The sequence below is a fragment of the Nonomuraea rhodomycinica genome (assembly GCF_013363995.1).
Lineage (GTDB): Bacteria > Actinomycetota > Actinomycetes > Streptosporangiales > Streptosporangiaceae > Nonomuraea > Nonomuraea rhodomycinica.
Genome location: NZ_JABWGO010000007.1, coordinates 338,882 through 433,869, shown reverse-complemented (window position 1 = coordinate 433,869; position 94,988 = coordinate 338,882). Strand labels below are relative to the sequence as shown.

The window sequence follows — 94,988 nt, the reverse complement described above, 5'->3', positions numbered from 1 at the left end:
CTCCATTAAAGGTCTGATCTCTAACTTAAAAGGAATCCGTCACCGGCTTTCGCCGATATGACGGGGTCATGCATTGTTCATGCACTGGCTTTTAACACACTGTTGAGTTCTCAAGAAACGGACGCGTTCTCCCCGGTCCTGCGAGAGGCGCTTTTCGTTTCGTTTCGTTCGTTGTGTCTTTATTCTTTCAGCGACCGTATTCTCTGTCAAATTCGGCGCTTTCGGAATTCCGACCGCACCCCGTCTCCGGGGCAACCCCTCTAACTTACCAGCCCGCAGCCATGCTCCGAACCGACTCGCCAGAGGGAGGTTGTCGACGACCATCGACACAGCCCATGCCGAATCCACCTGAGTGGAGGAGGAGGGTTGTGCCGCACCGCGTCGGCTTCACAAGATTAGCAGCGCCCCTGAGTGCTCGAGCCGTCTTCGTCAAGCTTCCCGGCCACAGAAGGATTACGGCCGAACATAGACTCGCCCACGTGAGCAGCGAAACCCAAGCGACGACGCCTCCGGTGGCGAAGAAGGTTCCGACCGAGCGCATCCATCACGGCGACACCGTGATCGACGAGTACGCCTGGCTCGCCGACAAGGACGATCCGGACACGGTCGCCTATCTGGAGGCGGAGAACGCCTATCTCAAAGAGCACACCACCCATCTGGGCGATCTCCAGGAGCGGCTGTTCCAGGAGATCAAAGGCCGGGTCCAGGAGACCGACCTGTCGGTGCCGAGCCGCAAGGGCGGCTGGTGGTACTTCTCCCGCACCGAGGAGGGCAAGCAGTACGCCGTCTCGTGCCGCGTGCCGGCGACGGGCGAGACCCCGCCGGAGATCAAGCCCGGCGAGCGGCTCGACCAGGAGCAGGTCCTGCTCGACGGCAACGAGCTGGCGGGCGACAGCGAGTTCTTCTCCGTCGGCGTGAGCACGGTCTCGCCCGACGGCACGATGCTCGCCTACTCCACCGACTACAAGGGCGCCGAGCGCTTCACGCTCAGGTTCAAGAACCTCGTGACCGGCGAGGTGCTGGCCGACGAGATCGAGGACATCTTCTACGGCGGCTCGTGGTCGTCCGACGGTTCGACGTTCTTCTACACGCGCGTGGACGACGCGTGGCGGCCGTACCAGGTCTACCGCCACACGCTGGGCACGCGCGACGACGTGCTCGTCTACGAGGAGTCCGACGAGCGCTACTGGGTCGGCGTCTCGCTCACGCGCAGCGAGAAGTACATCGTGCTGGGCGCCGGCAGCAAGATCACCAGTGAGGTGCGCATCCTGGACGCCGCCGACCCCACCGGCGAGTTCCGGGTCGTGCGTCCCCGGACGGTCGGCGTGGAGTACGGCGTCGAGCACGCGGGCGACTTCTTCTACGTGCTGCACAACGAGAACGCCGTGAACTTCGAGCTGGCCACCGCCCCGCTGGACGACCCCGGCACGTGGACGCCGCTGATCGCGCACCGCGACGACACGCGGCTGCTGGAGATCGACGCGTTCGAGGGTCACGCCGTCGTCCACTTCCGGCGCGACGGCCTCACCGGCATCCGGGTGCTGCCCTACGGGGAGAGCGGGGACGGCTGGCGGGCGCGGGCCGAGGCCGCCGCCGGGGCCTCCGCGTACGAGATCGAGTTCCCCGAGCCGCTGTACGACGTGAGCCCCGCGGGCAATCCCGAGTTCACCACCGGACGGCTCCGGCTGGGCTACACGAGCATGGTCACCCCGTCGAGCGTCTACGACTACGACCTGACCTCCCGCGAGCTGATCCTGCTGAAGCGGCGCGCGGTGCTGGGCGGCTACGACCCGGACGACTACGAGCAGTTCCGTGAGTGGGCGACCGCGGAGGACGGCACGCGGGTGCCGATCTCCCTGGTCAAGCGGAAGGACACCGCCACGCCGGCGCCGACCGTCCTGTACGGCTACGGCAGCTACGAGACCTCCATCGACCCGGGCTTCTCGGTGCCCCGGCTGTCGCTGCTCGACCGCGGCTTCGTCTTCGCCGTGGCCCATGTGCGCGGCGGCGGCGAGCTGGGCCGGCGCTGGTACGAGGACGGCAAGCTCACCCGCAAGCGCAACACGTTCACCGACTTCGTGGCCGCGGCTCGGCATCTGAAGCAGGCGGGCTGGAGCGGGCGGGTCGTGGCCCGCGGCGGTTCGGCCGGCGGCCTGCTCATGGGCGCGGCGGCCAACCTGGCTCCGGAGGAGTTCGCGGGCGTGGTGGCCGAGGTGCCGTTCGTCGACGCGCTCAACACGATCCTCGACCCGTCGCTGCCGCTGACGGTCATCGAGTGGGACGAGTGGGGCGACCCGCTGCACAACGCCGACGTGTACGCGTACATGAAGAGCTACACGCCGTACGAGAACGTCGACGGCCGGGCGTACCCGCCGATCCTGGCCATCACCAGCCTGAACGACACGCGCGTGCTCTACCACGAGCCGGCGAAGTGGATCGCCCGGCTGCGGGCCACCGCGGCCGGCGGGCCGTTCCTGCTGAAGACCGAGATGGGCGCGGGTCACGGCGGCCGGAGCGGGCGCTACGACGCGTGGCGCGAGGAGGCGTTCACGCTGTCCTGGATCATCGAGCGCGGCACGGAGGAGCTGGGCGCGGAGGAGCGGGACGCCGAGGGGAGCGCCGCGTGACGTACATCGCTGACGCGGGCCGCTACGAGCGGCAGCCGTACAACCGCAGCGGCCGGAGCGGGCTGCGGCTGCCGGCCGTCTCGCTGGGCCTGTGGCACAACTTCGGCGACGACCGGCCGATCGCGACGTCGCGGGAGATCCTGCGTCGCGCGTTCGACCTGGGGGTGACGCACTTCGACCTGGCCAACAACTACGGCGTGCCGTACGGCTCGGCGGAGCGCACCTTCGGCCGGGTCATGCGCGAGGACTTCGCCCCGTACCGGGACGAGCTGATCATCTCCACGAAGGCGGGCTACGACATGTGGCCCGGCCCGTACGGCGAGTGGGGGTCGCGCAAGTACCTGCTGGCCAGCCTCGACCAGTCGCTGCGGCGGATGGGTCTGGAGTACGTCGACGTCTTCTACAGCCACCGTCCCGACCCGGACACGCCGCTGGAGGAGACGATGGGGGCGCTGGACCGGGCGGTGCGCTCGGGCAAGGCGTTGTACGCGGGAATCTCCAACTACTCCGCCGAGCAGACGGCCCAGGCCGCGCGGATCATGCGCGAGCTGGGGACGCCGCTGCTCATCCACCAGCCGTCGTACTCGATGATCAACCGGTGGATCGAGGGCGACCTGCTCGACACGCTGGAGGAGGCGGGCATGGGCTGCATCGTGTACTCGCCGCTGGCGCAGGGGCTGCTGACCGACCGCTACCTGCAGGGTGTGCCGGCCGGGTCGCGGGCGGCGACGAGCAGGTTCCTGAGCGCCGACGACATCGACACCAAGCTGGCGGGCGAGCTCGATGAGGTCGCGCGGGGCCGTGGTCAGACGCTGGCGCAGATGGCGCTGCTGTGGACGCTGCGCGACCCGCGGGTGACGAGCGTGCTCATCGGCGCGAGCAGCGTGCGCCAGCTGGAGGACAACGTGGCGTGCGTGGACGGCCCGGCCTTCACCGAGGACGAGCTGCGCGAGATCGACCGCATCACAGAGCCTCGTCGCGCTGGAGATGGGTGAACGCGGCCCAGCCGGGCAGCACCGGCAGCCAGAACGTGAGCAGCCGGTAGAGCAGCACGGCCGAGGTGGCCAGTGACGCGTCCAGGCCGGCGACGGTCAGGCCGAGCGTGAGCGAGGCCTCGACCGCGCCGAGCCCGCCCGGCGTGGGCGCGGCCGAGCCGATGGCGTTGGCGGTGAGGTAGACGACGGCGACGGTGGTGAAGCTGAGCGAGCCGCCGAACGCCGCCACGCACGCGTCGAGGCAGGCCACGAAGGCCAGAGTGATCATGAGGGTGCCGGAGCACGCCTCGATCATCTTGCTGGGCGACTGGAGCACGTCGAGCAGCCGGGGCAGCACGTTGGAGAACAGCCGCCGCATGCGCGCGGTGAGGAGCCGGCGCAGCTGCGGCACCCCGAGCAGCATCACGGCGAGCACGGCGACGGCGAGCATCGCCACGACCAGCCCGCGTGACGGGGTGAAGGACGTGGCGGTGCTCGACCCGGTGATGTAGGCGAACAGCAGCAGCAGCCCGATGTGGAAGATCAGCATGACGAGCTGCGAGGCGCCCACGCTGGCCACCGCCGACGCGGGTGGGATGCCGCGCTTCTGCAGGTAGCGGGTGTTGATGGCGATGCCGCCCACGGCGGCCGGCGCGACCAGCTTGACGAACGACGAGGCGAACTGCACGAGCACGGTGCGCCAGAGGGGCAGGCGCTCGGGCACGAACCCGCGCAGCATGAGCGCCGCGGCCACGAAGCTGACGAACGAGGCGACGAGCGCGACGCCGGACCACGCCCAGTTGGCCGTGGTGACGACCTGGACGAGGTTGACCCGGCTGAGCTGCGACAGCAGGAAGTAGGCGGCCAGGGCGCTGGCGATGATGGTGACGAGGGTGCGCGGCCGGAAGCGCTCCAGCCGGATCTCCTCGACCTTGCTCTGCGGCTTGAGGGCGACGATCTGCTCGCGCAGGTTGCCGAGCAGGGCCTTGTCCTTGGCCAGGGCCGCGCGGGTCTCGCGGGTGAGCGCGATGCGCTGGAGCAGCGGAAGTGCGGCGGCGAGCGCGTCGGGTCCCATGACGGCGGCGGCGGCGCGGACGGAGCGCTCGGGCCCCACGCGCAGCGCGAGGTAGGTCAGGAGCTGGGCGACGTCGAGCCGGAGCAGCAGGTCGCCGGCCGCGATCTCGCCGCTGCGCGCGTCGGTCAGCACGACCCGGCCGGCGGGGTCGAGGTGGATGCCGTCGCCGGTGAGCCGCCGGTGGGCGAGCCGCTGGATCTGGAGCAGCTCGATCTGCTCCCAGATCTGGGCGAGCACGTTGTCGTCGATCTCGGCGTCGGGCACCTCGTCGAGGGGCCGGGTGTCGAGGTGCTCGTAGGCGAGCAGCGCGGCCTCGGTGCCGATCTCGCTGGTGCCGAGGAGGCGGGGCGTGCTGGCGCCGGCCGCCTGGGCGGCGTAGGCCATGAGCGCCTCGCGTTCCAGCTCGGCGCGGAGCGAGCGGATCGCGCGGCGGCGGGTCTCGGAGTTGAGCCGGATGCGCCGCCACAGCCGGTACGGCAGGCCGGCGACCTGGCGGTCGCGGTCGAGCACGGTGACGTCGAGGCTGGTGCCGTCCTTGAGCCCGATGGCATAGCGGCGGCTGCCCTGGTGGTCGTCGTCGATGCGGCGGGCCGAGACGGGTGTGAAGGACAGCTTGCGCAGGGCGGTGACGACGGCGTTGCCGGGGGGCCGGGTGTTGGGGCTGCCGACGCCGTACAGGGTGCCGTAGCCGATGGCCATGCCGAGCAGGACGGTGATGATGCCGCCGACGAGCGTGATCTGGTAGCCGGTGAAGAAGGCGAGGGCGTACAGCCCGATGACGGTCCACATGAGGGCGCGCCAGGTGGGGCGGCGGGAGATGCGGACCGCGGTGGAGTAGGCGATGACCGAGGTGAGCAGCGTGTTGAGCGGCTCGATGTCGCGGTTGCCGGTCAGCAGCAGGCGCAGGTCGACGGGGCCGGCGGTGACGATCCAGCTGCCGAGCAGGAACGAGATGACCATGCCGAGGATGGCGGCGACCAGGCCCTCGGCGACGCGCAGGCCGTCGCGGTGGAAGACGCGCTCGACGGCGAAGGCGACGGGCACGACGAGCAGCGCTGCGCCGCCCAGGAACGTCGCGACCCGGCTGAGCAGCTCGGGCAGCCGGGTGGCGCCCTCGGTGACGTCCTTCTCCAGCCCGTTCAGGGTCTGCTTGGCGACCAGCGCGATCAGCAGCACGGCGACCATGACGGCCAGCGTGGCGCCGAAGCGCAGCAGGTCGGAGGGCCTGCGCAGGCGTTGTGGGAGGAGCGGCTCGACCACGTAGACGTCGTGGTCCGGGCGTGCCTCAGCCACGGCGGGATCCCCTTCCGCGAGGTCCCCCGTGTCGTCACGTTCCCTGATGTCGGCCACCGACAGCGATTCTGCACCTTCCCGGCCGGACCGTTCGATCTTTGGCCGTTAGTGTCCCCAATCGTCACCTCGGCTCTCGAACCGGGTGGTCTCCCTTCGATTTCTACCGCCGCGAGCACCGTGGCGCGTCACGGGGTACCCGCGGCGCTCTCGGAGGAAGAGATGCTGCCCGCATAAGCTGACCACATGTCGGGTGAATTGCGAGTTTTGGGGGCGTGTCCGCTGGACTGCCCGGACGGCTGCTCCTGGGTGGTCACCGTCGAGAACGGCGAGGCCGTGAAGCTGCGCGGCAACCCGGACCATCCTTACACCCGGGGCGCCCTGTGCGTGAAGGTGAACCGCTACCTGGAGCACACCCGGGCACAGGACCGCATCCTGTACCCGATGCGCCGCACCGGCCCCAAGGGGTCGGGGCGGTTCGAGCGGATCTCGTGGGACGAGGCCCTGGAGGAGATCTCGGCCCGGCTGCGCGGGATCGTCGAGGAGCACGGGGGCGAGGCGATCTGGCCGTACCAGGGCACCGGCTCGCTCGGCTATCTCCAGGGGTGCGAGGGCGCGGCCGGACGGCGGTTCTGGAACATGCTGGGCGCCTCCAAGCACTGGCTGAACATCTGCTCCGCCGCGGGCACCTCCGGACTGACCCTGTCCAACGGCACCGCGGGCGGCATGGACACCGAGGACTTCGCGCTGTCCCGGCTGATCCTGCTGTGGGGGACGAACCCGCTGACCAGCGGCCACCACCTGTGGAAGTTCGTGCAGGAGGCGCGGGCGAACGGCGCGTACGTGGTCGCGATCGACCCGATCCGCACGAGGACGGCCGACCAGGCGGACGAGCATCTGGCCATCCGGCCGGGCACGGATGCGGCGCTCGCGCTCGGGCTGCTCAACGTGGTGCTGGCCGAGGGCGCCCAGGACGAGGAGTTCCTGGCCGAGCACACGGAGGGCTGGGAGACGTTCCGCGAGGAGATCCTGGCCCACCCGGTCGAGCGGGTGGCCGAGATCACCGGCATCCCGGCCGAGGCCGTCCACAGCCTGGGGACGAGGCTCGCGCGCACGAGGCCGACCGCCATCCGCGCCACGATGGGCATCCAGCGCCACGAGGGCGGCGGCACGGCGGTGCGGACGATCAACGCGATCGCCGCCGTCACCGGCGACTGGCGCCACCCGGGCGGCGGCGTGGCCTACTCCACCAGCGGCCACGTGCACCTGAACATCGACCCGCGCGACGACCTGCTCGCCCGGCCGGTCCGCACCCGGACGATGACGCGCCTGGCCTCCGAGCTGGAGTCCGTCAAGTGCCTGTGGGTGTACGGGGCGAATCCGCTCGGCTCCACCTCCGACTCCGGGGCGATCAGGCGCGGGCTGGCCCGCGAGGACCTGTTCACGGTGGTCATGGAGCACTTCCCGACCGACACGGTGGACTACGCCGACATCGTGCTGCCCGCGACCATGCAGATCGAGCACGCCGACCTGCACGCCGGCTACGGGCACATGTACCTGCACTGGAACGAGCCCGCGGTGGAGCCGCCCGGCGAGTGCCTGTCCACGACGGAGACGTTCCGCCGCCTGGCCCGGCACATGGGGCTGACCGAGCCGTCGCTGTACGACTCGGACCTGGAGCTGGCCGAGCAGCTGCTGGCGAGCGACCACCCGTCGCTGGAGGGCGTCACGCTGGACCGGCTGCGCAAGGAGGGCTGGGTGCGGATGAACTATCCCAAGCCGTTCACGCCGTTCGCCGAGGGCTTCCCGACGAGGTCGGGCCGGATGCGTTTCCCGGCGCGGGGCAAGGCGTACGTGCCGTCGCTGTCGGCGAGGGAGGGCGGCCGCGGGCCGTACCCGCTGACCCTGATCACACCCGCGGCGCACACGTTCCTCAACACGACCTTCGCCAACAACCCGGAGCTGCGGCGCCGCGCCAAGGACCCGGTGGTGCTGGTCAACCCGGCCGACGCGGCCGCGCGGGGGCTGGAGAGCGGGCGGCTCGCGCGGGTGCACAACGGCGGCGGCGAGTTCCTGGCCGTGGTGGAGGTGAGCGACCGGGTGGCGCGGGGCGTGGTGGCCTCGCCGAAGGGGCACTGGCCCAAGCACGTGCCGGGCGGCGCCAACCCGAACGCGGTCGTCCGCGAGGCCGACGCCGACCTCGGCCGGGGCGCGGTCTACCACGACAACCTGGTCGAGGTCACCCCTTGCCCGCCGGACGGTGCCGGTTCATGAACGTGAGGACCCGGTCGAGCACCTGGGGGCCGTAGGAGGCGCGGAACATCGCGGAGGCGTGCGCGCTCTCGCCCTTGACGACGAGGAGCTCGTTGGCGGCGGCCTTCGTGGCGGCGTCGTGGGCGGCCTGGAGGTCCGCGGCGCCGCCGTAGCCGTCGTTCTCGGTGCCGATCTGGAGCAGCGGTACGGTGATCTTCGCGGCGTCGCCGGGGTCGATCGCGCCTGACAGGGCCACGATCCCGGCCGTCCGGCCGCCCAGGCGGGCCGCCGCGAGGGGCGCGGTGGTGGCGCCGATGGAGCCGCCGACGAAGAACAGCCGCTTGACGCCCTTCTCCTTGGCCAGCCGCTTGGCCATGGCCACGGCCACGTCCTCCGGCGGGATCCTGCTGTCCCTGGCGTACAGCAGGACGCGGTAGCCGGCCGCCACGAGACGGTCGGAGAGCGGGCGCCAGGTGCAGACGTTGCCGTTGCGCTCGTACGTGATCACCACGCCGGTCTCGCCCTTGCCCGTGACGACGCCGGGCAGGTCGTCGCCGTGGGTGAAGATCTTGCCGTCGTCCTCGGTGAAGCAGCCGCTGACGTTCGGGCCGGTGACCACAGGCGACGACGACGGCGACGGAGTCGGGGTGGGGCTCGGGGTCGGGGTGGGGGCGGCCGACGTCGCGGGCGGCGGGGCCGCGGTGCTCACCGTGCCCCCGCAGGCGGTCAGCACCACCAGGAGTCCCGCCAGGCCGATGGTCGCGCGCATGCCGTCCCCTCTCCTCAGACTATGTCAGAAGTGACATAGTCTGGCGGCAGAATATCCTTGGGGGCACGATGACCTCAACGCTTGGGTACGCGATTCTGGCCGTGCTGGCGCGCGGCGAACGCACCGGTTACGAGATCGCCGCCGCCATGCGCCGGCCGGTGTCGTACTTCTGGACGGCCCGGCACAGCCAGATCCACGCCGAGCTGCAGAAGCTGGCGACCGGCGGGCTCGTCGCGTTCGACGCCCGGCACGGGCCCGGCCCCCAGGACAAGAAGGTCTACCGGCTGACGGCCGAGGGCGGCGACGCGCTGCGGGTGTGGGTGACCGAGCCGCCGCGCGAGCGGCCCGAGCGCGACGAGCTGGTGCTCAAGACGTACGCGTCGTGGCTGGCCGACCCCGGGCTGGTCAGGCGGCTGTTCGCCGAGCAGCTCCGGGTGCACGAGGAGCGGCTGGCCGAGTACGAACGCGAGGAGGAGCTGTTCGAGGGGCCTCCCGACCCGGGAGACCCCCGATTCGGCAACTACGCGACGCTGCGGTGCGGGCTCGGCTACGAGCGGCACCGCGCCGAATGGTGCAGATGGATGGTGGCTCAGCTCAGCGCGAGCTTGTAGCCCTCGTGGGAGGCGGCGAAGCCGAGCGAGTCGTAGAAGCGGTGCGCGTCGGTGCGCGTCTTGTCGGAGGTGAGCTGCACCACCGCGCAGCCCCGGGCCCGCGCCCGGTCCACCGCCCACTGGATCATCTTGCGGCCCAGCCCCTGCCCCCTGCAGGAGGAGGCCACCCGGACCGCCTCGATCAGGCAGCGCTCGGCGCCCAGGCGCGACAGGCCGGCCAGGTAGGTGAGCTGCATGGTCCCGACGACCTTGCCGCCGACCTCGGCCACGATCAGCTCGTCGTAGGGGTTCGCGTCGATGCGGGCGAACGCCTTCAGGTAGCGCTCGTCGGCCGGGTCGCCCTCACGACGGGCGCCCAGCGGGTCGTCGGCCAGCATGGCCACGATCGCGGGCACGTCCTCGGCCCTGGCCGCGCGGAACAGCAGCGACAGCGCGTACTGCGACTCCCCCACGTCCGGCTTGGACGGCAGGCCCATGGTCCGGCCGGTGGGGGTGAATCCCTTGCGCCGGTAGAGGGCCAGGGCGGCCTCGTTGGAGTCCACGCACCACAGCCGCACCTCCTCGGCGCCCGCCGCGCGGGCCCCGGCGATCACCTCGTCCACAAGCAGCGAGCCGACCCGGCGGCCGCGGGCCTCCGGCGCCACCCACATCGCCAGCAGGTGGACCCCGCCCTCCTCCTCCCGGGCGCACACCAGCCCGAGATCGGCCGTGCCGTCGGTGGCCACCAGCCACCGCGACTCCGGCGCCGCCAGCCGCTCCGCCCACTGCTCGGGCGAGAAGTCCCGCTCCCTGGCGTACGTGGACGCGAACGCCTCCGGCGCGTCGAGCAGCGCCCTCAACCTGATCTCCCGCAGGCGGTCCACGTCGCCCACGCCCAGCTCCACAAGCACGATGTCCGACATACCGGGCATCATGCCAGTAACCGGCTTGACGGCTTTGCCGGTGTCACGATTGGGTGATCACATGATTGAGATCCATGCCGTGACCGTCGACGCCGCCGACCCGTACGAGCTGGCGAGCTGGTGGAGCAAGGTCACCGGGCTGCCGCTGGGCGACGACGACCAGCCGGGCGACGACGAGGTCATGCTCCGCACCAAGCAGGACCCCTTCCTGCTGTTCATCCGCGTCCCCGAGGGCAAGACCGTCAAGAACCGCGTCCACCTCGACGTCAACGCCGTGGAGGGCAGCCGCGACCAGGAGGTCGAGCGGCTGCTGGAGCTCGGTGCCACCCTCTTCGAGGACCACCGCAATCCGGACGGGACCGGCTGGGTGACCATGCACGACCCCGAGGGCAACGAGTTCTGCGTGTGCCGCAACCAGGCCGAGCGGGACGGGCTGCTGGGCTGAGGCCGCACGACGCCCAGGAACACGAGGCTCAGGAGGACGAGCGCGCGCGGCCCTTCATGGTCACGGTCAGGATGCCCGCGATCAGGTAGACCAGCGCGCCGTGCCAGATCGACTGGAAGGCCGAGCCGAACACGCCCTCGCCGTCGAGCACCAGCTGCACCGGGTAGTCCAGGACCGTGGCGATGCCGGCGGGCAGCAGCGCGAACTTCCACGGATGGTTCAGCGCCCACCGGCGGGCCTGCCGGGTCACCCGGTCGCCGTCGTCCGGCTTGGAGACCGCGCCGATCGCGGCGATCAGCGCGAACAGGTTGATGCCCAGGCCCAGCGCCCACACCAGGTCGCCGTCGCCGAGCAGGGCCCCCAGGCCGAAGCTCGCACCGGCCACCACACCGCCGCCGACAGCCGCGGCCTTCCAGGGCGCGCCGCGCAGCGCGGCGCCGGACAGCGAGACTTCGTCGCGTCGAGTGATTTCGTTCATAGGGCCAGAGTGCCCCGCCGGTCACCCTGGCCACATCGGGGTTCGTCCCTGATAAGTCCCCTACCGGGCGCCACGAGCGGGGTCACTCCCACCAGATCGTCACCCAGCGCTCGCGCGGCAGCGGCCACATGCCGAGGGAGAGCGCGGCCTCGGCGACCTCCTCCGCGCGGGACGGATCGAGGCAGATCCGGCGGCACGCGCCGGCCGCCAGCTCCTCCAGGCTGCTGAATCGTTCCAGCGGCGCCTCGCGCTCCTCGACGTTGACCCGGTACCCGAGGGCGGCGGCCAGCGCGACGCAGTCCTCGGCGATCGGGCGCACCGGCCGGTTGACGCCGTGGAAGTGCTCCCACAGCGGGGCCAGCCAGCTCATGGGGTGGCGGTGGGTGAGCTCGATCACCACCCGCCCGCTCGTGCGCTCGTCCAGGGCGCGCAGGAAGCCGGCCAGGTCGGGCACGTTGTAGACGACGTGCGCGGCCACCGTCACGTCCGCCACCGGCACCTGCTCGGCCGCGTCGGGCCAGCGGCCCTCGACCGTGGTGTGCGCGACGCCCAGCTTGTCGGCGCGCACCGCCAGCTCGGCCAGCATCGCGGCGGAGGTGTCGACCGCGTGCAGGTGGCCGATCCGCTCGTGCAGCGGCAGCGAGGCGGCGCCGGTGCCGGCGCCCACGTCGAGCAGCGTGCCGCCTTCGGGCAGGGCCTCCGCGAGCCGGGTCATCGTGGGCCCGTCGTCGGGCTCGGCCAGCGCCCTGTCGGTACGCGCGGCGAAGCGGACCGGCGAGTGGCCCCACGGGTCGACGGGGGCGTTCGCCAGGATCCGGGGCGGGATGGCCCACGACTCCAGGCGTTCTCGCCAGCGCGCGGCGAGTTCTTCGGCGTCCATGGAGATGAGCATGCCACGCATATCCGCTGTTACCCGCGGGTAGCATTGGGAGTAAGGTTACTAGCCAGTAGATAAAGACCTCGGGTCAAGGAGATCAGCACCCATGGGCCACTACAAGAGCAACCTGCGTGACCTGGAGTTCAACCTCTTCGAGGTGTTCGGGCGAGGCGAGATCCTCGGCACGGGCCCGTACGCGGACATGGACGAGGACGTCGCGCGCAGCATCCTCGACGAGGTCAACAGGCTGGCCACAGGGGTGCTCGCCGATTCGTTCGAGGAGGGCGACCGCAACCCGCCGGTCTTCGACCCCGAGACGCGCACCGTGACCGTCCCCGCGGGCTTCAAGAAGTCGTACCAGGCGCTGCTCGACGGCGGCTGGGCCAACCTGGACCTGCCCGAGGACCTCGGCGGCCCCGGGATCCCCCGCAGCCTCGCCTGGGCCACGGCCGAGATGGTCCTCGGCGCCAACCCCGCCCTCTACATGTACGCCGCGGGCCCCAACTTCGCCTACACCCTGTGGAAGCTCGGCACCCCCGACCAGAAGCGCTTCGCCCAGCTCGCCATCGAGCGCAACTGGGGCGCCACCATGGTCCTCACCGAGCCGGACGCGGGCTCCGACGTCGGCGCCGGCCGGGCCAGGGCCGTCCGCCAGCCCGACGGGAGCTGGCACATCGAGGGCGTCAAGCGCTTCATCACCAGCGCCGAGCACGACATGACCGAGAACATCTTCCACCTCGTGCTGGCCCGCCCCGAGGGCCACGGCCCCGGCACCAAGGGCCTGTCCATGTTCCTGGTGCCCAAGTACCACGTGAACCTCGCCAACGGCGAGCTCGGCGAGCGCAACGGCGTCTACGTCACCAACGTCGAGAAGAAGATGGGCCTGAAGGTCTCCACCACCTGCGAGCTGACCTTCGGCGACCGGCACCCAGCGGTCGGCTGGCTCGTGGGCGAGGTCCACGAGGGCATCAAGCAGATGTTCATGGTCATCGAGCACGCCCGCATGATGGTCGGCACCAAGGCCATCGCCACGCTCTCCACCGGCTACCTCAACGCCCTGGAGTACGCCAAGTCGCGGGCGCAGGGCGCCGACCTGACCCGGATGGCCGACAAGTCCGCGCCGCGCGTGACCATCACCCACCACCCCGACGTGCGCCGCGAGCTCATGCTGCAGAAGGCGTACGCCGAGGGCATGCGGGCGCTGGTGCTCTACACCGCGACGTTCCAGGACGCCATCCAGATGGACCCGGACGACCGGCACGCGCACGCCATGAACGACCTGCTGCTGCCCCTGGTCAAGGGCGTCGGATCCGAGCGGTCGTACGAGCTGCTGGCCCGTTCCCTGCAGACCCTGGGCGGCTCCGGCTACCTGCAGGACTACCCGATCGAGCAGTACATCCGCGACGCCAAGATCGACTCCCTGTACGAGGGCACCACCGCGATCCAGGGTCTCGACCTGTTCTTCCGCAAGATCCTGCGCAACCAGGGCGCCGCCGTCGGCGCGCTGCTCGCCGAGATCAACGCCTTCGCCGGCTCCGAGGCGGGCAACGGCCGGCTCAAGGAGGAGCGCGCGCTGCTCGCCGAGGCAGCCGCCGACGTCAAGGTCATGGGCGACACCATGGCCGGCTGGGCGCTCAGCTCGCTGGAGCAGCCGCAGGAGGTCTACAAGGTCGGCCTCAACACCACCCGGCTGCTGCTCGCGCTCGGCGACCTGGTGATCGGCTGGCTGCTGCTGCGCCAGGCCGAGGTGGCGCTGGCCCGCCTCGCGGACGGCGAGGACCCCTTCTACCAGGGCAAGGTGGCCGCCGCGTCGTTCTTCGCCAAGACCGTGCTGCCGCGCCTGGCGGCCGAGCGGCGCGTGCTCGCCGGCACCGGGCAGGAGCTCATGGAGCTGCCGGAGGAGGCCTTCTAGCGCCGCCCGGCCTCAGCACCTGGACGCCCGCTCCGGCCCCGGAGCGGGCGTCCTGGCGATCCGGCGGGGTGTCCCGGCGGTACGGTCGGGGCCATGAGCGCCACTCCCCACGACCACCCGCTCCCCCCGCCGCGCGTCGAAGAGGTCTCCGACGGCGTGTACGCCTACGTCCAGCCCGACGGGAGCTGGTGGATCAACAACACCGGGTTCCTGGCCGGGCGGCGCGGCGTCATCGGCATCGACTCGTGCTCGACCGAGCGCCGCACCCGGGCCTACCGGGAGGCCGTCGCCCGGGTGACCGACCGGCCGTTCACGACGCTGGTCAACACCCACCACCACGGCGACCACACCTTCGGCAACCACCTGTTCCCCGAGGCCACGATCGTCGCCCACGAGCGCACCCGCGAGCTGGTGCTGGCCGAGGGCATCCCCGCCTACCGGGCCGCGTGGTCGCCCGAGGTCGAGTGGGGCGAGCTGGAGGCCGTGGCGCCGTTCCTCACCTACACCGACGGCGTGACCCTCCACTCCGACGAGCTGCGCTGCGAGGTGCGCCACGTCGGCACCGCCGCGCACACCACCAACGACTCGTACGTGTGGATCCCGGAGCGCCGCCTGCTGTTCTCCGGCGACCTGCTCTTCAACGGCGGCACGCCGTTCGTGCTCATGGGCTCGGTGGACGGCGCGCTGGAGGCGCTGGACCGGCTGGAGGAGCTGGGGGCCGAGACGATCGTGCCCGGCCACGGCGACGTGTGCGGGCCCGAGGTGATCGGGCGGGTGCGCGGCTACCTGCGCTTCGTGCGCGAGAGCGCCGAGCGCGGCCGGGCGGCGGGGCTCACGCCGCTGGAGACGGCCCGCGAGACCGACCTCGGCGAGTGGGCGGCCCTGCTCGACCCCGAGCGGATCGTCGGCAACCTGCACCGCGCCTACGCCGAGCTGGACGGCCTGCCGAGGGGCGGCGACATCGACCTCGTCGCGGCCGTCGGCGACATGATCACCTTCAACGGGGGCCGTCCACTCTCGTGCCTCGCCTGAGGGTGTGATCGCCTTTACTCGGGTATGACCGTGGGCGTACTCGCCGTTCGCCTCCGGAGGTCGTCATGGGTGTCGGGGTCAGCATCTTCATCCTCACGCTCGGCGCCATCCTGAAGTTCGCCATCGAGCCGGACGTGTTCGGCGACGCCGTCCACATGGACGTGATCGGCCTCATCTTCATGATCGTCGGCGGTATCGGCATCGTGCTCAGCGTCGTGCTGGCGCCCCGGCGCGGCCACACCTCCGACGCCCGGCTGATGCACCGCGAGAACAACCCGCCGGAGATCTGACACTTTCTTCGGAAGGGTCCCCCGGGAACGGGCAATCACAGGTGCCCGTGTTCCCCGGCAAGGAGACCCTTGCATGACCGCATCGCTCGACGGAGCGGTGGCGGACCCCGAGCGGTTCGCGACCGTCTTCGACGCCCACTACGAGGAGATCCGCCGTTACATCGGACGCCGGCTCGACCTCGACGTGGCGGAGGACCTGGCGGCGGAGACCTTCCTCGTCGCCTTCCGCCGCCGGCACAGCTTCGACGCCTCCCGGGGCGGGGTCAGGCCCTGGCTGTACGGCATCGCCACCAGGCTCGTCGGCCGGCACCGGCGCGCCGAGGTACGGCGTTACCGGGCGCTGGCCCGCTCCGGGCCGCCGCAGGACGACGACGGCCACGACCAGCGGATCGTGGAGCGCGTCTCCGCCGGGGTGACCGTGCGGGGGCTCTCGGCCGCGCTGGCCGGCCTGTCGCGCGGCGAGCGCGACGTGGTGCTGCTCGTCGCGTACGGCGGGCTCACCTACGACGAGGTGGCCGCGGCGCTCGGCGTCGCCAACGGCACCGTCGCCTCCCGGCTCAGCCGGGCCCGTACCAAGCTGCGCGACTCCCTGGGGGTGGAGCTCTGATGAGGGAATTCCAGCTCGTGGACGACGTCATGCCGGACGTCCCGCCCGCCGACCACGCGCGGGTGCTGGCCGTACGGGCGGAGGTGCTGGGCGGGACCCGGCGGCGGCGCCGGACATCCGTCTGGCCGCGGGTGACGCTCGCGGCGGCGGCCGTCACGGGCGTGCTGGCGGCCGGGGCCGTGGTCGTACCCCGGCTGGGTGGTGACCGGACCGGGACGGTGTCCCCCTCGACCACGGCCACCGCCGTCGCGACGACGTCCTCTCCGACGGCGTCCTCGCCGGAGGAGGCCCTGGCGACGGCGGCGGACCGGCTGGCCGCGCAGCCGCCGGGCACGGGGGCGTGGTGGCGGCGCGAGGCGATCCGGACCCGGCGCGCCTGGACCAAGGCGGACCCCCCGTTCACCGTCGAGCACCGGCTCACGGAGGTCGTGTGGATCGACCGCCAGGGGCGGCGGCGGAGCGAGCAAGGGCGCGTCTCCTCCAGCCTGCCGACCGCCGCCGACAGGAGGGCGTGGAAGAAGGCAGGTTCGCCGAAGCTCTGCGGCGATCACGACGACTGCCAGATCGGCAAGGTCTTCTTCATGCCGATGAGGCTCAAGCAGGCGACGCTGCCCGAGGAGGCCGGGGCGCTCAAGGCCCTGTTGCTGAGGCAGCGTCCGAAAGACCGCGTGGACAAGGACGAGGAATGGCTGTGGGCCGCGGCCCGCTGGATCCTCCTGGACAGCGCGGCGACGCCCCGCGCGAGGGCGGCGGTCTACCGGATGCTGGCCGGCCTCCCCGGCGCGGACGTCGTCGGGCGGGCCCACGACACCGAGGGGCGTACCGGCATCGCGCTGGAGCACGGCAACGCGTTCATCCGGCAGCAGCTGGTCATCGACCCCACGAGCGGCGACCTGCTGGCCGTGCAGACCGTGGTGAGCGGCGATGTGCTCGACGCGTACGCGGTGCGGCGGCTCGGCTGGACGGACGAGCGGCCGCCCGAGGCTACAGACTGAGCTGGACGGCGGCGCGGCTCGCCAGGATGGGCTTGATGTGCTCCGCGATCACGGCCTGGTGCACGGCGTCGTCGCGGTAGATCACGTAGTCGTCGAGGTTGTCGAAGTCGGCGACCACCGCGAAGTCGTGGTTGCCCTGATTGATGCCCGCGTCGGGACCGAAGGTGTAGGCGCGGATCTGCGGGATGGCGGCCGGCAGCTTCTCCAGCGCGGCCGGCACCGCCGCCTTCTGCTCGTCGGTGGCGTCATCGGTCCAGGTGAACAGCACGACATGGCGAATCATGCGATCACCCTACCGAGGCGCGGCACGCCGGTCCGGCGTGGGGCGGACGACTCGCGGGGGCCGTCCGCCCCGAGCCTCACGCGTCAGTTCCAGGCGAGCATGCGCAGCGGGTCCTCCAGCATGGCGCCGACGTCGCGGAGGAACAGCGAGCCCAGCTCGCCGTCCACGATCCGGTGGTCGAACGACAGCGCCAGCGTGGTGACCTTGCGCACCGCCAGCTCGCCGTCCACCACCCAGGGCATGTCCCTGACCTGGCCGAAGGCGAGGATCGCGGCCTCGCCGGGGTTCAGGATGGGGGTGCCCGCGTCGACGCCGAACACGCCCACGTTCGTGATCGTGAACGTGCCGCCCGCCATGTCGGCGGGCTGGGCGCGGCCGGCCCTGGCCGTCTCGGCGAGCTCGGTGAGCCGCCTGGCCAGCTCGGGCAGGGACAGCTCGTGGGCGTCCTTGACGTTGGGCACCACGAGGCCGCGCGGGGTGGCGGCGGCGATGCCCAGGTTCACGTAGTGCTTGACCACGATCTCCTGGGCCTGCTCGTCCCAGGCCGAGTTGATCATCGGGTGGCGCCGGGCGGCGACGAGCACCGCCTTGGCCACGAGGAGCAGCGGCGAGACCTTGACCTCGGCGAAGTCGGGCAGCTCGCGCAGCCGGCGGACCGCCGCCATCGTCTCGGTGACGTCCACCTGGAGGAACTCGGTGACGTGCGGGGCGGTGAAGGCGCTGGCCACCATGGCCTGGGCCGTCATCTTCCGCACTCCCTTGACCGGGACGCGCTCCTCGCGCGGGCCGCGCTCGGCCGTCCAGGTCGTCGCGCGCTCCCCAGCCGGCGCGGCGGGCTGGGGGGAACGGGCGGCGGCGTGGACGTCGTCGCGGGTGATGGTGCCCTGCGGGCCCGAGCCGGTCAGCGTGGTCAGGTCGACGCCGAGGTCGCGGGCCAGCTTGCGGACCGGCGGCTTGGCGAGCACCGCCACCCGCCCGGGGACGGGGGCGGCCGGAGCCGGCGTGGCCGGAACGGGAGCGGGCGGCACGGCGGAGGGCCGGGCCGGCGCCGTCCGGGCGGCCGCCGCGTGCTGGGCACCGGGGGCGGCCGGGGAGGGCTTGCGGGGGCGGCGCTTGGTGGCGCCGGTCTTCACCCCGTAGCCCACCAGGACCGCCTGGCGCTCCTCCTTGGGCGCCGGGCTGCCGTGGACGCCCGGCTCGACCGCGCCCTCGGCGGGCGGCCGCGGCACCATGTCGTCGGCCAGCGCCTCGCCGCGGCCGGGGGCCTCGGCCGCGCCGGACGCGGCCTGCCCGGACGGGGCCTGCGCGGGCGCCTCGCCCTCCTCGGCCGTGTCGACGGCGATGATGGGCACGCCCACGTCGACTGTCTGGCCCGCCTCGGCCATCAGCCCGGCGACCACCCCGTCCCAGGGGATCGGCAGCTCGACGATCGACTTGGCCGTCTCGATCTCGACGACGATCTGGTTGACCTTGACCGCGTCGCCTTCCTTGACGTGCCAGCGGACGATCTCCGCCTCGGTCAGCCCTTCGCCGACGTCGGGGAGCTTGAACTCACGTCGCATGAAAACGAGTCCCCTCTCAGAAGCCGAAGGAGCGGTCGACGGCGTCGAGCACCCTGTCCAGGTCGGGCAGGTAGTGCTCCTCCAGCTTGGACGGGGGGTACGGGGTGGAGAACCCGCCGACGCGCAGCACCGGGGCCTCCAGGTGGTAGAAGCACTGCTCGGTGATCCGGGCCGCCAGCTCGGCGCCGAACCCGCTGTTGACCGGCGCCTCGTGCACCACCACGACGCGGCCGGTGCGGCGGACGGAGTCCATGACGAGCGGGGTGTCGAGCGGGTTGAGCGAGCGCAGGTCGATGACCTCCAGGGACCTGCCGTCGTCCTCGGCCGCCTTCGCGGCCTCCAGGCAGGTCTTGACCATCGGCCCGTACGCGACGAGCGTGGCGTCGGTGCCCGGCCGGACGACCTTGCCCTTGTCGAGGGGGGTCCACCAGCCGGTGTCGGCGGTGTCGATGTCGGCCTTCTCCCAGTAGCGGCGCTTGGGCTCGAAGAAGATGACCGGGTCGTCGCAGCGGATCGCCTGCTGGATCATCGTGTAGGCGTCGGCGGGGTTGGAGCAGGCGACGACGCGCAGGCCGGCGGTGTGGGTGAAGTACGCCTCGGGCGACTCGCTGTGGTGCTCGACCGCGCCGATGCCGCCGCCGCACGGGATGCGGACGACCACGGGCAGCTTGATCGCGCCGAGCGAGCGCATCGGCATCTTGGCGAGCTGGGTGATGATCTGGTCGGCCGCGGGGAAGACGAACCCGTCGAACTGGATCTCGCACACCGGCCGGTAGCCGCGCAGCGCGAGGCCGATGGCGGTGCCGATGATGCCCGACTCGGCGAGCGGGGTGTCGATGACCCGGTCCTCGCCGAAGTCCTTCTGCAGGCCGTCGGTGACGCGGAAGACGCCGCCGAGCTTGCCGACGTCCTCTCCCATGATGAGGACCTTGGGGTCGTCCTCCATCGCCTTGCGCATGCCCTCGTTGAGCGCCTTGGACAGGCTCAGGATCGTCATCGCTGCTCGAAGCCCTCCAGGTAGGCGGCGAACTGGGCGCGCTCCTCGTCGATCAGCGGGTGGGGCTCCGCGTAGACGTGGTCGAAGATGTCGAGCGGCCCGGGGTCGGGCATGGCCAGGCAGCGCCTGCGCAGGTCGGCTCCGAGCTGGTCGGCCTCGGCCTCGACGGAGTCGAAGAACGCCTGGTCGGCCAGCTCGTTCTTGAACAGGTACGACTTGACCCGCTCGATGGGGTCCTTGAGCTTCCACGCCTCCAGCTCGCTGGCGACCCGGTAGCGGGTGGGGTCGTCGGTCGTGGTGTGGGCGCCCATCCGGTACGTGTACGCCTCGATCAGGGTGGGGCCCTGGCCCTCGCGGGCGTTCTTGAGCGCCTGCCGGGTGACCGCGAGGCACGCGAAGACGTCGTTGCCGTCGACGCGGATGCCGGGGAAGCCGAAGCCGGACGCCCGCCGGTAGAGGGGGATGCGGGTCTGCTTCTCCAGCGGCTCGGAGATCGCCCACTGGTTGTTCTGGCAGAAGAACACGATCGGCGCGTTGAAGACGCTGGCCCAGATGAACGACTCGTTGACGTCGCCCTGGGAGGTGGCGCCGTCGCCGAAGTAGGCGATGGTGGCCGAGGGCGCGTCGTCGCGCTGGACGCCCATGGCGTAGCCGACCGCGTGCAGGGTCTGGCTGCCGATGACGATCGTGTAGAGGTGGAAGTTGTGCTCCTTGGGGTCCCAGCCTCCGTGGTTGACGCCCCGGAACAGGCCGAGCAGCTTGACCGGGTCGACGTCGCGGCACCAGGCGACACCGTGCTCGCGGTAGGTGGGGAAGGCCATGTCGGCGTCGGTCAGGGCGCGGCCGGAGCCGATCTGCGCCGCCTCCTGGCCGAGCAGCGAGGCCCAGATGCCGAGCTCACCCTGACGTTGCAGGGCGACGGCCTCCAGGTCGATGCGCCGGACGAGCACCAGGTCGCGGTAGAGCGACCTGACCTCCTCGGGCTTGAGGTCGATGTCGTAGTCGGGGTGCTCAACGCGCTCACCCTCCGGGGTGAGGAGCTGGACGAGCTCCGGAGGTGCTGCGGCACCACGAGAGGCGTCGGCGGTCACGTGCCACTCCTGTGCGGTCGGGGCCGATTCGGGCGGGATTGCCACCTCATGCCGGCCTTGTGAGCGTCGGACCATGTGGTGGTGGTTCGTACGCATGTGGGGACATCGTGGCAGACGTCACAGCCCTCCGCGCAAGCCCCATGCACTTCCCCGTTCCCGTTGTACCGTCTGCCACACGCGCCGGTAGGCTGGCTTTCCCAACCCGCCGTACCAGGAGGAACGCAGTGGCGCGCGTCATCGTAGACGTCATGCTGAAGCCGGAGATTCTCGACCCCCAGGGGCAGGCGATCGCCCGTGCGCTGCCCCGGCTGGGCTTCTCCGGGGTGTCGGAGGTACGCCAGGGCAAGCGGTTCGAGATCGAGCTGGACGGCCCGGCCGACGAGACGGCGCTGGCCGAGGTCCGTAAGATGGCCGAGACCCTGCTCGCCAACACCGTGATCGAGGACTACACCGTCCGGGTTGAGGGCTAGACGTCACATTTGGCGGCCGGATTTCCCCTTGGGGGCTTAAAGCCGGGTTCGGGCGTGCCACAATGCCACGGGCGTGCCAACAGTAAATAACAACAGCGTGATTTTGCGGTTAGCCCCGTTTTCACGGGGAAACCTACTCCAGGTGACATTCCGGAGCCCGGAGGAGTCCGGTGGATATTGAGTTCTCGTTGGCACTGCCCCGGGATGCGATCGGCATACCGATGGTGAGGCGGGTGCTCGGAGACGCGATGCGCTCGCTCAGCGTGAGCGAGACCTGCATCTCCGACATGCTGCTCGCCGTCTCCGAGGCGTGCTCCAACGCCGTCCGGCACGGCGGTCCGGGCAACCGGTACGAAGTGACCGCGGCGATCGGCTACGGCCGCTGCGACGTGCGCGTGGCCGACAACGGCGGCGGCCTCCCCTCCATGCCGCTGCACTTCCCTCCCTCCGACACCGAGAACGGCCGGGGGCTGCTCATCATGCGCTCCGTGGTCGACGAGATCTCCTTCGGCGTCACCCCCGGCCGGGGCACCACGGTCCACCTGCGCAAGCTGCTGTCCTGGGACGACGAGGCCGAGGCCCGTCCCCGCGAGCTCGCCGCCGTCTGACCCGCGCGCGACCCTCCGGTGCGCATGCCCGGCGAGGAACATCCGGTCGCACCCGATAACCTGGGGTGTGCCGCCCCCGTACACCCTTGAGAGACGGTGGCGTGCGTGCGCATTCCTCAGAAGGGGACGACTGTCATGAGCGCTGCCCGTGTGGGCGTAGTCACGTTTCCAGGAACTCTCGACGACCAGGACGCCGCCAGAGCCGTGCACCTCGTGGGCGCGCAGGCGGTTCCGCTGTGGCACGCCGACCACGACCTGAAGGGGGTCGACGCGGTGTTCCTGCCGGGCGGCTTCTCCTACGGCGACTACCTCCGCTGCGGCGCGATCTCCCGGTTCGCGCCGCTCATGGACGAGCTCATCCCGGCCGCCCGCGCCGGGCTGCCCGTGCTCGGCACCTGCAACGGCTTCCAGATCCTCTGCGAGGCCCACCTGCTGCCGGGCGCGCTGACCCGCAACGCCTCGCTCCACTACGTCTGCCGCGACCAGCGCGTGCGCGTCGAGCAGAACGACACCGCGTGGACGTCGGCCTTCGGCCAGGGCCAGGAGATCGTGCTGCCGGTCAAGCACGGCGAGGGCCGCTACGTCGCCTCCGCCGACACCATCGCCGAGCTGGAGGCCACCGGCCGGGTGGTCGTGCGCTACATCGGCAACCCGAACGGCTCGATGAACGACATCGCCGGCATCACCAACGAGGCGGGCAACGTGGTCGGCCTCATGCCGCACCCCGAGCACGCGGTCGAGGAGCTCGTCGGCGCCCCGAGCACCGACGGCCTCGGCTTCTTCACCTCCATCCTCAAGAAGCTGGTGAACGCATGAGCACCGACTCCGTCAAGCGCGCGCAGAGCACCCCTGACGAGCCGATGCCCTTCGCCGAGCTGGGGATGAAGCAGGACGAGTACGACCGGGTCAAGGAGATCCTCGGCCGCCGTCCCACCGGCTCCGAGCTGGCCATCTACAGCGTCATGTGGTCCGAGCACTGCTCGTACAAGTCGTCCAAGGTGCACCTGCGGCAGTTCGCCACCAAGGCGCCGAAGTCCGAGGCGCTGCTCGTCGGCATGGGCGAGAACGCCGGCGTGGTGGACATCGGCGACGGCTGGGCCGCCACGTTCAAGATCGAGTCCCACAACCACCCGTCGTACGTCGAGCCGCACCAGGGCGCGGCCACCGGCGTCGGCGGGATCGTGCGCGACATCATGTCGATGGGCGCCCGCCCGATCGCGGTCATGGACGCGCTGCGCTTCGGCGCCGCCGACGCCCCCGACACGCGGCGGGTGCTGCCCGGCGTCGTCGAGGGCATCAGCCACTACGGCAACTGCCTGGGCCTGCCCAACATCGGCGGCGAGGTCGTCTTCGACCCCTGCTACATCGGCAACCCGCTGGTCAACGCGCTGTGCGTCGGCCTGCTGCGCAAGGACCAGATCAAGCTGGCCACCGCGCCCGGCCCCGGCAACAAGGTCGTGCTGTTCGGCGCCTCGACCGGCCCCGACGGCATCGGCGGCGCCTCGGTGCTCGCCAGCGCCACGTTCGAGGACGAGTCGCACGCCAAGCGGCCCGCCGTGCAGGTGGGCGACCCGTTCATGGAGAAGCTGCTCATCGAGTGCTGCCTGGAGCTGTACGCGGCCGACGTGGTCGTCGGCATCCAGGACCTCGGCGCGGCCGGCGTCTCCTGCGCCACGACCGAGCTGGCCGCCAAGGGCACCGGCGGCATGGCCGTCGACCTCAACCTCGTCCCGCTGCGCGACCCGTCGCTGCGGCCCGAGGAGATCCTGATGAGCGAGTCCCAGGAGCGCATGATGGCCGTCGTGCGTCCCGAGGACATCCCGGCGTTCATGGCGATCTGCGAGAAGTGGGACGTGCCGGCCACCGTCATCGGCGAGGTCACCGACACCGGCCGCCTCGTGATGACGTGGGACGGCGAGGTCATCGTGGACATCCCGCCGGGCACCGCCGCCGACGAGGGCCCCGTCTACGAGCGCCCCTACCAGGAGCCCGCCGGTCAGGCCGCGCTCAACGCCGACACCCCCGACCGGCTGGAGCGGCCCGCCGACCTGCGCGCGACCCTGCTGCGGCTGCTCGGCTCACCCAACCTGGCCGACAAGGAGTGGGTGACCTCCCAGTACGACCGCTACGTCCGCTCCAACACCGTGCTGGCCCAGCCGGCCGACGCCGGCGTGCTGCGGGTCTCCGAGGTGATGGCGGGGGCGGAGCCGACGACGCGCGGCATCGCGCTCGCCACCGACGGCAACGGCCGCTACGCCAAGCTCGACCCGTACGCGGGGGCGCAGCTCGCGCTGGCCGAGGCGTACCGCAACGTCGCCGTGACCGGCGCCAAGCCGCTCGCCGTCACCAACTGCCTCAACTTCGGCTCCCCCGAGGACCCCGAGGTCATGTGGCAGTTCGCCGAGGCCGTGCGCGGCCTGGCCGACGCCTGCCGCACCCTGGGCGTGCCGGTGACCGGCGGCAACGTCTCCTTCTACAACCAGACCGGCTCCGCCGCCATCCACCCGACGCCGGTCGTCGGCGTGCTCGGCGTGATCGACGACGTGGCCCGGCGGGTGCCGTCCGGGTTCACCGGCGAGGGGCTGCGGGTGGCACTGCTCGGCGAGACCCGCGAGGAGTTCGGCGGGTCGGAGTGGGCGCACGTCGTCCACGGCCACCTGGGCGGGCTGCCGCCGCAGGCCGACCTGGAGGCCGAGCAGGCGCTGGCCACCGTGCTGGTCGAGGCCGCCCGGGGCGGGCTCCTGGAGGGCTCGCACGACCTGTCCGACGGCGGTCTGGCGATCGCGCTGGCCGAGGCGTGCCTCGCCCGGGGCGTCGGCGCCACCGTGACGCTGAACGACGACCCGTTCACCGGGCTGTTCAGCGAGTCGGCGGCGCGGGCGCTGGTGGCGGTCCGGCCGGAGGTGTTCGAGGAGTTCGCCGCGCTGTGCGCCGAGCACGAGGTGCCCTGCTACGGGCTGGGCGTCACCGGGGGCGACGCGCTGGTCGTCGAGGGCGTGCTGGAGGTGCCGGTCTCCGAGCTGCGCGAGACCCACACGGGGACCTTGCCCGCTCTGTTCGGCTGAGGTCTGTGACATGGTGAGGGCCGGTACGGTACGCCGTACCGGCCCTTCGCCGTCCGCTCAGGAGGTCTTCTTGAGGCAGACGACGTAGACGGAGCCCGGGCTGACGTCGTTCTCCTTGCCGTTCTTGATCGCGCTCACGGACCAGCCGTTGCCGCTGGGCATGCTGGAGGTCACCGTGTAGGCCGGGCTGACACTGAAGCCGCCGCCGGTGACGAGCTCGCCGGTGCCGCAGGAGACCGATCCGGAGCCGCCGCTGAGCGAGGCGTTCTTGGTGTAGCTCGTGTAGGTGGCGCCGTCCTTGCCGTCCTTGCCGTTGAGACCGTCCTTGCCGTCCTTGCCGGGGAGGCCGGGCTTGCCGTCCTCGCCGTCCTTGCCCGGCTTGCCGGGGAGGCCGTCCTTGCCGTCCTTCCCGTCGACGCCGTTCTTCCCGTCCTTGCCGTCCTCACCGTTCTTGCCGTTGAGACCGTCCTTGCCGTCCTTGCCCGGAAGGCCGTCCTTGCCGTCCTTGCCGTTGACGCCGTCCTTGCCGTTGACGCCGTCCTTGCCGTTGACGCCGTCCTTGCCGTTGAGGCCGTTCTTGCCGGGCAGGCCCTGCGGACCGCGGGGACCCTGGGGGCCGGTGTCGCCCTTCGGGCCCTGAGCGCCGGTGTCTCCCTTCGTGCCCTCCGTGACCGTGGTGGTCGAGGTGCCGCCGCCGATCACCATCCGGATCTCGGTCTTCCGGCACGGCGTGGAGGGGTTGACGATGCGGGCGTACCGCGACTTCTTGTTGACGCACGCGTACACCTCGCCGCCCGACGAGGCGGTGGCCACGCCACCGACGGCGAGGAGCGACAGCGCGAGCGCTCCGACAGTGGCGAGCGTGAGCGTGCGCCCACCGCGAACCTTCATAGCCACGGCTTTCCTTCCCAAGGGCTGGTGCTCATGTTGAGCATGAGGTTCACGTTTCAACCGTTCCAGCGGATGACAGCTGCTACATAACGTGTTCATCACGGCACAAATCGTGACTATGACCATTGACGCCACTTGACCCGTCAAGATGATCGGCTCTGCGTAAAAGGACGCGTTCGGCGGAGGCGCCCCCGATGGATAATCGGGTCAGCCCACGCGACGGAGGATGCACCGTGCCGACGGAGAGCCCCTACCTCCCGCCCGCCACCCAGCCCGTGCGGGGGGTCGTCTGGGCCCTTCACCTGGCGCTCCCGCTGCTCGGCCTCTGGCTCCTGCTCAGTGAGCCGCACCTGAACGTCATGTGGCAGCACAACCCCGGCCACTTCTGGATGATCATCATGGTGGCCGGGGTCAACGTGGTGCTCGGCGGGCTCATCAGCCAGGCTTCGTCCCGGCGTGCGGACGCCCGGCTGTTCCTCGTCTCGATGGTCTTCCTCACCAGCGCCGGATTCTTCTTCCTGCACGGGCTCGCCACGCCGCGGGTCATCCTGCCGACCGGGTCGGTCGGGTTCGACCTCGGGCAGCAGGCCGGGCTCACCCTCGCCGCGGGGTTCGCGTCCGCCTCGGCGCTGCCGCTGGGCGAGCGGGCGGCGGCGGCCGTGCTCGCCGCCCGGCACGTGATCCGCGGCGCGCTGGTCGGCTTCATGGTCCTGTGGGGACTGGCCTCGCTGGTCGACGGGCTGACGCCGCTCAGCGAGCCGCCGCTGACCGCGTACGCCTCCTGGGTGGCGTGGGCCTCGGTGCCCGGCATCGTGCTTTACGTGGCGGCGGCCGTGATGATGTTCCGGCTGCACCGGCGGCGGCCCTCGGCCATGCTGGTCAGCCTCGTCACCGCGTACGCGCTGCTCGCCGAGTCGATGGCGGCCGGGATGTCACAGCACAACTGGCACCTGACCTGGTGGGAGTGGCACCTCCTGCTGACCTTCGCGTTCGGGTTCGTCGCCTACAGCGCCTACCTGCAGTTCCGGCGCGAGGGGTCGAGCGCGGGCCTGTTCGACTCGGTGGCGCTGTCGGCGACCGTGGCGCGCATCCAGGCGCAGTACGACGAGGCGCTGGAGGAGCTGGTCGAGCACGTACGGCGGGGCGAACCGCTGGCCGCGACCCGGCTGTCCGGGAAGTTCCGGCTCAACGAGGGCCAGGCCGCCGTGCTCGACCGGGCGGGCCGGGCGCTGGCCGACGAGCGGGAGCTGTCGGAGCGGCTGGCCGCGCTCGTGGACGTGAGCACGCGCACCCGTGTCGGCCTGCCCGAGAGCGAGCTGCTGACCGACGCGCTCGAACGCGTCCGCCAGGCGTTCGGCGAGGTGCGGATCGGCCTGGTCTCGGAGGGCCGCGCCCACATCGGCTCCCGCTCGTACGACTTCCCCGGCCACCAGCCGGAGCGGCGCGACCACCTGCTCGCCTTCCCGCTGACCGTCAAGGGCCGGCTGGCCGGGGCGCTGGAGGTGCCCGTCGGCCGTACCCGGCAGGACGAGGCGCTGGCCGCCGCGCTGGCCGGGCAGCTGTCGATCTCGCTGGAGAACGCCCGCCTCTACCAGGAGCTCGACACCCTGTTCCGGCAGTACATGTCGCCCGACGTGGCGCAGGCCCTGCTGGCCGACCCGTCGCAGGCCGAGCTCGGCGGCCGGCTCAAGGAGCTGACCGCGCTGTTCGCCGACCTCAAGGGGTTCACCACGTTCTCCGAGCGGGTCACGCCCGACGAGATCGTCGAGATGCTCAACCGCTACCACTCGGCGGCCGTGCCCTGCATCCTCGACAACGGCGGCACGATCGTGCAGTTCGTGGGCGACGCGCTGCTCGCGCTGTTCAACGCACCCGCCGCGCAGCAGGACCACGCCGCGGCGGCCTGCCGGGCCGCCCTCGCCATGCAGCGGGCCGCCGCCGAGATCGCCGAGGAGGTCTCCTGGGAGCGGGTGGACGACGTGGAGTGGCCGACGTTCCGGGTCGGGGTCAACACCGGGCCGGCCCTCGTGGGCAACATCGGCAGCCCGCGGCTGCGCGGCTTCAACGCCATGGGCGACTGCGTGAACGTGGCCGCCCGGCTCCAGTCGCTCGCCGAGCCGGGCACGGTCGTCATCGGCGAGACCACGCTGCGGCAGCTCGGGTACGGCGCCGAGGTCACGCCGCTGGGCAGGCTGAGCCTCAAGGGCAAGGAGGAGCCCGTCGCGGCGTACGTTCTGACCTCCTTGCCGTAGAACGGGCGGCCACTTCGCGGACATAATCGGGCCCATGAACCCTGAGCCCGGCGAGTTCCTCTCCATGCTCACCCCCGACGAGGTCGCCGCCCTGCGCGCCGCCGGCCGGCCGCGCCGGTGGGAGCGGGGGTCCACCGTGATGGCCGAGGGCGACACCACCGACTGGGTGCTCGTGCTGACCGAGGGCCGGGTCAAGGTGTCCTCGCACACCAGCGGCGGCACGGAGGTGGTGCTGGCAGTCCGCGGGCCGGGGGCCCTGCTCGGCGAGATGTGCGCCATCGACGGCTCACCGCGCTCGGCGACCGTGACCACGCTGGAGCCGGTCGCCGGCGTCGTGATCCGCGACTTCCCCGCGTTCCTCCAGGCCCACGGGCGGGTGGCGGTGCTGCTCATGCGGCTCATCACCGGACGGCTGCGCGACGCCGACCGCAAGCGCGTCGAGTACGGCGCGTTCGACACCACCGGACGCGTGGCGACGCGGCTGCTGGAGCTGGCCGACCGCTACGGCGAGAAGACCAACGGCGGGGTGCGGGTGGCGCTGCCGCTCTCCCAGGACGAGCTGGCCGGCTGGACCGGCGCCTCCCGCGAGGCGGTGAGCAAGGCGTTACGCACCCTGCGCGACCGGGGCCTGATCGAGACCGGCCGGCGGCGGGTGGTGATCCACGACCTGGAGGGGCTGCGCAAGCGTGCGCGCTGAGCAGCTCGGCTCCCGCGGCTCGGCGGCCGAGTACTCCTCCCGGATGCGCTACGCCTGGCGGGTGTGCTCGGTCACGAGCCTCGGCCTGGTGCTGATCGGGATCGCCGGGAGCACGCTCAACGTGGCGCTGCCCTCGGTGGTGCGGCACTTCCACGCGGGGCCGTTCGAGTCGGGCTGGATCCTGCTGTCGTTCCTGCTGGTCAACACGGCCAGCCTGGTGTTCTTCGGCCGGGTGGCCGACCTGGTGGGGCGGCGCGAGGTGTACCTGGCGGGCTTCGCCCTGTTCACCGCCGCCTCGCTGCTGGCCGGGTTCGCCCCCGGGGTGTGGTTCCTGGTCGCGATGCGCGTGGTGCAGGCCGTCGGGGCGGCGATGATCCTGGCCAACGGCACCGTCATCATCACCGACGCGTTCCCGCCGGACCGGCTCAGCCAGGGCATGGGCGTCTACATCGGCACCCTGTCGGTGGCCCAGCTCGCCGGGCCCACGCTGGGCGGGCTGATCGCCGAGACGGCCGGCTGGCAGTGGATCTTCTGGGTCAACGTGCCGGCCGGGATCGTCGCGGTGGCCTGGGGCGCCATGACGCTGCGGCGCATGCCCCGCGGGCCGCGGCAACCGGTGGACGCGCTGGGCAACGCGCTGGTGTTCGCGGCGCTGTCGGCCCTGCTGCTGGCCCTGTCGGAGGCGGGGTCGGCCGGCCTGACCGCCCCGGTCGTGGTCGCCGGCGGGGTGGTGTTCGCGGTGCTGGCGCCGGTGATCGTGCTGGTGGAGCGGCGGGCCGCGCATCCGGTGCTGGACCCGCGGCTGTTCGGCGGGCGGCTGCTGGCCTGCGCCAACCTCGCGTCGTTCTGCAACGCCATGGCGCGGGCGTCGCTGATCCTGCTGGTGGCGCTGTACTTCCAGGCAGCCCGGGGCGTGGACGCCTTCACGGCCGGGCTCGGCGTGCTGCCGGTGCCGGTGGGTATGGCGGTGGCCTCGCCGGTGACGGGCGCGCTCGGGCGGCGGGTCTCGCCGTACGCGCTGGCCGTGGGCGGGGCGCTGATGAGCGCGGCGGGGCTGGCGGCGCTGGCGCTGACGGCGGGGGCCGGCACGCCGTACTGGGTGATCGGCGTGGGGCTGTTCGTGGCCGGGTGCGGCAGCGGCGCGTTCCTGACCGGCAACACCACGCACGTGATGCGCGCGCTGCCGGGCGGGAGCCTGGGGGTGGTCAACGGGTTCCGGCTGATGGTCATGAACGTCGGCGTCGTGCTCAGCGTGGGGGTGTCGCTCAGCGTGCTGGCCGCCTCCGTGGGGCCGTCGCTGGGGGCCCAGGTGTACGCGGGGACGCTGTCGGAGCTGTCGCCCGTGGGGGTGGCGCGGCTGATGGACGGGTTCGCGCGGGCGTACACGGTGCTGTGCGGCGTCGCCCTCCTCGGCGCTGCCCTGTCCGCCCTCGCCCGCTCGCCTTCCCCCGTCCGCTCACCTGAGGGCGGCTGACAGGCGCGCCTCGACGTCGCGGTAGCGGCTGACCGGGATCAGGTGGACGCCGTCGAAGGCGCCGGAGTCGCGGATGGCCAGCACCCGCTCGCAGGCCGCGTCCACGCCCGCCATCCGGTCGGCCGCCACCCGGCGCACCAGGTCGTCCGGGATCGCGATGTCGGGGATCGCCGCCGACAGGGCGTGCGCGTGGCGCTCGCTGGCGATGACGATGACGCCCGCGTACACCGGCGCCTCCACCTGGTTGGCCTCGCGCCAGCGCAGCAGCGCCTCCGTCGAGAACCCGGCCTGGACGAACAGGAAGTCGGCCGCCCGCTTCCACGCGGGCAACGGGCGCAACCCGGCCGCCGCGCCGACCTGGACTCCCGGTGAGAACTCCCTGGCCTCCTCGATCATCGAGCGCACCGTCAGGTCGCTGGTGCGGTTGCCGCTCGCCGGCTTGTCGCCGTAGACGAACAGGAAGCGCTCGACCCCGTAGGCGGCGGCCGTCAGCAGGTCGCGCCGGAACCCGAGCAGGTTGCGGTCGCGGGAGTTGAGGCAGGCGATGCTGCGCCCGCCCATCGCCTGCACCTCGTGCGCGACGGCCACGCTCGACACGGTCGCCCGGCCGATGTGGTTGTCGGGGATGAGGAAGGTGTCGGCGATGGTGCTCAGCGTGCCGATCTGGTGGCGCACGCGCTTCAGGTCGGGCTTGGTCGGCGGCTCGATCTCGCACACGAGCTGGAAGGTCATGATCAGACCCTAGCGGCGCGCGGCCAGGGATTCGATGCCGCTGAGGATGAGGTCCACGCCGAAGGTGTCGTACGTCTCGCGGGAGATGCCGCCGACCATGGGCGCCGCCATCTCCACCAGGTACGGGTAGCGGTCGGCGGGCAGCGACTGGAGGGTGACCCGCTTGCGCCGGACGATCTCGGCCGCCTCCTCGGGCGTGTACCGCGCGGAGTAGTGGACCGGCGCGTCGGCGATGGCGATGGCGCTCTGCAGGATGTACTTGGAGATCAGGCAGCTCTGCTCCGTGTCGAAGCCGGCCCGCCGGGCCAGGCCGAGGGCCAGGTCCCAGACGGCGAGGAAGCTCGGCACCGCGACCTGGTCGACCTGCTCCAGCACGCTCTTGGCGCACGGGTGGGTGCGCAGCAGCCTGACCAGCCCCTCGATGAGGTCGCGCATGCGCTCGCGCCACGGCCGGTCGTCGTCGTCGGACTCGGGCGCGAACCCGGCGATGAGGTGGTCGGCCAGGCCGACCACGAGCTGTTCCTTGTTCTTGAAGTGCCAGTACAGCGCCATCGGCGTGACGCCGAGGTCGGTGGCCAGGCGGCGGATCGTCACGGCGTCGAGCCCCTCGGTGTCGCCGATCTCCAGGGCCCGCTCGACGATCGCGGTCGCGCTCAGTTTTCCCATCACGGTTGACAACTATACGCCGTACAAGTTAGCTATACGACGTACAAGTACGGCGTATAGGAGACCCCCGTGGACCGGAAGAAGTGGTGGGCGCTCGGAGCGGTGACGCTCGGCACCTTCATGACGTACCTCGACAACAACATCGGCAACGTGGCCCTGCCGACGATCCAGCGGGAGCTGGGACTGACGATCTCCGGGCTGGAGTGGATCGTCAGCGGCTACATCCTGGTCTTCGCCGGGTTGATGCTGGTCGGCGGCCGGCTCGCCGACGTGATCGGCGCGCGGCGGACGTTCCTGGCCGGCCTGGCCGTCTTCACGCTGGCGTCGCTGGCCGCGGGCCTGGCCACCGGGCAGGCGGCGCTCATCGCGGCCCGCGCCGTCCAGGGCGTCGGCGCGGCGCTGCTGACCCCGACCACGCTCTCGCTGATCGGCCAGATCTTCTCCGACCCCGGCGAGCGGGGCAGGGCCATCGGCATCTGGAGCGCGACCGGCTCCCTGTCGATGGCGCTCGGGCCGCTGGCCGGCGGCTTCATCAGCGAGCGGCTGCACTGGGGCTGGATCTACCTCATCAACGTGCCGATCGGCGCGGTGACGCTCGGGCTCGCGCTGTGGGCGGTGCGCCCCTCCTTCACCCGGGTACGGCGCAGCCTGGACGTCCCGGGCCTGGCCAGCTCCGCCGTCGCCCTGGTCGCGCTGACGTACGCGCTCATCGAGGGCGAGGGCGCCGGCTGGACCTCGCCCGAGATCCTCGGCGCGCTCGGCCTGACGGTGGCCGCCGCCGTGGCGTTCGTGCTGGTCGAGACGCGGGCCGCGGAGCCGATGATCGACCTGTCGGTCTTCCGGTCGCGGGTGTTCTCCGGCGGCGCGCTGACCAGCGGCCTGTGGTCGTTCGGCGTGTTCGGCGTCTACTTCTTCAGCGCCCTGTGGCTGCAGAACACGCTGGGCTTCTCCCCCATCGAGGCGGGCGCCGCGTTCGTGCCGATGGCCCTGGTCATGGCGGTCGTCGCGATGCTGTCGCAGCGGATCAGCACGGCGATCGGCATCGCCCGCACCGTGGCCGCCGGCATCGCGCTCATGGGCGTCGCCCTCTTCCTGATGTCCGGTGTCGGCGCCGACGGCGGCTACACCGACGTCCTGCCCTGGTTCGTGCTGTACGGCGTCGGCGCCGGCCTGCTGGTCCCGCTGACCGCCGCCGTGGTCGGCGCGATGCCCCAGGGCCGCTCGGGCGTCGCCTCCGGCGTGCTGAACGTCTCCCGCCAGGTGTTCGGGCTGCTCGGCATCACGGTCCTCGGGGCGCTCCTGAACGCCCACCGGGGCGGCAGCGCGGACCCGGCCGCCTTCCTGGACGCCTACCGGTTCACGCTGGTCGTCGCCGCGACCATCGTGCTGGTGGGCATCCCGGTCAGCCTGTACGCGCTGCGCTCCCGGCGGGCGTCCTCCGGCGCGCCGGAGGACGCCCTGCCGGCTCAGGCGCCGGCCGCCACCGGCTCCCCGGCCGCGGCGGCCTCGGCCACCGCCGGCTCGGCGAACTGAGTGCGGTACAGCTCCTCGTAGCGGCCCCCCGCGGCGAGGAGCTCGGCGTGGGTCCCCCGCTCGACGACCCGCCCGTCCTCGATCACCAGGATCTGGTCGGCCGCGCGGACCGTGGACAGCCGGTGCGCGATCACCACCGCGGTACGGCCGGCCAGCGCCTCGCCCAGCGCCTCCTGCACGGCCGCCTCGGAGGTGGAGTCGAGCGCGGCCGTGGCCTCGTCGAGGATCACCACCTGGGGCCGGGCGAGCAGCAGGCGGGCGATGGTCAGCCGCTGCCGCTCGCCGCCCGACAGCCGGTAGCCGCGCTCGCCCACGACGGTGTCGAGCCCGTCGGGCAGCGACTCGACCAGCGCGCCGAGCCGGGCGCGGCGCAGCGCGTCCCAGACCTCCTCCTCCGTCGCCTCCGGCCGGGCGAACAGCAGGTTGGCCCGGATCGTGTCGTGGAACAGGTGGCCGTCCTGGGTGACCATGCCGAGCGTCTCGCGGATCGAGGCGGCGGTCAGGTCCCGCACGTCCACCCCGGCCAGCCGGACGGCGCCCTCGTCCACGTCGTACAGGCGGGGCAGGAGCTGCGCGATCGTGGACTTGCCCGCGCCGGACGAGCCGACCAGGGCGACCATCTGACCCGGCTCGGCCCGGAACGAGACGCCGTGCAGCACCTCGACCCCGCCGCGGTTGTCGAGGGCGGCGACCTCCTCCAGCGAGGCGAGCGACACCTTGTCGGCTGACGGGTAGGCGAAGCGCACGTCGTCGAACTCCACCGAGACCGGCCCCTCCGGCACGGCCACCGCGCCGGGCCGCTCCTTGATCAGCGGCTCCAGGTCCAGCACCTCGAAGACCCGCTCGAAGCTCACCAGCGCGCTCATGACGTCCACCCGGGCGCTGGCCAGCGCCGTCAGCGGGGCGTACAGGCGGGTGAGCAGCAGCGCCAGCGCCACCACCGAGCCCGCGTCGAGCTGGTGGCGCAGCGCGTAGAAGCCGCCCAGGCCGTACACGAGGGCCAGGGCGAGCGCGGAGACCAGCGTCAGCGCGGTCACGAACACCGACTGCGCCATCGCGGTGCGGACGCCGATGTCGCGCACCCGGCGGGCCCGCGCGGCGAACTCCTCCGACTCGCGGACCGGCCGCCCGAACAGCTTGACCAGGGTCGCGCCGGGCGCCGAGAACCGCTCGGTCATCTGCGTGCCCATCGCGGCGTTGTGGTCGGCCGCCTCGCGCCGCATCCGGGCCAGCCGGACGCCGACCCGCCGCGCCGGCAGCACGAACGCCGGGAGCAGCAGCAGGGCCAGCAGCGTGATCTGCCACGAGATGCCGACCATCACGGTGAGCGACAGCACGAGCGTCACGACGTTGCCCGCGACGCTGGACAGCGTGTCGGTGAACGCCCGCTGCGCGCCGATCACGTCGTTGTTGAGGCGGCTGACCAGCGCACCGGTACGGGTCCTGGTGAAGAACGCGATCGGCATGCGCTGCACGTGGTCGAAGACGGCCGTGCGCAGGTCGAGGATCAGCCCCTCGCCCAGGCTCGACGACAGCCACCGGTTCACCAGCCCGAGGCCCGCCTCGGCGACGGCCAGTCCGCCGATCAGCGCGGCCAGGCCCACCACGACGCCGAGCGGCTCACCCTTGCCGATCGCGTCGAGCACCCGGCCGGCGAGCACGGGAGGCGCGACCGCCAGCGCCGCCATCACGATGCTGAGCCCCAGGAACAGCGTGATCCTGCGGCGGTGGGGCCGGGCGAAGCCCCAGACACGGCGGAGCGTCGCCCGGGAGATCGGGCGACGCTCCTTCTGGTTGCCCATCGAGTAGAGCTGCTGCCATGCGATCACTTCCATGCTCATGCATGGAAGAGTAGGACCTCAAGTTAACTTGAGGGCAACAGCTTTTTCAGGCGCCGATCTTCTTGCCCTGGGAGTGCCAGGTGACCGCGACCGACGGCCGGGGCTGGCCGCCCTCGCCGTCGGGCCAGTGGCTGACCGGGCTGTCGGGGGTCGCGCCGTCCACCTCGCCCGGGTGCTGCACCGCGACGAACACGCTGCGCTGGTCCGAGGTGACCATGGGGCCGCAGGTCTCCGCGCCGATCGGCACCGTGAGGAACTGGCGCACGTGCCCGCGCTCCCTGCCCCGCACCGGCGTCACGAACAGGCCGTCGTTCGACCCGAGCGCGTTGCCGTCGGTGGCGATCCACAGGTTGCCGTCGCGGTCGAAGGCCACGTTGTCGGGGCAGGAGATCGGCGAGACCTTGGTCTTGTCGTAGCCGGCGAAGTAGGTGGAGGCGTCGTTCGGGTCGCCGCAGACCAGCACCAGCGACCAGGCGAACGTGGTCGAACCGGCGTCGTCGCGCCGCTCCACCAGCTCCAGGACGTGGCCGTGCTTGTTCGACGGGCGCGGGTTGGCCTCGTCGACCTGCGCCGGGACGCGGTTGGAGTTGTTGGTCAGCGCGACGTAGACGGCGCCGTTGACCGGGTTGCGCTCCATGTCCTCGGGCCGGTCCATCTTCGTGGCGCCCACCTTGTCGGCGGCGGCGCGGGTGTAGACCAGCACCTCGGCGGCGGTCATGCCGTCCACGAACGACGTGTCGCCCGAGACCAGCGGGATCCACTCGCCCGACCCGTCGAACGCGCCGTCCGACGGCAGCTTGCCGGAGCCGTCGATCTCGGCCGCCGGGCTGTCGCCGGTGAACTTGGCCACGTACAGCGTGCCCTCGTCCAGCAGCTTGCGGTTGTGCCGGTCGAAGCCCTGGATGTAGCGGTCCTTGGAGACGAACTTGTAGACGTACTCGAAGCGCGAGTCGTCGCCCATGTAGACGACGACCCGGCCGTCGCGGGCCAGCGTCGTGTTGGCGGCCTCGTGCTTGAAGCGGCCGAGCGCGGTCCGCTTGACCGGCGCCGCGTCCGGGTCGAACGGGTCGATCTCCACGACCCAGCCGAACCTGTTGACCTCGTTCGGGTGCTTGGCCAGGTCGAAGCGCTCCTCCACGCGGTCGAAGCGCCGGTTGCCGGAGGCGATGCCCGACGGGATCGTGTAGCGGGAGATGTACGGCTTCTGCGCGGCGGGCACCTTGTCGCCGTTGACGAAGTACTGGTCGAAGTTCTCCTCGGCGGTCAGCACCGTGCCCCAGGGGGTGGTGCCGCCGGAGCAGTTGTTGAGCATGCCCACCGGCTTGAGCCCGGCCGGGTCGGCGGCCGTCCTCAGCAGGTCGCTGCCCGCGGCCGGGCCGGTGAAGCGCATCGGCGTGAGCGCCGTGATCCGGCGGTTGTAGCGCCGGCGGCCCTTCGTCACCAGCTTCCACTGGCCGGTGCCGCGCACCCGCTCCACCTCGACCACCGAGCCGCCGTGGGCGGCCAGCGCGATCCGGATCTGCTCCTCGGGGGCGGCGGTGCCGTCCTTGTAGCCGCGGAACATCAGGGCCTCGTTGGTGTACTCGTGGTTCACCCACAGCAGGGCCCGGTCGCGTCCCATCGGGAACATCGTCACGTAGTCACAGTTGTAGCCGAACTGCTTGGCCTGCGCCTCGGCGCTCTGGTTGTCGAAGTCGAACGCGGGGGCGTCGGGCAGCACCGGGTCGCCCCAGCGCACCACCACGGCCGAGGCGTAGCCGTCGGGGACGCGCAGCGCGTCGTCCTTGTTCGGGGGCACGGGGCTGAAACGCAGGTCGCCGCCGCCACCGAACCGGGCCGCGTCCTCGGGGACGGCCTCGGGGGTCGGCTCGGCCAGCGCGGGCACGGCGCCCGCCACGCCGGCGCCCACGACCAGCGCGCCGAGGGCGCCGGCGCGCAGCACGCCCCGCCGGGTCAGCGCCTCGGCCACGACGTCGCCGAAGTAGGCGTTGCCGCTCGCGTTGCCCACCTCGTGCGCGCACGCGTTGCCGCAGCGGAACTGGCAGGTCATCGCCGAACGGCCGGACTTGTGCGGGCTGGGAAGCAGCGGAAGGTGCCGGTTCGCCACGGGTACTCCAAAGGTGTGCACGGTAGTTCGGCCAGGACGCTACGGCGGGTGTCGAAACCACAGGTGAACGGGAACCTCCGGCACGATGAACGCTCCCAGGGAGGAAACGGGCACCCGCCGGGACGGCCGGACCCGATCGCACCGCCGGACGGAGCAGAATGGGCGGGTGCCACCACGCAGACCGGACCCCGAGAAGCTGAGGGCCGCGCTCGACGCCCAGCTCGTCGCGCTCGACCAGCCCGCGTACGACGGCCCCGCCGCCGCGCTGCCCGGCGCGCTGGTCGAGGCCGTGCTGACCGCCTACGACCGGGGCCTGGAGCCCGAGCGCGACGCCGCCCGGCAGGCCGTACGCCACCTGCTCGACCGGCTCGCCACGACCGCGCCCGGCCGCACGGTCGAGGTGCGCATCCCGCCGTACGCGGCGGCGCAGGTCATCGAGGGGCCCCGGCACACCCGCGGCACCCCGCCGAACGTCGTCGAGATGAGCCCCCGCACCTGGATCGAGCTGGCCGTCGGCCGCCGGGGCTGGGACGAGGCCGTGGCCGAGGGCGCCGTCGCGGCGAGCGGGTCACGGGCCGACCTGTCCGCGCACCTGCCCCTCGCCTGAACGCCCCTGACCGCTGGTCACCGGGGACGGTCGATCCAGGGGAACCTGCTCCGGAAGCACTGGTCGGCGAGCTGCCCCGGCAACCGGCCGCAGTCCTGCACCACGCTCCAGAACCACATGGCCACGATCGTGAAGAGGATCAGCGCGAGGACGCTGATCACGATCCCCGCCAGGGCGCGGCCCTTGCCCACGCCCCTGCTCAGCGCGACCCCGCCGAACACGATCGACAGGATCGCGGTCAGCACGCCGGCGAAGCAGACGAACACGAGGAACGGGCTGGCCACCCCCAGCACCAGCGACGCCGTGGCCAGGCCGCTGCCCGGCGGGGCCTTCTGGTAGGAGGGCGGGTAGCCGCCGGGCGGCGGCGGCACGTATCCGCCGGGGCCCGGCATGGGGCCGTAGGGCCCTCCGCCGGGCGGCCCGCCGTACGGGCTGGAGGGCGAGGTGCCGGGCGGGGCCGGCTCGCCCCACGAACCTCCGGCCCCTGGCGTGCCCGAGGCCGGAGCGCCCGCCGCGTACGGACCGGACGGGGCCCCCGGCCCGTACGGACCTCCCGCAGCACCGGGCGCGCCTTCAGGAGAGCCAGGAGCGCCCGCGGACGGCTGTTCGAAACGGGACGGGGCCGACGTGCCCGGCGGCGTGGGAGGCGGCTCAGCCGTGCCCTCCCAGCCGGGATAGGCCGGGGTGGCACCCGGCACCGGGTACGCCTGCGTCGTCTCCGCGTCCGGCTCCTCCGCGCCCGGCCGGCCGCCCTGGACCCGCGTCGGGTCCGGCACCTCCGGCGTGGTGGGCTGGTCGGGCCCCGGCGGGTGCACCGGCGGCTCACCACCGGGCTCGGGCACCGGCGCGGGACGCGGCTCACCGCCCGGACGCGGCCCCTCGGGCTGCGGCACGACCGGAGGCACCGGGCCGAGCGGCGGCTCCGGCGTCCCCGGACGGGCCGGCGCCGAGCCGCCCGCCTCGTCGGGCGCGGAAGGGCCGCCGGAGCCGAGGTAGTCGTCGCCGTCCTCGCGGCCGTCGCGCGGCTCCCGCCCCGGACGGGGCTGGTTCGGATCCCCAGGTGTGGTCACGTCTGCGTCTCCCGACGGGTCTCGCATGCCGAACACTTCACCCTTACGCGCGCACCAGCCCGGAATGGGCGTGACACGGTAAAACCCCGTCCATCCTTGGGACACCATGCGTCCAAGCCGGCCCTGCCGCCCCTGACGTGGCCGCGATCCGCACCCGGGTGTGCGAGCAGCGAAGCGACCGACCTAAACTGAAGTACGTGCTGAAAGGCGACGGCCGGCTCGGCCATGACCTGGACCCCGACGATCGAGCTCCCAAGGACGCCTGCGGCGTCTTCGGCGTGTGGGCCCCAGGCGAGGAAGTGTCCAAACTCACCTACTACGGGCTGTACGCGTTGCAGCACCGCGGCCAGGAGTCCGCGGGCATCGCGGTCAGCGAGGGCAGCCGCATTCTCGTCTACAAGGACATGGGCCTGGTGGCCCAGGTCTTCGACGAGTCCGTGCTGGGCACCCTGCGCGGTCACCTGGCGATCGGCCACTGCCGCTACTCCACGACCGGCTCCAGCGTGTGGGAGAACGCGCAGCCCACGCTGAGCTCCACCGAGGTCGGCGGGCTGGCGCTGGCCCACAACGGCAACCTCATCAACACCCCTGAGCTGGCCCAGCGCCTCAACCCGGGTGTGACCAGGGCCACCACCGACACCGAGGTGCTGGCCGCGCTGCTGGCCCAGGACCGCAGCAGGTCCGTCGAGGACGCGGCCGCGGAGCTGCTGCCGCAGGTCAAGGGCGCGTACTCGCTCGTGTTCATGGACGAGACCACCCTCTACGCGGCGCGCGACCCGCAGGGCATCCGCCCGCTGGTGCTCGGCCGCCTGGAGCGTGGCTGGGTGGTCGCCTCCGAGACGGCCGCCCTCGACATCGTGGGCGCCACGTTCGTGCGGGAGATCGAGCCCGGCGAGCTGCTCACGATCGACGAGCAGGGCGTCAGGTCGCGCCGCTTCGCGCTGGCCGAGCCCAAGGGGTGCCTGTTCGAGTACGTCTACCTCGCCCGTCCCGACACCACGATCGCCGGCCGGGGCGTCCAGGTGACCCGGGTCGAGATCGGCCGCGTGCTGGCCCGCGAGCACCCGGTCGAGGCCGACCTGGTCATCCCCACGCCCGAGTCCGGCACGCCGGCCGCCGTGGGCTACGCCGAGGCGAGCGGCATCCCGTACGGCCAGGGCCTGGTGAAGAACTCCTACGTCGGCCGCACCTTCATCCAGCCGTCGCAGACCATCCGCCAGCTCGGCATCCGCCTCAAGCTCAACCCGCTGCGCGAGGTGGTGCAGGGCAAGCGTCTCGTCGTCGTGGACGACTCGATCGTGCGCGGCAACACCCAGCGCGCGATCGTCAAGATGCTGCGCGAGGCCGGGGCCAAGGAGGTGCACGTGCGCATCTCCTCGCCGCCGGTGTCGTGGCCGTGCTTCTACGGCATCGACTTCGCCACCCGCGCCGAGCTGATCGCCGGCTCGCTCTCGGTGGAGGAGATCCGGGCCTCGCTCGGCGCCGACTCGCTCGGCTACATCTCGCTGGAGGGGCTCACCCGGGCCACCACGATCCCCGCCGAGCGGCTCTGCCGGGCCTGCTTCGACGGCTCGTACCCCATCCCCATCGACCAGGACAACGTCGGCAAGTACGTACTGGAGAGCAAGGCGTGACGAGCTACGAGGCCGCCGGTGTCGACATCGAGGCGGGCGAGCGCGCGGTCGCGCTGATGAAGGACAAGGTGGCCCGCTCGCGCCGGCCCGAGGTCGTGGACGACGCGAGCGGCTTCGCCGGGCTGTTCGACGCCTCGGCGCTGCTGAAGTACGAGCGGCCGCTGCTCGCGACCTCCACCGACGGCGTGGGCACCAAGGTCATGATCGCCCAGCGGTACGGCAAGCACGACACGATCGGGATCGACCTGGTCGGCATGGTCCTCGACGACCTGGTGGTGTGCGGGGCCGAGCCGCTGTTCATGACCGACTACATCGCCTGCGGCAAGGTGGTGCCCGAGCGCGTCGCCGAGATCGTCGGCGGCATCGCCGAGGGCTGCCGGCTGGCCGGCGCCGCGCTGGTGGGCGGCGAGACGGCCGAGCACCCGGGGGCGATGGGGCCCGACGAGTACGACCTGGCGGGCGCCGGCACGGGTGTCGTGGAGGCGTCGGCCATGCTCGGGCCCGACCGGGTGCGCGAGGGCGACGTGGTGCTGGGGCTCGCCTCCTCGGGCGTCCACTCCAACGGCTACTCGCTGGTGCGCCACGTGGTGCGCGAGGCGGGGCTGTCGCTGGAGGCGGAGCTGCCCGAGCTGGGCCGGCCGCTCGGCGAGGAGCTGCTGGAGCCGACCCGGATCTACTCCCTCGACTGCCTGGCCCTGGCCCGGACGGTGGAGGTGCACGCCTACGCGCACATCACGGGCGGCGGCGTCGAGGGCAACCTGTCGCGCTCGCTGCCCGGCCACCTCGACGCGCTGCTCGACCGGTCGTCGTGGACGCCGCCGGCGATCTTCTCGGTGCTCGCCGGGCACGGCCGCATCGAGCAGAAGGACATGGACCGGACGTTCAACCTGGGCGTCGGGATGGCCGCCATCGTCGCCCCGGAGGCCGCCGACGAGGCGGTGCGGCTGCTCACGGAGCGTGGGGTGCCGGCGTGGGTGCTCGGCGAGGTCGTCCCCGGCTCCGGCCAGGCCCGCTACCGCTGAACGACCGGCGACCACTACGTGGAGGTGCCGGACCGCTCAACCGAGCGGCCCGGCACCGGGTCTGCCGTGGCTCTGTCCACGTCGCCGACCTGCCGGTCCTCCGGGGGGCCGTTCACGTCTACGCGCGGCCCCGCAGCCGCGGGCCGTTCAGGTGTTCGGGTCATCGGGCGCCCCGGAGCCGCCCGAGGCGCGACGAAAGCCCCACGGGCGGGTGTCCCGTGGGGCCCTGCGCGATGGAACACGCTCTCCCACCCGGCGCCGAGAGATCTCGCCGGGTGAGCGGCCGCGTCAACGAGAAGAGCGGCTACCGGCGGCCGGAGCGGCCGTCGTCGTCGCCCGCGTAGTCGTCGGCGTAATCGGCATAGCGATCCGCGAGCTCGTCGTTGAGGTCGTCGGAGTCGTCGTTGCTGGAGTCTCCGACCCCGAGTTCGTCGCGAAGACGGTCAAGATCTGTGCCACCGCTGTTGTACTTCAGCTGGCGAGCAACCTTGACCTGCTTGGCCTTTGCTCGGCCGCGCCCCATTGGCTCGACCCCCTCATGTGGGGTCGTCCCCGACCCCTCGTCGCTAACGCACCACACGCTGACGCCGCCTGACTATGGGCGTCAGCCTATCGTTCGCCTATTACCGTACCTGTTTTGTGCCCAGCTCGGTACGTCGTATGGGCGCGGGGCGTCAGTGGCCCAGCCAAATGGCCCGAATCCGCCCGACTTCCGACATTCTGCGCTCCGCTAGCCTATCGGCTGCGACGGCCGGAGGGACGCCCTCGTCGCCCGCGATCGCGAAAATCTTGAGCGTGGTGTCGTAGATCTGGGCGGCCTTGGCCCTGGCCCGTTCCATGTCGAAACCGCGGATCTCGTCGGCCACCTGGATCACCCCGCCGGAGTTGACCACGTAGTCGGGGGCGTACAGGATGCCGCGCTCGGCCAGCTGCTTCTCGACTCCCGCGTGCGCGAGCTGGTTGTTGGCCGCCCCGCAGACGATCTTGGCGCGCAGCCGCGCCACGGTGACGTCGTCGAGGGCGCCGCCCAGCGCGCACGGGGCGAAGACGTCGATGTCGGCCGCGGTCAGCGCGTCGGCGTCGGCCACGACGTCCACCTCGGGGTGCCGCAGCCGCACGCGCTCCACGGCGCGCTCGTCCACGTCGCAGATCACGACGTCGGCGCCGTCCTCGCGCAGCAGCTCGACCAGGCGGTGGCCGACCTTGCCGACGCCCTCGACACCGACCCGCCGGCCGCGCAGCGAGGGCGTGCCGTACACCCGCTCGGCCGAGGCCCGCATGCCCTGGAAGACGCCGAACGCGGTGAGGATGGAGGAGTCTCCGGCGCCGCCCTGGGCGAGCGTGCGGCCGGTCACGAAGCGCGACTCCCGGGAGACGACGTCCATGTCCTCGCTGTAGGTGCCGACGTCGCAGGCGGTGATGTAGCGCCCGCCGAGCGACTCGACGAAGCGGCCGTAGGCGCGCAGCAGCGCCTCGCTCTTGTCGCGCGACGGGTCGCCGATGATGACGGCCTTGCCGCCGCCGTGGTCGAGCCCGGCCAGCGCGTTCTTGTAGGACATGCCGCGTGAGAGATTGAGCACGTCGGCGAGCGCGGCCTGCTCGCTCTCGTACGGGTAGAACCTCGTGCCGCCGAGGCCGGGGCCGAGGGCCGTGTTGTGGATGGCGATGATGGCGCGCAGGCCACTGCGCGGGTCGGCGCAGAAGACGACCTGCTCGTGCGCGTCCTTGTGAGACGGGTCGAAGACGTCGGTCACGGTAGTGACTCCCTGTCCGGTCCGCCGCTCCTTCGCGACGGGAGATCACCTCTCAGGGTAGTGGCCGCAACGGTGCAAGCAGGTTGTCTTCATGACACGATGCCTCCGTGCTGCCCTATGCCGCGTATCTCCGTGTCTACGAGCCGTTGACCGCCTTCCCCGAGAACGAGCGGAAGGCATGGGCCGAGTACGCCGAATCACGAGACCGTCCGCGCCGCGCGAACGCCCTGAACGCCGAGCACGGCGAGTCGATCAGGCGCCTGCTCGGCCGGCCCCCTCACCCGGTGCCCGCCCAGGAGAGCCCCAACGCGTATCTGCGGCGCGTGGAGGACCGTCTCTATGTCTGTCCCTGGCAGACGCGGTTGCGCTCGTGGCTGGCGTTCTCACGGCTGCGCGGCGCCACCCCGGCCAAGCTGATGGACCGGCTGGTCCCCAAGGCGATCGCCGACCAGACGGCCGACGACTTCGACAGGTACAAGCGCGCGGCCGGCTCCTCCGCCCTGCGCACCCACATCCGCACCACGGCGTGGCACGTACCGTCGTCGTGGTTCGTGCCGTTCGACGGCAACGAGCGCTGGCTGGTGCTCGGCGGCGCGGCCCCGGGGCAGGACGTGACGACGGCCACGGGGCGCAACCTCATCTACGTCACCTCGATGGCGCAGGCCCGCAGGCGCGCGGCCCGGGCCCTGCAGGTCCTGCGGCGGCACCTGGGCGAGGTGGCGAGCCACATCGACGTGGAGGACGTGGCGCGCTGGCTGGAGGAGTTCCACCCGCACTCGCTGGTGGAGCTCGACTACGGCGGGCTGGTGCACCTCATGGACGACGACGCGCTGCAGGCCGACCAGTCGGTGGCGGAGCTGTCGGCCGCTCTCACCGGCCTGGACACGGGTCAAGAAGAGCTTGCCTACGCCATGTATCAGAGGGTCATCCTGCGCTGGAAGTCAATGCAACTTCTGGAATCTGCCAACTGAGCCCCAATACAACCGTCTGACCTGCATGAGTGGGTCATGACTAGCGGCTGCTCGCTTCTGCGAACTGAGCAGTTTGCCGTTTTCACTGCGATACCACGAAACGTGTCGCTAGAATCACCGAGCGTGACATCGCCATGGGGGCGGGCAGTTGGGTCAAAGAAGGGCTCGCCAATCGCTCTGCGTGGCGGTATGGTCACTTCGGGTGATGCCGCATATGGGCCAGAAAAGCCGCACGCTTTGGGCCATAGGGGGACATCCGTGACACGCGCACAGGCAGTCACAGGATCGCTAAGCCGGTCCACACGGAGGAGAGGCCGCACAAATGTCAGCTCGTACACCCGAGGCCGAGCCACTGCTCACGCCCGCCGAGGTCGCGACCATGTTCAGGGTCGACCCCAAGACCGTCACGCGGTGGGCCAAGGCGGGCAAGTTGACGTCGATCCGCACCCTCGGAGGACACCGGCGTTACCGGGAGACCGAGGTCCGCGCGCTTCTGGCGGGCATCCCGCAGCAGCGCTCGGAGTAAGACCGAGGTCGTCACGGACCTCAGGGGGGTTGAAGGGTGGGCCTGGCCGGCGGCCCGGTCCACCACTGTGACGACGGACGTCGCTCTGGGAAGTTGGCGCCGCCCGCCCGGCGCCATTCTTCCGGCCCGGCAGGCGCAGTTCTTGCGGCCCGGCAGGCGCAGTTCTTGCGGCCCGGCACTCGTGAGGGGCCACACCCGCCCGTAGGGGTCAACCCGGGCGGTCTCCCGTCAGCGCGTGGAGGAGCCGGGCGGCCTCACCGTCATGGCGTGCGGCGACACCCAGCAGGGCGGTCATGTGCTCCACGAGGAGCCGCTCCAGCTCCACGCGTTCCATGTCGCGGTGTTCGAGCCAGTCGAGCCCCGCCGTCTCCACCGAGGCGATCCACGACCGCAGCGTCGCCCGCAGCACCGGGCTCGGCTCCGTCACCCGCATCTGCCTCTGGACCAGCAGGAACAACCGCCGGCGCACCCCGTCCACGATCTCGCCGACCTCGTCCGCGCGGCCGGCCGGGCCGCCGCGCAGCAGCGCCGCGTAGCCCGCCGCGTGCTGCTCCACGAAGTCGAAGTAGCTCGCGAGCCCCGCGGCCAGGTCCTCCAGCGGCCGGCCGCCACCCTGCGGCACCAGCCGGGACTCCAGCCGCTCCGCGGCGCTCCTCAGCGCGGCCACGTAGAGCTCCTGCTTGCCGCCGAAGTAGTGGTAGACCAGTGCCCGCGAGGCCCCCGCCCGCGAGGCGACGTCGTCGATCGAGACGTGCTCGGCGTCGCGCCCGCCGAACAGCTCCAGGGCGGCCGCGATCAGTTCCTCGCGGCGACGGTCGACGGTCAGCCTGCGCCGCGCCGGCCGCGTCGTCTCTGTCACAGGCAGAACAGTACAACCAGCGCGGTATCCGACCGGATGCGCCATAGCGGACAACTGTCCCCATGGTCAATATGAGGCTTCCCTTACCCGAAGCCGTACCCTGCGGGGAACTCGATCGTTTGGTGAGACAGGTGCCCATCTTCGCATCGCGGGGGAGACACATGTCAGGACCACCCGTCAAGGCTTCCGCCATCAACGACCTCCGGGACATACCTCGACCAAGACCCACCATCCGCAACGTCGCCGAACGCGCCGGCGTCTCGAAATCGCTGGTCTCGCTCGTGCTGCGGGGCTCACCGCACGTCAGCGAGCACCGGCGGCAGGCCGTGCTCCAGGCCGCCCGCGAGCTCGGCTACCGGCCGAACGCGGTCGCGCGCAGCCTCGTCGAAGGCCGTACCCACCTGGTCGGCGCGCTCGTCGCCGACCTGCACAACCCGTTCTACGCCGAGGTCCTCGACGGCCTCCAGGAGAGCCTGCACGGCGACGGCCTGCGCATGCTCATCGGCAACAGCCAGTGGGACCCCGCGTTCGAGGACGAGGCCGTGGAGGCCTTCCTGGAGCTGCGGGTCGACGGGCTGGTGCTGTTAGGCATCGCGCCGACCAGCGAGACGCTGATGGAGGCCACCTCCTACACCCCGACGGTCGTCGTCGGGGAACGTGACATCGAGCTCGGCGGCGTCGACATCGTGGTCGACGACGACCAGCTCGGCGCCCGCCTGGCCATCGACCACCTGGTGCAGCTCGGCCACAAGCGGATCGCGCACATCGAGGGCGCCCGGCCGACCCGCTGCGAGGGCTACCTCGTGGCGATGCGCCGGCACGCGCTCGCCCCGTACATCATGGTCGAGGCCGCGGAGTCGACCGAGGAGGGCGGGCGCGAGGCCGCGCTCGCGCTGCTGACCCGCGACCCCAGGCCCACGGCGATCTTCGCCGCCACCGACGCGGTGGCGCTCGGCGTGCTCTCCGCCGCGGCGGAGCTCGGCCTCGGCGTGCCGGGCGACCTGTCCGTCGTCGGCTACGACAACACCCACCTGTCCGCCTCGCGCCACATCTCCCTCACCTCCGTCGACCAGCCGCGCCGCGCCATGGGGCGCTCGGCGGCGGCCCTGCTGAGCGACCGCATCGGAGACCCCGCCAAGGTCGCGCGGCTGCGCCAGGTCACCCCCGAACTCGTCGTACGGCGCAGCACGGGCCCCGCCTAAGAGCGGCCAAAGCCTCGGTCAACAACACCCCGACCCCCCATCGCCTGGAGGTTTACTCGTCAGGGTCATGCGATGCGCGGCCGTGCACGGTGCGGTCGCGAATCTGATCCGGGGGACAGTCATGCGTGATCCAGAACTGGTTTCCTGCGCCCAGCGCGCCGCGTCGGAGCTCGAACGCGCCTGGGCGCAGTGGCGGGCGAGCCGGGGTCGTGCCGGCGACACCGGCGGCGAGTCCGTGGCCAGCTACGTCGCCCACTCCCTCGACCACCCGTGGGGGCGTCCCCGCGTCGTCCTCGGCCTCGACGCCGAGGACGCGCGGGAGCTGGCGGCCCTCCTGCAGCGCCAGGAGGCCAGCGAGCGCGTCTGGTGAGAGCTTCCCGCCGCCTTGGGGGGAACACGCGGGGTCACGGCGCGCCGTGACGTAAGTTGGAGTTCATGCGTGCTCTTCCCGTCACCCTTCTCACCGCCTGCGGCCTGATCGTCACCGCGTGCGGCACGGCCGGCGCGAGCGGCTCCGCGAGCCCCGCGTCCGGAGTCCCGGCCGGGCGGGTCGCCACCCAGGCCCCCGCCCCGTCGGCGGCGCCGGGAGCCGGGCGGGGAGCCGGCGGGGCGTCGCGCGAGCAGGCCACCGGCACCGCCCGGGCCGAGTCGCTGGCCGGCAAGGTCGTGGTCATCGACCCCGGCCACAACGGCGGCAACTACCGCGACCCCAAGGCCGTCAACCGCAAGGTCAACGTGCTGACCCAGTGGAAGGCGTGCGACACCACCGGCACGTCCACCGACGACGGCTACACCGAGGCGGCCTTCAGCTGGGACGTCTCCAACCGGCTGGCCAAGATCCTCAAGAGCCGGGGCGCCACGGTCAAGCTGACCAGGTCCGACAACGACAGCGTCGGCCCGTGCATCACCCAGCGGGCCGCGATCGGCAACCGCGCCAAGGCCGACGCCGCCATCTCCATCCACGGCGACGGCTCCGCGCCCGGCAACCACGGCTTCCACGTGATCATGCCGAAGAAGATCAACGGCCCGGTCGACCCGGTCGTCGGCGACTCGCGCAGGCTCGGCATCGCGGTCCGCGACGCCTACCACAAGGGCACCGGCCTGCCCTACTCCACCTACATCGGCAGCAAGGCCCTCGACTTCCGCTCCGACCTCGGCGGCCTCAACCTCTCCACCGTGCCGAAGGTCTTCATCGAGTGCGGCAACATGCGCAACGCGGCCGAGGCGGCCAAGTTCCGCGACCCGGCCTTCCGGCAGCGGGTCGCGCTGGCGCTGGCGAACGGCATGCAGCACTATCTCCAACCATGATTCCTCGCCCCCGCCTGATCCGTCACCTGTCCGGCTCCTACGAGCTGACCCCCGGGTCCGTGGTCTCCGGCCCCACCGAGGCGGCCGACGCCGTCCGCGTGGCCCTGCCGGGGCTCGACCTGCGGCCCGGCGACTCCGGTGACATCGACGTACGGCTCGACCCGGACCTCGGGCCGGAGGCGTACCGGCTGGTCACCGGGTCGCGCGGGGTGGAGATCACGGCGGGCGGCCGGGCCGGGGCCTTCCACGCGGCGCAGACGCTCCACCAACTCCTGCCCGACGCCTCCTACCGCACCCCCGCAGGCCCCGGTCACGGCCGCGCGTGGAGCGTGCCGGGCGTGCGGGTCGAGGACGAGCCGGTGTTCGGCTGGCGTGGGCTCCACCTCGACGTGGCCCGGCACTTCTTCCCCAAGCGCGAGGTTCTGCGCCTCGTCGACCTCATGGCGGCGCACAAGCTGAACCGGCTGCACCTGCACCTCGTGGACGACCAGGGCTGGCGGGTGGAGAGCAGGGCGTACCCGCTGCTGCACGAGGTGGCCTCGCACCGGCCGCGCACGGCGGTCCACCAGCGCGGCGAGCCCGAGCTCTACGACGAGACGCCGCACGGCGGCCACTACACGCTGGACGACCTGGCCGAGATCGCCGCCTACGCGCGGGCCCGCGAGGTCGTGGTCGTGCCGGAGATCGACGTGCCGGGCCACGCCTCGGCCGTCCTGGCCGCCTATCCGGAGCTGGGCGCCACCGGCGAGCGGTACGACGTGCTCGACCGCTGGGGCGTCTCCCCCGCGATCCTGTCGCCCCTGCCGCCCACGGTCGAGTTCCTGGCCACGATCTTCGACGAGCTGATCGGCGCCCTCGGCCCGACCCCGTTCGTCCACATCGGCGGCGACGAGGTGGTGCTCGACCACTGGACCGCCTCGGCCGAGATCGACGCCTACCGCGTGTCGCTGGGGCTGGAGTCGATGCCGGCGCTCCAGGCGTGGTTCCTGCGGCGGCTGGCCGACGCGCTGGCCGAGCGGGGCGCGCGGGCCGTCGTGTGGGACGAGGCGTTCGTCAGCGGCGAGCTGCGGCGGGACACGGTGGTCATGCCGTGGCGCGGCATGGGCGTCGGCCGCCGGGCCGCCGCGGCCGGCCACGATGTGGTGGCCACGCCGGTGTTCCCGCTCTACTTCGACTACGCCGAGTCGTCGTCGCCGGAGGAGCCGGCGGCGATCGGCGACACGATCACGGTGGCGGACGTGGCGGCGTTCGTCCCGGCCCCCGCGGACTGGACGGACGAGGAGCGCTCGCGGGTGCTCGGCGCGCAGGCCCAGCTCTGGACCGAGCGCATCGCCGACGCCCGCACGCTGGACTACCGGATCTGGCCGCGGGCGTGCGCCCTGGCCGAGGTCACCTGGGGCGGCCAGGCCGGGCCGGACTTCGCCGAGCGGCTCCGGGCGCACCTCGGGCGGCTGGACGCGCTCGGCGTGGAGTACCGGCCGCCGGCCGGGCCGCGGCCGTGGCAGCGGCGCCGGCCGTACCGGGCGGGCGCCGTGCGGGTCGCCGACGTCATGGACCGGCTGGAGAGCATGACCCACGACGCGGAGTCCACCCGGCCGAGCGTCTAGGCCGGCCTCGCCCGCGCTCCACGGCTCGCGGGCCTCGGTCAGAGCCTGGGCGGGCGGTCGTTGAGGATGCGCTGGAAGAGGCGGTGGTCGCGCCACTCGCCGTCGATGTGGATGTAGTTCGGCGCGACGCCGTACACCTCGAAGCCGGCCTTCTCCAGCACCCGCTGGGAGGCCACGTTGTGCAGCAGCGTGGCCGCCTCCACCCGGTGCAGGCCGAGCCGCTCGCCGGCGTCGCGGCAGACCGCCATGACGGCGCCGGTGGCCAGGCCGCGGCCGGTGTACTCGGCGTCGAGCCAGTAGCCGAGGGCGCCGCTGGCGAAGGCGCCGTACACGATGCTGTTGAGGTTGACGCAGCCGACGATCCGGTCGCCGTCGGCCAGCACCCACGGCATGACCCGGCCGGCCCGGCACTGCTGGAGCTGCGCCTCCAGCCGCTCGGTCTGGCCGGTCAGGGTGAAGAACGTCTCGGGCCGGCGCGGGTCCCAGGGCCGCAGGTGCTCGCGGTTGCGGGTGAAGGCGTCGGTGAGCGCCTGGGCGTCGCCCTCGGCGACCGGACGCAGGACGACTCCGCCGCCCAGGGGGATCTTCATCGCGTGGCCCCCGGAGCGGTGCCGGCGCCTGGAGCGGTGCGGGCCTCCGGAGCGGTGCGGGCCTCCGGAGCGGTGCGGGCCTGCGGAGCGGTGCGGCCGATGACCTCGGTGATCGAGGTGAAGCCGTGGCGGCGGACCCGGCGCGAGAGCTGCCGGTGGATCGTGGAGGCCCACAGCGGCCCGCCGTACACCCAGCCGGTGTAGCCCTGCACCAGCGTGGCGCCGGCCAGCAGCCGCTCCCACACGTCGTCCACGTCCTCGACGCCGCCGACGGAGACCAGCGTGATGCGGTCGCCCACGCGGGCCCGCAGCCGCCGCAGCACCTCCAGCGAGCGCCCCTTGAGCGGCCGGCCCGACAGCCCGCCGGTCTCGCCGCCGTGCCTGATCGTGGTGTTGGTCGCGATGACGCCGTCGAGGCCGAGCTCCAGGGCCAGGTCGGCGACCGCGTCCACGTCCTCGTCGGCGAGGTCGGGGGCGATCTTCACCAGCAGCGGGGTGCGGCGGGGCGTGCCGTCGGCGACCTCCTTGACCGCGGTGAGCAGCGGGCGCAGCAGCGAGACGGCCTGCAGGTCGCGCAGGCCCGGGGTGTTGGGCGAGCTGACGTTGACGACGAGGTAGTCGGCCAGCGGCGCGAGCCGTCTGGCGCTGGCGACGTAGTCGGCCGTCGCCCCGGACTCCGGCACCACCTTGGTCTTGCCGATGTTGACGCCGACCACCACCGGCACCCCGCGTACGCGGCGCAGGCGGCGCGCGGCGGCGGCGGCCCCGGCGTTGTTGAAGCCCATGCGGTTGATGACCGCCCGCTCGCCCACCAGCCGGAACAGGCGGGGCCGCGGGTTGCCGGGCTGGCCGTGGGCGGTGATCGTGCCGACCTCCACGTGGCCGAAGCCGAGCGCGGCGGCCCCCTCGGCGCACGCGGCGTCCTTGTCGAAGCCGGCCGCGAGCCCGAGCGGGCCGGGGAAGTGGACGCCGAACGCGCTGACGCGCAGTGCCGGGTCGTGGGGCGCCAGCGCCTTGTGGAGCAGCCGCTTGACCAGCGGCAGCACCGACAGCAGCGTGAGCGCGCGAACAGTGAGGTGGTGCACGGCCTCGGCGTCGAGGCGACGCAAGACCTGCGAGAAGACGAGGCGATACATCAGAGGTCAGGCTACCAAGCCGGCCTCGTGGGCGATGATCGCGGCCTGCACGCGATTGCGCACGTCGAGGCGGGTGAGGATCGCGCTGACGTACGCCTTCACCGTGCCCTCCACGATGTGCAGCCGCCTGGCGATCTCCGCGTTGGACAGGCCGGAGCCGAGCAGCGCGAGCACCTCCCGCTCCCGCTCGGTGAGCGCCGCGACCCGGTCGCGGGCCACGGCGCCGCGCGACACCCGCCCGGCGGCGAGCTGGGTGATGACGCGCTGGGCCACCCTCGGCGACAGGTACGCGGCGCCCTCGGCGACGGCGTGGATCCCGGCGATCAGCTCGCGCGGGTCCCCCGACTTGAGCAGGAAGCCGCTGGCGCCCACGTCGATGGCCCGGGCGATGTAGTCGTCCTCGCCGAACGTGGTGAGCATCACCACGGCCGTCCCCGGCGCCGCGCGCCGGATCTCGGCCGCGGCGGCCAGTCCGTCCAGGACGGGCATGCGGATGTCCAGCAGGGCGACGTCCGGGTGGTGGCTGATGGCCAGGTCGACCGCCGCGCGGCCGTCGTCCGCCTCGGCCACCACGTCGAGCGACGGGTCGGAGGCGAGGATGGCCCGCACGCCGGCCCGGATCATGGCCTCGTCGTCGGCCAGCAGCAACCGGATCATTTCCCTATAGTGGCGCACATGGCACAGGTGAAGTTCTACGGGCGGCGCGACGTGTGGGCGGAGCGGCGGCGCGAGGTGTCGGACCTCGTCCACTCCTGCCTGGTGGAGGCGTGGGGGCTGCCCGAGGACAAGAGGTTCCACCGGTTCCTGCTGCTGGACGCCGACGACCTGGTCTGCCCGCAGCGCGGCGACGGCTACCTGATCATCGAGGTGCTCTGCTTCACCGGCCGCAGCGACGAGGCCAAGCGGGCGCTCATCCGCGCGCTCTACGACCGGCTGCCCTACCCGGCCGAGGACGTGGAGATCACCATCGTGGAGATGCCCAAGGTCAACTGGGGGATCCGCGGGGTCCCGGCGGACGAGCTGGCGCTGACGTACAAGGTGGACGTGTAGCCGCGGGCCTCAGCCCAGGGTGCCGAGGACCACGGCGCCCGCGCCGATCGCCAGCGCCAGCGGGACCGCCCACCACCGGGGCGCGGGCCCCTCGCGCAGGACCCGCACCCCGTACGGCACCAGCGCCACGCACAGCCCCGCGACGGCCAGCACCGACATCGGGCCCGTGCCCTTGAGCACCCCGATCGGCAGCGCCGTCATCAGCCCGAGTGCGACGCTCCGCACGAGCCCCAGCGTCCCGGCCCGCCACAGGCCGGCGGCCAGCACGGCCCACCCGGCGAACACCACCACGTTGAGCGGCTGGAAGACGTGGAACGCGCCGTAGGCGGACGCCACGGCCCGTTGCGCGGGGGCCAGGCCCTGGACGTCCACGAGCTGGAGGGCCAGGTGGCTCACCCCGGCGTGGAAGGCCCGGGCGAACAGGCCGGACAGCACCATCGCGCCGCCCCAGAGCACCGGCCGGGAGCCGGGCGAGCGGCGCACCAGCCCGAGCACGCCGGGCCACAGCAGCGCGCTGCCGAGCGCGAAGCACCCGTACGAGGCGGACATCAGGGCGGGGGCGTCGGCGAAGGCCGCGAGCTGGGCGGGGAAGAACCCGTCGTACCCGATGCGGAGCAGCACGCCGGCGAGCATGAGGGCGGGCGCGACGGTCAGGCTGACGCCTTCGGCCCAGCGGCCGGGGAAATCGGTCATGGTCCGATCCAAGCCGCCGACAGGCGCCGTTTCACTGGGGCAGGGGCGAGGGTCAGGGGTAGACCTGGGTGGACGGTATGGTCCGACTCATGAGCACTCACTATGACGTCGTCGTTCTCGGCGCGGGTCCCGGAGGGTACACGGCCGCGGTCCGCGCCGCCCAGCTCGGGCTGCGCACAGCGGTCATTGAGGAGAAGTACTGGGGTGGCGTCTGCCTGAACGTGGGCTGCATCCCCTCCAAGGCGCTGCTGCGCAACGCGGAGCTGGCTCACATCTTCAACAAGGAGGCCAAGACCTTCGGCATCAGCGGCGAGGTCACCTTCGACTACGGGGCCGCCTTCACCCGCAGCCGCAAGGTGGCGGACGGCCGGGTCAAGGGCGTCCACTACCTGATGAAGAAGAACTCCATCACGGAGTACGACGGCCGCGGCACCTTCCTGGACCCCAACTCGATCCAGGTGAACGGCGAGACGATCACGTTCGACCACTGCATCATCGCCGCCGGCGCCACCACCCGGCTGATCCCCGGCACGTCGCTGTCGGAGCGCGTGGTGACGTACGAAGAGCAGATCATGACCGGCGAGCTGCCGGGCAGCATCATCATCGCGGGCGCGGGCGCGATCGGCGTGGAGTTCGCGTACGTGCTGCACAACTACGGCGTCAAGGTGACGATCGTGGAGTTCCTCGACCGGATGGTCCCGCTGGAGGACGAGGAGGTGTCGGCGGAGCTGGCCAAGCGGTACAAGCGGCTCGGCATCGAGGTCCTCACCTCCACCCGCGTGGACGCCATCGACGACACGGGCTCCTCCGTCAAGGTCACCGTGACGCGTGACGGTCAGCAGCAGGTGCTGGAGGCCGACAAGGTCATGCAGGCGATCGGCTTCCAGCCGCGCGTCGACGGCTACGGCCTGGAGAAGACCGGCGTGGCCCTCACCGACCGGGGCGCCATCGCCGTCGACGGCCGCTGCCGCACGAGCGTGCCGCACATCTTCGCCATCGGCGACGTCACGGCCAAGCTCATGCTGGCCCACGCCGCCGAGTCCATGGGCATCATCGCGGCCGAGACCATCGGCGGCGCGGAGACCATGGAGCTGGACTACGTGATGATCCCCAGGGCGACGTACTGCCAGCCGCAGGTGGCCAGCTTCGGCTACACCGAGACGCAGGCCCGTGACCTGGGCTACGACGTGAAGGTGGCCAAGTTCCCCTTCACCGCCAACGGCAAGGCCCACGGCCTCGGCGACAGCGCGGGCTTCGTCAAGGTCATCAGCGACGGCAAGTACGGCGAGCTGCTCGGCGCCCACCTCATCGGGCCCGAGGTGACGGAGCTGCTGCCGCAGCTGACGCTGGCCCAGCAGTGGGACCTGACGGTGCACGAGGTCGCGCGCAACGTCCACGCCCACCCGACCCTGGGCGAGGCGGTCAAGGAGGCGATCCACGGCCTGGCCGGTCACATGATCAACATGTAGGTCCCGACGAGAGACGAGATCGGTACGGCCCTCGCCGTACCGATCGTGCCCGGTCAGGTGTCTAGGGGACGACGAGCGCCGCGGCGGCCAGCACGACGGCGGCGACGCACGACAGGGTGCGCACGTGGTTCCACGTCGTCCAGCGCGGCGCGTACGCGGACCACTCCATGCCGCCCGCCTCCAGCGCGTTGTTCATCGGCACGTTGAGCGCCGCGGTCGTCGCCAGCGTGCCGAGCAGGTAGACGGCCGCCGCCGCCAGGAACAGGACGCCCGCGGTGGTGGCGCCGCCGACGAGCAGGAGCACCCCGGTCACCAGGGACGCCACGGGCGCCAGCAGGAAGACCGGCAGGAACAGCGGATTGAGGATCTTCGTGTTGATGCTCCGCATGGCCGCCGTGGCCTGGGCCGGCTCGATGGCCTCGAAGGCCGGCATGATCGTGGTCGAGAAGACGTAGAAGAGCCCGGCCATGAGCCCGTTGAACAGCAGGGAGACGATCGCGAAGGCCGTGGACATGTCCCGATGATCCCAGTCTCGCGCGTGGCCGGCCACCGGGTGTCCCGCTCGCCGTCCCTACCAGGTGACGGTGGGGCTCTCCCTGCCGCCGCCCCACGTGAGCGTGCCGGCGGGCTTCCACCGCTGGCGCACGTCCTGCAACTGCCCCGTCCGGGGCACGTCCACCTCGTACGGGCCGCAGACGGCGACGCCGTTGGCCGCCGGTGAGGCGTTCTTGCAGATGTACGGCTGAGTGGTGACGCGCTCCGCTTCGGTGTTGTAGAGCTGCACGTGGATGTTCCACTCGCCCGGCGCGGCCTGCTTGAGCTTGCCCTTGACGAGGATCGTGTCGCCCGCCACGGCGATGCACGGCGACATCAGCGCGCGCGTTCCGGGTCCCGCGGAGATCCAGGGGCGGCACTGCCAGTCCGGCGTCGTATCCCGGCTCGGGGGGTCCGTCTTCGTGCCGTCGTCGGGTTTGACCTCGTCGGCCTCCTCGGTGACGCGCGGCTTGGGCGAGTCGACGGGCTCGGTCTCCCGGGCCGGCTCAGGGGTGGTGGTCTTCTTCTTCGGGCGAGTGGACGGGGGGTCGGCGGGCTCGGTGTTGATGTCCTCACGGACCTGGCGGGCCGTGCCGTCCTTGTGCTCGTCGCGCTTGGCGGTGCCGGGGGTGGTGGCGGGGGTCGTGGGCGTGGACTGCGCGGCGAGCGGGGGCTGCGGGTCCTGGGCCGTCACGGTGCCCGGTGAGCTCCAGGGGGCCACGTAGGCGACGGCCGCGGCGCTGACCGCCAGGGCGGCCCCGGCGGCCGAGAGCACGACCAGCCGCTTGCGCGAGCGCCGCCCGGGGCCCGCGGGATTCGGGCCGGCCGGATGCAGGCCGGCCGGATGCAGGCCGCCCGGAGAAGGCGCGGTGGGACCGGTCAGACCGGTCGGAGGAGCCGCGGTGGGGCCGGTCAGGCCGGTCGGCGTGGGCGCGGGCGGAGGAGGGACGGACGGGCCGGACGCAGTGGGTGCGGGCGGGAGCTGCGGGCCCAGCGGCTCGGAGGTGACCGACGGCGCCTCGCCCCGGGCGACCGGCGGAAGCGCCGCGAGACCCGCCAGCGCGGGCGCGGCCGCGCGCAGCGCCGCCACGACCGCCGCCGCGGCGGGGCGCGCGGCCGGGTCCTTGGCCACGCACGCCGAGACGATCGCCCACAGCGCGTCGGGCATCCCGGGCAGCCGCCGGGGCGCGGCCATCGCGTGCTGCCGGATCAGCACCATCGGGTGCTCCCCCACGAACGGCGGACGCCCGGCGAGCAGCTCGTACAGGATCAGCCCGAGGGCGTACACGTCCACGGCCGGCGTCGCGGCGTCCCCGTCGGCCACCTCGGGCGCCAGGTACACGGGCGTGCCGATGACGGCGCTGGTCTGGGTGATGCCGGGGCCGTGCAGGATGCGGGCCACCCCGAAGTCCGTGAGCCGCACCTGGCCGGTGGCCCGGTCGAGCAGGACGTTGCCCGGCTTGACGTCGCGGTGGACGACGCCGAGCTCGTGCGCGGCGGTCAGCGCCCCGGCGATCTGCGCCAGCAGCGCCGCGGCCTCCGCCGGGGGCAGGGTGCCGCGCCGCTGGATCAACGCGCGCAGGTCGCCGCCCTCGACGAGGTCCATCACCAGGGCCAGGCGCTCGCCCTCGACGACGAAGTCGCGCACGGTGACGATGTTGGGATGGCGTAAGGTGCGCATCACCTGACGTTCCTGGACGAAGCGCAGCACCAGGTCCTGGTCGGCGGCCAGGCCGTCACGCAGCAGCTTCACCGCGACGACGTCGCCCGAGTCGCGGTGCCGCGCCCGCCAGACGGTGCCCATGCCCCCGGCGCCGATCACTTCCAGGAGCACGTAGCCACTGCCCAGCGAAACCTCGGGCCCGTCCGCCTTCAACCGCTTTCCCCCTCCCGAAGATGGAGATCACAATAGTGAGGAAGATCCGCCTCCAGGTAGGTGAAGGCAATCCGCCCTTCACGATCACGTCCATCGCCACCGATCGGTTCGATCTGCTTCCGCTGACCGTCGGGCACGCCGCCGAGATGGCCGTGGTCCTCGCCGATCCCGCCCTGCACACGTTCATCGGCGGCGAGCCGCTGGACGAGGACGCCCTGCGGGCCCGCTACGCCCGGCTGGCCGCCGGCTCGCCGGATCCGGCCGTGTCCTGGCTCAACTGGGTGATCCGGGTGCGCGACGAGGACCGGCTGGCCGGCACCGTGCAGGCCACCGTCCGGCACGAGGGGCCGGTGGCCGAGGTCGCGTGGGTCGTCGGCACCGCGTGGCAGGGCCGGGGCATCGCCACCGAGGCCGCGCGCGGGCTCGTCGCCTGGCTGCTGGAGGCCGGGGCGCGTACGGTCGTGGCGCACATCCACCCCGGACACGCGGCGTCGGCCGCCGTGGCCGCCGCCGCCGGCCTGTCCCCCACGGACGTGTGGCAGGACGGCGAGATCCGCTGGACGACACCGCCGGAACCAGCGCGAGGCCCGGAACGTCCCACCGAGGCACAGCCCAGTAACTCCTGAGATCTGAAAGGCCCCAAGTGGTGTCAGTGTCAGGCCGCGCGTTATCCGCAGTGCTCTCGGTGCTCACGACGGCGAGCGCCCTCCTTCTCATGAACGTCTCGCCCGCCCTGGGCGAGTCCCCCGCCCCGGTCGAGGCCCGCCCCGCCGCCTCGGTCGAGGCCCGCCCCGCCGCCTTGGCCGAGGCGCCCGCGAGCGTCCCCGACGAGCCCGTCTGCGTCCGCGTCAAGGGCGCGGCGGCGTGCGTGGGCCCGGACGGCAGCGACCGGCCCGGGGTCACCGTCGAGGACACTGCGCCGGACAAGCTCCACGCCGTGGTCGAGTACTACCTCGACGGCTACCTCGGCACCAAGTACGTCATCCACAACCTCGGCCGCGAGGGCGACGTCCGGGGCAGCCGCGGGATCGGCTCGGTCGTCACCTTCCGCGCCTCGGTCTACCAGGGCGGCCACCGCGTCAGGACGAGCCGCTGGAAGACGGTCCGCGACGCCACCAAGTACCCGGTGCGCAGGGAGACCCGCGTCACCCCGGCCTCGGCCCGGGCCCGTTCCCAGGTGTGCACCTCGACGCGGAACGCGGCCACGCTCTGCTTCTCCGGCAAGGAGGGCCGCAACACGGTGGTCTTCGCCTGCGACACCCGCGCCGACGAGTACCAGGCCCGCGCGGAGTACTACCTCGGCGGCGACCCGACGGCCCGCTTCGAGATCCACCAGCTCGCCGGCGAGAACACCTGCGGCAAGGCCGAGCACGACGGCGTGGCGATGAGCATGTACCGCGCGTCCCTGTTCGACCAGGGCCACCGCGTCGCCACGCGGCTCTACAAGTACCACTAGGCGGGCGGCGGTCCCGCCCGTCCCGCGGGCCGGACCAGGCCGCTCTCGTACGCGAGGATGACGAGCTGGACCCGGTCGCGCACGCCGAGCTTGGCGATGGCCCTGGTGATGTGGGTCTTGGCGGTGAGCGGGCTGATGACCAGGCGCTCGGCGATCTGGTCGTTGGACAGCCCGAGCGCCACGAGCCGGACCGCCTCCAGCTCCCGCGCGGTGAGGGCGGCCAGCCGCCGCCCGTCGCCGGGGGCCGGGTCCTGCCGGTGGGCGAACTGCTCGATCACGCGGCGGGTGACGCCCGGGGACAGCAGGGCGTCGCCGGCCGCGACGGCGGCGACCGCGCGGCGCAGCTCGGCGGGCTCGACCTCCTTGGTGAGGAAGCCGCTGGCCCCGGCCCGCAGCGCGGCGAAGACGTGCTCGTCGGTGTCGAAGGTGGTGAGGATGACCACCCGGCAGGCGGCCCCGGCGGGGCCGGTGAGGATGCGCCGGGTGGCGGTGATGCCGTCGCCGCCCGGCATGCGGATGTCCATGAGGACGACGTCGGGCCGGGCGCTCGCCGCCAGCGCCACGGCCTCGTCGCCGGTGGCGGCCTCGCCGACGACCGTGACGTCCCGCGAACGGGCGAGCAGGCTGCGGAACCCGGCCCGGACGAGCGCCTGGTCGTCGGCGAGCAGCACCCTGATCGTCATGCCTTCCAGCCTGCCACGGGGATCTCGGCCCGCACGGCGAAACCGCCCGGCACCGGGCCCACGGTGAGCCCGCCCCCGAGCGCGCTCACCCGTTCCCGCATGCCGACCAGGCCGTGCCGCTCCCTCATCCCGGCTCCGGAGTGGCCGCCCCGGCCGTTGTCCGCGACCTCGACGGTGACGATCCGGGCCCCGTACTCGACCGTCACCTCGACCTTGGACGCCCCGGAGTGCTTCAGCGTGTTGGTCAGCGCCTCCTGGACGACGCGGTGGACGGCCACGGCCGGCGCGGCCGGGACGGCCGAGGGGTCGCCGCGCTCGTCGAGGACCACGTCGAGGCCGGCGGCCCGGGCGTCGGCGGCGAGCGTGTGCAGGGCGGTCAGATCCGGCTGGGGAACGGTGTCGCCGGCGCCGTCGCGCAGGACGCCGATGAGCGAGGCGAGGTCGGCCATCGCGCGGTTGCGGACGTTCTGGGCCACCCGCAGCGCGGCGGCGGCCTCGTCGGGGGCCTCCTCCAGCGTGTCGGCGGCGACGTTGAGCTGGACGCCGACGACCGCCAGGGTGTGGGCGACGATGTCGTGCACCTCGCGGGAGACCCGCAGCCGCTCCTCGGCGTCGCGGGCTCGGACGTCGCTGTCCCGCAGCCGCTCCCGCCAGCGCGCGACGCTCCCGTAGGCGAGACCCCCGGCGATGAGAAGCACCAGCAGCAGCCCCTCCCCGGCGATGTGGGCGACGAAGCGGGCGACGTTCCGGTCGAGGATCGGCCAGAAATCGACGGCCGCCCAGCCGAGCTGGGCGACGCCGATGAGCGCCACCCACCGCACGTGCCTGGTCGTGGCGGCGCTGAAGTACGCGGCCGACGCTGGCCAGATCCAGCCGCCCTGGAAGGAGCTGCCGGTGCGGTAGACGAAGATCGCGGCGATGGACAGCAGGAGGACCGTCATGGGCAGGCGTCGCCGCACGAACATCAGCGTCCCGAGGAACAGCACGAGCGGCACCAGGCCGTCCCACGGCGCCCCGCGGACCTCGGCGGCCATGACGCCGGTGAAGACGCCGACCACGGTGAGCGCGGCGAGCGCGGCGTCGCCGAGCCTGGCCGCGTGACGGACCAGGGCCGGCTGCCGCGGGACGGTGACCGCGGCCTGTCGCGGTGGGGGGATCACGGCCAACCGGATGAACCTTTCCGCGTGGGTCCCAGGGGAGTCAGACGTAGGTGACCATGAGGGTCAGACGTCGGCGACCAGGAGGGTCAGACGTGGGTGACCAGGAGGGTCACGCCCGCCTCGCCGCCGCAGTCCACCATGATGGGGCCGACCCCGTTGCCGATCTCGCGGGAGAGGGTGGCCTTCGCCACGAATCCCTTCGGGTTGTCGTCGATGATGCGGATGTTCGTCAGGATCGGTCGCTGCGTGAGCCCGCCGATCACGGCCTTCAGCTTCTCGCCTCCCCCGCAGTCGCCGGTGATCGTGATCTCCTGGCCGCGCCTGGTCGTCGGGTTGGGGCTGACCTGGACCACCGCCCTGGCGCCCTTCGGCGGCTTCGGCGCGGCCACCGTGGCCGCGGCGGAGGCGGGAGCCTGCGCCGCCCTGTCGGCGGCCGACGCGGTGACGGTTCCCGATCCCAGCAGCCCCGCCGTCAGGAGCAGCCCGGTGACCGCGGCGATGGATGTTCTCGTCATGGTGGTTCCTCCGTGAGTGCGTAGGGCGATCCCGGTTCGGAGCTCGCCGGCGCAACGTTAGGGCGCGCCGCGGCCGCTCCGCGTCCTCCGTCGGCCGTCATCCGGGGACGCACCGTTCGGGGTACGCGCTACACCGGATGGTGCAGCCGGGCCGAGCTAGTCGCACCCGCGGGTGCCGGCGGGCGCGGTGGCGGTGGCGGCCAGGCGGGCCTCGGCGGACACCTCCGAGGCGGTCAGCGCGTACGCCGTCTCCGCCTTGCCGGTCACGGCGGCGAAGACGACGCCCAGCACCTGGCCGCCGGGGGTGAGCAGCGGCCCTCCGGAGTTGCCCGGCCGGACCGAGCCGCGGATCAGGTAGACGTCCCGCGTCACGTCGGCCTCGCGGTAGATGTCGGGGATGGGGGTCTTCTGCCGGGCGGCGATCCGGGCGGGGCTCGGCGCGTACCCCTGCCCCTGGGGATAGCCGGCCACGATGGCGTCGTCGCCCTTGGCGGCCTCGCCGTGGAAGGCGAGCGGTGGCAGGCCGGCGTTCGGCACGTAGAGGACCGCGACGTCGCGTCGCGGGTTGAAGCGCACCACCGTGGCCGGGCGCGACTGCCCGGTGTGGTCGATGATCTGGAGCGCGGTGTCCACGCCCGCGACGACGTGCGCGTTGGTCATGACGTGGTCGGGCGCGAACACGAATCCGGTGCCCTCGATCTGCTTGTTGCAGGAGCGCGCGGTGCCCCGCACCTGCACGATGCCCGGACGCGCCTGCTGGAGCCCGGCGGCGTTCAGCACCGCCGGGTCGGGCGCGCGCACGTCGACGGTGGCGTCGCCCCTGATGGCGTCGAGCACGGGCGGGAATTCCGACCGGTCGATGAATTTCTTGAACGGTTTCTGCCACGCGCGCACGCCGTCGGGCATCGCGTGGTCGACGGCCGACAATAACAGCGAGCCGCGAATCTGCTCCACGACCAGTGTGAATGTGCTGGAGACCAGCAGGCTGCCCACCATCCAGGAAATGACGAGCACCGACAGGACTCCGGCCATTGTGCCGCCCACCGCGTCCAGCAGCCTGGCCCGCTGTTGTTCCCGCACATAGGAGCGCGCCACGGCGCCCAGCGTGGAGCAGACGAGCTGGCCCAGGATGGCCGCGACCAGCACGACCACGACCGCGACCAGGGTCTCCATGACGTCCCCGTCGACCAGCGCCGCGGCGACGGGCGGCGCGACGTACACGCCGAACACGCACCCGCCGACGAAACCGACGAAACTCATCACCCCGAGGACGAATCCCTGCCGGTAACCCGAGACGCCGAATCCGATCGCCATGGCGAGCAGAACGAGATCCAGAAGATCACCACGCACGCGGCAAGGAAACCACAGCCCCATCCCGTTTCCCAGCCCGGTTTTCCCCTGGATTCCCGACGACCGGAGAAAAGGGCCGGAGAAAAAGGGTCCCGCCGGCCTCCCGGGTCACCCGCCGAACATGGCGACGGCCTCGCGGCCGTGCTTCTGGTTCTCCGCCACGTACGGCCGCAGCTCCTCCTCGTACGCCAGGAACGCGGCGGCGTGGTCGCCGGCCGAGGCGGCCAGGTGCCGGGCCAGCGTGTGCGCGCCGATGAGGGCCTGCGAGGTGCCCATGCCCGAGGTCGGCGCGGCGCAGTACCCGGCGTCGCCGACCAGCACGACGCGGCCGTCCGACCAGCGCTCCATCTCCACCTGGCACGCCGAGGAGAACAGGAAGTCGGAGGCGGAGGCCATGTCCTCCACCAGGCGCGGCACCACCCAGCCCGCCCCCGCCATGCGCTCGCGCACGATCTCTTCCTGGCGGTCGCGCTCCATGAGGTCGAGCCGCGCCGAGTCGGTGCCGAAGGACATGCTGACCGTCATCCGGGCGGGGTCGGCCGCGCTGAACAGGTAGACGGCCCTGCCCGGGGCGGTCTGGAGCACTCCCCTGTGGTCGAGGGCCAGGTGGTTGGCCGTGGTGAAGCCGGCTCCGGACATGCCGAGGTGGCGGACGAACCGCTCGTGCGGGCCGAACGCCAGCCGCCGCACCGTGGAGTACACGCCGTCGGCCCCGACGACGAGGTCGAAGACGGCGGGCTCGCCGCGCTCGAACTCCACCCGCGCGCCCGAGCCGTCCTGCGTGATCCGGCTGATGGAGTCGCCGAACACGTAGCGGACGCCCCCCGCGGTGAGCCGGTGCAGGATCGCGGTCAGCTCACGCTTCGGCACCTCCAGGTCGCCGGCGAACGCCTCGACCGGCAGCTCCCCGATCTTGCGCCCCTCGTCGTCCACGAGATCGGTGCCGCGCATCATGGTCTCGTGCCCGCGCACCTCCTCCAGGACGCCCATCCCGTCCAGCACGTCGAACGCGGCGCCGCGGAAGTCCACCGCGTACCCGCTGTCGCGCAGCGCCGGGGCGCGCTCCACCACCGTCACCTCGAACCCGTGGCGGTGCAGCCAGTACGCCAGGGCGGGCCCGGCGACACTGGCACCGGAGATGAGGACCTTCACGTTCCACTCCTACGAACAGGGAGGATTCCGACAAGGCCCCCAGCATCGGCTAGGGTGCCTGGCTGGAACAACGACGAGTCCCGCAACGGTGCGTCAATCCGGAGTTAACGATCCAGAGGGATCATGGAGCTGCGCGACATCGAGATCTTCCTGACCCTGGCGGAGGAGCTGCACTTCGGACGCACGGCCGAGCGGATGCGCCTCACCCCCGCCCGGATCAGCCAGGCGATCAAGAAGCAGGAGCGCGACCTCGGCGGCCTGCTCTTCGAGCGGAACAGCCGCACCGTGCGGCTGACCCCCCTCGGCCGGCAGCTCCGCGACGAGCTCCAGCCGATCCGCCTCGCCCTGCGCGACACGATGCGGCGGGCGCGGGCCGCCGCCGGCGGCGTCACGGCCACCCTCCGGATCGGCGCGATGAACGGCAACGGCCACGACCTGCGCCCGTACTGGGACGCCTTCCGCGCCCGCCACCCGGGGTGGGAGCTGCGCTTCCGGCACGCCCCCTTCGTGGACCCCTTCGGCGGGCTGCGCAGGGGCGAGGTGGACGTCCTCGTCACCTGGCTGCCCATCGCGGAGCCGGACCTCGTCATGGGGCCGGTCCTCTTCACCGACGAGCGGGTGCTGGCCGTGGCCCTCGACCACCCGCTCGCCGCGCGGCCGTCCGTCACGGTCGAGAGCATCGCCGACTTCCAGCACTCCGGCACGACGTCGGTCCCCGACTACTGGGAGTCGTCCTTCGTCCCCTCCCACACCCCGGGCGGACGTCCCATCGAACGCGGCCCGCTCGTCACGTCCGCCGACGACATCCTCACCCTCGTCAGCACCGGCGAGATCGTCAACGTCTTCCCCGCTCACAGCGCCCGCTACTGGGCCCGGCCCGACGTGCTGTGGCTGCCCCTCACCGGCATGGAGCGCTTCAGCTTCGGCCTGGTGTGGCGCGGCGAGGCGGAGGACGACGTCATCCGCGCCCTGGCCGCCGTGGTCCGCGACCTGGGCTCGCCCGCGTTCTGACGCGCGAGGTCAGTCGCCGATCGCCAGGGCCGCGTGGAGGGGCCCGCGCTCGTCCAGGCACCGCAGCACGCAGTCGGCCAGGTCGGCGCGTGACACCCGCACGCCGCCGCGCACGTTCCGGTCGACGGCGCTGCGGTAGGCGCCGGTACGCGGCCCCTCGGTGAGCTGCGGCGGGCGGACGATCGTCCAGTCGAGCCCGCTCGCCCGTACGAGCTCCTCCATGTGCCGCATGTCGGCGAAGGCGTGCCTGAGCACGCGGTTGAGGATCGGCTTGGCCACCAGGCGGGTGAGCGGCCCGTCGCCCTCCCGGACGAAGCCGCTGGCGCTGACCACGACGAGCCGGCGCACCTCTTCGGCGGTCATCGCCTCGATGATCGAGGCCGTGGCGTCGGCGCACACGGTGGTGGGGCCCCGCCCGCGCGGGCCGATGGCCGACACCACCGCGTCGCGTCCCGCGACGGCCGGCCCGATCGCCGCGGGGTCCATGACGTCCGCCCGGACCACGGTGAGGCGGGGGCCGCGGAGGCCGTGGCGCTCCAGGGCGGCGGGGTCCCTGACCACGGCCGTCACCTCGTGGCCGGCTTCCAGCGCCTGCCCGACCACTCGCCACCCCGTGCGCCCGGAGGCGCCGAACACAGTGATTCTCATGACGCACCTCAGCCAGGTCGGCCCGGACAGCTCGGATAGTGAGTACTAACTAACCAGCCCAGCATGAGTGAGTGTTCACTAACCTGTCAACCACGGATGCGCGTACCGCGGCTCAATCCTCCAGCGCCGTGAGATCGAGCCCGTTCAGCCGCTCGGGGTCGGACAGCACGTCGATGGCGACGATCCGGCCGCCCGCGACCGTGAACGCCATCACGGACACCGGCCGCCGCCCCTCCGCCGCGACGACCACACCGGCCGACCCGTTGATCAGCACCGGCCGCGCGAACGGCGAGAGCCGTCCGAACGTGACCGCCTGCGCGGCCACCGCCCGCGCGCCGGAGATCAGCACCGTGTGGCGGCCACGCGTGGTGCCGCCGTCCGAGCGCAGCACGACGTCCGGGTGCAGCGCGGCCACGAGCCCGTCGAAGTCGCCGTCGCGGGCGGCGGCCAGGAACGCGTTCACCACGTCGCGCTGCCGCCCGAGATCGGGGTCGGGAGAGGGTGCCTGGCCGCGCACCCGGCGGCGCGCCCGGCTCGCGAGCTGCCTCGCCGCGGCCGGCGACCGGTCGATCATCGGAGCGATCTCCTCGAACGGCACTGCGAACATGTCGTGCAGCACGAACGCGAGCCGCTCGGCCGGCGTCAGCGTCTCCAGCACCACGAGCATCGCCAGCCCGACCGAGTCGGACAGCACCGCCTCGTGCTCCGGATCGGCGCCCTCCTCCGGGCCGATGATCGGATCGGGGACGCGCACGTCGAGCGGGTCCTCGCGCCGGTGCTCGCGCGAGCGCAGCACGTTCAGGCACACCCGCGCCACCACGGTGGTCAGCCACGCCCCGAGGTTGTCGACGTCACGGGTGTCGGCGCGGTCGAGCCGCAGCCAGGCGTCCTGCACGGCGTCCTCGGCCTCGCTCACCGAGCCGAGCATCCGGTAGGCCACCGCGCGCAGATGCGGCCGTTCCTCCTCGAAACGCCTGGTCAGCCAGTCCCGTTCGTCCACTGTGGTCACGTTCCTCTCTCGCAGGTACGAACGGTAGACCCGCGAAACGCGACGGATGTGACAGGGCCGCCCTTGACGGGACAGGCGTGGACCGTCCGGCCTGAACGAGCTCCGCAATCTCCCGTGAACCAATGCTTAACGCGCCGCATCTCACGCAGGGAGTGATCATCACTCGCTGAAGAGACGGGGACGAAGATGACAAGAAACCTGCTGGTGAAGTTCGGCACGGTGCTCGCCGTGGTCGCTTCGGGGGCCGCGCTCATGGCCACGCCGGCCGAGGCGTCCGCCGGCAAGCGGCTCAAGCTGGCCAACTACGACCTCTGCCTGGACGTCAAGGACTTCAACGGCAAGAACGCGGCCACAGTCCAGCTGTGGAAGTGCAACCACAACGCCAACCAGCTCTGGACCATGGGCGGCGACGGCAGCATCCGCAGCACGCTCAACGGCAAGTGCCTCGACATCAAGGACTTCAACGGCAAGAACGCGGCCGTCATGCAGATGTGGAAGTGCAGCGGAAACTCGAACCAGCAGTGGTACCTGGGCGGTTCCAAGTACAGCAAGTCCGGCTACCGCACCATCCGCAGCCGGATGAACAACAAGTGTCTCGACGCGCGAGTCAGGCTGCACACCACGGAACGCCCGCACAACGGCACCCCGATCCAGACGTGGAGGTGCCACGGCGACTACAACCAGTCATTCCTCTGGAGCTGAACCGATCCCGGCCGGGGGACGCGCCCGGCCAGCGCGCGTTCGAGCCAGGAGGGCGGTCGGCCGGCACCCACTGTCCTCCTGACCTGAGCAGACGCAGTCGATAGAAGGCCGAGATCGCCGGCGGTCCTACCAGAGCGGAAGCGATCAGCTTGGCGACTTTGGGGCCGCAGGCGGCACGAAACATCGCGTGGTGACGCAGCGTGATTCCATGGTGCTCTTCATGAGCGCCGACACCTTCATCGAGGAGCCCTTGAAGCCCCTCAGCGTCATCCATTTCAACGGCGAGATGAGCGGGACTCATGCCATGGTCCAGCGGATGCTCCACCGCGACGTTGCTGTCACAGAACACGAAAACGCCCCGGAGCGGTAATCCCTTCGGGCATCTCGGCTGTTCAAGAAGGTGGTCAGGGGCAGCGCCGAACTGCCGACCTTCCGCTTCTCAGGTGAAGCCATCACCCTGCTCGGGTGATCGAGCCCGTGGTCAGGCGTGTGTGGACGGTGCTGCGGATGCGTCGGCGTGTGGGGACGTCGCTGTCAGCGCTGCTGTCACCTGAGCCACGGACACCCGGCGGCAAGGCCCGATGGAGGAGGGCCTTGCCGCCGGCCGCGCACGGCGCGGGCCAGGCGGCTCAACCGATGCCGATGTCTGGCACGCGGTCATGGCGAACACGTCGAAGCTGTCCGAAACTCAGGTCACCGCGCGGGACCCACATCGATGGTGTATTCGATCTCGTAGTCCCACTCGCTCCACCCGAGTTCCCCTGTGTCTGCAAGGGTGATCGGGTACTTATCCGCGAACTTCCACTTGAACGGCCCGCTGCGCCCATCCGGGTAATCGACTACATTCACTCTCTTCTGCACCGTCCCGAGGACGTCGTCCTCGTAGATGCTCGCCCGAGCCTGAACCCGGGCAAGAGCCAGCGGCGTGGCGGCAAGGATCGCTCCCGCGACCGCGCCCTTGACGGAAGCGTTCGCGGAGCCGGCTCCAGCTCCGACGTCTGCGGTGAGCGCCGAAACCGACGCCGGGTACTTGTCATCGAAATCGCCCTCATCGACATCGGCGTTCGAGCTCCGAAATTGAAGGCCGAATTCGACGAAGTCATCGACATGTACGTTACCGTCGAAGATCACACAATCATCACCAGCGAGAAGCTTTGCCTGACGGCTGTTGATCTCGACCAGGCCGGTCAGGACCGTCATGCTCTTGGAGCCGGACAGAGGGCCGGTGGCCGCTCCGCCCGCGACGTAGAACAAGTCGACGTCCATAACGCCTTGGGCATTATGGCAGTACACGGTCTTCAGCGCGACGGTGACATGTCTCTGGTTGTCGCTCGACTCCGCCATGTTTTTCTCCTGTCAGGAAATCATCTGAAGCACGTCCCTGCATCCGACGGTGCAGATGAAGTCAGCCCCCAGCCTCCGCGAACGGCAGGAGTCGTTCTCCCGTACGGCCAACGACCGACATGATCATGCCCAGTCCGATCGAGGATGGCAAGGAGTGTCCAACCAATGACATAGCGACTCATTTTCTTGGAGGACGGCGCTGGGCAGCGATACGGGTGACACATCCGAAATCCGCTGCTTGTACCACACTGTGTCTCGGCACGCTGCGGAGCATCCGCGGGCAAGCTTGCTGCGGCACCGGGAACGCGAGGGTGGACCTGCAGCGCTGATGCGATCAAGGCATTGAGGTCGGATCGCCCGTTACAACTCGTTCAATGATTGAAGGCGAGGGCCGTCCCGCTCCCAAGCCCCTTCGCGCGTACGGAGCCGGCGTACACGTCACTATTGGTAGTGGCGGTACTCGGAGGCGGACACGACTCCATATGCTCCGTTTCCCCGGCTGACCTGTATCCCTTCCTCAGGGAAAGTGATCCGTCCGTTGTCGTTGCTTCTTCCTCCCACCCATTCGGTGTAGATGCACCAGAGTTCAGCCATGCTGGCGTACAGGTTGCCCGGGAAACCGGAGCCGCGCGCGGTCCAGACTTTCACCCCGCCCGGGATGAAGGTGATGTCTCCGTCGACGTCATTGGCCCCGCTCACGTACTCGGTTCTGATGCCGCCGGCGTACAGGATGCCCCGGTCCCGGGAGTTGAATGCGCTCACGACTTGCACCACGCCCCGGAGAAAGGTGATCATTCCGTCGCTGTCATCAAGCCCCTTCACGTACCGGGTGGCGATGCCGCTGAGGTTGGCCTCGCCGGCGTACAGGGCGCCCCGGTCATAGGAGCCGCGATTGCGCCAGACCTTCACCTCGCCCGGGAGGAAGGTGATGTCTCCGTCGGCGTCATCAGGCCCACTCACGTGCTCGGTTCTGACGCCGCCGGCGTACAGGGCCCCGCCTTCCTGGGCGCCGGATTCGCGCCGCACATGCATCGCGCCCTTGGAGAAGGTGAAGGCTCCGTCCCCCTCGGTCGCCCCCTGTACCCACGGGGTGGTGACGCCCTTGATGGCGGTGAGAGCTTCCAGGATGGGGTTGCGCACCTGAACGGTCGCGGTGAGGAAATGCTGCCGCTGAGTGTTGGGGTCGGTGGCGATGAGGATGTAGGTGGTGGCCCGCTTCGGGGCGTCGGGCGGTGACCAGCTACCTCCGGAGACGGGGACGGGCTGTGGCGCGCCCGGGTACAAGATCTCGTAGCCGAAGTCGGCAGTCCCTTCCCAGCGCAGGGTGAGCTCTTCGCCGGCGTCCACCATGGCCTTGTCCGGACGGAAGTCGCGCGGCACGGGGAGCTCCTTCGGAGCGGTCTTCAGCAGCGCCACCGCCGCGAAGCCGCTGCTCAGGCGTCCGGTCTTGGTTCGGCTGGCGGCCTCGGCCACCTTCAGCACGGCTAGCCCGGCGGTGGGGGCGACGGTGACGTCCTCCAGCGTCAGCACCATGTAGTCGCCGGGGTCGAACCGCGCTCTGCCGCCAGGGGCGGTGGCCTGGAAGGCGTTGGAGCCCTGTGGTCCCGGTTGGACCTTCACCGACGACCGGGTGCCCGACCGCGTGCTGCACTCACCCTTGGGCTTGATCGTGCTGAAGTTCGGGGTGAGGTCGCCGGCGCCGTTGCCAACGGGCAGCTCCACACTGATCGTGGACCAGAACGCCGCCTGCTGCCCGATGTTGGTGACGAGCAAGTACACCGTCCCTGTGGACTCGGACTGCCGCCCGGCCCCTGACGCAGCCAGGGGCGCCGGGTCGGTGATGAGGGTGTAGGCCAGCATGGTCAAGGTGGCGACTCCTTTCCCCGGAGGACAGCGCAGGCCGATGACCGGGGCGCCCAGACAGGACCGGGCTGGGCAGGACGGGCAGCAATACAGGGGATATGTCTGAAAATCCGCCGCCTGTGGACCGCGGTCACCCCTCGATCCAAACGCCAGCATTGGAGCGTGACAAGAGCGCTCAAGGACGCATAAAAGAGCGACTCGGCAACATCCTCAGCGTCTTGACACGCATTCGGACCATGCGTCACTGCGCCCACAACGAGCGGCAGACAGCGTCTCTTCACGCTGCGGACCATCCGGCTCAAGCCTGCTTCGGCACAGGACGCAGGGGGACCTGCAACGGAACCGTTTCGTACGGTACGTCGGCATGTCAGCGAGAGTCGGGTGTTCGGCACCGACAACGAGATGGCGGAATGGACACCCCGGGAGCTGCGTATCGCTGCTCTCAGCTCATGACGTCCCGATCGAGCACATCGCACGGCTGGTCGGCCATACGGACACCCTCATGACCGAGATGGTGCACCGCAAGCAGAGCCGACCCGTCATGCAGCAAGGCGCGACGGTCATGGACGAGATCTTCCCGCTCGCTCCGGAACCGTGGTCACCCAGTTGGACACGCGAACACAAATATGCCCCGTCCATGTGATCATGAGCGGGGCATTCGTGCTAATCAAAAAAGGTGGTCAGGGGCAGGGTCGAACTGCCGACCTTCCGCTTTTCAGGCGGACGCTCGTACCAACTGAGCTACCTGACCCAGAGCGGTCCTGACGGGACTTGAACCCGCGACCTCCACCTTGACAGGGTGGCGAGCACTCCAAACTGCTCTACAGGACCTTGCTTGTCTTGCTGTTCTTGCCTTGCGACTCGCTTAGCTTACCAGTTCTTCGGAGGTCTTCGACCTGCCGTTTTCCCGGTAGCGCCAGGCGCTTCGCGGTGCCCCCAACGGGATTCGAACCCGTGCCGCCGCCTTGAAAGGGCGGTGTCCTAGGCCGCTAGACGATGGGGGCTCAGGTTTCCCTGTCGCCTTCCGTCGGAGACCTCTGAAGCATAGGGGACGATTGCCCCTGATGCCAAAGTGGCGGGCCGGCGGCCGGCGTTCGCGTGCCGCTCACGGTTCCCGATGGCGTCGGGGCGTTCGTCGGCGCTGGGGAAATCATACGTCCCGGGTTCTCCTCCACGTGACGCTGGATGTACACCGATTGCTCCCCCAGCCCGCCGAGGGTGATGTCGTCCCAGGCCCGCAGGCGTTTCGTCTCCCGGTCGAAGTACAGGACGGACGCCTGCACGGGCGTCGGCTCGGCGTGTTCGAGGGCGCGCAGGCCGGCGCCGCCGGTGGAGCCCTGGACGAGGACGCGCGTGCCCGTGGGCAGCATGGTGGTCGACCGGGCGTGCGCGTGCCCGGCGAGGACCATGGGCGTGGCGCCGGAGAAGCCGCGGCCGATGATGCCGTCGTGGACCGCCACCAGGTCCGGCTTGCCCACCTTGGCGAGGTGGTCGCGCCCCCATTGCTCCAGCTTGGCGGGGTCGGAGTCGACCGCCACCGACTTGTCCGGGGTGAAGCGCGGGTCGCCCAGGCCGTAGATGGTCAGGCCGCCCACGCTCTGCGACCTGTCGTCCAAAACGACGGCGTTCTTCTGCTTCGCGACGGCCTTCTGGGTGGTCATGGAGTCGTGGTTGCCGCGGATGTAGACGTACGGGACGCCGAGCCGGCCGATCTCCTCCACGAACTTGTTCTCGGGCTTGGTGCCGTGGTCGGAGATGTCGCCCGTGTCGATGATCATGTCCACGGCGAACTGGTCCTTCAGGGACCGGATCACGTTCCACGCGATCGGGTTGAGGTGGATGTCCGAGACGTGGAGCACCCGGATCGAGCGCGGGTCACCGTCGTACAGCGGCAGCGTCGAGACCGTGTCGTACAGCTTCGAGACGTTCGTCACGAGCTTGGTGAGCTGCGACCGGTACGACTCGAACTTCGTCACGATCGACTCCGCGCTGCCCACCAGCGACGGCGCGGCGGCGATCAGCCCGGAGTAGCGCGGCTCGACCAGCGAGTTCGGCCGGAACGTGTACGCCGCCAGCGCCCCCGTGCCGGCCAGCCCCACCGAGGCGGCCAGCAGGCCGAGCAGCGCGACCTTGGGCCGCCTGAACACCAGCACCCCCGCCACCAGCGCGCCCGCCCCCGCGCACAGCAGCGAGCGGATCACCAGGGCGCGCACGCCGTCGAGCAGGTCGCGCTCGATGATGCCGGGCAGCCGGTCGGCCAGGCGCGGGTCCTCGATGAGGGCCTTGGCGCGCTCCTGGTCGATGTTCTCCAGGGTGATGCGCAGCCGCAGCGGCGCGTCGTGGGTGTGGAAGGCGAGCGTGCCCAGCGGGCTCGCGTCGACGACGGTCTCGCCGCGCCAGGCCGGGCGCAGCGACATCCCGGTCTCCACGGGGCCCACCTGGGCCCGTACGGTGCCGCTGAGGAAGATGCCGAGCCAGGCGCCGACGGCCGCGACGACGAGCACGGCCGCGATCCGCGACGCTCTGGACGTGAGGACGGTCCGGAGGATGCGAGCGACGTTCATACGGTTACGTGCCTACCCGCCTCGCGCGGCAGAATGGCATCTGTGATCGAGGTTACGCGGGAGAAGTTCGAGGAGCTCGTCTCCGAGGCGCTGGACACGATCCCTCCCGAGCTGACCCGCGTCATGAGCAACGTCGTCGTCACGGTGGTGGACGATCCGCCCGAACCCAACCTTCTGGGCCTGTACACCGGAATTCCCCTTACCGAACGTGGCGACTGGTACTCAGCGGTTCTTCCCGACCGCATCGAGATCTACCGCAATGCGATCTGCCGGGTCTGCGACACCGAGGAGCAGGTCGTACGGGAGGTGCGGATCACGGTGGTGCACGAGGTGGGGCACCACTTCGGCATCGACGACGCGCGCCTGCACGAACTGGGCTGGTGACCCCGAGGGCGCCGGTTGCCCTCTTCTGCTTGCGGTACGTGGCCTGATCAGGCACCTTAGGTGACGTACTGAATACTCAGAGTCAGGCACAGCGGAGTCCAATGGGGGCCATGCGGACGCGACGGCTGCCGGGACGGCATCGCCGTGCTGAAGATCACCAAGCCACCTACGGCGAGGTCCTCGCCATCGGCGAGTTCCGGGCCCTCTGGTACGGCCAGGGCCTGTCCCTCCTCGGCGACCAGCTCGCCCAGGTGGCCCTCGCCGTCCTCGTCTACGACCGCACCGGCTCGCCGCTCGCCACCGCCGCCGTCTACGCGCTGACCTACCTGCCGTCGATCGCCGGCGGCCCGCTGCTGGCCGGGCTGGCCGACCGGTTCGCCCGCCGGGGCGTCATGCTGGCCTGCGACCTGGTGCGCGCGGTCCTGGTGGCCGTCATGGCGCTGCCGGGCATGCCGTTCCCGGTGCTGTGCGCCCTGGTGTTCCTGGTGGTGCTGCTCGGCGCGCCGTTCTCGGCCGCGCGGGCGGCGTTGCTGCCGGAGGTGCTGGAGGGCGACCGGTACGTCGTCGGCACGGCGCTGCAGAACATGACGAACCAGGCGGTCCAGATGCTCGGCTTCGCCGCGGGCGGCGCGGTGATCGCCACGCTGGGCCCGTACCGCGCGCTGGCGCTCGACGCGGCCACGTTCCTCGGCTCGGCGCTGATCCTGGTCTCGGGGGTGCGGCGGCGGCCGTCGGCGGCGCCCGAGGGCCAGCGGCCGTCCATGTGGGCGATGACGAGGGAGGGCGCGCGGCTGGTCTTCGGCGACAAGGGGCTGCGCACGCTGGTGATGTTCGCCTGGCTGTGCGGGTTCTACGTGCTGCCGGAGGGGCTGGCCGCGCCGTACGCGGCGACTCTGGCCACCGACACGCTGCCCGCCCCGGTGGTCACCGGGCTGCTGATGGCGGCGATGCCGACGGGCACGGTGCTGGGGGCGTTCCTGTTCAGCAGGTTCGTCTCGCCGTCGCGGCGGTTGCGGCTGATGGGCTGGATGGCGGTGCTGAGCTGCCTGCCGCTGGCGGTCAGCGCGCTGCGGCCGCCGCTGGTCGTGGTGCTGGCGGCCTGGGTCCTGTCGGGGGTGGGCGGGGCCTACCAGCTCGCGGCCAACGCCGCGTTCGTGCAGCGGGTGCCCGCCGAGCGGCGCGGGCAGGCGTTCGGGCTGGCGCAGTCGGGGCTGATGGCCGCACAGGGCGCCGGGATCCTCGTGGGCGGCCTGGCCGCCGAGAGACTCGGCCCGGAGCTCGTGGTGGCGCTGTCCGGCGTCATGGGCGTGACGTGCGCGGCCGCGCTGGCCATGCTCTGGACCGAGTCCCGGACTGACGGCCCCCGCCGGGTCCGCGCCTCGGCGCCCACCTGATCACTGCTGGGGCTTCTGCTCGTCGTCCCAGGAGGCGGGCCTGTCGGTGCCGGTCTGCCAGGTGGACTTGGCCTGCTGCTTGGCCAGCATGTCCTGGACGATCGAGGTGTCCCTGCCCTGCTCCGGCATGAGCAGCCAGCCGATCGCGTACAGGCCGACCCCCACCCCGCCGAAGAGCGTCGCCACCGCGAGCGCGATGCGGACCAGGTTGGCGTCGACGCCGAGGTACTCCCCGACGCCCGAGCAGACGCCCGCGATGATCCTGCCGTCGTGAGTCCTGCGCAACTGCTTGATGTTGTCGTTCATGTCTCAAGAGTGCCCCCGCGGCCCTCTTTGGCACATCGGGAATCACCCTGTAGAAACCCTGGTAGCCCCTTACGTGTAGGCGCTTGTGCGGGGAGAGGATCGCGATGGACGACCTGCTGCGCGTGGACGACCGGCTCAACGGTGATCAGCGGCTGATCCGCGACACGGTGGCCGCGTTCGTGTCCGACCGCGTCCTGCCGCACGTGGCCGACTGGTTCGAGGAGGGCGTGTTCCCGGCCCGCGAGCTGGCCCCCGAGCTGGGCTCGCTCGGGCTGCTCGGCATGCACCTGGAGGGGTACGGCTGCGCCGGCACCGACGCCGTGTCGTACGGCGTGGCCTGCCGCGAGCTGGAGGCCGGCGACTCGGGGCTGCGCTCGTTCGTGTCGGTGCAGGGCTCGCTGGCCATGTTCCCGATCTGGCGCTACGGCTCCGACGAGCAGAAGGAGGAGTGGCTGCCGCGGATGGCGGCCGGCGAGGCGATCGGCTGCTTCGGCCTGACCGAGCCCGACCACGGCTCCGACCCGGCCGGCATGCGCACCTACGCCAAGCGCGACGGGTCCGACTGGATCCTCAACGGCTCCAAGATGTGGATCACCAACGGCTCGGTCGCGGACGTCGCCGTCGTGTGGGCGCAGACCGACGAGGGCATCCGCGGCTTCGTCGTGCCGACCTCCACGCCGGGCTTCTCCGCCCCTGAGATCCACCGCAAGCTGTCCCTGAGGGCCTCGGTGACGTCCTCTCTGTACTTCGACGACGTCCGCCTGCCGGGCTCGGCCGTACTGCCCGGGGTGACGGGTCTGAAGGGCCCGCTGTCGTGCCTGTCGGAGGCGCGCTTCGGCATCCTGTGGGGAGTGGTGGGAGCGGCGCGCGCGTGCCTGGAGGCCGCGGTGGAGTACGCGAAGACGCGCGTGCAGTTCGGCAAGCCGATCGCGTCGTTCCAGCTCACGCAGGAGAAGCTCGCGTGGATGTACGTGGGCATGGCGCAGGCGTCGCTGACCGCCTTCCACCTGGGCGAGCTCAAGGACGCCGGGCGTCTGGAGCCGAAGCAGGTCAGCTTCGGCAAGCTGGCGAACGTGCGCGCGGCCCTGGACATCGCCCGGGAGGCGCGCTCGGTCCTGGGCGGCAACGGGATCACCCTGGAGTATCCGGTCATCCGGCACATGAACAACCTGGAGAGCGTGCTCACGTACGAGGGCACGCAGGAGGTGCACCTGCTGACGCTGGGCAAGGCCCTCACGGGGCTCGACGCGTTCCGGTGAGCACGCGGTTATGGTGATCTTCCATCCGGACGGAGGAGATCACGTTGACGATGCCCGGCGGCGGACACACCGGCGACGCGAACATGGACCGGTTACTGACCGACTTCGGCAGGCTGGCCTCGCAGTTCGAGCGGATGCAGGAGCAGCTCGCCGAACTGCGCGGACAAGGAGAGGCGGCGAACGGCAACGTACGGGTGGAGGTGGCGCCGGGAGGCGCGCTGCTCGGCGTGAAGATCGACCCGCGGGCCATGCGCCTCGACTCGGAGGAGCTGAGCGAGGCCATCATGGACGCGTTCACGCGGGCCGCCGAGGACGCCGCCCGGCGGATGAGCGACATCGTGGAGCCGCTCACCGACCGGGTGGAGGTCTTCAACGAGGCGATGCAGGGGCGGATGCCGCGCCTGGAACCGGGGATGGGCGTGGCATCCGACCCCGGGGTGGCGGAGGCGTTGCGCAGCCTGCAGGAGCTGCGCGCCAAGTACCGCCTCTGAGGCTCGCGGGACGGCTTCTGAGGCTCGCGGGTCGGCTTCGCGGGCTCAGCTGCAGGTTCGCGGGCTCGGACGCCGGCTTCGGAGGGTCAGATGTAAGACCAGCCCTCGCTTCCGGACTTCTGCACGCTGCGCCGCCTGATGTCGTCGAAGTCCATCTTGCCGTCGTTGCCGTTGCTGTCGAGGTTGGCCTGCGGCCTCGGGAACTGGTTGTCCGCGCTGTGCAGCGCCGAGAGGTTCCCGAGGCTGAAGATCAGGGCGGCCATGATGCCGGTCACCGCGTTGACGGTCGTACCCATGAGCAGCATCGCGTGGGTGTCCTTGGTGGCCGTGGCGGTGCTCTGCATCCTGGCCCCCGTCGTGACCATCTGGTGCGCCGCCTTGGTCATGGCCACCTTGACCGCGAGAGTGGCCGGGTTTCCGGCGACCATGGCGGAGGCACGCGCGGCCAGGCTTGCCCCCGCCTGGGAGATCTGCTTGCCGACCAGCTGGAACAGCTCCGACAGGATGATCAGGCCCAGCAGGACGTCCACCATGATGCCGGCGTTGTTCACGATCTTGTGAATGTCCGACTGGGCGTTCTGCACGGCGGCCGCCATCTGCATGGCGGCCGTCTCGAACTGCTGGATCTCCTGGTAGACGACGGCGGCGAACTCGTCGAAGGCCTTGCGGTCCTCCCCCTCCGGCCAGGCGTCCTTGATCGCCTGGAGCTTGCCGTCCCACTCCCTGGTCCGCAGGTGCATGAGCTTGAGGTTGACGGTACGCCAGTCGTTCCACACCTTGGTGATCTGCTCGTCGTCCCACGGCTGAGCCATGATCCAGATGGCCGCCGCACCCGCCGCGGGCCGAGCCAGCTTCCCGGCCAGGTCGATACGGGCCATGGTGCTCGCCCAGGACGGACCGATCTTGCCCAGGGTCTTCATCACCGCGAGGCCACCGACCTCGTAGAGGGCGGTGGTGAACACTTCGTCGCCAGCCATGGATCAACTCCCTAGTCGGTGAGCCCCTGGTTCTTCTTCCGCGCCTCCGCGAGGTCGGCGTCGTCCTGCCGCAGCCGCGACCGCAGGTCGGTGACTTTGTCGATCTGGCCGGCCGCCTCGGCGGCGTCCAGATCGACCTTGCGGTAGTGCACGACCACGCTGAGCAGCCCCGCGAACGTGCCGTTGAGGCAGTCGACGAAGTCGCCGGCCTGTTTGACCTGGTACTCGCGGGCGGGACCGTAATCACGGGCCACGGTGAGCGCTCCGATCGCCCCCCACTGGTAGGGGGACAAGGTGGTGCCCTCGGCGAGGACCTTGACGTCCTCGGCGATGGGAAGGAGCGTCTCGACGAAGTCGCGTGCTGCTGTCTTCAGTGCTTCCGTCTTGACATCGACCATTCAGCCCTGCCTCTCGACTGCGACGCACGAGAACTTTGTGAAGAATGTGAACACCGAGTAAACCAGGACCAACTAGGACATATCAATCCTCTTGATCTTGATGTCTCAGTCGTGATCCACTTGATGGCCCGCCCGCGCGACCTGCCCCGCCCGCGGCGACCGTAACCGGGGCGCGGCTTCCCGCAAGCCTCCGCCCGACCCGGGGCGGGGCGCCGATCCGCTACTGTGATGAGGCGAGAACGGCGTCGCGTACCGGACGGTAGTCTCTGTACCCTTGCTGTGCATGGGGCGTTAGCTCAATTGGCAGAGCTGCGGACTTTTAATCCGTAGGTTCCGGGTTCGAGCCCCGGGCGCCCTACCAGCTCAAACGCCTCTCCTCGATCTTGTCTGGCGAGGTCGTACAGCCAGCTTTTACAGCCAAGAGGGCCGGAACCCATTTTCTGGGAGTCCGGCCCTTCGTGGTTTTGAGGCTCATCCAAAGAGCCGCTTCGCGACCGCGTCGACGGCCGCTCGTCTGATGTCGGGGAGCACATGGGCGTACGCGTTCATGGTCAAGGCGATCTGACTGTGGCCGAGCGTCTTCATAACCGTTCACGGCGAGGCGCCGCAGGCCAGGAGGTAGGACGCGCAGGCGTGGCGGAGATCGTGCAGCCGCAACCAGTCGAGGCCGGCCTCGGCCCTTGCCGTGCGCCAGCGCGTGCTGAGATTCCCGGGTTCCAGCGGGGTGCCGATCGACGTCGAGAAGACCAGCCCGTGATCCTTCCACCGCTCCCCCGCCGCCAGTTGTTCGGCGGCTTGGGCACGCCTGTGCTTGCGGAGCGCCGCGAGCGTCGGCTCCGGGACGGGGACGGTACGACGGGAGCGGTCAGTCTTGGGATCGACGAGCAGCAGGCTCCCGTCCGCCCTCTGGAGCGTCTGCCGGACCATGAGGTGGCCGTTGCCGAAATCTATGGGCGCGCACGGCCGATCTTGACCGAGGCCAAAGCACCCGAGGCCATGATCTCGTAGATCTTGGTCCGGCCTACGCCGAGCGCCCGAGCGGCTTCGACGGGCGTGAGCAGGAGCCTCGTCATGCCGCCCTCCCCGCGATTGCCGAAGGATCTTGTCCGTCTGTTTGGGCTTGGAGTTGTGCCATGTGGGTTCGCCAGCGTTGACGGTCGGCGACTGAGCGGAGGAGACGCATCGCGAGGGGTGGCACGTTGGCGTCTCCCGCCGGGACGGGGTTCCAGACGCAGCGGTGCGGGTCGGTCGCCTCGCTCGTCTGGCCGAGGGCTTCCAGGACCCAGGTGCGGCGGTCCTGCTTGTGGTCGGCGAGGGTCTTGTTGGACCACTTGCGGGAGACCAGGACACGGCGTCCGGCGTAGCCGAGGTGGTCGGGCTTGTGGGCCTTGCCATGGCAGCGGCCCGGAGCCATTCCGGGTTTGGCGTTCTTGGGCTGGATGCCCTAGTGCAGCCAGTTGGCGCAGGTGGGTGAGCACGGCTCGGTGCGCAGGGCCTCGATGAGGCGGGCGGCGTGCTCGCGCCGGGCCGGGTTGTCGGCGGTGGCTTCGAGGGGGTCGGCCAGGCTCTTGGTCAGGTACTTGGTGAGGTAGCCCAGCCACTTGCCGGCCGCCGGTGTGCCGGCGAGCACGCCTTGGATGTTGTGCTGCTGGCCGAAGCGGACCACGTGCAGGGGTTCGGCGTCCGGGTCGGCGTCGAGCCGGTCTAGAGCCTGGTCCCAGGTGGGCAGCACTTCGCCGGTGGCTGGGTCAAGCGGCCACGCCGCCGCACAGTCCGCGCCCCAGGTGCCCGGATGACCGGTGTTCCAACGTACTGAGCCCCGGAACTGGCAGCGGTGCCGCTCAGCCACGACATGCAAAGGGCATCATTCTTTCGCCTTCGCGATTGCACTCATCCATTCCCGACGGCGGTGCACGACGAACTTAATTCGTTCATCGCTCCGTAACGCAATTTCCATGCCATTCGGCACGATGACGAGTGTGTTGACTGGTGCCGTCGAGAGGATCTCCTCCAGGGGCCACGCCCAGACGCCCGCCTGAAAGTTCATAGAGTGCGAACGGAATACCAGCCATTTACTGGTCAACCAGAGACGACCACCCACAGCCTCTCGTCCACGCCACAGGTTTGCGCCGCCTTTGCGAAGCAATACCTCGCCGGGCGTAACGATAATATCCGTACCCTGGAACACCTCGAATAGTTCCCGTTCATCCATGACGGGTCGCTTCTCCTAGCTGTCTAAGAGGTCCTCCATCGATGCCCGCTCGGCTCCCTCACCTCGACCTCGATCGCGCAGTTCAGCGACCCAGCCTCTCTCACCTCTCAATAAGGGAGGCACTAGAAGGCGAGGTCGATTGAAAGCGTTCACGCTCGCATGCAGTAGTGCCGCAGGCAGGGTGAGAGCGAATACGATCCACCCAGTCGCCTCCATCCATGCGATCTTGAAGGCAACTCCCGCCACCAGAACTAACAGGCCTCCTGTAAAACAGTTGCACGACAGCACGTGAGGGAGGAAGCTCCGTGGGCGAACATCCATTCGCAATACGTTCATATCCGGCATCCATCGAGATCGGAGAATGCCGGTACGCCATAGATGAGGCAAGCGGGGAAGATCCCAAGCCGCCACCAGCCACATAGCCAGGAACACCAAAAAAGGCCATCCCTTGCCCCAGTCCAAGCTAGTTCCCCAATTCATCCTCCGCGTCGATTTACATGAAAACGAAGAGTTGGCGAATCAAGTTCCCGAAGCCGCGTAGATCAATCATGCTTCTCTCGGACGAGAGGTCCCGCGCGTCACCCATGCCCACTGGCCTCAGTGATGCATGTCCTCCGCCGTGCCCGTTACGTGCCCGTTCCTACAGCGGTCAGCGGGGAGTCACGGGAACTCAGGGCCACTCGACCAGCGTATGACCAGATCAGCGTTCCCCCTGCTCAGACGCCATGATCTTGAAAGACTTCCCAAGCTGAGCGTGCTTTGACCGTACAACCACGAGTACAGCCAAGAGGATGAACGAGGGCGGAACTCAGCGAACGTCCCCGCGGACTCCCCTCTTGGCGATCGGGAAATCCGCCCAGGGTTGCAATATGGGTTGCAATCAGATCTCCCAGAGCGCACGACCAATGCGTGTCGCCGCCTCCGTGGCGAGCGTTTCCGTGATGTGGGTGTAGCGCTTCGTCGTGGTCAGCTGGGAGTGGCCGAGTACGGCTTGAACCACACGGATGTCCACACCCTGTTCAAGGAGCAGGGTCGCAGCAGTGTGGCGGGCATCGTGAACGCGAGCGTCCTTGTCGATGTCGGCTTCCTTGAGGGTCTCCTTTCCATTCGTCCCAGTCGTCGCCCGCGTCGATGGGGCTTCCGTCCGGCATGCACCAGACGAGATCCCAGTCCTGCCACCTCTCCCCCGCGGCTTCACGTTCGGCCTGCTGCGCTTCCCGGTGCAGCTTGAGAAGAGCGATCAGCGGGGGCGGAAGGGCGATCGTGTGCTTGCCGCAGTCCGGCGGGCAGAATTTCGGGCACTCGCCATGATGCTTGGCGCAGTCCGTACGGCACGCGGTCAGGCACACGTGCCGCCGGCCGGAGGTGCGCTTGGCCTTCGAGCAGTCCTTCGCGCATGGGCACCGGTGGAGGCGTTCGCCGTAGGCGTGCCGGTCATGCGGCGGCGCGGCGCATCGCCGTACCCCGGCCCTCGGGACACCGGGCCGGGCAGCGCACACCGCCCCCGCCGTACCGACCGAACGCACCGGGCGGGGTTGCCACGCCGCCGCACAGATGCAGCCAACGATCGCCACGGCATGGCCGGTCGCCGTAGACAGTTGGAGGCGATCGGTGGTCCAGGGCTTCGTTCCTCAGCCCTGGACCACCGGATGACGTGGAACTCTCCACATTCCAAGGGGTGCCTGCGGAGGGTGTGGGGTTGGTGGTCAGGCGTCGGGGTCGACTTCGGGGTGCGTGAACCGCACGGGTTTGCCCAGCGACCGGGCGTAGGCGATTTCGGCTCGGGTGCTGTCTCCGATGTAGTCGCCGACCACGAGCACCTCATCAGCGAGCCGGATCTTCGCCCGGTGCAGATCGTCGAGTCGAACCTTCAGCGCCTCGGCCTCGACAGGATCGGACCAAAGTTCGTGCGGCGACTTCATGTCGCAACCCGGCTTGACGACGATCTTTCCGGCTCTGGTCTCCCGCAGATCGGCCTCGGTCATCTCGGTCATGAAACGGGTGGAGCCGCAGATCACGACGATACGCGGGAGGCCCAACAGCTTCTTCGCGTCGGCGAGCTTCTCCTCGGGGCTGAGCGGTTGCGGGCATGGCACTGGTTTCCTCCTGGCGGTGTGGTCCAAGGGGTGCCTGCGGAGACGAGAACGAGGGTGTCCAAGATCGTCCTATGGCGAACGACGTGGACACCCTCGCGACAGCACGCGCTCTCTGAGGTCCGGCGACCTCTTCATCGACGACGAGCCGGATGTCCGGCTCTTCGGCACCAAGGCGGTGGAGAACCTCCGGGCCGACTCCCGAGTCTTGTGCAAAGACGCGGGCGACCTCGACCACCTCGCGATTCGCGGGTGAAATAGGCCTCGCGAACGTGAAAGGAGATCATGCCGCTCCCGCCGATCCTGCGGCCGTTGGACTCGGCCCGTTCCCGGATGCCGGGAGTGCCGGGAGGACGGACGAGGCGCGCCATGCGCATCGAGCGAAACGAGGAGTCCGACATGTTGGGCAATCTACTCATGATCGCAAACTCGTCTGAGAGCAGCGAGGCGCCGTCAGGGTTGCGGGTCGGGATGCAATACGAGGTCATGCGGAGCCGTTGCGGGTAGACCGCGCACGGCTTCTGACCTGCACTGAACGATCTGGAACGGCTTGAACTGGATCTTTTGCTCCGTAGGTTCCAAGTTCGAGCCCCCCGATACGACGGAGGACCCCGAGACGTCTCGGGGTCTTCACACGGAGCATCACGTCCACGGCATGCCCGGCGTTCGGCACGGGAACCCGATCTGGCGACCGCCTGGCCGGCGATGATCGAGGAAGACGGCTACTCTGAAGCGATGGACGCGACGGATGTCAGCGGGCACTTATGGCGGGAGGGCAGGTCGGATGGCTATTCGATCGAGCGCGACCGCGATGCATTGGCCAGGCTGATCGCATCTGACGCCGATCCGTTCGAGCTCGAGCTGTACGAGTGGGCGTCCGACCCTCAGGCACGGTTCCTGGACAGGGCACGGCGCTCCCGCCTCGGCCAGTACCGACGCCGGCTGCGCCGATCCCAAGAGCGCGCCAAGCGTGGTCGGTGACAGCGAGGCTGTGCGACATACGTGCAATGATCTTGCCGGCCGCAGGGGCCGGCAGCTTGCCGGCTGCTTGTCAGTGGCCGCGATCGGCCAGCTTCTCAAGCACCTCCGACCAGTCCTCCATCACGTCACATGACGGCCAGGACGGATTCGTCTCCCTACGCCAGGTGAGATGAACGATCGCCCAGCTCTGCCGATCAAGCAACTTGAACAGCACGTCATCACACGCTTCGCAGCGAGCTACGGCCTCGACTCGCTGTCCCGCCAGGGGATGCTCATTGCTGCCGCACTCATGCGCCAGCTCACTTCCCAGCATCCGAGCTCGCTCTGGATCCCTGAGGTGGTACCAGCTGCCAGGCAGATCATCGGTCTCGTAGGACACTCGGCCATCCTGGCAGGAGCACACAAATGAAGCGGGCGGCGGCCGGTGGCCGGCGCCCGCCATTGTCAGCCGACTACCTGGTGGGGTCGGCGTGCTTCGGGGTGGCGGCGCCGGTGAGCCGGACCGTTCCGGGTAAATGGATGACGATTCTCTTCATTGCGAAGTCGGCCTTTCTCGTCGGCATGAATGCATCGGCGATCGCCTTCACGAGAATCCGTTAGATCTTCATATCTGTCAAGATCCGGATATTTTCTGGCAGCGGGTGATGCCTTCGGCCGCACGTGCCCCCTCATGCTTGCTGCCGGCCGCCTGGGCCAGTTCGTGTGCCGCGCGAAAGGCGGCGAGGGCCGCCTCCGGCGCGTTCCTGCCGTCGAGCAGCACCGTGCCGAGCCGGTTGAGCGCCTCGATCTGCCCCAGCCGGTCCCCCGTCGCCTCGAACAGCTCAAGCGCCTGCTCCAGCAGCTTGACGCCGCCCTCGGGGTCGCCATCGAGGTACGCCACGAAGCCCAGCTCGCGCAGCGCGTCGGCCTCGCCCACCGGGTAGGGCAGCTCCCGCGCCACCTCCATCGCCTCCTGGGCGCTTGACCGGGCGGCCACGAGGTCGCCGGTGCGGTACTGGACGACGGTCAGGCACGTGAGCGCGTTCACCGAGCCCATCCTGCTCCCCAGCTCACGGTAGACGGACAGCGCCTCGGTCAGCGTCCCGTAGGCGCCGTCGAGGTCTCCGGTGAGCTGCTGCACGACACCCAGGTTCTTGAGGGCGTTGGCGGTGCCGAGCCGGTCGCCGAGTTCGGTGAAGAGCACGAGCGCGGCGCCGAGATGTTCCTGCGCGGGCGGGAAGTCGCCGCTCAGGTAGTGGGCGAAGCCCAGGTTCTTGGCCGCCCGGGCCATGCCGGGCCGGTCTCGTTCACGCTCGAAGAGCGCACGGGCGGCGGCGAAGGACTCCAGTGCGCCGGCGCAGTCCCCGGTGAGATGGCGGACCGTGCCCAGGCTGTCGAGTGCCCGTGCCTCACCGAGACGATCGCCCAGTGAGCGGTACAGCGCTATCGCCCGGCTCAGATGTGCCGCCGCCGCGGATGAGGCGCCCATCGCGTATTGCACCTGCGACAACTCCACCAGCGCGTCGGCTTCTCCACGGGGATCACGCGCCTCTTTATACAAGGTGAGAGCCGTTGTCAATGCCATTTCCGCGAAACGGAATTCTCCTGCTTTCCTGTGCTCGATTCCGCGGTCCACATATGTACGAGTCGGTGGCACCATGGACATTCTATCCCCTGCCGGAGATAATCCCTAAACTAAATGATCCGGACAGGAGAAGGGCGGCTGATGTCCCGAGCCAGTTCCCTCTGGCGTAATCGCGACTTCATGCTGCTATGGGCGGGCCAGTCGGTCAGCATGACGGGCACCGAGCTGACGGCGGTGGCGTTGCCGTTCGCCGCCTTGACCGTGCTGGGCGCCTCGCCCCTGCAGATCAGCCTGCTGACGGCCTGCGGCTTCCTGCCCCATCTCGTGGCCTCGTTGCCCGTAGGCGCCCTGGTCGACCGGCATCGCCGCCGCCCTTTGATGATCTGGTGCAACGTGTGCCAGGCCGTCGTGCTCGGCTCGGTCCCGCTGGCCGCCCTGCTGGACGGGCTCGGCTTCGTCCAGCTGTACGCGGTGGCCGTGGTCGCGGCCCTGCTCTCGGTCGTGTTCGACACCGCGTACCAGAGCTACCTGCCCACGTTGCTGCGCGGCGAGCAACTCGTCGAGGGGCACGGCAAGCTCAGCGTGTCGATGTCGTTCGCCACCGTCGCCGGGCAGAGCGGCGCCGGCGCGTTGATCACAGCGATCGGGGCGGCGCGGGCCGTCACGGTGGACGCGGTCTCCTACCTGGTCAGCGCGACGACCTTGGCGCTGGTCAGAGCCGAGGAGCCGGCGCCCGCTCCCCGGCCGGCCGGGGCCAGGCTCCGCACCGAGATCCTGGAGGGTCTGCGCTACGTGTTCGGCGACCCGCTGATGCGGCCGGTGGTCCTCGCCAACGCGCTGGTCTCCGCGGCGATCGGAGGCGTGTGGTCGCTGTGGATCGTCTACGTCTACGACGAGCTGCACTGGACGGCCGCGCAGACGGGGATCTGCATGGCCGTCAGCGCCGCCGGCGGCATCGTCGGCGGGCTGCTCACCCGGCGTCTCACCCAGCGGTGGGGACTGCCGAGGCTCATGCTGTTCGGCGTCGTCGGGTACGCCCTCGACCTCGTGCCCACGCTGCTGGCCGGTCCGGGCACGGCCGGATACGTGCTGGTCACGGTCGGGCACTGCCTGGCCATCGCCGTCCAGATGACCTACGTCGCCGCCAACCGGAGCTTCCGCCAGCTGATCTGCCCGCCCGAGCTGATGGGCCGGATGAACGCGACCTCCCGCTGGCTCGCCCTGGGCTCCAAGCCGCTCTTCGCCGTCCTGTTCGGCCTGCTCACCACCTGGATCGGTCTGTGGGCGACGCTGGCGCTCGGCGCGCTGACGTTCGCCCTCCCGACCGCGGTCATGCTCGCCTCACCCCTCCGCACGCTGCGCGGGGTCCCGTCCCGCACTCTCCAGGAGAAATCGTGTTAGAACTCACCGTCGACGCGCACAGGCGCCACGGCCCGTTCACGATCGCCGCCGCGCTCGCGCACGCGACCGTGCCCATGGTGGCCGCTCCGGAGCTCCACGACCTGGAGCTGCGGGCGGTCGCGCCGGACCTCGACATCCCGGTACGGCGCACGTCGGTCGCCGACCAGCTGGCCAGGTCCGAACGCATCCTGATCCCCGGCCCCCGCCACACGCTGCGCCTGGCCAACGGGCTGGTGGAGTACCTGCGCCCGCTCCTGCCCATCAGGCTCACGGTCGCCAACCTGGCCCAGGCGGACCCCACCGACCACGAGTTCCTGGAGGTCGTCCGGCGTCGCCTCGCGCTGGACGTCATCGACTCCGGCGAGGCTCCGGAGCCCGAGCTGACCTCGGAGGAGCACGATTCGCGGGCGTCCGAGCTCGAAGCGTCAGGGCTGATCCGGCCGCGCTTCGGCGAGCTCGCCCACCACCGGGAACGGGGCAGCGATCCCGAGCTGGCGGCCAAGGCGCTGTGGGAGGCGATGGGCCACTGCCTCATGGCCGGCTTCCACCACGCCGCGGCCGATCTCGGCGAGCGCGCCCTCGCGCTGGCCGGCCCCGACGACTGGTGGCGGATCGCGTACGGCGTGGCCCTGGCCTGCTCCTCCATCGACCGCGAGGACGACGCCCGCAAGCTGCTCGACGAGGCGCGGCGGCGCGGCGTCGGGCCGAAGGAACGCGCCACGTCCGCCTACCTGACGGCGATGCTCCTGGTCCGCCATCACGATCCGGCGCGGCGCGACCCGGAGGAGGCGATGGCATGGATCAACGAGGCGATCACCATCACCTCGCTGCTGCCCGACCGGCGCGAGCGCGCCTTCCACCTCAGCTTCGACCTCAACGGCGCGGCGCTGGTGCAGGTACGGCGGGGGCGGCACGGCGCCGCCCGTGACCTGGTGGAGCAGGCCATCGACCTGGCCGAGCGCGACCTGGCCGAGGGCGAGCACCCGATCCACCGGCTGGTGTTGCGGGCAAACCGCGCGACGCTGCTGGCCATGGCGGGCGAGCCCGAGCAGGCGCTGCCCGACCTCGACGCCGCCATCGCCGCCGACCCGGGCTATCCCGACTACTACATCGATCGGGGGAACGCGCTGCACCAGCTTGGACGGCACGACGAGGCGGTCGCCGACTACGAGACCGCCATGGAGGTCGGCCTGCCGATGCCCGAGCCGTACTACAACCGGGCCGAGATCCGGTTCGCGCGCGGCGACCTCCAGGGAGCGCTGGCCGACCAGTCCTACGTGCTGGAACTCGACCCCGAGTTCGTGCCGGCCTACGTGAACCGGTCCGGGATCTGGGCGGCTCTCGGCGAGCACGCCAAGGCCAGGGCGGACGCGCTCCGCGGCCTGGAGCTGGAGCCGCGCAACGCGTACCTGCTGGCGGCCCTGGGGCAGGCGGAGGCCGCGCTGGGGCGTCACGACGCGGCGCGGACGGCGTTCCGCACCTCGCTGGACCTGGATCCGGAGGCGGCGACCACGTGGGCCAGCCGGGCAGTCCTGGCGTACGAGACGGGCGACCTGGACGGAGCGGTCGCGGACCTGACGCGCGCCATCCAGCTGGAGGAGAGCCCCGCCTTCCTGTTCAACCGGGCCGTGGCCCTGCGGGACCTGGGCGAGAAGGAGAGCGCGCGCTCGGATCTGGAGCGCGCGGCGCGGCTGGATCCGGAGGACGAGGACATCCGCTCCCTGCTTTCCGCGCTCTGATGGAGGGTCTTTCCGCGCTCTGATGGAGGGTTCCGTGGACGACTACCGCCGGCTGCTCGACCGCCACGGGGTGACGTGGGGCGAGAAGCTGATCCCCTACGTCGGGGAGGTGCGCACGAGCGCATACCTCATGAACGGTCACGACTACTGGAGCGCCTGCTTCCGCCAGCTCGGCGGGGCGCGCCGCGACATGGACGCGCGGATGGGCGAGCTCGACCTGGACCGCGTGGTACGGGACGCGCTGGGTGGCGATGTCCTGGACAACCTGGCGGCTCTGCGCCTCACTCCCGAAGGCTGCCGGTTGGAGGCCAGGACGCTGGCCGTACTCGACGAAACGCCGCTTTCGACCACGCTGCTGCTGGACTCCGGGATGCCGGAGGAGGTCACCGTGACGGTCGACGGCGTCGCGCACGTCGTCCCACCCGGAGGCGCCAAGCTGGTGGCGATCACCAGCGCCAGCACGGTGGTCGCCGGAGAGCCGATCGACCTCGGCGCGCTGACCCGGCGGGCCCGCGCGGCCCGGGTGCGGCTGCGTGCCGGGTTCCCGTGCAGGTGGAGCGTCACCAGCGGGGACGGGCAGGGATGGTATCCGCGGGGTGCCGTCCGCGCTCTGGACGCCCGGCTGCGACCGTACTTCCACGGCGACGACCTGGAGCTCGACGTTCCCGCGGAGCGACTCACGGTGTCCGTGACGCGCGGCATGGAGTACGGCTCGGCCACGGTGGACGTGGAGCCCGCGCCGGGTGAGGAGCTGACCGTCGAGCTGACGCCGGAACGCCTCTACGACGCGGCCGCCCGCGGCTGGTACGGCGGCGACCTGCACGTCCACCTCAACTGGATGGGCGACGAACCGGCGACTCCCGAGCGGGCCGCCGCCGCGCAGATCGGCGAGGACCTGCACGTGCTGAACCTGGTCGCGGGCAACGTGGCCGGTGAGCGGGTCTACGACCGGGAGCTGCTGGAGGAGTGGGTCGGCCGGGACCTGCCGTGGTCGGACGAGAGCCACGTCGCCAGGTTCGGCGTGGAGTACCGCAATGACCTGCTCGGACACTTCTCCGCCTTCGGCCTCACCGGCATGCCCACGCGCTTCCACAGCGGCTTCGGTGACAGCCCGGACACGCATCCCAACAGCGCTCCGCTGGCCGAACTGCGCGGCCTCGGCGCGGTCACCGGCTACGGCCACCCGTTCCACACCGATCTGAGCGACACCGACCCGCCGGACAGGGCCGTCGCCGCCGGACGCAACTGCTCGGCCAGGGAGATCGTGGTGGACGCGGCGCTCGGCCTGATCGACAGCCTGGACGTGCTCAACCACTCCTCCATCCAGGCGACCGCTGTGGTCTATCGCCGGCTCATCGGGGCGGGCAACCGGCTCGCGGTGACCGCCGGCACCGACGCGGTCCTGTCCATCTCACGGCGCGGCACCGCGTCGAGCCCGCCCGGCTGGGAGCGGGTGTACGCCTGGGTCGACGGGCCGCTGACCGCGGCCTCCTTCGCCGAAGCCGTACGGCGCGGCCGGACGTTCGCCACCACGGGCCCCTGGCTGGAGCTCGACGTCGATGGTCACCGGCCGGGCGACACGATGCGGCCGGCCGAGGGCGACACCGTCACGATCACCGCGCGCACCGTCGGCCCCGAGGTCGAGTGGCTCCAGCTCAGGACCGCCGACGGCGTGATCGCGGAGGGCGGGCCCGGCCTGCTCACCGCCGAGCTCACCGTGCGCGAACCGACGTACGTGGTGGCCGTGGCGGGAGGCGGGCCGCATCCCCGGTCGATGCACCCGGGGGGCGCCTACGCGCACACCAGCCCGGTCTACATCGGAGATCACGTGGCCAGGCGGGCCGACGTCGAGTGGTGCCTGCGCTGGCTGGACCTCCTGGAGCCGCTGCTGGACGCGGACGGCACGTTCGCCTCGGCCGCGCAGCGCGCCGCCCACCGGGAGCTGCACGATCAGGCTCGCCAGGTGTACCGGGCCAGGTTGCGCGAAGGCCGGGCCATCGCGTAATGCGGTGGCCCGCCCCTCGGGGCTTCAAGTCGAGGCGGTCAGCGGCCGGGAGTCACCGTCGCGCCCGGCAGTGACTCCCGCTGCGCCTCCCGCGTGCCGACGACGACGTTGAGTCCTCCGTTGAAGACCTGCGCGACCGCGTGACCGGAGACGGAAGGCTTCGAGGTCTCCCCCTCGACCCTGATCAGCATCCTGGTGGGGGTGCAGAACAGGCCGACCTTGCCCTCGTTGGAACTGCCCACCTCCGGTTCCTCCGGTCCGGAGAACCCGTCTTCCCGTGCGGGGTCACCGGCATCGGACCTCGTCAGGTCGGCGTAGATGCTCCAGCCCGGACCGGTCAGACCGCACAGGCCCGAGGAGTTGATCCAGGCGGTCAGGTCGACGGAGCCGACCCTGATCTGCGCCAGCGTCCGCTCCGCCTGCTCGGGCAGTTCACGTTGACCGGTACGCACGGTGAGCGCCTCCAGTCCGGCCAGCGGCCATCGCGCCGGGTCCTTGAGCAACGGGTCCTTGACCGACGGGCCCTCGGCCGGCCCGGAGCACCCGCCAAGGGCTGACACCACCACGAACGCGGCCACAGCCGACGTCAGACGCTTGATCACCATGGTTCCCATCGAAGCAGCCGGCAACGACGAGTGGCGACTGCCGGCACCGGGCCGTTCCGTAGGTGGCAAGGGGTGATCACCACTTGGTCCACTCTTCGGTCTCGAAGCACTTGTGCAGCCACCACGAGAGCTTCGCCGGGCCGGTCCAGCCCACGTAGGGTCCGTGCCCTGACAGGCACCGCATCTTCTTGACGGTCGGCAGTTCCCACTTGCCGTGCGTGCAGGCCGGGACCAGCCTCTTGACGATCCGCTTGCCACACAGCCACCTGACGCTGGGGCGGGGCCCGGCCGTGACGGCCTGGGCGGCGGCGGGAACGGCCGCGGTCATGGCGGTCGTGGTGGCGGGGGCGGCCATGGCCGCGCTCGGCGACGTGCCCGCCAGAACGAGCGTGAACGCGCTCGCCGCAACCGCGCTCCCCAGCTTCGCTGCCATCTTCATCCTGCTGTCCTTCCTCGTTGTGTCTGTCGCGGTGTGAGAAAGGTAGGCAGGCGGACGTTGAGCCTCTGTTGAGGGCGTGTTGAGCGGGCGGTGGAAGCCCCCACGGCCGCAGGCCAACCTGACGATCCTGGTCTCCGCGGCCCTGCTCAAGAAGCCCGCCGACCGCCCGACCGCCCAGGACATCCCGGGCCATTTCAGCGCGTCCATCCCGTTGCCCGCCGCTCCCGAGAGTGAGAGCGAGAGCGAGGCGGGCGGGAGCGCCGAACGAGTCGGCCTGACACAGCCACGCCGGCTCCCGTCCCCCGCGATCCCTCCGGCGCAACCAGCGGGCGTCGTGGACGAGGGGACGGACCCGGCGGCGGGTGGACGCGGCCGGAGCCTCAGCGGGCGCGGAAGTGGGTGGCCGGGGCGGCCGTCGTGGTCGTCGCGGCGGCCGGGGTGGCGGCGCTCGCGTCACGGGGACAGGGACCCCCGGCCGGCGTCCGGGATCCGGCGGCCAAGGGCACCTCCGGGACGGAGGGCGGGACCTCTCCACCCGCCGCCGCGCGGAACCCCCTGCGGGCCGGGCAGGACGCACCAGCGCGACGCCGCCGACGCCGAGCAAGGGCTCGGCGTCATGTTGCGCCGCGCGGGCCGGCTGGACGAGGCCGCCGACCGGCTGCTGGCCGCCGTGGGTCGCCTGGCCGAGCTCGGGGACCGGCACCGGCAGGCCGACACGCTGCTGGAGCTTTCGGCGGTGCACCTGGCACAGGGGGCGAAGCCGGACGCGCGTGCCGCTGCGGAGCGGGCCAGGGGCATCGCCGTACGGCTCGGCGACCGGCTGCTCGACGCACAAGCCCTGCTGGTTCTGGCGAGGGTCAGCCGGGCGGAGGGCGCGGCCGTACGCTCGCGGGAGCTGGCCCGGGCGGCGCTGGAGATCTTCGAGGAGACCGGCGACCGCCAGGGCGGCGCGAACGCCCGTTCCCTGCTGGCGCTGCTCTGAACGGCCCCGTCCTCATCGTGGACGGAGGACACGGCGCCGAGTTGTCAGCCGCCTCCGCCATGATCATCGCGATACGGCTTCCACGGAAGGGGCAGGGATGAGCGGCGCGACGGCGGCGACCTACGCATGGCTCTGCGAGGAGTTCACCGACGGCACCGGCGAGACCTGGCTCTGTGCCTGCTTCGTACGGGACCTGTCCCCGCAGGAAGCGTTGCGGCGGATCGACGTCACCCCAGGCTCCCCGAGCGAGTCGGGGGAGGGCGTCGCGGCCTACGCGGCCGGCGGCGGAACCGTCCTGATCGAGTACGGCTGGGCGAGAACCGTCTACGACAGGGTCGATCTGCTGTCCGTGGGCACCTCCGCGGCCGCGATGTACATGAACATCAAGAACGACGGCTTCACGTACTGCGCCGACGGCCGGCGGATCACCACGTTCAGCCTGTACGCCTATTCCCTCCGGAAAGGGACCGACCCTGACCGGCTCCAGACGGACGTCGAGGACCTCGGCATGGACGTCGACGGCGACCAGCTCGGCTTCCTCGACGACCCCGTCTCCAGCGCTCTGGCCCTCGCCGAACGCGCTACGGGCGTTCACCTGTCTTCCGCCCGTTTCGCCCGTCCGGCCCTGATCGGATCGCTGTGAGGGGTCGTCAGGTCAGGCGGGCGCGCACAACCGGTTGAGCTCCGCGGCGTCCGTGTTGATGTCCGCGATCACCTCGTTGGGGTCGTCGAGGATCATGCCGGTCAGGCGGAAGCTCAGCTCCTGGAACTCGCGGGCCAGCCGGCCGATCTTCGCCCCGACCACTCCTTGAGCGGCGAGGCCCGCGCCCATCAGGTCTTGGTACGCCTGCTGAGCCGCGGCTGCCTGGCTGCTGCGGACGGTCCCGGCGTTCCGGCGGTACGCGGTCAGCGCCGCTGCCGCCTCGTCGCAGCCGCCGGGCCGGATGGGCGGCAGCGGTGTGGCGGAGACCGGAACCGCTCGCGTGGGGCTTGGTGGTGGCGGCGGCGTGCTGGGCTCGGGCGACGGAGTCCGGGTCGGAGTGCGGGTCGGGGTGGGTCGTGCATGCCGGGTGGTGACCGGATCGGGCGACGGTGACTCCGGGGCCGGAGTGGGCACCACCGTGTCGGGCAGAGGCCCGGGCTGGGGCTGTGGACGCGGGACCGGTGGCGCCAGGTAGGCGATCAGCGCGACCACGGCGGCGACCGCACCCGCCAGAGCGCTCACTGCCGTCCAGTCCAGACGCGGGCCTCCTCCCCCGCCTGCCGTCCGCGGCGGCCGCGCTGATCCGCTCTTCGTCATGCCCTCATCGTGGCCGAGTCGCCGAGCCCGGTCCAGAACGCCTCCCGCCGATCTTCTCGAGCCGAACTCGGCCCTGGGGGCGGGGGCGGTGAAGCGGTTCGACGGCCTGAGGCGATGGCCCGGTGAAACGGATCTTGTTGGAGTAGCCTGCCGTTGATCGTTTGCCTGGCTCGCCGGGTACGCCCCGCGCCCCGGCGAGGCGGTGACGCGCCCTCCATCAAAGATGAGGAAAGCTCGTGATCCGACGCTCCAGGGCATCGTTAGCCGTGGCGGCCATCCTGCTGGCTTCCGCCGTCGCGCAGCCCGCATTCGCGGATGATGCCGCATCTCCCACACCCGCCGTCGTACGGCCGGTCTCGGGCTTCAGCCCCCTGCCCGCGGGCTGCGGGCTTCCCCCCGCCGACGGCTACACACTCAACCCCAACACCGAGGTCCTGCCCGCGCTCGCGCGGGACCCGAACCGCCCGTGGCACCTCGTCACGGTGTTCCAGCAGGACCGCTGGAACCGGTACGGCAGCAACGGCGCGGTCACCGCCGTGTCGGAGGACTACGGCCGGACCTGGCAGAGGTCCGAGAACCTGCCCGCCTTCTCCCGCTGCAACGGCGGCACGGCGGCCAACGGCGGGGACTACGACGTCACGACCGACAACTGGATCACCGTCGCACCGACCGGTACCGCGGTGGCCGCGTCGTTCTCGCTGTCCCGCACCGGCGAGGTGACCGCCATTCTGGTGTCCCGGTCCGCCGACGGCGGCTGGACCTGGGACGCGCCGGTCACCCTGCAGCGGGACGACAACCCGCGCTTCTTCAACGACCGCCCCACGGTGACCGCGGACCCCTACCACCCGGGCGTGATCTACGCGGTGTGGGACCGCATCGACAACCAGTCGACCGACACGGAAGAGAACTGGGTACAGCCCATCTATCTGGCGAAGTCGACCGACGACGGACGCACCTGGACCACGAGCAAGGTGTACGACGTACCCACCAACAGCGGCGTCATCGGCACCCAGCTCGTGGCGCTCCCCGACGGGACACTGCTGATCGGCATGCACCACGAGACGGACACCGAGGGCGCCACCCAGGTCATCCGCTCCACCGACGGCGGCCGGACCTGGTCGGCGCCGACACTGAACGTTCCGGCCCCGCTCGCGGTGGGCCCCCGCATCCCGGACCCCGACAACTCGGGCGACCCAGTGCGTAACGCCTCCCTGCCGCTGCTGGCCGCCCAGCCGGGCACCCAGGTGGTGAACGCGGTCTGGCAGAGCCAGGACACCGACGGCACCTTCCACGTGGCCTACTCCCGCTCGACCGACGGCGGGAAGAAGTGGTCCAGCCCGGTCCGCGTGGACCGGACGCCCACCGGCTCCGCCGCCGTACCGGTCGTCGCCGTGTCCCGGACGGGGACCGTGGCGGTCACGTACTACGACTTCCGCAACAACACGCCCGACCCCGCCACCCTGCCCACCGACGTATGGGCCGTGACCTGCGCCAAGGACTGCACGCAGTCCGGGGCGTGGCGCGAGCAGCACATCGAGGGGCCGTTCGACGCGCGGAAGGTTCCGGCGACGAGCGTGGGACGCCTGGTCGGGGACTACACCGGCCTGGTCTCGACCGGCTCGGGCTTCACGGCCGTGTACGGCGTCGCCACCGGCGACGCCGCCAACCCGGTGGACGTGCACAGCGC

General features: G+C 71.1%; 94 protein-coding genes, 4 tRNA genes and 2 pseudogenes (1 of these 100 cut by a window edge). 48 read left to right on the top strand and 52 right to left on the bottom strand.

Annotation, left to right across the window (positions count from 1 at the left end):
- The first annotated feature begins 479 nt into the window (after window positions 1-479).
- Both HT134_RS28230 and mgrA read left to right on the top strand, forming a co-directional pair.
- On the top strand, window positions 480-2,627 hold the full coding sequence (locus HT134_RS28230; RefSeq protein WP_312888494.1) for a S9 family peptidase: 2,148 nt from the start codon (window positions 480-482) through the stop codon (window positions 2,625-2,627).
- Complete coding sequence (gene mgrA, locus HT134_RS28225) at window positions 2,624-3,622, top strand: L-glyceraldehyde 3-phosphate reductase (RefSeq protein ID WP_175603468.1); 999 nt, start codon at window positions 2,624-2,626, stop codon at window positions 3,620-3,622. The genes HT134_RS28230 and mgrA overlap by 4 nt, the downstream gene beginning before the upstream one ends.
- Here the strand turns inward: mgrA and HT134_RS28220 are convergent.
- Entirely contained in the window at window positions 3,591-5,969 is a 2,379-nt protein-coding gene (locus HT134_RS28220; RefSeq protein ID WP_175603467.1) for a lysylphosphatidylglycerol synthase transmembrane domain-containing protein, read from the bottom strand. The two genes, mgrA and HT134_RS28220, sit on opposite strands and share 32 nt — an antisense overlap.
- A 243-nt stretch (window positions 5,970-6,212) precedes the next feature.
- On the opposite strand from HT134_RS28220, the gene HT134_RS28215 reads away from it, so the two are divergent.
- Window positions 6,213-8,240 (top strand): molybdopterin-containing oxidoreductase family protein, encoded by a 2,028-nt coding sequence (locus tag HT134_RS28215; protein ID WP_175603466.1) that lies wholly within the window; start codon window positions 6,213-6,215, stop codon window positions 8,238-8,240.
- Here the strand turns inward: HT134_RS28215 and HT134_RS28210 are convergent.
- Window positions 8,206-8,988 carry an alpha/beta hydrolase family protein gene (locus HT134_RS28210; protein WP_175603465.1) on the bottom strand — a complete coding sequence of 261 codons (783 nt, stop codon included), beginning with the start codon at window positions 8,986-8,988 and terminating at the stop codon, window positions 8,206-8,208. The two genes, HT134_RS28215 and HT134_RS28210, sit on opposite strands and share 35 nt — an antisense overlap.
- Before the next feature lie 68 nt (window positions 8,989-9,056).
- Here HT134_RS28210 and HT134_RS28205 point away from each other — a divergent pair, with 68 nt between their 5' ends.
- A complete protein-coding gene (locus HT134_RS28205; protein WP_175603464.1) occupies window positions 9,057-9,599 on the top strand; it encodes a PadR family transcriptional regulator in 543 nt (180 codons plus the stop codon).
- Here the strand turns inward: HT134_RS28205 and HT134_RS46045 are convergent.
- Entirely contained in the window at window positions 9,578-9,976 is a 399-nt protein-coding gene (locus HT134_RS46045) for a GNAT family N-acetyltransferase (RefSeq protein ID WP_246365679.1), read from the bottom strand. The genes HT134_RS28205 and HT134_RS46045 overlap by 22 nt on opposite strands.
- A 114-nt stretch (window positions 9,977-10,090) precedes the next feature.
- A pseudogene (locus HT134_RS46040) lies at window positions 10,091-10,501 on the bottom strand (GNAT family N-acetyltransferase); the annotation flags it as partial.
- 61 nt (window positions 10,502-10,562) lie between these two features.
- On the opposite strand from HT134_RS46040, the gene HT134_RS28195 reads away from it, so the two are divergent.
- Window positions 10,563-10,946: a VOC family protein gene (locus tag HT134_RS28195; protein WP_175603462.1), complete on the top strand. Its 384-nt coding sequence runs from the start codon at window positions 10,563-10,565 to the stop codon at window positions 10,944-10,946.
- A gap of 28 nt (window positions 10,947-10,974) precedes the next feature.
- On the opposite strand, the gene HT134_RS28190 is transcribed toward HT134_RS28195, so the two are convergent.
- Entirely contained in the window at window positions 10,975-11,424 is a 450-nt protein-coding gene (locus HT134_RS28190) for a hypothetical protein (RefSeq protein ID WP_217708418.1), read from the bottom strand.
- A gap of 82 nt (window positions 11,425-11,506) precedes the next feature.
- A complete protein-coding gene (locus tag HT134_RS28185; RefSeq protein WP_246365539.1) occupies window positions 11,507-12,304 on the bottom strand; it encodes a class I SAM-dependent methyltransferase in 798 nt (265 codons plus the stop codon).
- 103 nt (window positions 12,305-12,407) lie between these two features.
- Here HT134_RS28185 and HT134_RS28180 point away from each other — a divergent pair, with 103 nt between their 5' ends.
- The 5 genes from HT134_RS28180 (at window position 12,408) to HT134_RS28160 (ending at window position 17,137) form a co-directional block, all read left to right on the top strand.
- Window positions 12,408-14,213, top strand: a complete 1,806-nt coding sequence (locus HT134_RS28180; RefSeq protein WP_175603460.1) for an acyl-CoA dehydrogenase — start codon at window positions 12,408-12,410, stop codon at window positions 14,211-14,213.
- 93 nt (window positions 14,214-14,306) lie between these two features.
- The gene (locus HT134_RS28175; protein WP_175603459.1) at window positions 14,307-15,245 is read left to right on the top strand and encodes an MBL fold metallo-hydrolase; all 939 of its coding nucleotides are present in this window, start codon (window positions 14,307-14,309) and stop codon (window positions 15,243-15,245) included.
- A gap of 65 nt (window positions 15,246-15,310) precedes the next feature.
- Entirely contained in the window at window positions 15,311-15,535 is a 225-nt protein-coding gene (locus HT134_RS28170; protein ID WP_175603458.1) for a DUF6458 family protein, read from the top strand.
- Between the two features lie 73 nt (window positions 15,536-15,608).
- Entirely contained in the window at window positions 15,609-16,142 is a 534-nt protein-coding gene (locus HT134_RS28165; RefSeq protein WP_175603457.1) for an RNA polymerase sigma factor, read from the top strand.
- Window positions 16,142-17,137 carry a CU044_5270 family protein gene (locus tag HT134_RS28160; protein ID WP_175603456.1) on the top strand — a complete coding sequence of 332 codons (996 nt, stop codon included), beginning with the start codon at window positions 16,142-16,144 and terminating at the stop codon, window positions 17,135-17,137. The genes HT134_RS28165 and HT134_RS28160 overlap by 1 nt, the downstream gene beginning before the upstream one ends.
- Here the strand turns inward: HT134_RS28160 and HT134_RS28155 are convergent.
- The 4 genes from HT134_RS28155 to pdhA form a co-directional block, all read right to left on the bottom strand.
- Window positions 17,127-17,420, bottom strand: a complete 294-nt coding sequence (locus tag HT134_RS28155; RefSeq protein ID WP_175603455.1) for a Dabb family protein — start codon at window positions 17,418-17,420, stop codon at window positions 17,127-17,129. The genes HT134_RS28160 and HT134_RS28155 overlap by 11 nt on opposite strands.
- An 83-nt stretch (window positions 17,421-17,503) precedes the next feature.
- Window positions 17,504-18,982, bottom strand: a complete 1,479-nt coding sequence (locus HT134_RS28150) for a dihydrolipoamide acetyltransferase family protein (protein WP_175603454.1) — start codon at window positions 18,980-18,982, stop codon at window positions 17,504-17,506.
- Window positions 18,983-18,998: 16 nt separating this feature from the next.
- Window positions 18,999-19,979, bottom strand: a complete 981-nt coding sequence (locus HT134_RS28145) for an alpha-ketoacid dehydrogenase subunit beta (RefSeq protein ID WP_175603453.1) — start codon at window positions 19,977-19,979, stop codon at window positions 18,999-19,001.
- On the bottom strand, window positions 19,976-21,070 hold the full coding sequence (pdhA, locus tag HT134_RS28140; protein ID WP_175603452.1) for a pyruvate dehydrogenase (acetyl-transferring) E1 component subunit alpha: 1,095 nt from the start codon (window positions 21,068-21,070) through the stop codon (window positions 19,976-19,978). The genes HT134_RS28145 and pdhA overlap by 4 nt, the downstream gene beginning before the upstream one ends.
- Before the next feature lie 224 nt (window positions 21,071-21,294).
- On the opposite strand from pdhA, the gene purS reads away from it, so the two are divergent.
- From purS to purL, 4 genes are all read left to right on the top strand, one after another.
- Complete coding sequence (gene purS / locus HT134_RS28135; protein ID WP_175603451.1) at window positions 21,295-21,540, top strand: phosphoribosylformylglycinamidine synthase subunit PurS; 246 nt, start codon at window positions 21,295-21,297, stop codon at window positions 21,538-21,540.
- A 221-nt stretch (window positions 21,541-21,761) separates the two neighbouring features.
- The gene (locus HT134_RS28130) at window positions 21,762-22,148 is read left to right on the top strand and encodes an ATP-binding protein (RefSeq protein ID WP_175603513.1); all 387 of its coding nucleotides are present in this window, start codon (window positions 21,762-21,764) and stop codon (window positions 22,146-22,148) included.
- Window positions 22,149-22,283: 135 nt separating this feature from the next.
- Entirely contained in the window at window positions 22,284-22,964 is a 681-nt protein-coding gene (purQ, locus tag HT134_RS28125) for a phosphoribosylformylglycinamidine synthase subunit PurQ (protein WP_175603450.1), read from the top strand.
- Window positions 22,961-25,213 carry a phosphoribosylformylglycinamidine synthase subunit PurL gene (purL, locus tag HT134_RS28120; protein WP_175603449.1) on the top strand — a complete coding sequence of 751 codons (2,253 nt, stop codon included), beginning with the start codon at window positions 22,961-22,963 and terminating at the stop codon, window positions 25,211-25,213. Before purQ ends, purL begins: the two co-directional genes overlap by 4 nt.
- 57 nt (window positions 25,214-25,270) lie before the next feature.
- Here purL and HT134_RS28115 read toward each other — a convergent pair whose 3' ends face one another.
- Window positions 25,271-26,104, bottom strand: a complete 834-nt coding sequence (locus tag HT134_RS28115; protein WP_217708416.1) for a collagen-like domain-containing protein — start codon at window positions 26,102-26,104, stop codon at window positions 25,271-25,273.
- 233 nt (window positions 26,105-26,337) lie between these two features.
- Here HT134_RS28115 and HT134_RS47785 point away from each other — a divergent pair, with 233 nt between their 5' ends.
- From HT134_RS47785 to HT134_RS28100, 3 genes are read left to right on the top strand one after another with little or no spacing between them, the layout of a single operon-like run.
- Window positions 26,338-28,356, top strand: a complete 2,019-nt coding sequence (locus HT134_RS47785) for an adenylate/guanylate cyclase domain-containing protein (RefSeq protein ID WP_312888490.1) — start codon at window positions 26,338-26,340, stop codon at window positions 28,354-28,356.
- 34 nt (window positions 28,357-28,390) lie between these two features.
- Entirely contained in the window at window positions 28,391-29,053 is a 663-nt protein-coding gene (locus HT134_RS28105; protein ID WP_175603447.1) for a Crp/Fnr family transcriptional regulator, read from the top strand.
- The gene (locus HT134_RS28100; protein WP_312888489.1) at window positions 29,043-30,527 is read left to right on the top strand and encodes an MFS transporter; all 1,485 of its coding nucleotides are present in this window, start codon (window positions 29,043-29,045) and stop codon (window positions 30,525-30,527) included. The genes HT134_RS28105 and HT134_RS28100 overlap by 11 nt, the downstream gene beginning before the upstream one ends.
- Here HT134_RS28100 and HT134_RS28095 read toward each other — a convergent pair.
- The gene (locus HT134_RS28095; protein ID WP_175603446.1) at window positions 30,510-31,259 is read right to left on the bottom strand and encodes a methylenetetrahydrofolate reductase; all 750 of its coding nucleotides are present in this window, start codon (window positions 31,257-31,259) and stop codon (window positions 30,510-30,512) included. The two genes, HT134_RS28100 and HT134_RS28095, sit on opposite strands and share 18 nt — an antisense overlap.
- A 9-nt stretch (window positions 31,260-31,268) precedes the next feature.
- Window positions 31,269-31,925: a TetR/AcrR family transcriptional regulator gene (locus HT134_RS28090; protein ID WP_246365674.1), complete on the bottom strand. Its 657-nt coding sequence runs from the start codon at window positions 31,923-31,925 to the stop codon at window positions 31,269-31,271.
- A 69-nt stretch (window positions 31,926-31,994) separates the two neighbouring features.
- On the opposite strand from HT134_RS28090, the gene HT134_RS28085 reads away from it, so the two are divergent.
- Window positions 31,995-33,458: an MFS transporter gene (locus HT134_RS28085; protein ID WP_312888488.1), complete on the top strand. Its 1,464-nt coding sequence runs from the start codon at window positions 31,995-31,997 to the stop codon at window positions 33,456-33,458.
- Here the strand turns inward: HT134_RS28085 and HT134_RS28080 are convergent.
- Window positions 33,392-35,299, bottom strand: coding sequence for an ABC transporter ATP-binding protein (locus HT134_RS28080; RefSeq protein WP_175603444.1), 1,908 nt, complete (start codon window positions 35,297-35,299; stop codon window positions 33,392-33,394). The genes HT134_RS28085 and HT134_RS28080 overlap by 67 nt on opposite strands.
- 46 nt (window positions 35,300-35,345) lie before the next feature.
- A complete protein-coding gene (locus HT134_RS28075) occupies window positions 35,346-37,349 on the bottom strand; it encodes a PhoX family protein (protein ID WP_175603510.1) in 2,004 nt (667 codons plus the stop codon).
- Between the two features lie 223 nt (window positions 37,350-37,572).
- Between HT134_RS28075 and HT134_RS28070 the strand changes: the two genes are divergently transcribed.
- Window positions 37,573-38,013, top strand: a complete 441-nt coding sequence (locus tag HT134_RS28070) for a sterol carrier family protein (protein ID WP_312888487.1) — start codon at window positions 37,573-37,575, stop codon at window positions 38,011-38,013.
- 17 nt (window positions 38,014-38,030) lie between these two features.
- Here the strand turns inward: HT134_RS28070 and HT134_RS28065 are convergent, their stop codons facing one another.
- Window positions 38,031-39,083 carry a DUF4190 domain-containing protein gene (locus HT134_RS28065; protein WP_175603442.1) on the bottom strand — a complete coding sequence of 351 codons (1,053 nt, stop codon included), beginning with the start codon at window positions 39,081-39,083 and terminating at the stop codon, window positions 38,031-38,033.
- Between the two features lie 197 nt (window positions 39,084-39,280).
- Between HT134_RS28065 and purF the strand changes: the two genes are divergently transcribed.
- Complete coding sequence (gene purF / locus HT134_RS28060) at window positions 39,281-40,717, top strand: amidophosphoribosyltransferase (RefSeq protein WP_175603441.1); 1,437 nt, start codon at window positions 39,281-39,283, stop codon at window positions 40,715-40,717.
- Window positions 40,714-41,739, top strand: a complete 1,026-nt coding sequence (gene purM, locus HT134_RS28055) for a phosphoribosylformylglycinamidine cyclo-ligase (protein ID WP_175603440.1) — start codon at window positions 40,714-40,716, stop codon at window positions 41,737-41,739. The genes purF and purM overlap by 4 nt, the downstream gene beginning before the upstream one ends.
- Before the next feature lie 304 nt (window positions 41,740-42,043).
- Here the strand turns inward: purM and HT134_RS28050 are convergent, their stop codons facing one another.
- Entirely contained in the window at window positions 42,044-42,262 is a 219-nt protein-coding gene (locus tag HT134_RS28050; protein ID WP_175603439.1) for a DUF3073 domain-containing protein, read from the bottom strand.
- A 151-nt stretch (window positions 42,263-42,413) separates the two neighbouring features.
- The gene (locus tag HT134_RS47780; RefSeq protein WP_175603438.1) at window positions 42,414-43,493 is read right to left on the bottom strand and encodes a Leu/Phe/Val dehydrogenase; all 1,080 of its coding nucleotides are present in this window, start codon (window positions 43,491-43,493) and stop codon (window positions 42,414-42,416) included.
- A 107-nt stretch (window positions 43,494-43,600) separates the two neighbouring features.
- Between HT134_RS47780 and HT134_RS28040 the strand changes: the two genes are divergently transcribed.
- Together HT134_RS28040 and bldC are read left to right on the top strand one after the other, a co-directional pair.
- Entirely contained in the window at window positions 43,601-44,464 is an 864-nt protein-coding gene (locus tag HT134_RS28040) for a DUF8083 family protein (RefSeq protein WP_175603437.1), read from the top strand.
- A 322-nt stretch (window positions 44,465-44,786) separates the two neighbouring features.
- Window positions 44,787-44,990 (top strand): developmental transcriptional regulator BldC, encoded by a 204-nt coding sequence (bldC, locus tag HT134_RS28035; protein ID WP_013133571.1) that lies wholly within the window; start codon window positions 44,787-44,789, stop codon window positions 44,988-44,990.
- A 208-nt stretch (window positions 44,991-45,198) separates the two neighbouring features.
- On the opposite strand, the gene HT134_RS28030 is transcribed toward bldC, so the two are convergent.
- The gene (locus HT134_RS28030; protein WP_312888486.1) at window positions 45,199-45,849 is read right to left on the bottom strand and encodes a TetR/AcrR family transcriptional regulator; all 651 of its coding nucleotides are present in this window, start codon (window positions 45,847-45,849) and stop codon (window positions 45,199-45,201) included.
- Between the two features lie 161 nt (window positions 45,850-46,010).
- On the opposite strand from HT134_RS28030, the gene HT134_RS28025 reads away from it, so the two are divergent.
- From HT134_RS28025 to HT134_RS28010, 4 genes are all read left to right on the top strand, one after another.
- Window positions 46,011-47,051: a LacI family DNA-binding transcriptional regulator gene (locus tag HT134_RS28025; RefSeq protein ID WP_175603435.1), complete on the top strand. Its 1,041-nt coding sequence runs from the start codon at window positions 46,011-46,013 to the stop codon at window positions 47,049-47,051.
- 121 nt (window positions 47,052-47,172) lie between these two features.
- Complete coding sequence (locus tag HT134_RS28020) at window positions 47,173-47,421, top strand: hypothetical protein (RefSeq protein WP_175603434.1); 249 nt, start codon at window positions 47,173-47,175, stop codon at window positions 47,419-47,421.
- Between the two features lie 65 nt (window positions 47,422-47,486).
- The gene (locus HT134_RS28015) at window positions 47,487-48,359 is read left to right on the top strand and encodes an N-acetylmuramoyl-L-alanine amidase (protein WP_175603433.1); all 873 of its coding nucleotides are present in this window, start codon (window positions 47,487-47,489) and stop codon (window positions 48,357-48,359) included.
- Window positions 48,356-49,966, top strand: coding sequence for a beta-N-acetylhexosaminidase (locus HT134_RS28010; protein WP_175603432.1), 1,611 nt, complete (start codon window positions 48,356-48,358; stop codon window positions 49,964-49,966). Before HT134_RS28015 ends, HT134_RS28010 begins: the two co-directional genes overlap by 4 nt.
- 38 nt (window positions 49,967-50,004) lie before the next feature.
- On the opposite strand, the gene HT134_RS28005 is transcribed toward HT134_RS28010, so the two are convergent.
- The 3 genes from HT134_RS28005 to HT134_RS27995 are packed head-to-tail and all read right to left on the bottom strand — an operon-like array spanning window position 50,005 to window position 52,349.
- Window positions 50,005-50,556 (bottom strand): GNAT family N-acetyltransferase, encoded by a 552-nt coding sequence (locus HT134_RS28005; RefSeq protein WP_175603431.1) that lies wholly within the window; start codon window positions 50,554-50,556, stop codon window positions 50,005-50,007.
- The gene (locus tag HT134_RS28000) at window positions 50,553-51,692 is read right to left on the bottom strand and encodes a quinone-dependent dihydroorotate dehydrogenase (RefSeq protein WP_175603430.1); all 1,140 of its coding nucleotides are present in this window, start codon (window positions 51,690-51,692) and stop codon (window positions 50,553-50,555) included. Before HT134_RS28000 ends, HT134_RS28005 begins: the two co-directional genes overlap by 4 nt.
- A 6-nt stretch (window positions 51,693-51,698) precedes the next feature.
- A complete protein-coding gene (locus HT134_RS27995; RefSeq protein ID WP_175603429.1) occupies window positions 51,699-52,349 on the bottom strand; it encodes a response regulator in 651 nt (216 codons plus the stop codon).
- 18 nt (window positions 52,350-52,367) lie between these two features.
- Here HT134_RS27995 and HT134_RS27990 point away from each other — a divergent pair, with 18 nt between their 5' ends.
- The gene (locus HT134_RS27990; protein ID WP_175603428.1) at window positions 52,368-52,742 is read left to right on the top strand and encodes a tautomerase family protein; all 375 of its coding nucleotides are present in this window, start codon (window positions 52,368-52,370) and stop codon (window positions 52,740-52,742) included.
- A 9-nt stretch (window positions 52,743-52,751) separates the two neighbouring features.
- On the opposite strand, the gene HT134_RS27985 is transcribed toward HT134_RS27990, so the two are convergent.
- Window positions 52,752-53,435, bottom strand: coding sequence for a hypothetical protein (locus HT134_RS27985; RefSeq protein WP_175603427.1), 684 nt, complete (start codon window positions 53,433-53,435; stop codon window positions 52,752-52,754).
- An 89-nt stretch (window positions 53,436-53,524) separates the two neighbouring features.
- Here HT134_RS27985 and lpdA point away from each other — a divergent pair, with 89 nt between their 5' ends.
- Entirely contained in the window at window positions 53,525-54,904 is a 1,380-nt protein-coding gene (gene lpdA, locus HT134_RS27980; RefSeq protein ID WP_175603426.1) for a dihydrolipoyl dehydrogenase, read from the top strand.
- A gap of 61 nt (window positions 54,905-54,965) precedes the next feature.
- On the opposite strand, the gene HT134_RS27975 is transcribed toward lpdA, so the two are convergent.
- Together HT134_RS27975 and HT134_RS27970 are read right to left on the bottom strand one after the other, a co-directional pair.
- Window positions 54,966-55,418, bottom strand: coding sequence for an anthrone oxygenase family protein (locus tag HT134_RS27975; RefSeq protein WP_175603425.1), 453 nt, complete (start codon window positions 55,416-55,418; stop codon window positions 54,966-54,968).
- Between the two features lie 57 nt (window positions 55,419-55,475).
- Window positions 55,476-57,272 carry a serine/threonine-protein kinase gene (locus HT134_RS27970; RefSeq protein ID WP_175603424.1) on the bottom strand — a complete coding sequence of 599 codons (1,797 nt, stop codon included), beginning with the start codon at window positions 57,270-57,272 and terminating at the stop codon, window positions 55,476-55,478.
- Between the two features lie 77 nt (window positions 57,273-57,349).
- On the opposite strand from HT134_RS27970, the gene HT134_RS27965 reads away from it, so the two are divergent.
- Both HT134_RS27965 and HT134_RS27960 read left to right on the top strand, forming a co-directional pair.
- Complete coding sequence (locus HT134_RS27965) at window positions 57,350-57,940, top strand: GNAT family N-acetyltransferase (protein ID WP_312888484.1); 591 nt, start codon at window positions 57,350-57,352, stop codon at window positions 57,938-57,940.
- A gap of 89 nt (window positions 57,941-58,029) precedes the next feature.
- Entirely contained in the window at window positions 58,030-58,770 is a 741-nt protein-coding gene (locus HT134_RS27960) for a hypothetical protein (RefSeq protein ID WP_175603422.1), read from the top strand.
- On the opposite strand, the gene HT134_RS27955 is transcribed toward HT134_RS27960, so the two are convergent.
- From HT134_RS27955 to HT134_RS27935, 5 genes are all read right to left on the bottom strand, one after another.
- Window positions 58,767-59,453 (bottom strand): response regulator, encoded by a 687-nt coding sequence (locus tag HT134_RS27955; protein ID WP_175603421.1) that lies wholly within the window; start codon window positions 59,451-59,453, stop codon window positions 58,767-58,769. The two genes, HT134_RS27960 and HT134_RS27955, sit on opposite strands and share 4 nt — an antisense overlap.
- Window positions 59,450-60,613 (bottom strand): sensor histidine kinase, encoded by a 1,164-nt coding sequence (locus HT134_RS27950; RefSeq protein WP_175603420.1) that lies wholly within the window; start codon window positions 60,611-60,613, stop codon window positions 59,450-59,452. The genes HT134_RS27955 and HT134_RS27950 overlap by 4 nt, the downstream gene beginning before the upstream one ends.
- A gap of 86 nt (window positions 60,614-60,699) precedes the next feature.
- Window positions 60,700-61,128 carry a hypothetical protein gene (locus tag HT134_RS27945; RefSeq protein WP_175603419.1) on the bottom strand — a complete coding sequence of 143 codons (429 nt, stop codon included), beginning with the start codon at window positions 61,126-61,128 and terminating at the stop codon, window positions 60,700-60,702.
- A 156-nt stretch (window positions 61,129-61,284) separates the two neighbouring features.
- Window positions 61,285-62,478, bottom strand: a complete 1,194-nt coding sequence (locus tag HT134_RS27940) for a MarP family serine protease (protein WP_175603418.1) — start codon at window positions 62,476-62,478, stop codon at window positions 61,285-61,287.
- Between the two features lie 108 nt (window positions 62,479-62,586).
- A complete protein-coding gene (locus HT134_RS27935; RefSeq protein ID WP_175603417.1) occupies window positions 62,587-63,630 on the bottom strand; it encodes an FAD-dependent monooxygenase in 1,044 nt (347 codons plus the stop codon).
- 123 nt (window positions 63,631-63,753) lie between these two features.
- Here HT134_RS27935 and HT134_RS27930 point away from each other — a divergent pair, with 123 nt between their 5' ends.
- Window positions 63,754-64,641 (top strand): LysR family transcriptional regulator, encoded by an 888-nt coding sequence (locus HT134_RS27930; RefSeq protein WP_175603416.1) that lies wholly within the window; start codon window positions 63,754-63,756, stop codon window positions 64,639-64,641.
- Between the two features lie 9 nt (window positions 64,642-64,650).
- Here HT134_RS27930 and HT134_RS27925 read toward each other — a convergent pair whose 3' ends face one another.
- Both HT134_RS27925 and sigJ read right to left on the bottom strand, forming a co-directional pair.
- On the bottom strand, window positions 64,651-65,289 hold the full coding sequence (locus HT134_RS27925) for an NAD(P)-dependent oxidoreductase (protein WP_175603415.1): 639 nt from the start codon (window positions 65,287-65,289) through the stop codon (window positions 64,651-64,653).
- Window positions 65,290-65,401: 112 nt separating this feature from the next.
- The gene (gene sigJ, locus HT134_RS27920) at window positions 65,402-66,289 is read right to left on the bottom strand and encodes an RNA polymerase sigma factor SigJ (protein WP_175603509.1); all 888 of its coding nucleotides are present in this window, start codon (window positions 66,287-66,289) and stop codon (window positions 65,402-65,404) included.
- Between the two features lie 195 nt (window positions 66,290-66,484).
- Between sigJ and HT134_RS27915 the strand changes: the two genes are divergently transcribed.
- Both HT134_RS27915 and HT134_RS27910 read left to right on the top strand, forming a co-directional pair.
- The gene (locus tag HT134_RS27915) at window positions 66,485-67,000 is read left to right on the top strand and encodes an RICIN domain-containing protein (protein WP_175603414.1); all 516 of its coding nucleotides are present in this window, start codon (window positions 66,485-66,487) and stop codon (window positions 66,998-67,000) included.
- A 220-nt stretch (window positions 67,001-67,220) separates the two neighbouring features.
- Window positions 67,221-67,370: a hypothetical protein gene (locus HT134_RS27910; protein ID WP_175603413.1), complete on the top strand. Its 150-nt coding sequence runs from the start codon at window positions 67,221-67,223 to the stop codon at window positions 67,368-67,370.
- Window positions 67,371-67,693: 323 nt separating this feature from the next.
- Here HT134_RS27910 and HT134_RS27905 read toward each other — a convergent pair whose 3' ends face one another.
- Both HT134_RS27905 and HT134_RS27900 read right to left on the bottom strand, forming a co-directional pair.
- On the bottom strand, window positions 67,694-68,344 hold the full coding sequence (locus HT134_RS27905; protein ID WP_175603412.1) for a hypothetical protein: 651 nt from the start codon (window positions 68,342-68,344) through the stop codon (window positions 67,694-67,696).
- A 441-nt stretch (window positions 68,345-68,785) separates the two neighbouring features.
- The gene (locus HT134_RS27900; protein WP_175603411.1) at window positions 68,786-70,210 is read right to left on the bottom strand and encodes a hypothetical protein; all 1,425 of its coding nucleotides are present in this window, start codon (window positions 70,208-70,210) and stop codon (window positions 68,786-68,788) included.
- Window positions 70,211-70,709: 499 nt separating this feature from the next.
- Between HT134_RS27900 and HT134_RS27895 the strand changes: the two genes are divergently transcribed.
- On the top strand, window positions 70,710-70,850 hold the full coding sequence (locus HT134_RS27895; protein ID WP_175603410.1) for a hypothetical protein: 141 nt from the start codon (window positions 70,710-70,712) through the stop codon (window positions 70,848-70,850).
- 34 nt (window positions 70,851-70,884) lie between these two features.
- On the opposite strand, the gene HT134_RS27890 is transcribed toward HT134_RS27895, so the two are convergent.
- The 4 genes from HT134_RS27890 to HT134_RS27875 form a co-directional block, all read right to left on the bottom strand.
- Window positions 70,885-70,958, bottom strand: a tRNA-Phe gene (locus tag HT134_RS27890).
- Between the two features lie 5 nt (window positions 70,959-70,963).
- Window positions 70,964-71,038: transfer RNA gene (locus HT134_RS27885), tRNA-Asp, on the bottom strand.
- Window positions 71,039-71,138: 100 nt separating this feature from the next.
- Window positions 71,139-71,211: transfer RNA gene (locus HT134_RS27880), tRNA-Glu, on the bottom strand.
- Complete coding sequence (locus HT134_RS27875; RefSeq protein WP_217708414.1) at window positions 71,212-72,771, bottom strand: metallophosphoesterase family protein; 1,560 nt, start codon at window positions 72,769-72,771, stop codon at window positions 71,212-71,214. It lies immediately after the preceding tRNA gene.
- A 33-nt stretch (window positions 72,772-72,804) separates the two neighbouring features.
- Between HT134_RS27875 and HT134_RS27870 the strand changes: the two genes are divergently transcribed.
- Together HT134_RS27870 and HT134_RS27865 are read left to right on the top strand one after the other, a co-directional pair.
- Window positions 72,805-73,155 (top strand): metallopeptidase family protein, encoded by a 351-nt coding sequence (locus tag HT134_RS27870; protein WP_217708413.1) that lies wholly within the window; start codon window positions 72,805-72,807, stop codon window positions 73,153-73,155.
- 110 nt (window positions 73,156-73,265) lie between these two features.
- Window positions 73,266-74,549, top strand: a complete 1,284-nt coding sequence (locus HT134_RS27865; RefSeq protein WP_312888483.1) for an MFS transporter — start codon at window positions 73,266-73,268, stop codon at window positions 74,547-74,549.
- Here HT134_RS27865 and HT134_RS27860 read toward each other — a convergent pair whose 3' ends face one another.
- Complete coding sequence (locus HT134_RS27860) at window positions 74,550-74,855, bottom strand: PspC domain-containing protein (RefSeq protein ID WP_175603407.1); 306 nt, start codon at window positions 74,853-74,855, stop codon at window positions 74,550-74,552. It lies immediately after the preceding gene.
- A gap of 104 nt (window positions 74,856-74,959) precedes the next feature.
- Here HT134_RS27860 and HT134_RS27855 point away from each other — a divergent pair, with 104 nt between their 5' ends.
- Both HT134_RS27855 and HT134_RS27850 read left to right on the top strand, forming a co-directional pair.
- Window positions 74,960-76,114: an acyl-CoA dehydrogenase family protein gene (locus tag HT134_RS27855; protein ID WP_175603406.1), complete on the top strand. Its 1,155-nt coding sequence runs from the start codon at window positions 74,960-74,962 to the stop codon at window positions 76,112-76,114.
- Between the two features lie 50 nt (window positions 76,115-76,164).
- Window positions 76,165-76,605, top strand: coding sequence for a YbaB/EbfC family nucleoid-associated protein (locus tag HT134_RS27850; RefSeq protein WP_246365650.1), 441 nt, complete (start codon window positions 76,165-76,167; stop codon window positions 76,603-76,605).
- A gap of 86 nt (window positions 76,606-76,691) precedes the next feature.
- Here the strand turns inward: HT134_RS27850 and HT134_RS27845 are convergent, their stop codons facing one another.
- Together HT134_RS27845 and HT134_RS27840 are read right to left on the bottom strand one after the other, a co-directional pair.
- The gene (locus HT134_RS27845; protein ID WP_175603404.1) at window positions 76,692-77,582 is read right to left on the bottom strand and encodes a hypothetical protein; all 891 of its coding nucleotides are present in this window, start codon (window positions 77,580-77,582) and stop codon (window positions 76,692-76,694) included.
- 11 nt (window positions 77,583-77,593) lie between these two features.
- Window positions 77,594-77,980 (bottom strand): hypothetical protein, encoded by a 387-nt coding sequence (locus tag HT134_RS27840; RefSeq protein ID WP_175603403.1) that lies wholly within the window; start codon window positions 77,978-77,980, stop codon window positions 77,594-77,596.
- A gap of 285 nt (window positions 77,981-78,265) precedes the next feature.
- On the opposite strand from HT134_RS27840, the gene HT134_RS27835 reads away from it, so the two are divergent.
- Window positions 78,266-78,341, top strand: a tRNA-Lys gene (locus HT134_RS27835).
- 230 nt (window positions 78,342-78,571) lie between these two features.
- Here the strand turns inward: HT134_RS27835 and HT134_RS27830 are convergent.
- The 6 genes and pseudogenes from HT134_RS27830 to HT134_RS27805 all read right to left on the bottom strand — a co-directional run bounded on the left by HT134_RS27830 (window position 78,572) and on the right by HT134_RS27805 (window position 82,288).
- On the bottom strand, window positions 78,572-78,907 hold the full coding sequence (locus HT134_RS27830) for a tyrosine-type recombinase/integrase (protein WP_175603402.1): 336 nt from the start codon (window positions 78,905-78,907) through the stop codon (window positions 78,572-78,574).
- A 20-nt stretch (window positions 78,908-78,927) separates the two neighbouring features.
- On the bottom strand, window positions 78,928-79,053 hold the full coding sequence (locus HT134_RS27825) for a helix-turn-helix domain-containing protein (RefSeq protein WP_217708412.1): 126 nt from the start codon (window positions 79,051-79,053) through the stop codon (window positions 78,928-78,930).
- A pseudogene (locus HT134_RS27820) lies at window positions 79,050-79,829 on the bottom strand (replication initiator). The gene HT134_RS27825 and the pseudogene HT134_RS27820 overlap by 4 nt, the downstream one beginning before the upstream one ends.
- A gap of 15 nt (window positions 79,830-79,844) precedes the next feature.
- A complete protein-coding gene (locus HT134_RS27815) occupies window positions 79,845-80,192 on the bottom strand; it encodes a GRAM domain-containing protein (protein WP_175603401.1) in 348 nt (115 codons plus the stop codon).
- An 880-nt stretch (window positions 80,193-81,072) separates the two neighbouring features.
- Window positions 81,073-81,390 (bottom strand): tyrosine-type recombinase/integrase, encoded by a 318-nt coding sequence (locus HT134_RS47775; RefSeq protein WP_175603400.1) that lies wholly within the window; start codon window positions 81,388-81,390, stop codon window positions 81,073-81,075.
- A gap of 508 nt (window positions 81,391-81,898) precedes the next feature.
- Window positions 81,899-82,288, bottom strand: coding sequence for a hypothetical protein (locus HT134_RS27805; protein ID WP_175603399.1), 390 nt, complete (start codon window positions 82,286-82,288; stop codon window positions 81,899-81,901).
- 702 nt (window positions 82,289-82,990) lie between these two features.
- Here HT134_RS27805 and HT134_RS27800 point away from each other — a divergent pair.
- A complete protein-coding gene (locus tag HT134_RS27800) occupies window positions 82,991-83,266 on the top strand; it encodes a hypothetical protein (RefSeq protein WP_246365537.1) in 276 nt (91 codons plus the stop codon).
- A 70-nt stretch (window positions 83,267-83,336) separates the two neighbouring features.
- Here HT134_RS27800 and HT134_RS27795 read toward each other — a convergent pair whose 3' ends face one another.
- Window positions 83,337-83,645, bottom strand: a complete 309-nt coding sequence (locus HT134_RS27795) for a hypothetical protein (RefSeq protein ID WP_175603398.1) — start codon at window positions 83,643-83,645, stop codon at window positions 83,337-83,339.
- 26 nt (window positions 83,646-83,671) lie between these two features.
- On the opposite strand from HT134_RS27795, the gene HT134_RS27790 reads away from it, so the two are divergent.
- A complete protein-coding gene (locus tag HT134_RS27790) occupies window positions 83,672-83,866 on the top strand; it encodes a hypothetical protein (protein WP_175603397.1) in 195 nt (64 codons plus the stop codon).
- A 13-nt stretch (window positions 83,867-83,879) separates the two neighbouring features.
- On the opposite strand, the gene HT134_RS27785 is transcribed toward HT134_RS27790, so the two are convergent.
- Complete coding sequence (locus tag HT134_RS27785; RefSeq protein WP_217708411.1) at window positions 83,880-84,911, bottom strand: tetratricopeptide repeat protein; 1,032 nt, start codon at window positions 84,909-84,911, stop codon at window positions 83,880-83,882.
- A gap of 99 nt (window positions 84,912-85,010) precedes the next feature.
- Between HT134_RS27785 and HT134_RS27780 the strand changes: the two genes are divergently transcribed.
- From HT134_RS27780 to HT134_RS27770, 3 genes are read left to right on the top strand one after another with little or no spacing between them, the layout of a single operon-like run.
- The gene (locus tag HT134_RS27780; RefSeq protein WP_175603395.1) at window positions 85,011-86,231 is read left to right on the top strand and encodes an MFS transporter; all 1,221 of its coding nucleotides are present in this window, start codon (window positions 85,011-85,013) and stop codon (window positions 86,229-86,231) included.
- Window positions 86,225-87,970 (top strand): tetratricopeptide repeat protein, encoded by a 1,746-nt coding sequence (locus HT134_RS47770; protein ID WP_175603394.1) that lies wholly within the window; start codon window positions 86,225-86,227, stop codon window positions 87,968-87,970. Before HT134_RS27780 ends, HT134_RS47770 begins: the two co-directional genes overlap by 7 nt.
- Window positions 87,971-88,004: 34 nt before the next feature.
- Entirely contained in the window at window positions 88,005-89,975 is a 1,971-nt protein-coding gene (locus HT134_RS27770) for a CehA/McbA family metallohydrolase (protein ID WP_312888480.1), read from the top strand.
- A 38-nt stretch (window positions 89,976-90,013) separates the two neighbouring features.
- Here HT134_RS27770 and HT134_RS27765 read toward each other — a convergent pair whose 3' ends face one another.
- Together HT134_RS27765 and HT134_RS27760 are read right to left on the bottom strand one after the other, a co-directional pair.
- Complete coding sequence (locus tag HT134_RS27765; protein WP_175603392.1) at window positions 90,014-90,580, bottom strand: hypothetical protein; 567 nt, start codon at window positions 90,578-90,580, stop codon at window positions 90,014-90,016.
- 76 nt (window positions 90,581-90,656) lie between these two features.
- Window positions 90,657-91,019 (bottom strand): hypothetical protein, encoded by a 363-nt coding sequence (locus HT134_RS27760; protein WP_175603391.1) that lies wholly within the window; start codon window positions 91,017-91,019, stop codon window positions 90,657-90,659.
- 616 nt (window positions 91,020-91,635) lie between these two features.
- Between HT134_RS27760 and HT134_RS27755 the strand changes: the two genes are divergently transcribed.
- Together HT134_RS27755 and HT134_RS27750 are read left to right on the top strand one after the other, a co-directional pair.
- Window positions 91,636-92,001, top strand: a complete 366-nt coding sequence (locus HT134_RS27755; RefSeq protein WP_175603390.1) for a hypothetical protein — start codon at window positions 91,636-91,638, stop codon at window positions 91,999-92,001.
- A gap of 97 nt (window positions 92,002-92,098) precedes the next feature.
- The gene (locus HT134_RS27750) at window positions 92,099-92,644 is read left to right on the top strand and encodes a DUF6461 domain-containing protein (RefSeq protein WP_175603389.1); all 546 of its coding nucleotides are present in this window, start codon (window positions 92,099-92,101) and stop codon (window positions 92,642-92,644) included.
- A 12-nt stretch (window positions 92,645-92,656) separates the two neighbouring features.
- Here the strand turns inward: HT134_RS27750 and HT134_RS27745 are convergent, their stop codons facing one another.
- Window positions 92,657-93,226 (bottom strand): hypothetical protein, encoded by a 570-nt coding sequence (locus tag HT134_RS27745; protein ID WP_175603388.1) that lies wholly within the window; start codon window positions 93,224-93,226, stop codon window positions 92,657-92,659.
- Window positions 93,227-93,537: 311 nt separating this feature from the next.
- Between HT134_RS27745 and HT134_RS27740 the strand changes: the two genes are divergently transcribed.
- A protein-coding gene (locus HT134_RS27740; RefSeq protein ID WP_175603387.1) for a sialidase family protein crosses the window boundary here: on the top strand, window positions 93,538-94,988 show its 5' portion. The gene runs 16 nt beyond the window's last position; only the first 1,451 of its 1,467 coding nucleotides appear in the window; it begins with the start codon at window positions 93,538-93,540; its stop codon lies off the right edge, out of view.

Coding starts and splice junctions, on each gene's coding strand:
- HT134_RS28215 (WP_175603466.1), top strand. CDS start 6,213: ATGTCGGGTGAATTGCGAGTTTTGGGGGCGTGTCCGCTGGACTGCCCG.
- HT134_RS28210 (WP_175603465.1), bottom strand. CDS start 8,988: ATGCGCGCGACCATCGGCCTGGCGGGACTCCTGGTGGTGCTGACCGCC.
- HT134_RS28205 (WP_175603464.1), top strand. CDS start 9,057: ATGACCTCAACGCTTGGGTACGCGATTCTGGCCGTGCTGGCGCGCGGC.
- HT134_RS46045 (WP_246365679.1), bottom strand. CDS start 9,976: ATGCTGGCCGACGACCCGCTGGGCGCCCGTCGTGAGGGCGACCCGGCC.
- HT134_RS28195 (WP_175603462.1), top strand. CDS start 10,563: ATGATTGAGATCCATGCCGTGACCGTCGACGCCGCCGACCCGTACGAG.
- HT134_RS28190 (WP_217708418.1), bottom strand. CDS start 11,424: ATGAACGAAATCACTCGACGCGACGAAGTCTCGCTGTCCGGCGCCGCG.
- HT134_RS28185 (WP_246365539.1), bottom strand. CDS start 12,304: ATGGACGCCGAAGAACTCGCCGCGCGCTGGCGAGAACGCCTGGAGTCG.
- HT134_RS28180 (WP_175603460.1), top strand. CDS start 12,408: ATGGGCCACTACAAGAGCAACCTGCGTGACCTGGAGTTCAACCTCTTC.
- HT134_RS28175 (WP_175603459.1), top strand. CDS start 14,307: ATGAGCGCCACTCCCCACGACCACCCGCTCCCCCCGCCGCGCGTCGAA.
- HT134_RS28170 (WP_175603458.1), top strand. CDS start 15,311: ATGGGTGTCGGGGTCAGCATCTTCATCCTCACGCTCGGCGCCATCCTG.
- HT134_RS28165 (WP_175603457.1), top strand. CDS start 15,609: ATGACCGCATCGCTCGACGGAGCGGTGGCGGACCCCGAGCGGTTCGCG.
- HT134_RS28160 (WP_175603456.1), top strand. CDS start 16,142: ATGAGGGAATTCCAGCTCGTGGACGACGTCATGCCGGACGTCCCGCCC.
- HT134_RS28155 (WP_175603455.1), bottom strand. CDS start 17,420: ATGATTCGCCATGTCGTGCTGTTCACCTGGACCGATGACGCCACCGAC.
- HT134_RS28150 (WP_175603454.1), bottom strand. CDS start 18,982: ATGCGACGTGAGTTCAAGCTCCCCGACGTCGGCGAAGGGCTGACCGAG.
- HT134_RS28145 (WP_175603453.1), bottom strand. CDS start 19,979: ATGACGATCCTGAGCCTGTCCAAGGCGCTCAACGAGGGCATGCGCAAG.
- HT134_RS28130 (WP_175603513.1), top strand. CDS start 21,762: ATGGTGAGGCGGGTGCTCGGAGACGCGATGCGCTCGCTCAGCGTGAGC.
- purQ (WP_175603450.1), top strand. CDS start 22,284: ATGAGCGCTGCCCGTGTGGGCGTAGTCACGTTTCCAGGAACTCTCGAC.
- purL (WP_175603449.1), top strand. CDS start 22,961: ATGAGCACCGACTCCGTCAAGCGCGCGCAGAGCACCCCTGACGAGCCG.
- HT134_RS28115 (WP_217708416.1), bottom strand. CDS start 26,104: ATGAAGGTTCGCGGTGGGCGCACGCTCACGCTCGCCACTGTCGGAGCG.
- HT134_RS28105 (WP_175603447.1), top strand. CDS start 28,391: ATGAACCCTGAGCCCGGCGAGTTCCTCTCCATGCTCACCCCCGACGAG.
- HT134_RS28095 (WP_175603446.1), bottom strand. CDS start 31,259: ATGACCTTCCAGCTCGTGTGCGAGATCGAGCCGCCGACCAAGCCCGAC.
- HT134_RS28090 (WP_246365674.1), bottom strand. CDS start 31,925: ATGGGAAAACTGAGCGCGACCGCGATCGTCGAGCGGGCCCTGGAGATC.
- HT134_RS28080 (WP_175603444.1), bottom strand. CDS start 35,299: ATGAGCATGGAAGTGATCGCATGGCAGCAGCTCTACTCGATGGGCAAC.
- HT134_RS28075 (WP_175603510.1), bottom strand. CDS start 37,349: ATGACCTGCCAGTTCCGCTGCGGCAACGCGTGCGCGCACGAGGTGGGC.
- HT134_RS28050 (WP_175603439.1), bottom strand. CDS start 42,262: ATGGGGCGCGGCCGAGCAAAGGCCAAGCAGGTCAAGGTTGCTCGCCAG.
- bldC (WP_013133571.1), top strand. CDS start 44,787: ATGTCAGCTCGTACACCCGAGGCCGAGCCACTGCTCACGCCCGCCGAG.
- HT134_RS28025 (WP_175603435.1), top strand. CDS start 46,011: ATGTCAGGACCACCCGTCAAGGCTTCCGCCATCAACGACCTCCGGGAC.
- HT134_RS28020 (WP_175603434.1), top strand. CDS start 47,173: ATGCGTGATCCAGAACTGGTTTCCTGCGCCCAGCGCGCCGCGTCGGAG.
- HT134_RS28015 (WP_175603433.1), top strand. CDS start 47,487: ATGCGTGCTCTTCCCGTCACCCTTCTCACCGCCTGCGGCCTGATCGTC.
- HT134_RS28010 (WP_175603432.1), top strand. CDS start 48,356: ATGATTCCTCGCCCCCGCCTGATCCGTCACCTGTCCGGCTCCTACGAG.
- HT134_RS28005 (WP_175603431.1), bottom strand. CDS start 50,556: ATGAAGATCCCCCTGGGCGGCGGAGTCGTCCTGCGTCCGGTCGCCGAG.
- HT134_RS28000 (WP_175603430.1), bottom strand. CDS start 51,692: ATGTATCGCCTCGTCTTCTCGCAGGTCTTGCGTCGCCTCGACGCCGAG.
- HT134_RS27995 (WP_175603429.1), bottom strand. CDS start 52,349: ATGATCCGGTTGCTGCTGGCCGACGACGAGGCCATGATCCGGGCCGGC.
- HT134_RS27990 (WP_175603428.1), top strand. CDS start 52,368: ATGGCACAGGTGAAGTTCTACGGGCGGCGCGACGTGTGGGCGGAGCGG.
- HT134_RS27985 (WP_175603427.1), bottom strand. CDS start 53,435: ATGACCGATTTCCCCGGCCGCTGGGCCGAAGGCGTCAGCCTGACCGTC.
- lpdA (WP_175603426.1), top strand. CDS start 53,525: ATGAGCACTCACTATGACGTCGTCGTTCTCGGCGCGGGTCCCGGAGGG.
- HT134_RS27975 (WP_175603425.1), bottom strand. CDS start 55,418: ATGTCCACGGCCTTCGCGATCGTCTCCCTGCTGTTCAACGGGCTCATG.
- HT134_RS27960 (WP_175603422.1), top strand. CDS start 58,030: ATGAACGTCTCGCCCGCCCTGGGCGAGTCCCCCGCCCCGGTCGAGGCC.
- HT134_RS27955 (WP_175603421.1), bottom strand. CDS start 59,453: ATGACGATCAGGGTGCTGCTCGCCGACGACCAGGCGCTCGTCCGGGCC.
- HT134_RS27945 (WP_175603419.1), bottom strand. CDS start 61,128: ATGACGAGAACATCCATCGCCGCGGTCACCGGGCTGCTCCTGACGGCG.
- HT134_RS27930 (WP_175603416.1), top strand. CDS start 63,754: ATGGAGCTGCGCGACATCGAGATCTTCCTGACCCTGGCGGAGGAGCTG.
- HT134_RS27925 (WP_175603415.1), bottom strand. CDS start 65,289: ATGAGAATCACTGTGTTCGGCGCCTCCGGGCGCACGGGGTGGCGAGTG.
- HT134_RS27915 (WP_175603414.1), top strand. CDS start 66,485: ATGACAAGAAACCTGCTGGTGAAGTTCGGCACGGTGCTCGCCGTGGTC.
- HT134_RS27910 (WP_175603413.1), top strand. CDS start 67,221: ATGAGCGCCGACACCTTCATCGAGGAGCCCTTGAAGCCCCTCAGCGTC.
- HT134_RS27905 (WP_175603412.1), bottom strand. CDS start 68,344: ATGGCGGAGTCGAGCGACAACCAGAGACATGTCACCGTCGCGCTGAAG.
- HT134_RS27895 (WP_175603410.1), top strand. CDS start 70,710: ATGACCGAGATGGTGCACCGCAAGCAGAGCCGACCCGTCATGCAGCAA.
- HT134_RS27875 (WP_217708414.1), bottom strand. CDS start 72,771: ATGAACGTCGCTCGCATCCTCCGGACCGTCCTCACGTCCAGAGCGTCG.
- HT134_RS27870 (WP_217708413.1), top strand. CDS start 72,805: ATGGCATCTGTGATCGAGGTTACGCGGGAGAAGTTCGAGGAGCTCGTC.
- HT134_RS27865 (WP_312888483.1), top strand. CDS start 73,266: ATGCGGACGCGACGGCTGCCGGGACGGCATCGCCGTGCTGAAGATCAC.
- HT134_RS27860 (WP_175603407.1), bottom strand. CDS start 74,855: ATGAACGACAACATCAAGCAGTTGCGCAGGACTCACGACGGCAGGATC.
- HT134_RS27855 (WP_175603406.1), top strand. CDS start 74,960: ATGGACGACCTGCTGCGCGTGGACGACCGGCTCAACGGTGATCAGCGG.
- HT134_RS27850 (WP_246365650.1), top strand. CDS start 76,165: ATGCCCGGCGGCGGACACACCGGCGACGCGAACATGGACCGGTTACTG.
- HT134_RS27845 (WP_175603404.1), bottom strand. CDS start 77,582: ATGGCTGGCGACGAAGTGTTCACCACCGCCCTCTACGAGGTCGGTGGC.
- HT134_RS27840 (WP_175603403.1), bottom strand. CDS start 77,980: ATGGTCGATGTCAAGACGGAAGCACTGAAGACAGCAGCACGCGACTTC.
- HT134_RS27830 (WP_175603402.1), bottom strand. CDS start 78,907: ATGGTCCGGCAGACGCTCCAGAGGGCGGACGGGAGCCTGCTGCTCGTC.
- HT134_RS27825 (WP_217708412.1), bottom strand. CDS start 79,053: ATGACGAGGCTCCTGCTCACGCCCGTCGAAGCCGCTCGGGCGCTCGGC.
- HT134_RS27815 (WP_175603401.1), bottom strand. CDS start 80,192: ATGGATGAACGGGAACTATTCGAGGTGTTCCAGGGTACGGATATTATC.
- HT134_RS27800 (WP_246365537.1), top strand. CDS start 82,991: ATGATCGAGGAAGACGGCTACTCTGAAGCGATGGACGCGACGGATGTC.
- HT134_RS27790 (WP_175603397.1), top strand. CDS start 83,672: ATGAAGCGGGCGGCGGCCGGTGGCCGGCGCCCGCCATTGTCAGCCGAC.
- HT134_RS27785 (WP_217708411.1), bottom strand. CDS start 84,911: ATGTCCATGGTGCCACCGACTCGTACATATGTGGACCGCGGAATCGAG.
- HT134_RS27780 (WP_175603395.1), top strand. CDS start 85,011: ATGCTGCTATGGGCGGGCCAGTCGGTCAGCATGACGGGCACCGAGCTG.
- HT134_RS27765 (WP_175603392.1), bottom strand. CDS start 90,580: ATGGTGATCAAGCGTCTGACGTCGGCTGTGGCCGCGTTCGTGGTGGTG.
- HT134_RS27760 (WP_175603391.1), bottom strand. CDS start 91,019: ATGAAGATGGCAGCGAAGCTGGGGAGCGCGGTTGCGGCGAGCGCGTTC.
- HT134_RS27755 (WP_175603390.1), top strand. CDS start 91,636: ATGTTGCGCCGCGCGGGCCGGCTGGACGAGGCCGCCGACCGGCTGCTG.
- HT134_RS27750 (WP_175603389.1), top strand. CDS start 92,099: ATGAGCGGCGCGACGGCGGCGACCTACGCATGGCTCTGCGAGGAGTTC.